Source organism: Vreelandella arcis (genome assembly GCF_900103865.1).
Taxonomy (GTDB): Bacteria; Pseudomonadota; Gammaproteobacteria; order Pseudomonadales; family Halomonadaceae; genus Vreelandella; species Vreelandella arcis.
Map to the genome: position 1 here is coordinate 1 of NZ_FNII01000015.1, position 92,501 is coordinate 92,501.

The following is a 92,501-nucleotide window of genomic DNA, read 5'->3' on the forward strand; positions in this document are numbered from 1 at the left end:
ATCTTCGTAGCCAGCGGCGACACCGAACACCCGCTGACGAACCAGAGTGTCGAGCTTATGACGAACCTGTTCTGGTGCGCGGGGATCAAGAAGCACGGCGGCCAAGCGGCGTGTCAGGCGATGCTGTTTATCGACTTCACGAAGCAGGAGTAATCCGGCGTCCGACGTGATGTGGCCCCCGGAGAAGTCGGCTTCAATTTGGCGGCGCGAGAGTGGCGAGAAGGTCAGCTTTTCAGGTACCATTTTGGAAGCGGCTGTTGGTGCTTGATGGATTGGTTAGGTTCTTGAAATCATAGCACTTTCAGCCGCTTTCTATTATCCCCTGTGAGAAATTCGGGCTAGGGTCAGCGGCTATATCCAGGAGTTGGCGTTCGAGGAGGGTGAACTGGTCGAACAGGGCGACCTGTTGTTCCTTATCGACCCACGGCCTTACCAGGCGCGTGTCGGCGCCGCCCAGGCTGAGCTTGACCAGGCCAGGAGCCAGCAGACGTTAGCCGCCAGTGAAGCCGAACGAGCGCGGGTACTGTTGGGGCGTCAGGCCATTTCTCAGGAGGTGCATGACCAGCGCCAAGCGGCCCTGAACAGTGCCCGGGCCATGGTGGATGCCGCTGAAGCGGCGTTGGATACTGCTGAGCTTGACCTTGAGTATACCCGCATCACCGCGCCGGTCAGTGGCCGTGTTGGTCGGGCAATGGTGACCCGAGGCAATCTGGCCAATGCCGACCAAAGCCTGCTGACTACTCTCGTCACCATCGATCCGATCCATGTCTACTTCGAAGCGGACGAACAGGCCGCCTTTGCCAGCCAGACATTGTTGGCCGATGGAGAGAGCAGCCTAACGATTGAGCTGGGCGGCGACTCGCAGCGCCAGTACACAGGCGCACTGGACTTCATCGACAACCATTTGAACCCCAGCACGGGAACTCTGCAGTTCCGGGCGCTGCTGGCTAACGCTGATGGCCGCATCCGGCCGGGAGAGTTTGCGCGTGTCGAAATGCCGGTAGCCCGTTTGGAGCAGGCGCTGCTGGTGGATCGAAAGGCGATCCTGACCGACCAGGATCGCCGCTACGTCTATGTCATCGATGGTGATAACCGAGCAGAGCGGCGTCAGGTAGCCACAGGGCGACAAGTGGAGGAGTTGATGGTGGTTACCGATGGGCTCAGCCCCGGTGATCGAGTGATCGTCAACGGGGTACAAAAAGTGTTCTTTCCCGGTATGCCAGTGAATCCCCAAAGCGTGGCCGACGCCCCGGCTGACGATACCTCTATTTCCGATGGCCCTGTTTCCAATAACCAGGCCACCATTGCGGCCAGGGAGGAGTAAACCGCCATGAATTTCTCCCGTTTCTTCGTCGATCGACCAATCTTCGCGGCGGTGCTGTCGATTATTATCCTGGCAATCGGGCTGATCTCCATTCCCAACCTGCCGATCAGCGAGTACCCGGACGTGGTGCCGCCCTCGGTGGTGGTGCGCACGGTCTATCCAGGCGCCAACCCGAAAGAGATCGCCGAGACCGTGGCGACGCCGCTGGAGGAAACCATCAATGGCGTTGAGGACTTGATGTACTTCAAGTCCGTCGCGGGCTCTGATGGCGTACTGCAGATGACCGTCACGTTCCGCCCAGGTACCGATGCAGAGGAGGCCGCTGTACGGGTGCAGAACCGCGTTAGCCAAGCCGAGGCGCGGTTGCCGGAAGCCGTGCGTCGTCAGGGCGTGACCACCCAGAAGCAATCGCCCACTTTCTTGATGGTTGTTCACCTCACCTCGCCTGAGGGCGAGTACGACACTCTCTACCTGCGCAACTACGTGCGGCTGCATGTGAGGGATCGCCTCGCTAGGCTCGAAGGGGTCGGGGACGCCCAGATATTCGGTGGGGGCGACTACGCCATGCGGGCCTGGCTTGATCCGCAGCGGGTGGCGGCGCGTGATCTCACCGCCAGCGACGTGGTGGCTGCCATGCGCGAACAGAATGTCCAGGTTTCCGCCGGGCAGTTGGGTGCTGAGCCCATCGAAGAGAGTGATTTCCTGACCCTGATCAACGCCCGCGGGCGGCTGGAAACGGTGGAGGAGTTTGGCGACATCGTGCTGAAACGCGGTGAAAATGGTGACATTCTGAGATTGTCGGATGTGGCCCGACTGGAGATGGGCGCCGGGGACTATACCCTGCGCTCGCAACTGGACGGCAATGATGCGGTCGCCATTGGTATTTTCCAGGCACCGGGCGCCAATGCGCTGGCTATCCGCGAGCAGGTGGTAGCCACTATGGACGAGTTGGCTACTCAATTCCCTGCGGGCGTTGAGTATGAGGCGGTCTACGACACCACTATTTTCGTTAGCGATTCGATCAAGGCGGTGGTGAAAACCCTGCTGGAAGCCGTGCTGCTGGTGGTGCTGGTCGTTACTCTGTTTCTGCAGACCTGGCGTGCCTCCATCATTCCGCTGTTGGCGGTACCAGTATCAGTTATCGGTACCTTCGGGGCGCTCTATCTGCTGGGGTACTCCATCAACACGCTGACCCTGTTCGGCTTGGTGTTGGCCATCGGCATTGTGGTGGACGACGCCATCGTGGTGGTGGAGAACGTGGAACGCAACATCGGCGAGGGGCTCAATCCCCAGGCCGCCGCCCACCAGGCGATGAAGGAGGTGTCTGGACCGATCATCGCTATTGGCTTGGTGCTGTGTGCAGTGTTTATACCCATGGCCTTCCTTTCCGGGGTGACCGGGCAGTTTTACCGCCAGTTTGCGGTAACCATTGCCATCTCGACCGTTATCTCCACGATTAACTCCCTTACCCTGTCGCCCGCCCTGGCGGCAATGCTGCTTAAACCCCATGACGCACCTAAGGATCGGCTCACTCGTGTGATTGATTGGCTATTCGGCTGGCTATTCCGGCCCTTTAACCGCTTCTTTAACGCCAGTGCTGACAAGTACCAGGGCGGCGTGGCACGTTCACTAAAGCGACGGGGCGCCGTATTTATGATCTACGCTCTGTTGCTAACAGGTACTGGGCTGATGTTCAAAGTGGTGCCGCCTGGGTTTATTCCGGTTCAGGACAAACTGTACCTGATTGCCGGTGTAATCCTGCCGGAAGGGTCGTCTCTGGAGAGAACCGACCAGATGCTCCAGGAGGTGGTGGATATTGCCATGGAGACCGAAGGCGTTGAGCACGCCATTGCCTTTCCTGGCCTCAACGCGCTGCAGTTCACTAACACCTCCAACACAGGGGTAGTGTTTCTGACTCTAAGCCCCTTTGGCGAGCGCAGCCTCACCGCCGCAGAGATAAACGCCAGGATTAATCAGGGAATAGGTGGCCTGAAGGAGGGCTTTGCGTTTGCGTTTATGCCGCCCCCAATTCTTGGTCTTGGCAATGGTTCGGGCTACCAGATGTTCATTGAGGATCGTGGCAACCTGGGTTATGGGGCGCTGCAGGGGGCGGTTAACCAGTTCCAGGGCGCCATTGCCCAAACACCGGGGATGGGATTCCCGATCAGCAGCTATCAATCCAACGTGCCGCAGTTAGATGCAGAGGTGGATCGGCTGAGAGCCAAAGCCCAGGGTGTGCCGTTAACCGAACTGTTCGATACCCTGCAGATCTATCTTGGCTCGACCTATGTGAATGACTTCAATCGCTTTGGCCGAACCTGGCAGGTGATTGCTCAGGCGGACGCCCCTTACCGGGCCAGCGTGGAGGACATCGCCCGCCTGCGCACTCGCAACGACCAGGGTGAAATGGTACCTATCGGCACGATGGTTAACATCACGCAAACCTTCGGCCCAGACCCGGTGTTGCGCTACAACGGCTACCCGGCGGCGGACTTAGCCGGGGAGGCTGACCCCAGGGTGCTTTCTTCTGCCCAGGCCATGGAGGCGATCAACGCTCTGTCGCTAGAGGTGCTGCCGCCGGGCATGGCATTCGAGTGGACAGACTTGAGCTATCAGCAGTCTACCCAGGGGAATGCTGCGCTGGTGGTCTTCCCGCTGTCGATCCTTCTGGTGTTTCTGGTGCTGGCGGCACTCTACGAAAGCTGGACGTTGCCCTTGGCGGTGATCCTGATTGTGCCCATGTGCATGCTCTCGGCCCTGATCGGCGTCCGGTTTGGCGGCGGCGATAACAATATCTTCGTGCAGGTGGGGCTAGTGGTGCTGATTGGTCTGGCGTGTAAGAACGCCATTCTGATTGTGGAGTTCGCCCGCGAGTTGGAACTGCAGGGCAAAAGTGTCGTGGACGCCGCCCTGGAAGCCTGCCGACTGCGGCTGCGCCCCATCATCATGACCTCTATCACCTTCACCGCTGCGGTGCTACCGCTGGTCATCGCTACCGGGGCAGGCGCCGAGGTGAGGACAGCGCTGGGCACCGCGGTGTTTGCTGGCATGATCGGGGTCACCCTGTTCGGGCTGTTCCTCACTCCGGTGTTCTACGTGGCGTTGCGTAAGCTGGCCGGCTCCCGTCCGCTTGTCAGCCACCACAATTCCACACTGGTTACTTCGGAGCACTCCGGTTGATGTCCAGGCGCCGAGTAATAAACCCTCGACTGCGTTTGGCCGATACCAGGGCGAAGTTACTCAATAGGGAAATCAACAAGGCAGTCAGAGGCGGTCGATTGGGTATATTACTCACCCTGCGCATCACGGGCCGCCTGCAATAACGCGATCACTTCATCATCGCTGGTTTGGGTGAAGTCTTGGTAGTGCCTGCCCACGGCGCTAAAAGGATCTGGGGTCGCCAGGCAAACCATATCCTCTACTTCGCTAGCCAACTCATCTAGTGTGGATCGCGGGGCGACAGGCACCGCCAGGGTGACCGTGGCGGCGCCCGCCTGGCGAAGTGCCCTGGCCGCGGCCTTGGCGGTGCCCCCGGTCGCGATGCCGTCATCCACCAGCAACACTCTACGTCCGCTAACGTTAATCGGCGGGCGCTTACCGATGTAAGCCTGGCGACGACGAGCAATTTCACGCCGTTGCCGCTGTATTTCCGCTTCAATATAGCGTTCCGAGGGCTGGACTATCTCCAGCATCTGCGGATTCATCACCACCTGCGGCGGGTCGCTATCCACAACCGCCCCAATTCCGAACTCTTCTTGCCCAGGTGCCCCTAGCTTGCGCACTACCATCACATCCAGCGGGAGCTGTAGGCGAGTGGCTACCTCGTAGGCCACCGGTACACCTCCACGTGGGAGCGCCAGCACCAGGTCGAAGCGTACCGGGTCATAGTGGGAGCCGGTTAATGCACCGGCAAGTTGACGTCCTGCCTGTTGGCGATTTTCAAAAAGCACTCGGTTGTTGAGCATGCGTCGCTCCTAAACACCCAGCGGATATGCGTCATGTGTTTCCTGGAACGTCCAGAGGCTAGGTCAGTGGACTCGTTGAACCAGCGTAGGCCGCGAACGTTACCTACAGAAACACAAGGGAGTGATGTGTGATTTACTATAGTAAGTAAGTAGAGGCTTATCCAAAGCCGTGCGATTTGTTGGGTAACCGGCGTCGGTCACCCTCGCAAAAGGAGGCACTATGCTGCTGAAAGGGTCATGTCATTGTCAGTCAGTCACGTTCAGTGTGAAGTCACACCACCCCTATCCATTTAATCGCTGTTACTGTTCTATATGCCGAAAAACCGCGGGCGGTGGTGGTTACGCCATCAATCTCAGCGGAGAAAGCAAGTCCCTCAATGTAAAAGGAGATGAGCACATCTCGGTCTACCGCGCGGTCATCGATGGCGTACAAAGCACGGGAGAGCGACATTTCTGCAAGCATTGCGCCTCGGCGCTCTGGGTATACGATCCTGAATGGCCCGAGCTTGTCCATCCCTTTGCCTCGGCAATCGATACCGAGCTGCCTTCACCACCTTGGCGTACTCACATGATGTTGGGGAGTAGAGCGCCATGGGTCGAGGTGAATGCGCAGGGCAAGGATAAGTGCTTCGAAGTATACCCGGATGAAAGTCTTGCCGAATGGCATCAGCGCCTGGGGTTGGAGCGCTAGCCGTGTTTCGCTTGCCGATATAACCACCACCCATCAACCCCAAACGAGTAGGCAAGCGTCACCAGCGCACTGAAGGCGAGTAGGCTGGCCGTTAGGTGATCGGTAAGCGGTGTTAAGGCCAGCAGCAGCGCAACGACCTGCCAGACACACACCGCTTTACGGCGAAGGCTTACAAATAATGGCTGTGACAGCCACGTAAAGGGCCAACTGGCGGCTATAAACAGGTAGCGCATCCCGCCAATCAACAGCACCCACCCGCCTAGCGCTTCGCTGAGCATCAATCCCACGCAGAGCAGCAGAATCAGCAGGGCATCTAGTTCCATGTCAAAACGCGCGCCGAACTGAGTGTGGCTGTGCGTACGTCTGGCGATCCAGCCATCAACGCCATCCAGCAGTAGGGCGACCACGGCCAAGCCCAGCCACAGCCATGGCGAGGCGATAAATGCCTCGTTGGCGAGTGCGCCCGCCACCAACGCGACTAATACCGCGCGGGTCAGCGTCACGCGGTTAGCCCAACCAAGGGCCCCATCAGACCAGTGAGCCATCACTAATACGCTGGTCACGGCGTAACATAACACTGCTAAGACCCAGTTAAGTGGACTCGTGATTAACGAGGGTAATAGCCACCCGGCTAAGACCAATACTGCGCCGCCAAAAGCGAGCTCCGCGGCTGTCAGCCAACGTTTTGACTCAGATGTTGAAGGCGTAATCGTAAAGGGGTGCATGGCCGCTCTCGTTAATGAGGTTATCGAACCAATAAAATAATTCGATGCAAATATTTTTATATGTACCATTCTTGTAGAAGAAGGTAGGGTTGTCCAGTGGCCCCACGTCGAATAATCGTATGTTTAACGCTACGCTAAAAAGGGCATGCCGGTGAACACAATTCGATACCAGCCTGTTGTTCGACGTTCAGCCATTCGCCGTGCTGAGCAATGGTATGCCTTAGGAGAATGGCGCGTGGCACAAGGAAGGAGTGCTGATGACAGTGTCTGACAATGCTACCGCGTTTTGGGTCACCCACCCAGGCCACGGGGAGCTTAGGCAAGAAGTGTTACCCGCACTTGATGAGGGCGATGTCCTTGTACACACGCTTTATAGCGGAATAAGCCGTGGCACGGAGTCGCTGGTCTTCAACGCTCGTGTACCGGAAAGCGAGTTCTCACGCATGCGAGCGCCCTTCCAGGCGGGTGACTTCCCCACGCCGGTCAAATACGGCTATGCAAGCGTTGGTAATGTCGCTCAGGGGCCAAGCCACCTGCAAAATCGTCGTGTTTTTTGTCTTTATCCCCATCAAGACCAGTATGTGGTGCCTGCCACTGCCGTGTTACCGCTTCCCGATGGAGTGCCCGCGAAACGCGCCGTGTTGGCCGCCAATATGGAAACGGCGATTAACGGCGTGTGGGATGCTGAGCCGGTATTGGGTGAGCGTATTAGCGTCATCGGAGCCGGTGTGGTGGGGGCTCTGGTGGCTTATTTATGCAGCCGAATCCCTGGCGTCGAGGTTCAACTGGTGGATATTAACCCTGCCCGTGAAGCGTTGGCTAAGCAGCTCGACGTGCCTTTTTGCCTACCCGCGCAGGCACGCGAGGCTCAGGACTGCGTGATACATGCCAGCGGCCATCCCGATGGACTTCGCCATGCGCTCAGTATTGCGGGCACTGAAGGCCGCATTATTGAAATGAGCTGGTTTGGCGAAAGCGAGGTGACACTGCCATTGGGCGGCGCTTTTCATTCCCAGCGGCTGACGTTGCGTGGCAGCCAAGTGGGCCAGTTGCCGCCCAAGTTACGCCCACGTTGGGACTATTCGCGACGACTTAATTTAGCGCTGAGCCTGCTGGTTGATGATCGATTAGACGCGCTTATCAGCGGGGAAAGTGACTTTGACGCTATGCCTGAGCTGGCTACGCAGCTGTTTTCACCGGGCAGCACCGCGCTTTGTCATCGGCTGCGCTATCCCGCTTTATCTACACAATGACAGGAGTGTCTATGTACCGTTTATGTGTTCGCGACCACTTTATGATTGCCCACAGTTTCAAGGGTGAGATATTCGGTCCGGCCCAGCGCACCCACGGTGCCACCTACGTGGTCGATGTGATCTTCCAGCGCCCGGAATTGGATGGCGACGGGCTGGTGATTGATATTGGCTTGGCCAGCGAGACCGTTAAAGCGGTGCTGTCAGGTTATAACTACCAAAACTTGGATGAGGTGAGCGAGTTACATGGTAAAAACACCACAACCGAATTCATGGCCAAGGTGATCTTCGACCAGCTAGCCGCCGCCATTAACGCAGGCGATATGGGAACCACTGCACGGGGCCTGACCCATATGGAAGTCAAGCTGCATGAGTCACATGTGGCCTGGGCAAGTTTTGAAGGCGCGCTATGAGCCAGCGTTTTAGCTTGATCGTTGCCGGTGATCCAGCTCAACGCACCGGTGGCTATCTCTACGATGCCCAAATCGTCACGGCGCTGCGCGCGCAGGGATGGGAGATTGAGGTTATCGGGCTGGACGGCAACTTCCCTGATGCCGACGCTGTGGCCGGCCAGGCGCTGGATCAAGCACTGGCGGCGCAGCCCGACCAAGCAGCCGTGGTGATCGACGGGTTGGCCATGGGAGCATTGCCCGACGTCGTAGCTCGGCACGCCGAGCGCTTAGCCATCACGGCGCTGTTGCATCACCCGCTGGGCGATGAGTTGGGACTGAGTGCAGTCGATCAGCAACGGCTGCACCGCAGCGAGCTGAACGCACTTGTATCGCTGCCGCGCATCATCGTCACCAGCCAGTTTACCGCGCGACGTTTGTCAGAACTGGCGGACGAATACGCAATACCGCTAAGCGCTCAGGTGACCGTGGTTGAGCCGGGCGTTGAGCCAGCACCCATTAGCCCCGCGGCTGAACCGGGCGAACCGCTACGACTGTTGTGCGTGGCTACGCTCACGCCGCGCAAGGGGCAAGATGTACTTGTTGAGGCGCTGGGAGGCCTGGATGCGCAAGACTGGCGTTGTGACTGCTACGGCGGTGCGCGGGATGCAGAATTCACCCTGCGGCTTCAGTCGCTAGTCGAGTTCCACGACCTTGAAGCGCGCGTCACCTTGCATGGCGAGTGTGATAGCGACACCCTCGATGCGGCCTATCGACGTGCCCATGCGCTTGTGCTGCCCTCCTGGTATGAAGGCTACGGTATGGTGGTCACCGAAGCGCTGGCCCACGGCCTGCCGGTGATCACCACGACCGGGGGGGCACTACGCGATACCTTGCCGAAAGGTGCTGGTTTGAGCGTTGAACCAGGCGATATAACGGGACTTCAGGACGCCATTGCGCGCTTTTGTAACGATGCCGAGCTGCGCGCCTCGCTGCGCCAAGGGGCGGCTGACGCCCGCGAAAACCTCAATGACTGGCACGCTGCAGGTGCGGTGTTTGCTCGCGCGTTAACACCGACTGACTGTGCTTTAGCCACGGGCAGCCAGTTTTCCTCCCCATGGCTGGCGCTGCGCGAGGAAGTCGACCGTGCCTCGCGTTCCTCGCGGTTGGCCACCATGGCCGGTGAATGGTTGTCCACCCGTGCCACCCCTTATCGGTTGGTGGATTTAGGCTGCGGTCGAGGCAGCAATGTCCACTACCTTGCTCCTTTGTTACCCGGCCCACAGACGTGGACGTTAATCGACCACGACCCTAATTTGCTCACCGAGGCGCGTGCCCGGCTGATGACCCTTCGTGATGCGCGCGGCCTGCCGATCACTACTGAAACGCAGGCGGCATCGATTACAAACCTCGAGCAGTTAGCACTCAACGGCGCCCATTTGATGACCGCCTCGGCGCTGCTGGATTTGGTGTCCAAGTCATGGATCGATACGTTGGTCGCGCACTGCGCTGCGAATCGCCAGGGGCTGCTGATGGCGCTAAGTGTGACTGGCGAATGGTGGTTTACCGACAGGCAGCATCGCTGCGTTGTTGATGAAAACGACCAATGGATACTCGAATTATTTCGTGCCCACCAGCAGCGCGATAAGGGCCTGGGTGACGCCTTGGGTGGCCAAGCGCATGCCACGCTGGTCGCGGCTTTCGAAGGCCAAAACTATCGCGTTGAAGAGGCCGATACCCCATGGCAGTTGGCGGCGGGTGACACTGACCTTGAGACTTTAATGACCTCGTTGGTCGATGGCTGGGCCGCGGCGGCTAGCGAGCAAACCCCCGCTGCCGCTGAATCAATCGAAAGCTGGCGTGCACAGCGTTGTCAGGCGCTTGCCAGCGGTGAGTTGGGTATATGGGTGGGCCATCGTGACCTGCTAGCGCTTCCTCGGGGAGAGGGGTAACCCATGACCAACGCGCAGTGGTTACGTGCCCCGTGGCTGCGCCGCGTGGTTATCAGTATTGTCTTACTGGTCGCGGTTGCGCTGTGGGTCGATCCGCAGACCATTATCGCGCATGTACAACGGCTGTCCCCTGGGTGGGTGCTGCTGGCACTGTTGATTAGTGTTTTTCAAGTGATGTTGAGCGCCTGGCGTTGGCAGCTAACGGCAAGGTTGATTCAGGTGCCGATGCGCTTCAGCTACGCGCTGAGCGAGTATTACTTGGCCTTGCTGGTAAACCAGCTGTTGCCGGGCGGCGTGTTGGGCGATGCGGGCCGGGCCCATCGCCATGCGGCGCAATCCGCTTCTACCGGACGTGCGTGGCGCGCGGTCATTATTGAGCGTGTCTCGGGGCAGGTGGCGTTAGCGTTGTTAACCCTAGTGGCACTTGCGTTGTCACCGCTGTGGCATGCAGCACTGGGGTGGTCGGTATGGTTCTCCATCGGGGTTGGTACGTCGCTGGTGTTAGCGCTAGTGGCGGTGGGTGTCGCGAGTCGGCAGAAGGGCTGGCTGACGCTGCCTGGCTGGTGTTTGAACGTTGGCCAAGATATTCAACGCGGACTGTTAACCACCGGCGTTTGGCCTGTTCAGTTGGTGTCGTCGCTTACCATTGTGTTGAGCTACGGTGCAGTGATGGTTTGCGCGGCGCGATCCATTGGCGTTGAGCTGCCGGTATTAAGCTTGCTGGCGCTTGCCCCGGTGGTGCTACTCGCCATGTTGATACCTTTCTCGGTCGCCGGGTGGGGCGTGCGCGAAGGCGCGGCGGCGGGTGTTTGGGCGTGGGTTGGGCTGCCTGCCGGCCAAGGTGTCGCCGTATCGTTGGCCTACGGGGTCGTCGTGTTGCTGGCCACCTTGCCGGGGCTATGGGTGGCTTTGGGTCGTCGACATGCAGCGCTACCCCCCGAAAGCGGCCGGGCGCAGCAGGACGTCGAAAAGGGTGTCGTCACCGCAGCGGAAAGTTCGCAAGGCAGGGCGCAGCGCACTGTCCAACGTCTCGATGGGCGTCATCTGCAGGCCGGGGCGGCCCGAGCCAATCAACAACGGAGCGACCAGCAAGTGCAGTCGGTCTACTACCCCCGCCTCAATAAACTGAGAGACGGTAATGCCGCCGCCTTCTACCAAGATTCGGTGCAACTGGTGCGCTTCCAGCAGCGCAAGGACATCGCGGGGTGCAAACTGGCCCCGACTATCCAGCGGCAGCACGCAGCGTTCGACCGAGCCGCTCGGCGCGGGCAGCGAAGCCTGTGGCCCGACCAAATGCAGCGTGGTCGCTTCGTTACCTTGAAACAGCTGCCGGTCCATCGGCACCCGGCCGCGGGGATCCAACACCACCCGCGTCGGATGGCGGCCGCTAACGTGGCGGACGGTCAACTGCGGGTTATCGGCATCGGCGGTTCCGGCCCCTATCACCACCGCATCGGCCAGCGCTCGCAGCCGATGCAGATGCACCAGGCTTGCCTGGCCATTGATGTAATGGGAATGGCCGCTTTGGGTGGCAATCCGGCCATCCAGGCTTTGCCCCAACTGCGCCACCACCCAAGTCTTTGCACTCACCAGCGGCGTCATGTAGCTCACCAGTTCTTGGGCATCGGTGGTCATCGGATTTGTCGCTTCAAAAGGGTGGCCTGCCAACAGGTACCGCCAGGCATCGTCCTGGGTCATTTTCCCGTTGGTGCTCACGTTATTCGTTCGTTCCTTGGAGTGGGGCATGACGCCTCCGCGCTGAGTCAACCGTTGCATCATGCGGTGCACGACGACCCAGCGCAAGCGCCCCTCGCCCCACATACCGGAAAGCCAGGAGGCTTCTATGTATCACATTGAACGCGCCATTTTTGATATTCGACGGGGACTTCCCGTGGTGGTTAAGGCGGGTGACCAGCAACTGTTGGTTCAGGCATTGGAAGGGATCGAGTCGGTTAACGAATTGGCTCGTTTATCCGGCTCGCGCCCGTCGTTGGTGTTAACGCGGCACCGCTTGGAATCAATGGGCGTTTCGATCACCGCTGACGCGGCGTATTTACCGTTGGCGGCACAGGTGGATGAACGTGCCCTTTACGCCCTGGCCGTGGCGCAGGTGGAGCAGTATGACTCACCTGCTTTGCTAAGCGGCTTGCAGCCAGCGGGCATGGGGGAGCGAGGTGCGGTCGCACTGATGCGCCGGGCATTGCTGATCCCTGCTGCGTTGATCGCCGTGGTGAGTGGCTCAGCGGCTGACGATATCGCCCAGCGGCTGGCGACAGGCGAGCTGCTCGAAGTGGACGCCAGTGATGCTGAAGCCTGTCTTGCCGGGGCGCCGGGTATGCTCAAGCGCGTCAGCGAGGCGCGCATCCCGCTGGAGGACGCTGTCGACAGCCGCTTTGTGTTGTTCCGCGAACCGGACGGCCTGCGCGAGCACGTTGCGGTGGTTATCGGTCGTCCTGAAGCGCACAACGAGGCCGTTCCACTGCGCATGCATTCGGCGTGTTTGACCGGCGATCTGTTTGGTAGCCTGCGCTGCGACTGCGGCGAACAGTTGCGCAATGCCGTCGCCGATATCGAGGCCATGGGCGGCGGCGTGCTGCTTTATCTTGCCCAGGAGGGCCGTGGCATCGGCCTGGCCAACAAGCTGCGCGCCTATACCTTGCAGGATGGCGGTTTGGATACGGTCGACGCCGATCAGGTGTTGGGCTTCGGCGACGACGAGCGCGACTATGCCGTGGCAGTGGACATGCTGCATGCCCTGGATATCTCACGTGTGCAGCTATTAACCAATAATCCGTTGAAGATGCGGGCGCTGCGCGAAGGCGGCATTAAGGTCGTGGCCCGTCAGGCGCTTTACGGGCGTTTGAATGACCATAACCACCGCTATCTCAACGCCAAGGCCACGCGGGCCGGGCATTTTCTGGAAGACGTGTTAAGCAACCAGCGTTAAGGCGTCGACAACGCGTGTAGGCGGGCGGTTTCGGTCACCACAGCGGCGAGCTGCCCGGCGTAATGCTGCACCAGGCGAGCGCCCAACTCGGCCGTCGCCTGGCGGGCATCACCGGCGACACCGTGGTCACTCAAATCTTCTGCCAGCCAGGCAAACGAGGCTGCTGCCTCCGGGCCTACCAAGGAGTCGCCTTGGGGAGTAGCAGGCGCTGCCGCTTGATAGTCTTCCAACTGAACCAGGGCCGGGGCTAAATGCAGCATTATGGCGGTTTCCAGCGCCCCGCCGTGCAAACCGTAGCACAACTCATCGGCGTTAATCGCGCCTTTCAGCGGCGGCAGCCGTGTATAGGTGGCTTTCACCACGCGCATTGCGTGGCGGCGGCGCAGCGTGAGCGCGGCTAGATCCATCACCGCTTTGTTGCCGCCGTGACTGTTTATTAGTACCAAACGGCGAATCCCCGCGTGTGCCAGGCTATCGCCGTAGGCTTCTAAGGTGGCAATGGCGACCGGCGCTGGCAGGCTCAGCGTCCCAGGGTAGCTTTTGTGCTCATCGCTGGCCCCTACGGCCATTGGCGGCAGACAGAGGACATCAAGGGAGGGATCAAGCTGCTCCAACATGGCGGCCTGCAACCCTTCGCCAATGGTGAGATCCGTGGCTAAAGGGAGGTGGGTGCCGTGCTGTTCGATTGCGCCCAGCACTAACACTGCGACCGGGTCACGCTGGGCGATATCGGCTAATTGGGGGGCTGTAAGCGTTTGCCAATGATGCATCATACTGTGTCACGCCTATACGGGGTTGAAAAGTGGCGGAAATATTAAGTGCTGACAGCCTATCAAGACGTCGCTACCAGTAGTGGATGGTCGGCGCGGCAGGCGTAAAGGTCTCCCGACGGCAGCGCATCGGCCCCTGCGTTCAGCCACTGGGTAATCGCCTGCGGGCTTTGCCACTTGATCCAGCGGAAATGGCGCTGTTCACCGGACACGGCATTGTAGCGATAGTCGCCCAGGCGGCTTAAGTGGCTTACGCAGTCGTGACTCACCTGCAAAGCGCCCGCCACAAACTCCACAGAGAGGGCGGCCACTGGGCAGCTTAGCCCGGCCAGCACTTCGGCTTCAAAACCTTCGACATCCACTTTGATAAAGCTTGGTTCGCCATAATCGCTGATTAACTGATCCAAGGTGGTGACGGGCACTTGTAGGTGTTGCTCCCAGCGCACTTGGCTAAACCCTGCGTTGCGTTTGCCAATCTGCTCGCGCCACTCGGTCGCCAAGGTGGAAAGGGTCGGGTTGCCGGCACTAATGGCGATCTCGGCCACCCCCGCCGCTGGCCCTGCAGCCAGCGGCAACAAGGTGACCTTAGAGGTAGTCACCATGCGCTTAAACCACTTGGCAAGTTCAGGCTGTGGCTCAAGCGCGACGACTTGGGCACCCAAGGCATGAAACGCCGCACTACGGTCGCCTAGGTGGGCACCGATATCAAACGCGGGCTTACCGGGCACGATGAACGGTTGGTATAGACGTCTGAGCCCTTTTTGGCGCCCTGGCCGCCAGTAAATAAACAACGAGCGGGTAATCCCGAGCGTGTGAGGTAGCCGTTGCAGATACCGCATTAATGGGGATCCTTTAGGGTTGCGGTAGACGTGAGTGCCTGGCGTTTAAACAGCTTGAACGATTGACAGGGCATCTCACCCTTGCGCTCAGCGGGCGTTAGCATCAGTGGGAATGGCCGTTGGGTGGCCGGATCCAGCGGATGGGAATCGCTGTCGGCAACCAGTGCCGTAAAATCCTCCAATAATGGCGGCGTCAAGGTGTTACTGGGCGTTTTTAAAAGCCTTAAGCGATGGCTGATAACGCTGCCCCAGGTGCCGCTGCTGGAGTATTTTACCAGTGGTGCAGCAGCCACCAGACCCAGCCATGCGGGAGCGAGCCAGCCAAACGCCGTAGGCGAGAAAACCACCATGATGCCCGCCCAGAGTATCCCGCTGAGCGTCATCCAGCCGGTATGCTGCCAGGTTTCGCGCCAGCTGAGCGAACGTTCTCCGCGCGGTTGAGTTTGCCAATCGATAGAACGACCCAATAGTACATTGATGATAAACAAACTATGCCAGGCCATCATCAGCGGGGCGATTAAGGCGGCAAATAGTATCTCAAGGACGGTGCTGGCGATTAAACGTAACCGACCGCCAAAGGCGTGAGGCGTTTGCCAGCACGCCAGTGCCAAACCGAGTAATTTAGGGGCTAGCAGCATTGCCAGGGTGATAGACAGCAGCCCCAACGAGAGTGGTTTGGGTAATGCTGTGGCCGTGACATCACCCAGCACGTGATAGCTCACCATCACACTGGTACAGATCAGCAGTGCCAGCCAGACTAACGACGATAAATAGGCAAACGCACCGTAGAAGAAATGCATGCGGCTGAGCGGATGCAGTCCCGAACCACCCAGCAGGCGTAGGTGCTGAAGATTGCCCTGTAGCCAACGGCGGTCGCGTTTAGCAAAGTCGAGCAAGTTGCTGGGCATTGCTTCAAAACTATTGTGCGATGCGCTGATATAAGGGTCATGGCGCGACACAGCCGTGGTCATCGAGGTATCGAGTATGACTTGCCAGCCGCCGCGTTTGAGTAGGGCAGCCTCGACAAAATCGTGACTCATGATTTCGCCGCCCAATGGTGGTTTGCCGGGTAGCAAAGGTAAGCCGGCATGATCCATGAAGGCGCGGGTTCGGATAATAGCGTTGTGCCCCCAGTAGTTGGCGGCATCGCCGTGCCAGAAGCTCTGGCCGGTGGCGAGCATCGGGCTATACAGTGCAGACGCAAACTGGGTGAAACGACCAAACAGAGTTTTCTGTCCCACAGGGATCGGCACGGTCTGAATTAAGCCAATACTGGGCTGACGCTGCATGCGTTGCACCATGCGCAGCAGTGTTGCGCCGCTCATTAGGCTATCCGCATCCAGCACGATCATGTAATCGTAGTGACGGCCCCAGCGGCGGCAGAACTCGGCGATATTGCCCGCTTTGCGGCCATTGTTGTTGGCACGGCGCCGGTAGTGGATCGCCAGCCGACCCGCAAAGCGACGCTGCAGAGCCGCCACGTGGGCTTCTTCCAATTCGGCCACGGCGGCATCCTGGGTGTCGCTCAGTATAAATACGTCAAAATGTTCGCTGAGCGGATTCGCCGCCTCGCCTTTGCCTGTCTTATCCAGTTCGTGGCTCAATAGCGAATGGCAAGTGGCCTCAAGCCCCGCAAAGGTGGGGATGGGCGGTTCGGCGTATATCGGCATCACAATGGCCGTGCGGCTCACCAGTAAACGCGCACTGGGTAACTCCCGGTTCAACCGTCGCAGGCTGAGGGGGTCAAGGTGCAGCGCGCAGATAACAAAGCCACATAGTGCGCCCCAAAAGGCTAACGCAATCCAGGTGAAGGTCAGCGCAAACAGAACTAGCATGGCGAGTTGCCAGCCCGGAGCAAGACTCGATGTGACACGATACATGGCGATACACCCCGCCACGCTGGTTGCCAGCACTACCAAACCCAATAACGCTCGGCGTGTTTTAAGCCAGGGTATCGATGGCCTCAAGGGGGGTGCATCAATCATGGGGATACCACACGTAGTTCCAGGTTTCGCTAACAGGTTTGCCGTTTAGAGTCAGCCTTAGGCGAACATCGCTGGGTTGATCGTTTGCGGGTAGCCGGAAACTTGCGCGCCAGGCGTTATCCGGCAGTGCGGTTAGTTGAGGAAGTAATACCTCACCTTGCTGGGCGCTAATGTCGAGCTCGATAGGTTGGTCGGCGGTTAAATCGGCTAGGGCTCCGCCTTGGAAGTCGACAATAAATTGCCGCTGCGCGCTACTAGACGCGTCCGCTTGCCCCGGTACGCCCGCGCTACCGTGGCGGGTACGCACCACATGGCCCAGAGTGTGGCTTTCAGGCTGGGTGTTGAGCGTGTGTGTTTGGTAGTGCAATCGACGCGATTCCCCCGCACCTAACGGCTTCTCCGCTACCCAGTAGGCGACAATGTTGTCGTGGGTCTCGTCAGGGGCGGGTATTTCCACCAGCTCGACGTGGCCTTTGCCCCAGTTCTCAAGGGGCGTTACCCACTGGCTGGGGCGGCGGTGATACTGGGCCTCCATATCCAGGTAGCGATCAAAATTACGCTCGCGCTGCATCAGCCCGAAGCCTTGGGGTGTGTCGTCCATAAACGCCGAGGTACGCACCTCGTCGGGATTGCTGAGCGGTCGCCAGATCCACTCGTCGGCCCCGGTGTGGATCAGCAGACCGTCGGAGTCGTGAACCTGGGGGCGAAAATCATCCGGGCGTTCGCGACTCGACTCGCCAAAGGTGAACATGCTAGTCAGTGGCGCAACGCCCAGCTTGTCGATGTCGTCGCGGGCAAACAGCTCGGCTTCGACCTCTACCTGGGTGTCGTTACCGGGCGTAATGACAAAGCGATAGGCCCCGCTTAGCGAAGGGCTGTCCATCAGCGCGAGCAATTCGATCTGTTTGGCGTCCGCGTCGGGTTTATAAAGCCAGAACTCACGAAAGGCTGGAAACTCCTCGCCTTGAGTAGACGCGGTGTCAATGGCAAGCCCGCGGGTCGATAAGCCGTAAACCTGATCTTGACCGACGAGTCGAAAATAGCTGGCGCCGAGAAACACAATAAATTCGTCTGCGTAGTCGTCACTGTTAAGTGGATAATGCAGGCGAAATCCCGCATGGCCGCTGCCGCTTAAGTCGTGCTCAAGTAGCGCACTAGCCTCACCATCGTAGCGGTAGTCGTCAGTGGAAAAGGGCAGGGGAACGACTTTTCCCTCTTCGATGATATTTAAGCGAACGGGCGACTGGAACAAAAAGCCGCTGTGGAACAGCTGCAGGTTAAAAGGGCTTTCATCGCGCCAATAAGCGTGTGCCGGATCAAAGCGAATCTGTCGGTAGGTGTCATAGTCGATCTCATGGAGCACTGTGGGCAGGTTATCCGCCGGCGGGTCATAGGGCTGATTGGCCAGGTCTTGGGCTTGCTCTACCACGGCGTGATAGTGATTAAGTTGTTTGGCCATCACGGGCAGTGTGACCAACGAGCTAAAAATGACGAGCAACGTTCCTTTTGCGCTGTATCGCATATCGGTGATGTCCTTTCAGTTGCCTCCGCTCGCTGACTTTTCGTGCAAGCCTTAAGCTCTATCCTCTACCACTTAGTGCAATTTTTAAACAATAGTTATACATTTAGTCAGTAAAGTACATGTTAGGTGCGTTTGCCAGCATTGTTATGAGAGCGCGACAATGCTGCATCCGTTCATTATTTATTGGCAACGGGCAGTAAATCGGCAATGCGGCGATTATTAATAGGGGCGTTAGCGCTCAATATAGGCTTGGTGGCGCCTCTTTGGTGGCGCTACGGTGACATCCAGGCAAATCTGATTGCCTGGGAGGCTTGGTTGATCGTGCCGTTAATGTTGCTAATGCCCCGCGGAAACCTGCGCTTGGGCCTTGGCGTTGCACTGGCAAGTTGGGTCATCCTGGCCACCTTGATCAACCTGGGCGATGCGGCTACTTACATGGCTTTTGGTCGACCGCTCAACCTGTATCTCGACACGCCGCTGCTGGGCTCTGTTTATGATTTGCTTGCAGGAAATGTAGGCCAAGCCTGGGCAATATGCACAATGCTGGTGGCGGTTGTGCTGTGCGTACTGCTGGCGCTGGGGGTGATGAAGTTACTGCTGCCAAGCGCCGGTTATTCGCTTTCGGCGGCGACTAGGCGTTGCGCGTTGGCGATGCTGCTGTTGGCTGGCGCGGGCGCGGGGTTAGCGCTTAGCGGCAATGGCATCACCCAGCGCGCAAGCCTGCCCGTTGTGAGTGCCACTCAGGTTCAGTGGCGCCAGCTTGTTACCACTCACCAGGCCAAACAGGCATTCACCCGAACGCTTGAGGCCTCCCCCATTGCCCAGCGCCCGCTCAACGGTTTGGCAGGGCGTCGGGTGCTGATGACGTTTATCGAGTCCTACGGCGTCACGGTGTTGGAAGATGACCGCTACCGCCCGGCAGTGGCGCCTACGCTTGACGAGATCGAGCAACGCCTCACAGACCGCGATCTTGCCGTGGTATCGGGGCTGCTCACATCGCCGATTCGTGGCGGTCAATCCTGGTTGGCACACGCCACTGCGCTAAGCGGCTACACCATTGATAACCAGCTGTGGTACCAACTAATGCTGGACAGTGACGCGACCACGCTGGTGGATGATTTTCGCGCCACGGGCCAACGCACACTCGCGGTGATGCCGGCGATTACCCAGCCTTGGCCGGAAGGCGCTGCCTACGGGTTTGACGAGTTGGTCGTCGCGAAGGACATACCTTACGCTGGGCCACCGTTGAACTGGGTGACCATGCCTGATCAATTTACCCTGGACTATACCCAGCGCCAGTTGTTGGATGAGTCACCGGTGTTTGCAAAGTTAGCGCTGATCTCAAGCCATGCGCCTTGGACGCCTATTCTGCCGGTGTTGGATGATTGGTCGACGATTGGCGACGGGGCGATTTTTGCCCCCTGGGAAGAGGCGGGTGATCCGCCGGAAGTGCTGTGGCAGGATATCGAGCGTATCCGCGACCATTACAGTTGGTCGATCGACTACTCGATTAAAACGGTAGGGCGCTGGGCCGAGCGCGTGGTCGACGACAATACGCTGCTGATCGTGCTCGGTGATCATCAACCGGCCCCGTTAATTACCGGTGACAATGCCAGCGGCGCGGTGCCCGTGCATATTATTAGCGGTGACCCCGAATTACTGGCGCCTTTCCAGGCAAGAGGGTTTATCCCCGGAATGTGGCCCGCGCAGGAAAGTAACGAACCTGTCCCAGAATTAAGCCAACTGCGGCGCTGGCTTCACGCCGACTTTGCGTCTAAGGACGCCAACTCAAGGACGGCACCATGAACCAGCCGGTGATTCTGGGTCATGTCGCGCGCGACAGCGATGAGTAAGTCACAGCATAGCTAGTAAAGCCGGTAGTCGCGGTAGTTGGGCAGCTTTTGCTGTTCTTCGGGGGTCTTGCCGTAGCGCTTGTATTCCCACTGATACTGCGCTGGATCAAGGGCGATGGCGGCTTCCACGCTGACGTTGACGCCGGTGGCCGACTGGACGTCATCCTCGTGGTAGACCCGCTCGTCGGCGTCGAGAAAGTGAATCTCAAATCCCTTGCCGGGAACCCGCAGGGCAACCCCGGTGACTACGCGCGCCTGGGTGCGGGCCACCAGTTTGGGCAATAATGTGGCGGTATAGGCGTCACGGCCAAAAAACGGCGCGAACACGCCGCTTCCCCAGCTCGGTTCCTGGTCGGGCAGTATGCCGATGGCTTCGCTGCGCTTGAGCGCCTTGAGAAGCGCGGCGACGCCGCGAGGATTGGTCGGCACCAACGCCGCCCCCATCCGCTCGCGGCCATGCCGGATAATGGGATCCAGCGCTGGCATTTTGGGCGGTTCGTACATGGCGGTGAAGGGAAAATGGCTCGACAGCCAAAAGTTCAGCACTTCCCAGTTGCCAAAGTGGGGAGCCAACACGATCACACCGCGTCCTTCGGCCCTGGCGTTATCCAGTTTTTCGCGGCCGTGCACCACCAGGATACTGTTGGTCACGCGTTCGGGTTCGGCCATCCACGCATGGCCCAGTTCTAGCATAGTGGCCGAAGAGTGACGTAGGCTTTGGTGGGCCAGCGACTTGCGCTCGTCGCCGGTGAGCGTGGGGTAAGCGGCCTTCAGGTTGGCGTTGGTGACGTGGCGCTCGCGACGGCTCAGCCGATAGACCTGCGGCCCCAGCCATTTGGCGCAACGCCACAGCCGACCCAGCGGCCAGTCGGCAAGCAACCGCCACAGCCGGGCAATGGCCGAGGCCTGGGGAAAACGCCGCATGATGCGCTTTAAAAGTGACCGGCGTTTCGGCATAGACTAGACCAACCAGGTATTTACGTTGGAAGGTGCGCGTTTCTCTTGCAGTCCTTTGAAGCCTTTAACACAGCGAATAATCAGCCATATGGCTAGCGCTAGCATTAGCAAGAAGCCGATTAGAATCGGGGTTAAGAGCAAACAAAGGATCCCGTATGCCAAGCCCATCCAAAACGTACGAATCTGATAGCGGTAGTGTTCGTCCAGCCACGCCGGGCCTTTGCCTTTATAGACGTAAGCGATAACTACACCGATAATCGACGTGAAGGCGAGAATAAAACTGGCCAGATAGAGTGCATAGATAACCAACGCCATGGTGGTATCGGGCTGATGGTGCTGCTCTTCGCTGACGACTTCATTGTCAATTGGCGCATCATTGGCGTTATCACGCATAACGTTTCCTTTCGATAAATCCGTATAAGTGGTGAATAGACACGGCTAAACTGCCTGGCGCGCCTCAGTGGCCGCTGTTTAGGCGCGGCCTATGATACCTTGCCCTATTTAACTTGGCACTAACGCGCAGCCGGGCGGCAAATCTCAAGCAGGTTGCCGTCCGGGTCGCGCAAGTAAATCGATTCAATCGGCCCGTTGGCCCCTTGGCGTGCCACCGGGCCTAATTCAATCTCAATGGCCAGGGCGTCCAAGTGTTGTTTGAACTCATCCAGCGGTAGCTGGCAGCGCAAGCACAGGTCTAAACTGCCGGGGGTGGGCGTGGCAGAAATAGGCGCGATATCGGTATCGGTTTGGTGCAGGCGCAACGCGGTATCGCCGAGCAGTAAATCAACCCGTTGAGCGTCTCGGTAGCGTACCTCTAAGCCTAAAACCCGCGAGTAAAAATCCACCGCGCGACCCATGTCGGTCACGGTCACAACAAGATGGTCCAGACCTGAGAGCATGCCTCTTTCCTTAATACATAACAGTGAGTCAAAGAAGACGACGATGCGATATTGTCCGCTATGCGATGCAGGCGACGCTACTCATTACCATCGCGATCGCCGCCGAGATTATTACCAGTGTGCCACGTGTGCGCTGGTATTTGTGCCGCCGGAGCAGCATTTGAGCGCCGCCGCCGAAAAAGCGGAATATGATAAACACCAAAACTCGCCGCATGATACGGGATATCGACGCTTTTTAGGGCGTTTATTTATCCCGATGACCGTGAGACTGCCCCTTAAGGCTTGCGGGCTCGACTTCGGATCCGGACCAGGGCCGACGCTATCGCTAATGTTCGAAGAGCAGGGATATCCCATGGCGATTTACGACCCTTTCTATACCGCTGATACGTCGGTGTTGACCCGCATCTATGATTTTATCACTGCGACCGAAGTCGTCGAGCATTTGGCAATGCCCGGCCGGGTGTTCGACCAGTTGGCGGGACAGCTCGTGCCGGGCGGCTATCTTGGGCTAATGACCAAGCGGGTCACCTCGCGCGAGGCCTTTGCCCGCTGGCACTACATTGCCGACCCCACCCACGTGAGTTTTTTTAGTGAAGTGACGTTTCGTTGGTGGGCAGCGCAGCATGGTTTTACAGTGGAGTTTCCTGAGGCTGACGTGGCTATTTTTAAGAAACCGCTAACGTGTACAGCTGTAACATTATAAAAGAATTGACTTTGTCCCCTTTAGGACAATAATTGCGAGCCGATATTCCTACCTGACTCGATGCGCCAGGTGAGATAACGGTTCCTGTGAACATGCTTGGTAACGTTTTTCACGCCTGTTTTTCACGCCTGTTTTTCACTCCTGTTAGGCAAGGTGAGGTTTTCATGTCGCGGCAACTGCTAGCCATGGCGCTCGCGCCCCTGTTAGGGCTTTTCATACTCGGGATTGGCAACGGCTTCCTTGCCACCTTGATCACCGTGCGCTTGGATGCGGCAGGTGAGTCGGCCACGCTAATCGGGATTGTCTCGTCGGCCTACTTTATTGGCTTGGCGCTGGGGGCCATGGTCAATGACCGCCTGTTGCTGCGCATTGGCCATATTCGCGCTTACGGCAGTTTTGCCTCTTTAGTGGCCGTTACGGTGTTGCTGCAGGGGTTGTTCTTTGATCCTTGGGCTTGGTTTGTGCTGCGTTTAATCGGCGGCTGGGCCACGGTAGGGGTGTATCTGGTCATTGAAAGCTGGCTACTGACGTCAGGTGATCAGAAAGTCCGTGGCCGCCTGTTGGCGCTGTACATGATTTCGCTGTATGCCGCCGGAGTGCTGGGTCAGTTGCTGCTGGGTGTGACTGACGCCATGGGCACCACCGCGCCCTTCATGGTGATTGGTCTGCTGGCGTCGCTCTCGGTGCTGCCCATGGCCATGATTCCCCGCGTATCACCGATTATAGAACACGCTGAACCGCTACATCCGCTGCGCCTGATCACGCTGACGCCCACTGGCGTGATGGGCAGTTTAGGCTCGGGGATGGTGGTTGCGGCGGCCTATACCCTGTTGCCGCTTTATCTGCAGCGTATTGGCATGAGCATCAGTCAGGTGGGGCAGATGATGGCAGTGGTGATTATGGGGGCGATGCTGCTGCAATATCCGATTGGCCGTTGGTCAGACCGCCATGATCGCCAGTTGGTGCTGATTGGTATTAGTGGATTTTGCGTGCTGATCTCGGCAGCGATGCTGTGGCTGCCGCTCTCCACGCCGCTACTGGCGGTGCTGCTGTTTTTATTAGGTGGCGGGGTATTTGCGGTTTACCCGGTGGCGGTCAGCCACGCCGCTGACCGCGCACCAGCGGGGGCGCTGGTGCGCATGAGCCAAGGCTTGCTGTTGATTAACTCGATTGGTGCAACAATCAGCCCGCTGATGATTTCACCGGTGATGACGGCTATGGGCGATGCTGGGTTGTTCTGGGCCTTCGGCTCGCTGAGCCTGTTCTTTTTACTGTTTTTCGTCTGGCGTCGTCGTGTGCGCCCCGCGCCAGTGCCCGTGGCACCGTTTACCGCCACTACGCCGATGAGTAATGCCGGGGCGGAATTGGTGGTCACCGAAGCGCTGATGCAGGGTGCCTTGGAGCACGAGCATTTAGAGGATTTATCCGACGCGGTATCCGATGTTGACGTGGCGGAACCTATGGTGGGGCCACCGCAGGAAGATGAAAGCCATATCACTTATTATGATGATGTGGAGCAAGAAGGCGAGCGAAAGTAACACCGGGAGGGAGACGTTATCGGTAGCGGCTGATACCTTGGGCTAATGGTGTATGCAGGCGAGTGTTACTACTATCGGGGGCATATTTTCAAACAATTGTTTAATTTTCAGCCCGAGGTTCGCTATGAATGTTTATGCCGCGCCGGTACGCGACCTGCGCTTTGTGCTCGAAGAGATGTTAGTGCATCGCTCGTTGAACCTGCCAGGCTTTGAAGAGGCTTCGCCTGATCTGATCGAGGCGGTACTTGAAGAGGCCGCCAAACTGGCCGGTGACGTCTGGGGGCCGCTTAATAAGGTTGGCGACCAGCAAGGGGCGAGGCGTCACGCAGATGGCAGCGTGACCACCCCGGAAGGTTTCGCCGCGGCCTACCAGGCGTATGTGGAAGGCGGCTGGAACGGGATTGGCGTTTCGGAGGCGCTAGGCGGCCAGAATTTGCCGGAAGTGGTGGCTAGTGCGGTGCAGGAAATGCTCCACGGCGCCAATATGGCGTTAGGGCTTTGCCCGATGTTAACCGCCGGGGCGATCGAAGCGTTGGCTCACCACGGCAACGACGCGCAGAAAACCATCTACCTACCCAAGCTAGTGGAAGGCACCTGGACGGGTACCATGAACCTCACCGAGCCCCAAGCAGGCTCGGATCTGTCGAAAGTCCGGACTAAAGCGGTGCCCGATGGGGATCATTACCGATTAAGCGGTCAGAAAATCTATATCACCTGGGGCGAACACGACGCCGCCGAGAACATTATTCACCTCGTGTTGGCGCGTAAGCCCGATGCACCAGAAGGCAACAAAGGCATTTCGCTGTTTCTGGTGCCCAAGTTCCTGGTCAACGATGACGGCTCACTGGGTGAACGCAACGATGTCATCTGTGCCTCCATTGAACACAAGTTGGGCATTCACGGCTCGCCGACCTGCACGCTGAGTTTTGGCGAAAACGGCGGGGCGGTTGGCTATCTGATTGGCGAAGAAGGGCGTGGTTTAAACCATATGTTCACCATGATGAATGAGGCGCGCCACAAAGTCGGCATTCAGGGTATCGGTGTAGCAGAGCGTGCCTGCCAGCACGCCGTTGCCTATGCGCTAGAGCGTCGCCAAGGCCGTGCGCCGAAGCCCCGCGGTGGCAACGAATGCGCCATTAGTGATCACCTCGATGTACGCCGCATGCTGCTCTCCATGCGTTCGCGTACCGATGCGCTGCGCGCGCTGGCACTGTATTGCGCGGCTGAGTTGGATACCGCTCGCCACGCTGAGAATAGCGATGCCCGCCAAGCCGCCCAGGCCCGTGCCGATATTTTGATTCCGGTGATCAAAAGCTTCTCCACCGACCAAGCAGTGGATATCGCCTCGATGGGCATTCAGGTGCACGGCGGCATGGGCTATGTGGAAGAGACTGGCGCGGCGCAGTTGTTGCGCGACGCGCGCATCGCGCCGATTTACGAAGGCACCAACGGCATCCAGGCGCTTGATTTGGCGGGCCGCAAGCTCCAGCGCGACAACGGTGAAGCGCTGACGGCGCTACTGCACGATATTGCTGCTACCGTCGAACAGCTTAAGGAAGACCCGGCCTTGGCAGCGCTGGGTAGCTGTTTGGCTGCTGGGCTTGAGGATTTAAGCGTCGCCCAAGACATTGTGCTGGCGCAGGGTAAAGACCCTGATAGCGGCCCCGATGCTGTACAAGCCTACGCCACCCCATTCCTTAACCTGGCGGGCCACGTGCTGTGTGCCTGGCAAATGGGGCAGGCGGCGCTTTGTGCCCAGGCGGCGATTCAAAACGGCAATGATGATCCCTTCTATACTGCCAAGATGCGCAGCGCTGAATTCGCCATCGCGCAATGGTTGCCGGTCGGGCGTGCTCAGCTCGCGGTGATCGAAGCGGGTATGCAGTGTCTACGCGATTATGAGGTTGAGTAACGCGACTTTTTCTGCACTGCGCCGCCGCCCTTTGAGGCGGCGGTGTTGTTTCTGGCCGATTAGAACAAGCGATTAAAACGAACCATTGATGTAACACGTTCAATAACAACATCCAGGAGCCGACCATGTCGTCGATCTTTGAGCAAGGCTTGCCTAAAACCGCTGCCAACCACGTACCGCTTTCACCGCTGACGTTCATCGAACGCTCGGCATCGGTTTATCCCGACTACCCCGCCGTGGTGCACGGCAGCACCCGCCGCACCTGGGGCGAAACCTGGGCGCGCTGCCGAAAGCTTGCTTCCGCGCTTAAAAAGCGGGGCATTCAACCGGGCCAAACAGTGGCAGCGATGTTGCCCAATATCCCAGCCATGTTTGAAGTGCATTTTGGCGTGCCGCTGGCCGGGTGCGTGTTGAACACCTTGAATATTCGCCTGGATGCTGAGGCGATCAGCTATATGCTGGCGCATGGCGAAGCCAAGGCCATTCTGGTGGATCCCGAATTCGCCGACGTGATTCAGGAAGCCGTGGCCAAGCTGGAGCATAAGCCGCTGATTATTGATGTGGCCGATGTGGAATTTCTGGGCGAGACCCAGGGCATCGGGGAGGTTGAGTATGAAGCGTTGCTTAACGAGGGCGACGCAGATTTTGCCTATCAACTGCCTAATGATGAGTGGGATGCAATCTCGCTCAACTACACCTCAGGCACCACTGGCAAACCCAAGGGCGTGGTTTACCACCACCGCGGCGCATATCTCAATGCGGTAAGTAACAGCATGGAGTGGGCAATGCCCCACCATCCGATCTACCTCTGGACGCTGCCGATGTTCCACTGCAATGGCTGGTGTTTCCCATGGACTATTGCGGCTAACGCGGGTGTGAATATTTGTCTTCGCCGTGTCGACCCTAAAAAGATCATGCAGTTGATTGCCGACGAGAATGTCAGTCACTTTAGCGGGGCACCGATTATCCTCAACGGCTTGGTTAATTTGCCGGCTGAAGATCAATGCACCTTCGACCATCCCGTGAAAGTCACCACGGCCGGTGCCGCGCCGCCTGCCTCGGTGATTGCTGGGGTCGAAAAGCTGGGTATTGAAGTCACCCACGTGTATGGCCTGACCGAAGTGTACGGGCCGGTGACGGTATGCGCCTGGCGGGAGGCGTGGGATGAATTGCCGCTTGAAGAGCGGGCTAAGATCAAAGCCCGTCAGGGGGTGCGCTACCACATGCTCGAAGCGTTGTGTGTAGCCGACCCACTCACCCTGGTGCCGGTACCCAAAGACGGTCAAACCATGGGTGAGATACTCATGCGCGGCAATAACGTCATGAAGGGCTATTTAAAGAATGCCGAGGCCACCGAGCAGGCGCTAGAAGGTGGCTGGTACCACACCGGGGATCTAGCGGTGTGGCACTCGGATGGCTATATCGAGATCAAAGATCGCTCCAAAGACATTATTATCTCCGGCGGTGAAAATATCTCGACCATCGAAGTCGAAGACGCCATTTACGGGCATCCCGCCGTTGAAGAAGCCGCCGTGGTGGCCAAGCCCGACGAAAAGTGGGGCGAAACCCCCTGTGCATTTGTGAAGCTTAAAGTGGGCTACGGCGAAATCACCGAGGCCGATATTATTGCCCACTGCCGTGAGCATCTGGCTGGTTATAAGGTTCCCAAAACCATCGTATTCAGTGAGCTGCCCAAAACCTCAACGGGGAAGATCCAAAAATTCGTCCTGCGTGAAGAAGCTAAACAGCATTGATAATTTATAAAGGAGAGCGTGCATGAGCGACCAACCGATTGGCGTAGTAGGTGCTGGCACCATGGGGCAGGGGATCGCTCAGGTAGCGGTTGCCAGTGGTTTTAGCGTGCATCTTTATGACGTGGCGGATGAGCAACTCAGCCGCGCCGAAGCGAATATCGACAAAGGCTTGGGCAAGTTAGTTGCGAAAGACAAAATCAGTGAGGCGGATAAAGCCGCGGCGCTATCGCGCCTCTCTACTACCACCACGCTAGATGCGCTGAACGACTGCGCGGTGATTATCGAAGCCGCCCCCGAACAGCCAGAGCTCAAAGAGAAGCTATTCCGCGACCTAAGCCGCTTGAGCAGTACCACCATTCTGGCCTCCAACACCTCGTCGTTATCACTCACTCGCCTAGCGGCGGTGTGCGAGCACCCCGAGCGCGTGGTGGGCATGCACTTCTTTAACCCGGTGCCGGTACTCAAACTGGTGGAAGTGATTCGTGCCGAGCAGACGTCGGACGCTACCGTCGCCGAGATTGAAACCCTCGCTAAGGCGCTGGGCAAAACCGCCGTGCCGGTGGGCGATGCGCCTGGTTTCGCAGTGAATCGCCTTATGGTGCCGATGATCAACGAAGCGGCGTTTATTGTGCAGGAAGGCACGGCGACGCCGGAAGCCGTGGATGACGCCATGAAGCTGGGCGCGGCCCATCCCATGGGGCCGTTAGCGCTGGCGGATTTAATTGGCCTGGATGTCTGCCTGGCGATTATGGAAGTACTACAAGAGGGCTTTGGCGATCCTAAATACCGCCCCTGCCCGCTGCTCAAACGCATGGTATCGGCTGGCTATCTGGGTCGTAAGAGCGGACGTGGCTTCTACGTTTATGAATAAATATTCTTGGTATAAAGAAGTTATTGCCACCCAACCAAGCGTTCGCTAGGGTTGGAATTTGACTATCTCACAACAATTAAGGAGCCCGCCATGAGTGAAGCAGTGATCGAGAAGGTGGATAACGATGGGATGGTGCGACTCACCATCAATCGCCCCAAAGCGTTAAATGCGTTAAACAGCGATGTGCTTTCAGCCCTGGAAGCACATTTGGTAGAGCTGGAAGCCCACCCCCATTTACGCGGGGTGCTGATTACCGGCGCGGGTGAGAAAGCTTTCGTCGCCGGTGCTGATATCACCGAGATGCGCGACAAAACCCCTGAAGAAGCGCGGGCCTTCGCCGGCCAAGCGCTGCGTACTATTAAACGCTTAGAGACGTTACCGGTGCCGGTGGTCGCCCTCGTTAACGGGTTTTGCCTTGGCGGCGGCTGCGAATTGGCATTGGCCTGCGACTGGGCGGTAGCCAGTGATAATGCGGTGTTTGGGCAACCGGAAGTACTGTTAGGCGTGATCCCCGGCTTTGGTGGCACCCAACGCCTGCCGCGTCGCGTCGGCCCGGCTATGGCGATAGATCTGGTCACCACCGGGCGCAAAATTGATGCCCAAGAAGCGCTGCGTATTGGCCTGGTGAACCGCGTCATGCCCCAAGCAGAGCTGGAAAACTACGCTGAAGAACTCACTAAGCAGCTTAAAGGCAACGGCCCACAATCAGTGCGCGGCGCTAAGCAGGCCGTTCACGACGGCATGGACCAAGACCTGGACAGCGCCTTGGCGCTTGAAACCAGCCTGTTCGCTTTCTGCTTCGCCGGAGAGGAGCAGAAAGAAGGCATGGCGGCCTTTGTCGAGAAGCGCAAGCCCAACTTCTAGGCGGTGGCTTTTTTACTTATTGCTTATTTAGGGGGTGGCGCACGCGTCACCCCCGTTTTATTCTCAAAGGCTGACTACTAATTTCCTCGGAGTTGCCACAATGCAATGGGCCGCTTTTATCCTCGCCGCGCTGGGTTTTGCCTATCTCCCTGGGCCTGCGATGCTGTATACCGCAGCACAAACCCTGGGTCGTGGCCGACGGGCAGGGTGGTTAGCCGTCGTCGGTGTGCATATGGGCTGCTATGTCCACGTTATCGCCGCTGCTCTGGGCCTGGCGCTGCTGTTTGCGGCGATTCCGCCTGCCTATATCGCCATGAAAATCATCGGTGGGCTTTACTTGCTGTGGATGGGGCTTCGGCTATGGCAGCAGGGCATTCGTACTCATGGCGATGAAGTACCGCTGGCAAGCACTAAACGCGTGCTGCGCGACAGTTTTTTGGTCGAGGTGCTTAACCCTAAAACCGCGCTCTTTTTTGTGGCGTTTTTACCCCAATTTGTGCAGCCCGAGTTTGCTATGCCAGTAGCCTGGCAATTGCTCTGGCTAGGTATCGCCACTAACCTTCTTTTCTCCTCCGCGGATGTGGTAGTGGTGCTACTGGCCAGCCCATTGCGCGAGTGGTTACAAAAATCCCATGGCTCCTCCCGGCTCATTCAGCGCATTGGCGGTGGCGTATTAATGGGATTAGGCGGTAATACGCTGGCTCAGGCAGCGCGTTAAGCATCGCTGCCTGTCATGCACGAGGCCGAGACGCTGAAAAGCGGCACCCTCAAAGCTGATTACCGCACGTCTACAGCCACCTAGCCGTCGCATCAGGTACACTGGCGCAAATTTTCGTCTGGAAACCCCGATGGCTCTTAGTGCAACGCCTTACAAAGTGGATATTAACCTCACCGATCTGGATCGCGGGGTGTATGAAACGCTGCGCTTCACCGTGGCCCGTCATCCGTCAGAGACCGAAGAGCGTATGACCACGCGGCTGCTCGCCTACGTACTCTGGTATAGCGAATCGCTTGCCTTCGGGCGTGGACTTTCCGATGTCGACGAACCCGCGCTGTGGGAAAAAAGCCTGGATGGTCGTGTGCTGCACTGGATCGAAGTGGGTCTGCCCGATGTTGAGCGTATTACCTGGTGCTCACGGCGGGCAGAGCGCGTGTCGTTACTTGCTTATGGCCGGGTAGACATATGGGAGAGCAAGGTGTTGCCCAATGTGGCGTCGCTGAAGAATGTACACGTGGCAGGGTTGCCTCAAGAAGCGCTGGCGACGATCGCTAAAGATTTGCCAAGGGCCATCAACTGGGCCGTTATGATTAGCGAAGGGTCGCTGTTTATTACCGATGAAAATGGCCAGCATGAAATTACCCCGCAGTGGCTGCTACAGGATCGTTAGCCTCCACACGTTCGTTTTTTCTACTAGGCTAGCGGGATGAGAAAGGATGGCTTGACGGGCATTCTTTCTATTGGGTTACTCAGTCCTTATTGACGACAGTCCTTTTTTCTAAAAAGAAAGAAGGTGACTTGCTATTTTTTTGCTAAATTACATACAATCAGGAATGTTTGTTCATGGCAGGCTTCATAACCTACCTCTGACCCCCTCTCTATTCTCAAGGAATGAGCAATGAACGGTTATATCTCTTTTCGCTGGTGTCTGCTCCCATTGGTAGCTGCGATCAGCCTAGTGCCTACTCTGGCAAGCGCCGATGGGGGCGTACTCTCCACAAAATTTGAAAACGACAGTTTAGCCAGTAGTGACGATGGCCACTTCACCAGCGGCTTTGAGCTTAACTGGTCATTCGAGCCCGAGACGGACAGCTGGACGCAACTCTTGGCGACGGCGTTACCCGATAGTCTCATCGGCCAGGCTGATAGGGCGGCGTATCGACTGGTACACCAGATTTACACGCCGAATAATATCCAGCGTCGTGAGCTGATTGAGGATGACCTCCCCTACGCAGGTATCGTTTATGGCGGTGTTTCGCTTTACGAAGACGTGCCGGTGGGCAACTGGCGACAAGCGACTGACCTGCACCTGGATATCGGCCTGGTCGGGCCGTCGTCGCTTGCCGATAGCATTCAACGCGAAGTGCACCGGGTTACCGATAGTGAGCGCCCCAGCGGCTGGGACAACCAGTTGGGCGATGAGCCGATAATCAATGCCGCGATGCGGCGTCAATGGTGGCATAACACGCCGCTGGGCGGTAAGCAGCTGGCTCATGGCCCCAGCGTGAGCGGCGCCTTGGGCAATCTCTATACCTACGCCAGTGCCGGTTACAGCGTACGCTGGGGCGATGAAGCATCGGGCGTCCCCACCTTGACGCCCAATCCCGGCAACCGCCATCACATCACAGGTAACGAGGGCTGGCAGTGGTACCTATTTGCCAGCGTAGAGGGTTATTACATGGCCCAGAATCTGACCCTGGATGGCAATACCTTCAGGAATAGCCATTCGGTGGATCGCAAAGAATGGGTCGGGGACGTGTCAGGGGGATTGGCGTTGGCCTGGGAAGATTGGCAGGTCACCTATGCGGCCGTGGCGCGCTCGCGTGAATTCGACGGGCAGGAAGAGCAGGATAAGTTCGGTGCGTTGACGCTGTCGAAACGTTTTTGATCGTAAAACGCGCTAGGCTGTTGCTAAATCCCAGCGACTGATAGCCGAGGAGGGCGTTAATGGTCAGGAAAGCGTATCCCCGCACGCCCGATGGCCGTTACTTTGTGGCCAAAGACCGGCTCTGGCGCTGCACCGACCCGCGCTTAAGCGAAGATGAAAAACGTACCCACATCAAAGCGCTGATGAAAGCCCGGCGTGCCGTGAGAACCGCCCAGCAGCAAGATGATGACGACGCCCTGCGAGAAGCGCGGAACGCCGTACAACGTGCCAAAGAAGCCTTAGGCGAGCGCGGCCCTGTATGGTGGGATGATGATGCACCCGATGAAGGTGGCTTAGCCCCGCACAATAGTTCCTATGCTCAATGGTGGAAACAACAACCCTAAGCTGCACAGTATCGAACACAGCTGAAGCCAGGTGACTAGCCTATGCTTTGGAGGTTGTGATGTTTACTTAACGTTTAGGAGCAAGCACCTATGGAGCTGGTTTTTTTCAATGGCTGGGGAAGCTTATTGCGTATTTTGGTCATGGGTATCCTGGCTTACGCGACGCTTATTCTCTTCTTGCGAATGTCAGGTAATCGCACGCTCTCAAAAATGAATGCCTTCGACTTAATCGTGACGGTAGCGCTGGGTTCCACATTGGCGACCGTTCTCCTATCCAAGGATGTTGCATTGCTGGATGGGGCGGTGGCGTTAGCGCTGTTAATTTCTCTGCAATTTATCATTACCTGGACCAGCGTCCGCTTTCGCTGGATACGCCGATTAGTAACGGGCGAGCCATTAATGTTGCTTTATCGAGGGGAGTTCCTGACAAGCTCACTGCGCCAAGCACGGGTGACCCAAGACGAAGTTAGGTCGGCCATCCGCAGTAGTGGCCTTGCGGATGTGGCAGCTGTGGAAGCGGTGGTAATAGAGACAGATGGCTCGTTAAGTGTTGTCAAACGGCATTCAGAAAGCAGCCACTCAAGTCTGGATGGTATACGTGGGCGTCATTAACGTCACGTTGTCAGCGAGATTTGACACTCTGTGTTGAGATCCTTATATTTTAGCGAATAAAAATCACTATCATTAACATTAATATTCGCTCTGGGATCAATATGCACACTCAAATGTTTCGTTTGCGCAAGCTGCCACACGCGATTGCACTTGCCTCTTTGTTCGCTACTCCTGCCTATGCGGTGGCTCAACAGGGCGCTGCGGCGCCCGCCGTTGAGTTGGATACGGTAGAAGTCACTGCTGATACTGCTGGCCAATTCGGCTACATCGAAATGCAAGAGACACCTGGCGTGGGCAAAATGGACGTGCCGCTGTCTGAACAGCCGTTCTCAATGTCGGTGATTGATCAGGAATTCATCCAAGATACCGGCGCTAAAAATCTCCAAGAGGCTCTGCTGTACACGCCCGGCGTTTATGCGGGGAATTTTGGCTTCGATACTCGAGGTGATAGCGCCAAAGTCAGAGGGTTAGACGCCGGACGTTACTTAGATGGGTTACGCCAGATTTACGGGTCTTATAACACGGTGCGCACTAACCCTTATGCTTTAGAGAGCTTAGAGGTACTGCGCGGGCCATCATCGATGCTTTATGGTCAGGCCGATTTGGGTGGCATTATCAACGGGGTTTCAAAGCTGCCGGAAGAGGAGCGTAGCGGCGAGGTCTGGGTGCAGTATGGCTCCCATAATCGCAAGCAGCTGGCCGTCGACGTAACCGGGGCCGCCGATGAAGAAGGCAAGCTGCTCTACCGTTTAGTGGCCCTGCAGCGCGATAGCGATACCCAGGTGGATCACGTTGAGGACGACGGCTATGTGGTGTCGCCTTCTCTGACGTGGCGGCCTAGTGATGACACCGAAATCACCCTGTTGATCAATCGCCAGGAGAATGAAGGCCAGGTATCGGCGCAGTTCCTGCCTCAGGCGGGTACCCTGGAGCCGGGTTCCCAGGGATTCATTGGCTCTGAAAGATTTGTCGGCGAGCCGGGCTGGGATCGCTTTGACCGCGAAAAAACCGAAACCACGCTATTTTTTGATCATCAAATTAATCGCGACTGGGCGTTTGCTGCCACGGCACGGTACACCGACTCGCGTACCGAAACCCGCGAGCACTGGGTGGATATTTCCAGCGTGCCGGATGCCAATGGCGAGGTGTCACGGACAATTTATACCGCCGATTCTGAAACACAAATATTAAATGTCGACGCCCGTTTGGAAGGCGACTTTGAGCTAGGTAAGACCCAGCATAATCTGATTGCCGGTATCGATCGTCAGGATGCCCGGTGGTCTCAAGATAACTATAGCTCGGCGCCCAGCGGTGGTGGCCGGTTTGATGTTTACGACCCCGAGTATGGCAATTTACAGCTAGATTCGCTTAACCCGACTGACCGTCCCGATAACGAAATCGAGCAGGTAGGTGTCTACCTGGCGGATCATATTGAAGTTGGGCGGGTAGTGGTCTCGGCTGGCTTACGCCGGGATTGGGCTGAGAATAGTGGCCCTGAACCACTGACTTCAGAACCTTCCGTAAGTGATGAAAGCGCTACAACAGGGCGCCTTGGGTTAATGTATCGCTTTGCTAACGGCATTTCGCCCTACGTCAGCTACTCGGAAGCCTTCAGTATGAATTTAGGTTTTGACGACACTGGTGGAGTGCTAAAGCCGACCACTGGCGAACAGGAAGAAGCGGGCGTTAAGTATCTTTCGCCTGATAAATCGCTAGCCATCAGCGCCGCGTATTTTGATATTACCCAGAAGAACCGCATCAGTGAGGGATCTACTCCGGGCGGAGCTGAGCAAACGGGTGCGGTGATCGATGGCTGGGAGCTACAGGTCAACAAGCGTTGGCAGCAGTTCGAAACGCAGCTTGCGTACACAAGCCTGAATGCGACCAATGCTAGTGACGGTACTCGACTGCCGTTTGTCGCCGAAGAGCAGGCCTCGTGGTGGAATCGGCTCTACGTTGGAGACAACTGGCGGATGGGCGCTGGTGTGCGTTATGTCGGTGACAATGTCGGTTCAGGCGGTGCGCCTGTTGTACCTTCAAACACACTTTATGATGCCATGGTCGGCTACACCTTGGGCGAGTGGGATTTCTCTGTGGACGTGAAAAACCTCACCGATGAAGAGTATGTCTCCTGGTGCCGCTATGATGGCGCTGACTGCGGCTATGGCGCGCGTCGTAACGTTACCGCCAACGTTCGCTACCAGTTCTGACCCAGTCGTTCATCGTAATCTTTCTAAAAAGATCAATGCATTGAACTGCACCCCCAGATGTTCAACGTCTGGGGTGTTTTTTTGTGGCGAAGTACGACGAGTTCTTCAAGCTTGAGGTAGCGTTCGCGCGAATTCGACGATCAAGAAGACTCGGATAAATTGGTTCTGTGTGGTTATCCAAACGCATCTAGCATGGCGCTGAAGATGTGGACTGCTTCTCAGCCTGCCATGATGCTTATACATAGTAATAGAAACGACATGGATTATTTTCCTAAGTTATATTTATTTTTATTCACGTTTGCGCCTAGCAATGGTATTCTTCGCCGCTGTTAATTTCTAAGGACGCAACGTGAATATCAAAGCCGATCTTTCCATTTTCGATATTATTGGCCATCTGATTATTTGGGTGGTACTCAGTTTCGTTACCTTTGGCATAGCGCTATTTTTCTTCCCTTATTCGTTTGCACGGTTTGTGATCAACCGCACGTCGGTCGTCGATGCTACTACCGGGGTGGAGCGAAAAATGGTCTGCGATATCAATATTTTCAGCAACATAGGCCATATAATTTTGTGGATGCTGATTTCGATCGTGACCTTTGGGTTGGGGTACATTTTCTACTTTTATCGGGTTTGGAATTACGCTTTGAATAACTCGCGGGTTGAATAGATTTAGCCTTTTATGAAATAAAAACTCCGCTATTTGATTATTTAAGATGCAATAGGGCCTTCGCTGAGTGATCGAGCGAAGGCCTTTTTTTAAAGCCACATTCAAGTGGGCTTAAGCAATTAACATTCTTGTTGTTCGTTATTATTTTGTAATGTAAATGCCATTAAGTAATCATTGCTTGTTAGTTTGAGCGTCATTGGATGGCGGTAAAGTTAAACCTCCTAAAGCAAGGAGGTAAATCTGATGTTGAAAAAGACAAAGCACTTTTAGGTACCGATATAGCGGAGTTTCCCATGGATGCGGAAACAGCGAAGGAAAGTCGCAACGCCGGTATTGCAGTGCTCATGCGAGCGTTGGAAAATGCCGACGCTACTTCTTGAGGCTGCTCACACCCTTGTGCTCCAAGCCGATATCAACATTCAATTTCCAGCCCATCCGCTGCCAAGGACACGTTCGGTGGTAAGCACAGAGGTTCGTGCATGGCGTGGGCGTCAACGTCGTGGCTGAGGTGAGTCAGCCACGCCTGGGCAGGGCTCAGGCGGTCGATAATGGCCAGCGCCATGTCGAGATTGTTGTGATTGCGCGGCTCATGATGCGAGTTAGGATGGGTAGCATCGAGAATCACCTTATCCGGCTGCCACTGGCGCAGAAAGCGCTCGGTTTCGCCGGGTAGACCCAGTGTATCGGTCAGGTAGGCGAGCTTGCTGCCCAGCCCAGCGATGCAGTAGCCCAATGTGGGCTTGCTGTGGTTCAGGGGCACAGGGATAATCTCCAGGCCGTTCAGTAACAGTGCCCGGAAAGGCTTGAGGCCGGGTTGAAAAGACAGAATTCCTGGATTTTTGTGCAGATCGGCACAGCCCTGGGCATCTTTGGGGCCATAGACCGGAATCGGTTCGCCCGTCCCCCAGCGTAAGTGGAATAGCCCTTGAACGTGGTCGGCATGGTAGTGCGTCAACAGAACGGCGATAGGTCGTTCCTGCTGGCAGCTATCGGCTAGATCCATGCGGCCGGCATCCAACAGGATGCGGGCGCCGTCAACGCGAATCTCGGCGCTGCACGGGCCGCGTCGGTGACAGTTCAGCACGCGAGCCCGCTGGCAGGCAGGGCAATCGCAACCAAACCGTGGTACCTGGGCACTTTCACCAGTGCCGACGAAGCGAAACCTCATACCGGACTCTCCGCTAGCAAAGCCTGCAGTGCTTCAAGGGTATGCTGCAGTTCACGGCTGTTATCGATGCGCGGGACGTCATCCAGGGTCGCTTCCAACTGCTGGTGACGCTCCAGACGCGCTTCGATCTCTTCGGGGGTTTCCCGGTCACGTTGGATCAGGCGTTCCCGCAGTACCGAGGGTTGTGCGGTCATCAGCACTGGCAGCAACTGATCATGGAAACGCTCGCGCGCCATGGCAAGTGCGCGGCGGCTGCCGTTGACGATGACGAGCTGGTCGCGCTCCAGCCAGGCCGAGATCTCGATACCCAGGCCATAGTCGAGGCCGTGGGCATGCCAATCGAGACAGAAAAGGCCCAAGCGGCGGCGCCAGGCAAACTCGTCTTCCGATAGGCCCACACAGTTCTCTCCTGTGCCGCTGGGGCGGGTGATGTAACGGTGCGCCACCAGCCACTCGGAGTGTTGCTGGCGCACGGCGCCGAGCAAGCTGTCCTTGCCGACACCGCTGGCGCCCATCAGATAAACGAGTCGACCTTTTTGAGTACCCAGTCGCGTGTGCATCATCAATGCACCTGCCGCCCGCGAGACCATACCCGTTGTAGCATCGGATGGTCGTCGATAAGGCGAACGCGCAGTAGGTCGGCACGCAGCCCAGCGGCGAGGCGCCCCCGGTCGTTAAGCCCCACGGCCTCGGCCGGTTGGCGAGAGGCGGTCGCTACGGCGCGAGGCAGGGCATAGCCGCCTGCCATTCGTGCAATCCTGAAAACGGCATCGAGCAGGGCGGCGGGGTAATAATCGGAGGACAGGATGTCGAGCACGCCGAGCTCGACCAAGGTTGTTGCCGCGATATTACCCGAATGAGAACCACCGCGAACCACATTGGGAGCCCCCATCATGACCGCCATGCCGGCGCGATGGGAGGCTTCGGCGGCTTCGCGTGTGGTGGGAAACTCGGCTATCTGCGTCCCGTATTCCCGGCTTTCGGCAACGTGTGCCAACGTCGCATCGTCGTGACTGGCCAGCGGTAACCCGCGTTTGCGGCATTCGGCGGCGATCGTCTGGCGATGTTCGTCGCTGTAACGCTCGCTGTTGGCCAACTGAGCGGTAATGAACGTCTCCAGGTCTGTGTCGTTGAGGCCGTATTTGCCCTGATAGTAGACCCGGTAGGCGTCGAGGCTAGCGAACTGGCGCTGGCCCGGCGCGTGATCCATCAACGACACCAAGCCGAGCAGTGGGGTATCGGCCAGGGAGCAGAAGCGCGTCAGCGTATCGGGATGACAGACCTCGCAGCGCAGGTGCAGCCGGTGATCGACCCGTGCGAGACCGTCATCGACGATGGCGCCCAAAGCGGCGACCATCTCATCCAGGGCACCGTGGCGCATACTCTGCTCGTCCACATCGCCAATCGATACGGCGTCGAACACCGTGGTGATGCCGCTGGCAGCCATTTGGGCATCATGGGCCAGCGCCGCCTGTCGGCTCGGCCAGGCGACCTTGGGGCGGGGCTGGAAGTGCTTTTCCATGTTGTCGGTGTGCAACTCAATCAGGCCGGGCAATAGATAGTCGTTGTCACAGTCGATGGCTGCCGGAAGCTGGCTGGGGGCGGTATCTATGTCGGCGATCATGCCATCACGGATCACCAGGCTACCCGAGATGACGTCTTCGTCGAGTACCAGTCGTGCATGGGTAAGAATCTGTTCGCTCATGAGGACTGCTCCGAGGAATGCGTGTCCTGAAAATGTGAGGTCTTGGTCATCATGTGGTCGTCGAGGGGAAGCAGGCGATCCGCCACCTGACTACGCACATCCTCGTCGTGAAAGATGCCGAGCATGGCGGTGCCACGTGCCTTGGCTTCATTGATCAAGCTGATCACCTCGGCGCGGTTGGCGGCGTCCAGCGAGGCCGTGGGCTCGTCGAGCAGCAGCAGGGGGTGCTCGGCGATAAAGCCGCGGGCGATATTGACGCGCTGTTGCTCACCACCGGAGAAGGTGCCGGGCGGTAGCTGCCACAGCCGTGGCGGCAGGTTGAGGCGGTCTAGCAGGGTTTCGGCCTTCAGGCGGGCTTCTTGGGCATCGCCGCCCCGCGCCAGTAGCGGCTCCATGACCACCTCAACGGCACTGACCCGTGGCACCACGCGCAGGAACTGGCTAACGTAGCCGATCACATCACGCCGCAGCGGGTGCCAGGCGTGGGCGGGCAGCTCGGTTAGCTCCAGTGGCCCGTCGCTAAAGAGCAGGCGGATACTGCCGCGCTGGGCGAGGTAGTTGCCGTAGAGCATCTTGAGCAGGGTACTTTTGCCGATACCGCTGCGCCCGGCCAGCACCAGGCATTCGCCGGCGTGTAGCGTCAGCGACAGGTCGTTCATCACTTCCAGGGCGGTGCCGCCCTGGCCATGCAGCACAAAGTCTTTGGACAGGTGCTCGACAGTGAGTAGGGCATTCATGGCCGGGCTCCTTATGGGGTCAGCACTGACGACACCAGCAGCTGCGTATAGGCGTGCTGCGGATCGTCGAGGATTTGGTCGGTGAGGCCGGCTTCCACCACCCGGCTGCGGTGCATGACCAGTAACCGGTGCGAGAGCAGGCGCGCCACGGCGAGGTCATGGGTGACGAGCACTACCGACAAGCCGAGCTGGCGTACCAGGGTGCGGATCATGTCGAGCAGGCGGGCTTGTACCGAGACGTCCAGCCCGCCGGTGGGCTCATCCATAAATACCAGTCTTGGCTGAGTGACCAGGGTGCGCGCGATCTGCAGACGCTGCTGCATGCCACCGGAGAAGGTCAGCGGTGCGTCGTCGATACGTTCTGGATCGAGCTCTACCTGGCTCATCCAGTCCTGGCCGGCGGCGCGTAGCTGACCGTAATGGCGCTGGCCCAAGGCCATCAGCCGTTCGCCGATATTGGCGCCGGCGGATACGCCCATGCGCAGGCCATCGCGTGGGTTTTGGTGGATCAAGCCCCACTCCAGACGTAGCAGCGCCCGGCGGCGTGCCTCGCTGATGGCATACACATCCAGGGTCTGGTTGTTCGCGGGGTGATAGGTCACGGCGCCAGTATTGGGGGCTTCCAGGCCGGCCAGTACCCGTAACAGCGTCGACTTGCCGGAGCCGGACTCGCCGACGATACCCAGCACCTCGCCGGTATGCAGGCGAAAATCAATCGCTTGGCAGCCTTTGTCCGGGCCATAGAGACGGCTAATGTCTTGCACGTCTAGTAGGGCGGGGCGTTCCAGGTCGGGCCTGGTGAGAGTGTAATGATTCATGCCACCTCCCCGCGGCGTGTCATACAGTGATCGGTATCGGAACACACGAACATGCGGTTGCCTGCATCGTCGGTGATGATTTCGTCGAGAAAGCTGTCCTCGCTGCCACACAAGGCGCAGCACGCATCCCAGGACTGGATCTCGAAGGGGTGATCCTCGAAATCCAGGCTTTCCACTCGGGTGTGGGGCGGAATGGCGTAGAGCCGCTTCTCGCGACCTGCACCGAACAGCATCAGCGCTTCGTTCATGTGCAGTTTGGGGTTGTCGAATTTAGGGATGGGCGAAGGATCCATCACGTAGCGATCGTCGACCTTGACCGGGTAGGCATAGGTGGTGGCGATGTGACCGTAGCGGGCGATATCCTCGTAGAGCTTGACGTGCATCACCCCGTATTCCTCCAGGGCGTGCATGAGACGAGTCTCCTGTTCGCTGGGTTCGATAAAGCGCAGCGGCTCGGGGATGGGTACCTGGAAGACCAGTATCTGGCCGTGGCCGAGCGAAGCTTCGGGAATGCGGTGGCGGGTCTGGATGACGCTCGCCGCGGTTGTCGAGGTGGTGGTCTCGACGCCTGCGACCCGTTGGAAGAAGTCGCGGATGCTGACCGCATTGGTGGTGTCGTCGGCGCCCTGGTCGATCACTTTGAGCACATCCTCACCACCCAGGATGCTAGCGGTGAGCTGGATGCCACCAGTGCCCCAGCCGTAGGGCATGGGCATCTCGCGGCCGCCGAAGGGCACTTGATAACCGGGAATCGCTACCGCCTTGAGCAAGGCGCGACGGATCATGCGTTTGGTTTGTTCGTCCAGGTAGGCGAAGTTGTAGCCGTTCACTGGGAATCCTCCTCGTCTGGCGCCGCTTGCTGGTCGGCCGCATGGGCACGTCGCAGCCGCCGCAATAGTTCCAGTTCGGATTGGAAATCGACGTAGTGCGGCAGTTTAAGGTGCGAAACGAAGCCCGATGCTTCCACGCTGTCGGCGTGGGCAAGCACGAACTCGGCTTGTTGGGCGGGGCTTGTGATCGGTTCGCCAAGTTCCTCGGCACGCAGAGCGCGATCGACCAGCGCCATGGCCATGGTCTTGCGCTCGTTGTGGCCAAAGGCCAGCCCATAGCCGCGGGTGAACTGGGGCGCAGCCTCGCGGGAGCCGCCGAACTGGTTGATCATCTGGCACTCGCTCAGCGGGATTTCGCCGATGCAGACGCGCTCGCCGAGTTCCTCGACGAAAATCTCGACCTCCACCTGACCCAGGCGGATCTCGCCGGCGAAGGGGTGGTTGCGCCCATAGCCGCGCTGTGTGGAGTAGGCCAGCGAGAGCAGGTAGCCTTCGTCGCCGCGGGCTAACATCTGCAGGCGCGTAGCGCGGTCGACGGGGTAATCCGGTGGGTCGCGGGTGATGTCGTAGGGCTCGCTACCGTCATCGTTTTCCTGTTCGATGAGTCCTTCGGCATCGAGCAGTTCGAGGATCTGCGGGCAGTGCTCTAGTGCTTGTTCGGCACGGGCTGGCGTGGGCACCTCGCCTTCGGCTAATTGCATAAAATCGAGTAGGCGGTGGGTGTAATCGTAGGTTGGGCCGAGGATCTGGCCGCCGGGGATGTCTTTGTAGGTGGCACTGACTCGGCGTTCGACGCGCATGGCGCTGGTATCGAGTGGTTCGCTCACGGCCAGGCGCGGCAGGGTGGTGCGGTAGGCGCGCAGCAGGAAGACCGCCTCAATGGTATCGCCACTGGCCTGTTTCAGAGCCAGCGCCGCGAGTTCAGGGTCGAACAGCGAGGCCTCGCTCATGACGCGGTCAACGGCCAGGCGTAGCTGTTGCTGAATTTGCGCGACCGATAGTTCAGCCAACTGACGATCGCCACGCCGACGGTCGGCGAGCGACTGATGGGCATTGGCAATCGCCCGTTCACCGCCTTTCACTGCGACATACATGAGCGATCCTCCTCTAGGTGCTTTGCAATTAGAGTGCTGCGCGGAATGGCCGTCAGCCGCGAGCCGCAGGCGAGCAGGGCATCGAGACCACGGGGAAACAGGGCACGATTGCGCGCCAGGCATGCCATCAACGCCTCGCCTCCGCCTACATCAAGCCAGCGCCGTTCGGGGATGCCGGGGCCGCTGAGCTGCCACGAGCCCTCATCCGTTAGGCGGTCGAGTGGGATTAGCAGGGTCGTGCTGCGGTCGGGATACTCGTCGCTGCCGGTAGCAAAGGCGATGTCTCCGGTCAGGGTAGCGGGCGTGACCAGGGCGAAATCGGCACCTGACGGCTCATCGGTCAGGCGGCAGCCGGTATGGAAGGCAAGTGCATCGCGCAACGCTTGGGTGTCGAGCTCGCGGGCGATCCACACCTGCGAATCGAGATCGCATAGGGTGAGCAGGGCGCCCCACAGGGCGTTGCCAATCGGGGCCTCTTCGGGCAGTGCGGCCACTTCCAGGTTGTGCAGCGTGCCGGGTTCCGACATCGCCTGGAGAAGTTGGCGGAACAGCCGTTGGCTGTCGTGTACGGGATCGGTCAGGCCGGGCCAGAGCATGCTTATTCCCCTCTTACCATGGTGAAGAAATCCACGCGGGTGGCGGCGGCGGTACGCGAAGCCTCGGCGTGACGGGCGGCGAGCTCCTCGGTGAGCGGGGCAATCAACTCGCTGTCGATTCGCTCGCGCAACGCTTCTTGCTGGGCACAGGCATCGATAAGCGCGATCAACTCGGCGTGGCGGTGGTCGCGACCACTTACCCAGCCATGGCCGAGCACATCGCCCAGCGCCTTCTCCTCTTCCAGCATCACGCTGGCGCGGGTCATGGTCATTTCTCCCAGGTTGAAGGCATTGCCGGTGGCACCCATGCGGCCGCGTATCATGGCCATGCCGGTTTCCGGGCCACGTACACGACGATGGGTGTGATCGATGCCGAGCGCGCTCCAGCGTGCTTCCAGTTGATCGCGGGGGGTCAGCGCCAATACCCGCTGACGTTGGGATCGAGTCATGGAGAAGCCTCGTCGTTGAAATCTAAGTCGTTGAAGTCGATGTGATAGGCGAGCCGGTCGGCCCGGGAGCGGCCGATCGAGATTTCCACCAACGTGCCGTCGGCATCGACGTTGTCGCTGGTGAGTTGCAGCAGCGGTGCATTGAGCGGGCAGTTGAGAAGGCGTGTATCGTCGCGGTTGGCGCTGTCGGCCTCGATGCGCACATGGCGACGGTGTAGCCGCAGGTCGTAGTGTTGCTTGAGTACTGCCCGGGTCGATCCGCCGCGGTAGCGGTGTGTCCAGTCCGGCAGGCGGCGATTGTCAAACCAGTGGCGCAGTAGCAGCACGGGCGAATCGTCTACTTGGCGCAGGGTGTCGACGCATAACAGCGGCTCGCCGGGGCGTCGGCCGAAACGCTGGGCGATGGCTTCAGGGGGCTCGCGTAGGCCCTGTTCCAGGCACTGGGTTTGGGTGGCGAGCCCCAGCTCGGCGAGGTTCTGGGTGACCTTGCTACCGGCGTTGACGGCGTAGTCGAGACGGCGATCGACAACCTGGGTGCCGCGCCCCTGATGGCGGGTCACCATGCCGGCGGCGACCAGTTCGTCCAGGGCCCGGCGAACGGTATGACGATTGACCTCAAAGCGCTTGGCTAGCACTACCTCGGTGGGCAGCAAGTCGCCGGGCTGGTAACTGGCGCGAACCTCCCGCGCCAGGGTATCGGCGAGGGTGCGGTAGCGCGGCGTCTGGGTAAGTTGTCTAGACATGTTTTCTCTTGAGAGTTTGAAAATTATCGAGAAGCGTGGAAAAGAGTGTGGAGAAGGCGCGCCGTCGGTATTTAGATAAAACGCTTGCGCAGGGTCTGTGACGCCATGTCCAGCGTCGTCACGGCGACGATGATCACCAGCATAATGGTGGCGGTTTCGGCGTACTGGAAACCGCGCATGGTTTCCCATAGCGATACCCCGATACCGCCGCCACCGACCATGCCTAGCACCGTTGCCGAACGAATATTCGATTCGAAGCGATAGAGGCTGACCGAGATCCAGAGCGGGAGAACCTGAGGAATCAGGCCGAAGATGATCTCCTCAATCCGGCCTGCGCCGGTCACCCGAATGCCCTCCATGGGGCCAGCCTCGGTGGCTTCGACGGCCTCGGAGAAAAGCTTGGCGAGCACCCCCGTGGTATGGATGAATAACGCCAGGGTGCCGGCAAACGGGCCAAGTCCCACCGCGACCACGAACAGCATGGCGAACACCAGTTCATTGATGGCGCGGCAAGCATCCATTAGGCGACGCATGGGCTGGTAGACCCACCAGGGCACCAGATTATCGGAGGACAGCAGGCTGCAAGGGATGGCTAGAACAACGGCCATCAGGGTGCCCCAAATAGCAATCTGGATGGTGACCAACATCTGGTCGATATAGTGCTCGAGATTGCCGAAAGCGGGGGGAAAGAAGTCGTTGGCTAGAGTGGCCATATTGCCAGCATTTTCAACCAACAAACTAGGCTGCAGCTCGGCGCCCTGCCAGGCCCAGCCCAGCACCAGTAGTACGGCGGCCCAGCCAAACAGGGTGATCCAGCGTCGCTTGGCGACGGGGTGGGCGAGCGTTGGCGTATGGGAATTCATAGCGGTTTCCTTAACAGGCCCTAACAGCGCCGGGATGCCCCGGCGCTTTGGCTAATAGCGCTGACAGGTGACTGACCATGTCAGCGCGCTCGTCACTTACTCGGCTTCAATCGCCTCAAGACGCTCGTTCAGTGCTTCAAGCTGGGCATCCAATTCGGCGAGCTGCTCTGTTTTGGCATCAGCATCCATATCGTCGTCGGCTTCGACTTGGGCGCGCTGCTTGAACAGTTCGAGCTGGCGGATTGGTAACAACTGGTCGTTGTCGGAAGGCTCGAACCCAGACCATTGAAGGGCGGCGAGTTTCTCCTGCTCCTCTTCGGTGTCGCCGTAGTTCATGAAGAACTCACGCATGGCCGACTTGCGCTCACCCGGCAGATTTTTGCGCCAGACTAGGGGGTCGGACGGAATCAGCGGCGATTTCCAGATCACTTTGAGTTGCTCGGCCTTTTCGGGTTGCGAAATCTCCAGGCGTGCCATGCTTTCGGTGTTGAAGGTGGCGACATCCACCTGACCGTTAGCCACCGACAGGGCATTGTTCTCATGGCTGGAGTTCATGGTGCGCTTGAAGGCAGAGCTGGCATCGACGCCATTCTTGGCGAAGATGTAGTAGCCTGGCACCAGGTAGCCGGAGGTGGAGTTAGGATCACCGTTGCCGAAAGTGAGCTCAGAGGCGTTTTCCAGGATCTCGTCGATACTGTCGTAGGGGCTGTCTTTGTGTACGATCATCAGGCTCCAGTAGCCTGGCTGGCCGTTGTCAGGAATGGTTTGGGCGAAAATCTCACCGCCGGCGCGATCCACTGCCTCCATGGCCGACTTGTTGCCATACCAAGCCAGGTCGATTTTATCGAAGCGCATCGCCTGGATGACGGCGGCATAGTCGGTGGCAAAGAACGGTTTGACCTCGACGCCCATGGCCTCGGACATGTCGTCGAGGAACGGTTCCCACAGTGGCGCTTGGTTCTGGCTCGACTCGGTGGAAATAACGCCGAAGTTGATGGTGTCGTCGGCCGCCAGGGCTTGCTGGCTGACCAGGCCGAGGCCGGCAATCAAAGGAAGGGCGAGACGGCTAAATAAACGTATCTTCATGTTGGGACTCCTGAATCGTGGATGGGTATGGTCGTATCGAGGGCCTGAGAGGCCGCCGCAGGGTTTAACCCGCGGCCGCGTGAAGCGTCGCGGGCTTAACGGGCGTGGTGGTTGGCTGGTAAAGCTCGTTAAGGCCCGCGTTGTCGTAAAGGGCTTGCAGGCGGGCATCGGTGAGCTCGGCGATCGGGCCGTCGTAGTAAAGGCGCCCCTGCTTGAGCGCGATCGCTCGTTGGCAATATCCACGGGCGTACTCGACTTGGTGCAGGGTAATGACGATGGTGCGGCCGTCCTCTTCATTGATGCGCTTGAGGATTTCCATGACTTCTTGCGCGCTGCGTGGGTCGAGCGAGGCAATTGGCTCGTCGGCGAGAATCAACTCGGCTTCTTGCACCAAAGCGCGAGCAATGGCGACTCGCTGCATCTGACCGCCTGAGAGGGTGTTGGCGCGCTGACCGGCGAGATCCTCAAGGCCTACGCGCTTGAGAGCACGCAGCGCCATGGCGCGTTCCACAGCCGAAAAACGGCCCAGCAAGGCCCGCCAACGTGGCATGCGTCCTAGGCGACCCACTAGCACGTTGGTCATGACACTGAGGCGTCCGGCTAGATTGAACTGCTGGAAGATGTAACCGGTGCGGCAGCGTTCGACACGGCTGGCGCTGACGAGCTTTCCTCCGCGCTGGATGTCACGTCCTAGCACATGGACACAGCAACGGTGGTGACGATTTGCGCGGGTGAGTCCGACCAGGTGTCGCATCAGGGTAGATTTGCCCGAGCCGGAGGGCCCAATGAGGGCAACTCGCTCACCTTGGCGAATCTCGAAGTCGACATCCTGCAAAACCGGGTGACGGTCGAACGTTTTGCTGAGCTGCTGTACCGCGATAGTAGTTAGCGACATAACGCCTCCTGTGTTCGTTAGGCGCTAGTATGGGGTCGCTGTATGAAGGGAAGTTGTCTAGACAATTTCGATTAGATGAAAAAATTGAGGGGCTTATATCACGTCAACGCGAGGGGAGGTTTTATGATCGATGAAAAACAAAGGGTTACTAAAAGTGATATATGTTTGTTATGTAAGTGAAACCTTGCTGACATCATCAGAGCAGGTCGACGCAGTAGCAGTCGGTAGTGTTAGGTTTTGTTTGAAGGTGCCGGGACACGGCACCTAATCTTCTCATTACTCACCGTCAGCCAGTTTATCTTGCGTGCGAAGCTCAAAGTCGCTGGCGTCGTGGCGTTCGTGCAACTGCTCATGGGGTTCACCCCAGGTGCGATTGACCATACGACCACGTTTGACGGCCGGACGCTCATCAATCTCTTCCGTCCAGCGCAGCACGTTCGTGTAGGTGTGTGCTTCCAGGAACTCGGCCGCTTCGTAGACCCGGTTTTTGACCAGCGCGCCGTACCAGGGGTGAATCGCCATGTCTGCGATAGTGTATTCATCGCCTGCCATAAAGCGGTTGTCGGCCAGATGCTTGTCGAGCACATCCAACTGGCGTTTTACTTCCATGGTGTAGCGGTCAATCGGGTACTGGTAGCTCTCTGGCGCATAGGCGTAAAAGTGGCCAAACCCACCGCCCAGCAGAGGCGCGCTGCCCATCTGCCAGAATAGCCATGATAGGCATTCGGTGCGTGCTGCCGGGTCGCTGGGCAGGAAAGCGTCAAACTTTTCAGCCAGGTAGAGCAGAATCGCGCCGGACTCGAACACCCGCTGGGGAGGCGTGGTGCTGTGATCCATCAGGGCGGGAATTTTGGAGTTGGGGTTAACCTCGACAAAACCACTGCTGAACTGGTCGCCCTCGCCAATCTGGATCAGATGCGCATCGTACTCGGCGGACTGTATGCCTTTTTCCAGTAGCTCTTCGAGCATCACTGTCACTTTTACCCCATTAGGGGTGGCCAGCGAGTAAAGCTGAAGTGGGTGCTTACCAATCGGCAAGGTTTTGTCGTGGGTCGCACCCGCCGTGGGGCGATTGATATTGGCAAATTTGCCGCCATTGCCGGGTTCCCATTTCCAAACACGGGGTGGGGTATAGGTATCGTCGCTCATCGTGCTCTCCTATCAATGCAAAGCCACCGCGTCACAGCGAGGCGGTGGCTAATGATTTGCCGATTATCGACCTTATACCAGCGTCAAGGTGACGTCGATATTGCCGCGAGTTGCATTAGAGTACGGGCATACCACGTGGGCTTTATCGACCAGCGATTGCGCGACATCTTTTTCAAGACCCGGCAAGCTGATTTTCAGCTCGACCTCGATACCAAAGCCGGTGGGAATGGCGCCAATGCCGACGTGGCCGTCAATCTGGGTATCGTCCGGAAGCTTAACCTTTTCTTGGCCGGCGACATGCTTGAGGGCGCCCAAAAAGCAGGCTGAGTACCCCGCCGCGAAAAGCTGCTCGGGGTTGGTGCCATCACCACCGGGGCCGCCGAGTTCCTTGGGTGTGCTCAGTTTGACGTCCAACGCGCCGTCTGACGACTTGGCATGACCCTCACGGCCGCCAGTGGCGGTGGCATGGGCACGGTAAGCAATTTGCTCAATCGACATCCTCAAAACTCCCTAAATGACTCGATGAATGGGGTTCATCCAACTTGTACATAACGTTGGTGTGGGTAACAAGTTAGTGCACCTTTAGTTTGCGCGCAAGCTAATTGGCGTCGCGTTTACCTTTGTGCCTTGAAAATAAGAGCATTACTGGGAGTGTTGAAGTTTATCGCGTAGTTCGACGAGGTCGTCTTTGAGCCGGGTTAGCGTTTCAATGGACTGCTCGCTGGCGTTAATCACACAGCTGGGAATGTGGCGCGCCTGTTCACGCATGGCACGGCCCCGGTCGGTTAGAAAGAGTTCTACTACCCGCTCATCCTGTTGGCTGCGCTGTCTGCGCAATAGCTGGTCAGCTTCCAGTCGTTTAAGGAGCGGGGTGACCGACCCTGGGTCAGTGAGTAACCGCTTACTCAGTGTGCTGACGGTAATGCCATCTTCCTGCCATAACACCAGCATGGCGAGGTATTGAGGGTAAGTAAGGCCCAACTCTTTGAGCAGCGGCTTATACACCTTGGTCATCATCAAGGAGGTAGAGTAAAGCGCGAAACAAAGCTGGTTATCGAGCTCCAGTTCGCTACAGGTCGAGGCGTCGGCCATGGAGGCTCCGTAACAAAATGCGTGTGCCTAATGTAGCGTGATCTACCAAGGAGTGACTAGCGGTCTATACCTTGGTCGTAATTTGAGTGTTTAGCTTTGACACCGTGTTGCCGGATGTCTAGCCTTTGCCTACTGAATGTTACCGGTAACAAAGCAAGGTTAGCCAATTGGCTGAGTAATGTTCCTTCGGTGGTGGTGCCTGGTGCTGTTCATCCACCATCAAACACCATTATCAACAACAAATATTCGTTTGGAGATAACGTCATGACCGCAATCTGGCGCAACACGCTTACCCTGGTTGGCGCAACCACCTTGACGATGGGCATGGCTCACGCCCAAAGCCCTGAACTTTCTGATCCGCCTGCGATTGATGGCGATGTCGTTGGCGACCACGGCACCCACACGCTTCGCATGGGCATCGGCTTGTCAGAGAACTCGCCGCAGTATATTTCCAGCCAATATTTCGGCGAAATTCTTGAAAAACGCACCGATGGGCGTATCACCGTCAATGTATTCCCCAACAGCCAGTTGGGCGACGACGTGCAGATGCTTGAAATGCTGCAAACCGGCACGCTGGATATGACCTACCCCTCCAGTTCGGCAGCGACTGGCTATGTTGAAGAACTGTCTGTGTTTGACCTGCCGTTTTTGCTGCCGAGCCGTGAAGCGGCAGTTGAAGTACTGCAAAGTGATGTGGCGCTTGATCTGTTGGAAGGCTTTGAGGGCACCGGACTGAAGCCGCTGGCTTTTTCCGAAAACGGCTATCGCCAGCTTTCCAACAGCGCTCGTCCGGTCGAGACACCCGAAGACGTCGCCGGTCTTGATGTGCGTGGCTTGAGTGTACGCACCATGGAAAACCCGGTGCACCTGGATATCTGGGAAGCCTTGGGCGCTAACCCCACGCCAATGGCATTCGGCGAGCTTTTCTCGGCAATGGAACAAGGCGTTGTTGATGGCCAGGAGAACCCTTGGAGCACCATTCTGACGTCGAACTTCCACGAAGTGCAGGATTACGGCACCGAAACGCGCCACGTGTACACACCGTTTATCATGATGCTTTCCGAACGTAGCTGGGACAGCATGGCGCCTGAGTATCAAGAGCTGGTGATGGAAGCCGCGCGTCAGTCGGCCGAGTATGAAATTCAGTTGTCGGCAGAGTACGACGAGTGGTCGCGTAAGCAGCTGGAAGAGCGGGGTATGCAAATCACCCGTCTGAATGATGAGCAGTTGGCAGCCTTCCAGGAAGCGGTTCAGCCGGTCTATGACGAATGGGCACCGCGTATTGGTGAAGAGCTAATCGAAGATATTCAAGCTATTGTTAATGACAGCACCGAATAACCCTCGCCTTCGCAGCGATCGGGCAGGCCTTTGGGCCTGCCCGAGTTGTCAGTATCCCCGGAGTTACCATGACGACTTCCCAGACGACCTCGCACACCGACCCCGTAATAGAAGATCCGTCGGTATATTTGGATGATCCCAACCGTAAGTTGTTGGAAATCGATACCGATACTCGCCAAGGCCCAGCGCTATTCCGCTGGCTTACCCTAGGCATGGAGTATCTCATCGGCGCTATCTTAGTCGCACTGATTGTGTCTGTTTCCTTCAATGTGGTGGGGCGTGCACTGTTCAATAATTCACTGCCCTGGGCGGATGAACTAGCGCGTATGCTGTTTGTCTGGCTGGTGTTTATCGGTGCCGCCGCGGCGTTTTCGCGCTACGAGCACATTGCCGTTGACGCCCTGGTACGGCGTTTGCCACTGCGCGTTGCGCATATGCTTTATTTTCTCCAGCACCTGATTATTACCGGCCTGATGGGGGTGATGATCTGGGGCGGTAGCCAAGTGCTGGCGCGTTCAAGCGGGCGTTCGGCAATTTTGGACGTGCCGCTTAGCTTTATCAGCCTTTCGTTAGTGCTGTGCGTCATTTTTATCGCGGCGGTGGCGGTTTGGCGGATGTGGGTCAGCCTCACCATTATTCGCAACCCTGAGCGGGAGCACTAATCATGCTATGGATTTTTCTGGCTATCTTAATGGCCTCCATCGTTATTGGGCTGCCGATTGCTTTCGGGCTAGGCGTGGCGGCGCTAGTGATGGCGGTACTCTCAGATATTCCGCTGTCGATCATGATCGAACAGTCTATTCGCGGGGTGAACAGCTTTCCGCTGCTGGCGATCCCGTTCTTTATCTTAGTCGGCGAAGTAATGAGCAACGGTGGTATCGCACGTCGTTTAATGGAACTGGCGGGCGCCTTGGTCGGCTTTATGCGCGGCGGGTTAGGGCAGGTAGCAATCACCGGCTCCATGTTCTTTGGCGGCATTAGTGGTTCGGCGGTTGCCGATACGGCAGCGACAGGGGCCATGATGATCCCCTCCATGAAACAGCAGGGCTACACCGCAGCCAATGCCACCGCTATTAATACCGTCTCGTCGGTGATCGGGATCATTATTCCGCCGTCGATTCCGCTGATTCTCTACGGCATCGTCACCGAAACTTCCATTAGCCGCCTGTTCATTGCCGGCATTGTGCCGGGCCTTTTGATTGGCTTTGCGCTGATGGTGACTACCTATATTCTTGCCAAAAAGCATGGCGGGGGCGTGCAAAAGTTCCGCTGGGATCGTCTTTGGAAAGCCTTTAAAGCTGCTTGGCTGGCGCTGGTGCTGCCGGTGATTGTGATTGGCGGCATTATCGGCGGTGTGTTTACCGCCACCGAAGCCGCTGTAGCGGCATTACTCTACTCGCTGGCCATTTCGCTGGTGGTCTACCGCGAATTCAAGCTCAAAGAGCTAGTCGGGATGCTGATTCGCACTGCACGTTTGACTGGCATGGTCATGATGCTATTAGCATTTGCGACGGTCATCGCCTGGTTCCTTACCATCAATATGGTACCGCAAACCTTGGTAAGCCAAGTACAGGCGATCACTCAAGACCCCTTCCTGCTGTTACTGATTGTGGCCTTTTTGCTGCTGTTGGTGGGCTTTGTGATGGATTTGACGCCGGCGATGGTCATCATGGCCCCGATGCTAGCCCCGATTGTAACGTCGGTGGGCGTGGACGAGGTCTACTTCGGCGTGCTGATGGCCTTTATTTTAGGCGTGGGCCTACTGACACCGCCTGTGGGCACTTGCCTTTACGTCGGTTGTGGGGTCGGCAAGGTATCAATGGAGTCATTGGTGCGCGCGATGTTGCCATATTACGCCGCATTGCTGGTGGTGTTGGTGATCTTAATTGCCTTCCCTGGCGTGGTAACCTGGTTACCTGACCTGACCGCCGTTAGCGGCAATTAATGAGGAGCGCTAGTGTGAAAAATGCTTCTCAACGCATTTTAGTGATGGGTGTGTCCGGTTCTGGGAAATCCCATATTGGAATGCAACTGGCCACCTCCCTGGGCGCGACCTTTATCGACGGCGATGATCACCATTCGCCTGCCAATGTGGCCAAAATGGCCAGTGGTACACCGCTTAACGACGATGATCGGCGTGAGTGGCTGGACACACTCGCAGGCCTATTCGCCGAGTATCGCCGTCTTGACCGCTCGGTGGTGATTGCCTGTTCGGGGCTGAAAAAGCGCTACCGTGAACGGCTACGCTCGGGTGACCCGGCGCTGCACATCCTCTATCTGGAAGGCAGTCGCGAACTGCTACAGCAGCGTCTGGAAACCCGGCCAGGGCACTTCTTCAAAGGCGATACGATGTTGGCCAGTCAACTGGCCGACCTGGAGCCACCTAGTGAAGAGGAGGCCTTTAATGCCTCAATTGCGTTATCGCCCCAGGAAATCGTTAATCGGTTTGTTACCACGCTGCAGGCACCCAGCCGCTCGCCCAGCTAAGCCAAGATAAGCATAGGGGCAACCCCTTTGGGGAAGCCCCAATGCTTATAAGTTGCATAAGGCAAACACTCTTTTGAAGAAAAAACGCCCCACGTTACAAGATATTGCGGATCGAGTTGGGGCCACCAAAATGACGGTGAGCCGATGCTTGCGCGACCCGGAAACGGTCTCAGAGGGCTTGCGCGAACAGATCTTTTCGGTGGCCGAACAGATTGGTTATATCCCCAACCGCGCGCCTGACTTGCTCTCTCGGGCGACCAGTCACTCGATAGGCGTGTTAGTGCCGTCGCTCACCAACCAAGTCTTTGCCGATGTTATCCTCGGTATTGAGGCGTTGACCGAGCCGGCAGGCTACCACCTGATGCTTTCACACTACGGCTATAGCCCAGAGCTTGAAGAGCGCAGTCTCGCGTCGCTGCTGTCTTACAATGTCGACGGCGTGATTCTCTCCGACCAGTATCACACCGCCCGCAGTCTACGGATGCTGGAAACTGCTGGTATCCCGATTGTCGAAATCATGGATACCCATTGCCCGCCTCTTCAGCAAGTGGTCGGGTACGATAATGTTAGCGCTGCTTTCGATATGGTTAGCGAGATGATCCGGCGTGGTCGACGGCAGGTTATTTATCTGGCGGTTCGGCTAGACGAGCGTACTCGGCAACGCGAGCAGGGCTATCGCGATGCCATGCAGGCTCATGGGCTGCCACCGGTGACGCTGTATAGCAGTCAGCGCTCATCTTATACCGTGGGGGCGGCGCTGTTGGAACAGATAATGTCCGATTATCCCACTGCCGATGGTATCTTCTGCACCAACGACGACGTCGCGGTAGGCGCCTATTTTGAATGCCAGCGGCGGGGCATCACAGTACCCGAGCAAATGGCGATTGCCGGGTTTCATGGCCACGATGTCGGCCAGGCAATGACCCCACGACTGGCCAGTGTGATTACACCTCGTCAAGCCATTGGTAAAGCCGCCGCTGAGGCGCTGCTTGCTCGCATCGACGGTCGGCCAATCGAGCGTAAGGTGATCGATCTGGGCTATGCCATAGAAACTGGCAAAACGCTGTAGGCCGTTAGCATCTGGCGTATTGCCGGGCAAATGGCTACAGTGTTTTTTTTGCTTCGAGGCACGGTTGTGAACATCACGGAACTCAACGTTTATCCGGTAAAGTCGCTACAAGGCATCACTTTAGAACAAACTCAGCTATATGAGCATGGGCTGGCTTGGGATCGCCGCTGGATGTTGGTCGATACCCACCAGCGCTTCGTTACCCAGCGCCAGATTCCCGGTTTGGCCACCATTGGCGTTGCACTTACCGATGATGCGTTAGTGCTTTCGCACCCAACGGTGGAGCCTCTTGCAGTATCGCTTGAAGAGCCTGAGGGTAATTTGCGGCTGGTCAGCGTCTGGGATGACCACTGCAAAGCCCTGCCTGAAAGCCCCGAGGTAACGCGGTGGCTGGAAGCGGCGCTCGGGCCATCGGCCAGAGGTCTCAGCTTGGTGCGCTTTGCGACTGATTTTCAGCGCAGCGTCGAGGACGATTTTTTAGCCGGGGGGACGGCGCATACTTACTTTGCCGATGGGTATCCCTTTTTGCTGACGACCACCGGGTCGCTTGCTGCGTTAAACGACGCATTGGCAGCGCGTGGTCATGATCATGTGCCAATGAGCCGATTTCGCCCCAACTTGGTGATTGAGTGTGAGACCCCGTGGGACGAAGATCGCTGGGCAACGTTGACCGAGTCAACGGGGGCCTTTCGGTTAGCTCTGCGTAAACCTTGTCAGCGTTGTAAAGTCACCACTATTGATCAGCAGACGGCGGCCATTCATGAACCGGCCCAGCCGCTTAAAACCCTGGTGGAGTTGAATACCCAGCCTGCTTTGAAAGGCGCACATTTCGGCCAGAATGCTACTCTGATCAAGGGTGACGGCGCGGTTATCCGGGTGGGGGCGGTGCTTGAGGTAAGCGATGACGGCGCTTGATACGCACTAAACGTGTGGCAATCGCCGTACCTAATAGGGTGATCAGCATGCCCGCGACAATTTGCATACTGAGGGTTTCGTCCAGCAGCAGGTAGCCCCAAAGCAGCGCGCTGACCGGAACCAAAAAGGTAACGGTGGAGGTGGCGGTAGCGCCTGCGCTGGCTATCAAGCCAAAGTACAACAAAAATGCCAATGTAGTGCTGAAGGCGGCTAGTGCCAGCGCGTTACCCCATGCCAGTGGGGATATGGGGTCGCTTGGCCACCATATAATTCCAGGAATCAGTAACACCAAAGCCGACATTGTACTACTACCCGCGGTTAACACCCGGCTGGGGAGGTGGCTGAGGCGGGTTTTGGAATAGTTACTGGCAATGCCGTAGCAGAAGGTTGCCCCGAGTACGGCGAGAATAAACCAGCCGTCGCCGCCTACCGCGAAGTCGAGCCGATCCGCCGATAGCACATAGACGCCCAATAGCGCCAGCGCCAGCCCTAGGTATTGCTGGCGGATGATAGGCGTGGCGAAGAACAGCGCCCCGAGCAGGGCCGTAAAAATCGGCGTGGTGGCATTGATCAGCGAAGTGAATCCCGCTTCTAGGCGGGTCGTTGCCAAGGCCAATAGCGAGAAGGGCAAGACGTGATTAATCACCCCGAGTATTAACAGCGGGCCTTTGTGCTGCCAGATTAAGCGTAAATAGTGCAGGCTGAGTAAGAACGGGATTAACAGTAGCGCACCTACCCCCATGCGAACCAAAATCAGCGGAATCGGACCAAATTCGGGCACGGCAACGCGCATAAAAATAAATGATAATCCCCATAATGAGGAAAGCAGCGTCAATCTCAGCGCATCTGCTGGCGACATGGCGAATCCTTGCACAGAAGTGGTGGCATAAAGCCGGTTAGCTTACGACCCTCTGAGCACTAATGGAACCGAGGCTGTCGGCAGGGCGGCAAAAATCAGCTACGCTGGTGAAGTGGTCGTAGACAAATAGCGGCCCCATCAACAACCTGACTTTTGACGTCGAAGGAGCTATTCATGGATCGTAAAGCAAGCGCACGTTGGGAAGGTGGACTGAAAGACGGGCATGGCAGCGTGGCCACAGAAAGCGGTGTGCTGGATGCGAACTACTCGTTTAAAAAACGCTTCGAGGACGAAAAAGGTACCAATCCAGAAGAGCTAATCGGCGCGGCCCACGCCAGTTGTTTCTCCATGGCGCTATCGATGGTGCTGGGAGAAAAAGACCTGACGGCAACGTCCATCGACACCACCGCCAAGGTAACGCTTTCCCAAAGCGACGCCGGGTTCGATATCTCGAAAATTCACCTGGACGTCGAGGCCGACATTGACGGCGCAGACGACGCGACCTTTAAGGAAGCCGCCGAGACGGCCAAGGCCAACTGCCCTGTTTCCAAAGTGCTCAACGCCGAGATCAGCATGAGCGCAACGCTCAAGCACTAAACAAGCGTTACACAACGACAGTGTTGCTATTGATTATTTTAAAGTCCGCCAGTTTGGCGGACTTTTTCATGAGCGTTCATGGCTAGCGGGCCGGGTCTAACACACCGCTTAACGAGGCATTACGCCGGAACCAGCCTGCGATGCTGGCGCGCGGCTCGCGGGTGGGCAGCACTTCGTGGGGGATGGTCTCCGACATAAAGCATGCAAAGGTACCGGCTTCGGGGGTCACGCGAGCCACTTCCTGGCTAGGATTGTCTGGATGGTAGAGCACCATCTCGCCGCCGCCATTGGCGGGCCAGTCGGGGTTTAAATAGCCTACGGTAGACACCACGCGGTTGGCCCGCCCACGAAAGCTATCCACGTGACGCTGATAAAACGCCCCGGGCGGGTAATGGGCAAAATGCGCTTCGTATTCAAACAGACCCAAAAACAGAGACTGGTTGAGCGCTTGCTGCAAGTCTTCCATGGCCATTAAATAGCGGCGCTGCGCTTCGCTTTCACGGTCGAGCCAATGGATGGCGTCGCCGCGGATGTCTTTACGCAGGTGATGCTGCTGGCCACGACCTATACCCGCTTCATCGAGCGCATTGTGGTTCGCCATTTGGATCAGTTCGCGGTGCAGGGCATGGCACAGGTCGAGTTCGAGAACGCCTGTGCCGACATACCAGCCTTGCTCAACCAGCGCATCGACCAGTGCCACCTGGGTGGCGGGTGACAGCACGGAAGGTGATAAACACATGCTTGGGGTCATTCGCTGGATCTCAAAGGCGTTGAACGAGGAGGCGTGCGGGTGGACGACGGTGAACTTTTGCGTGCCGGATAATGACGCAGCGCGCCCGGCGGGCGTTGGTAGAGGTCAATCGACATGCCAAAGCCTTCGGCCAGAAGCTCAACCAGCATCATCGCCGATAGTCCCCAGATAACATGGCCGTCTACCTGGTAGCTTGGCACATAGTGAGCGACGCCATCCACCGTGATGACATCGGTATGGGTTCGCCGATCGTCCAGAAAATGGCTTAACGGCACCTCAAATATAGCATCTAACTCGCCAGGATCAGCCACCAGGGGGAGGTCTGGTGGAATAATGCCAACCCAGGGGGTAACGCGGATCCCGTGCAGCGAGATGACATCGGATAACCGACCCAGGGTATTGACGTGCCCTGGGTGCAGCGCGATTTCTTCCTGGGCTTCGCGCAGCGCCGTGGCATAAAGGTCACGATCGCATGGCTCGCGCTTACCGCCGGGAAATGCCACTTGTCCACTATGCGTGCTGAGGTGTCGGGCTCGCCGGGTAAACAGCAACGTAGGGCTTGGGCGCTCGACAATCGGCAACAAAACGGCGGCCTCAGGCATCACAACGTGGTCTAGCCGTTGAGGGGAGAGGTATTGCAGCCGTTTGCGAAGTGTCTCTAACATGGAGTACCTATAAGCTTTGTTTCCTTTTACCCAGCAGCCGTAGAGAAATCGCGATGAACTTTTGCAGCCAGTGTGGCAACAACGTCCGTTTTGCCGTTCCTGAAGGCGATGACCGCCCGCGCTATCTGTGCGATGCCTGCGGCACTATCCATTATCAAAATCCGCGTATTGTGGCCGGAACCTTACCTGTCAGCGGCACCCAGGTGTTGCTTTGCAAGCGCGCAATCGCCCCACGTAAGGGATACTGGACCTTGCCGGCGGGCTACATGGAAAATGCCGAAACCACCGAGCAAGCGGCCACCCGTGAAACCCGCGAAGAGGCCTGCGCGGAGGTGGCGTTGGCCAATCTCTACACGTTGATCGATTTACCACATATCAACCAAGTCTATATGATTTTTCGGGCAGAACTCACCGGTGGCTTCAACGCCGGGCCGGAAAGTCTTGAGGTAGCACTGTTTGAGGAACACGAAATCCCTTGGGATGAGCTTGCGTTTCCCACGATTGAGCAAACGCTGCGCCACTTTTATGCCGACCGCGTGCGCCATGAATATCCGCTGCATATCAGCGCGATTAACCCGGAAGATCGCGAGCGCTATGCCGGCAGCGCCTGACAGGCGGCTACAAGTTGGCCAGTGCCCAGACATCGTAGGCGACTTCTTCATAGGGGTGCGCCAGTTTTAATGCGGCGATGGCGGCTTGAATGTAGTCGTCGTCGCACACCAGCTCAATTTTGAGCTCATCCACGAATGCCAACTCACCCATTTGGCCAATATGCGGGTCTGCTCCCTGAAGCGGGCGAAATTGGCCTGTGCCATGCGTCTGGAAGCAGCAGGCTTCGTAGTCGCCAATTCGCCCCGCACCGGTTTCAAACACGGCTTCTTTAACGCTTTCAGCCGCCTCGGTGGGAACAAAAAATGCTAGCTTATACATAGGTTAACGCCTCCTGATATCACCATGGTGTATTGTAGCGCTACCGTCATGTTAGCGAATAGGCGTCTTCTGGTCGTCTCGTTCGCTTTGTATGATGACGATTTAACCACCTGGGTAGCGAGCCAGTGAATGGATAAGTTCGAGGTAAAAATAGATCAAGCGGCCAGAGCCGCATGGATGTCCTACGTGGGTGGCATGACGCAAGATGAGATCGCCAGTCAGTTGGGTGTTTCTCGGCCGGGCGTTCAGCGGTTGTTAGCGTTGGCTCGCCAGGAGGGCTTGGTAAAGGTGCATATCGACCACCCCATCTCTACCTGCATGGCGTTGGGCAGTGCACTGCGCGAGCGTTTCGGGCTGGCCTACTGCGACGTTGTGCCCGCTGACAGTCACGCGCCCGACAGTGCTGCCTACTATTTGGCGGTGGCGGGCGCTGAACGTATTTCACGGCTCATAGAGCGTAGCGAGCCGCTGACGTTGTCGTTGGGAACAGGCCGCTCAGTGCGCGCCGCGGTAGAAGCGCTGAGCCGCATCGAGCGCCCTCAGCACCGCTTTGTTTCGCTGGTGGGTAACGTCGCCCGGGATGGTTCGGCTAACCGCTACGATGCGGTCATGCTGTTGGCGGATAAAACCGGTGGTGAGCGTTTCTTGCTGCCGGCCCCAGTGGTGGCCGAATCGCTCGATGAGAAACAAGCCATGCTTTCGCAGCGCTTGTTTAAGGCGATTGCCGATGTCGCCAGGGAGTCGGAAGCGGCTTTTATCGGGGTTGGGCGCATCGACCGCCAAGCCACGTTATTCCAGGATCACTTTATTAGCGAAAGCGAACTCGATGAATTGCTTGGCTTAGAGGCCGTGGGCGAGCTGTTGGGTTGGCCGCTCAATCGCCAAGGAGAGGTTATCGATTGTTCCATCACCCGGCGGGTCACTAGCTTACCCCTTGAGGGCTTTGGCAAACACCTGATGGTGGCCATGGCTGGCGGGCGTGAAAAAGCGCCGGCGATCCACGCTGCTCTGAAGGGTGGTTGGCTTAAGGGCTTGATTACCGATGAGATCGCTGCGCGACAGATTGTCGACGCTGATGAGCGAGGGGCATCGTGTTGAAAACACTGGGCGCTGCAACATGTCAGTCTGCTAATAGTTTAGCGTAAAGTCTAAGTGACAGGACTTTGCTTTTTTTGGACTTAAGTACGATCATTTGTTCGATGAGTAATCAAAATAGCAACTAAAGAGCTGTCTCTTTAAATCTATTAAGTCTCATTAGTTTTGCTATTGGGCTTACATAATAAATAAAGAGACTTTCGACGGCACAGACTTGCGAATATATTCGTGAATCTGTCAGCCAGATGGAGTAGTAATGATGAATAATAACAATGTATCCAGCACTGTAAAAAATATGCCTATACCTATATGGAGAATCTCAGCACTAGTCCTTTCCATTAGTATAACGACCAGTGCCATGGCGCAAGAAGATAACTTTCCTGATGATCCGATACGCATAGGTTTCGCTGCTCATAGCATAGATTTGGGCGCCATCTTTGGTCAGTTGCGTGAGGGATTTCGTAATCATCTGGATGAGGCTGGACTGGAATACGAGTTTTATCAGGCAGCGCCAGATACTCCCTCAAGTCACGCTCAAATGGTGCAAAATCTAGAAAACTTCGCTACTCAGGATCTTGACTACGTTTTAATGGGTCCGACCTCGCTAGATCTTAATGAGCCTGGTTTAAATTCCATAGCAGAATCAGGTGCAAAGCTTCTAATGACGGATTATGAACGTCCTGAAGGAGGAGTGCCATACGATGAGGCTGTACTGAACTGGGTTGTCTATAGCCATGATGAAATGGGCTATAAGACGGGTGACTGGTTGATGCACCACTTCCGAGGTCAAGGAAACTTCGAACCTAGAATCGTTATGCTCTGGGGGCCAGCGGATTCAGAAATTTCAGAAGCCCGCGGGGGTGGTGTCAAAAAAGCGTTTGATGAAGCCGAAGACATGACTGTAGATATCGTTTACGAGACTTATGCGGATTTTGATCGTGATCTTGCTTATACACAGACAGAGCGAGCGCTGGCAGCTTACGACTTCGATGCCATTGTTGCATTGAATAGTTATATGTCTGTATCTGCTAGTTCTGCATTGATGGCCAATGGACGTGAGCCCGGAGAAATTGTCGTTGCAGGTATGGGCGGGACAATCGCCGAATTGGAGGGTGTCGCCTTGGGTGAAATCGGCGTAGCACCCTTTCGCGATCCTCGTTCCATGGGCCGTGCATCTGCTGAAGCATTACTTCAGCACCTGACGGGTAACGAAGCAGACATTGATAAGACCGTATATGCCACTATTCCAGTAACTGAATCGGTTTACTCGATTTCCCAGCACGTGCCGGAAGCCATGTTCGATGTGAATGCTTTTCTTCATGAGCATTTCAATCGCTGAGTTTTCAGTCACCAGGCTCTTGAATTTTCTAGAGCCTGGTATCTGTTGACAGTTTTTCTTATGCCAATCTCTCATATTGACTGACGATAGAAGCCGTCATCGTCCGTAGAAGGTTATATCCATGAATCCAGACGTTGAACCTCTCCTTTCATTGAATGAGTTGAGCAAGGCCTATGGTGCCATTCAGGCCTCACGTGGGGTGACATTTGATATTTTTCCCAATGAAGTAGTGGCCATGGTGGGTGATAACGGTGCAGGTAAATCAACCATCGTTAAGATGCTTGCTGGCGTGGTTAAACCAGATAGTGGAACCATTAAGTGGCAGGGAAATGAGTTTTCTCCCGAGGGGCCGGATAGCGTACGTGAGGCGGGAATTGAGACAATGTTCCAGGACTTGGCTCTGGTAAATGACATTGACGCTCCTGGGAATCTCTTCATGGGGCAAGAGCTTGTTCGTCGCTTGTTCGGGTTTATCCCAGTGCTTGATAGAAAAAAAATGCGTTCTGAAACCGAGAAACTCCTGGATCAGATAAAAATTAAGTTGCAATCACTCGACAGGCCTGTGCGGTTGATGTCTGGGGGACAGCGACAGGCTATCGCTATCGCACGCATCTTGCTCTCACAGAAAGCAAGTTTGATCATACTGGATGAACCAACGGCAGCTCTTGGCATTCAAGAACAAGAGAAAGTGCTAAACGTGATTCGCTCGCTTCATTCTCAAGGCTTATCAGTACTGGTAATCAGCCACAATCTTGAGCATGTCTTTTCTGTTGCGGATCGCATTGTCGTGGTTCAGGCAGGCCGTATTGCGGCTTCGGTAGCGACCAAAGACGTTTCTCACCAGGATGTGGTCAAGCTTATTATGGGTGGAACTCTGGAAGGGAAAAAATGAATATGAGCGGCGAAAATAATATGAACGCCAAAATCAGGTCGGCTGGAGATGTTTTTGACAAAGTAAACCCTCTGATTATCGTTATTGCCATTCTTTATGTGGGCATTTCTTTGATCAGTGATCGGTTTCTGGATATCGAAAACCAGATGAATATACTTCGCCAAGTAGCAGTCTATTTGGTTATAGCTTTAGGCATGACCTTTGTTATTGCGAGCCGTGGTATAGATTTGTCGGTGGGGTCGAACCTAGGCCTGTGTGCAATGGTATTAGGGACGCTGATTGATAGTGGTATCCCCGTACCGTTTAGCATTTTCTTGGTCATTCTTCTAGGCGCTTTAATAGGTGCGTTCAATGGTTTAGTGATCACTCGGTTGAGAATCAACCCCCTGATTGTAACGCTCGGCATGTTGGTTGCTTTGCGAGGTGCAACTCATTTTCTTATGGGTAGCGCTATTATTCGTATGCCCGAGTCACTGAAGTTCATAGGTCAAGGTTTTGTCGGTGTCGTTCCTGTTCCGGCCATCATTGCGCTATCGGCGACCTTATGTGCTTATTGGTTATTCTTCCATACGCGGTTTGGCAGACATACCGTATCGATTGGTTCCAATGAAGATGCATGCCAGGTTCTTGGTATTCATGTTTCGCGCCATAAGGTCGCTGTTTATGCCTTTCAAGGCGCCTGCGTCGGGCTTGCAGCCGCGATTCTTGTGGGAAGGTTAAATGCTGCCTCCCCTAGTTTAGGAAATCTCTACGAACTACATATAATAGCCGCTGTTGTGCTGGGTGGTACGGCACTTTACGGTGGAGTGGGTACCGTTTTTGGTACTTTGCTAGGCATTCTCACAATCGGAATTCTTGAAAACGGCATGGTACTCATTGGTGCTGATTTTCATCTGCAACGCGTTTTGCTTGGCTTTTTGCTCATCTTCGCTGTTGCGTATCAGGAGTTTCGGCGACGCTCCATTGATACCAAAGCTTTTTCAAACCTGAAAAAAGAAAAATAAACGTTGCTGACAGCATTAGAGCTTGGAAGTTGAAGCGATCTGGTTAGGTTTTGAACGCTTTTCGACTGTGATGGCGTACTAGTAGTCAGTGAAATTATTGCCGAAGAAACGCTGGTCGGGTTGCTCAGCGGTTGGCTTCCCGATTGGCAGTAGAGACGCTATTGAGTTAGGCGTTGCATGACCACGACCATCATTCTGCGACATCTGGGCACTGCAACATGTTGGTGTGCTAATAGATTAGCGTAAAGTCTTAGCGTCGGGACTTTGCTTTTTTTTGGTTTCCGTACGATCATTTGTTCGATAGATGATCAATAAGATCAGGTCGGACGACAAACGTCAGGCGATAACAATGCCAACACAAGCCAACAGGAGTGCACTATGCGACTCGCCCGTCACTTACCGCTAACCAGTCTAGCGGCCGCCGTCGCCTTTGCTGGTCAGGCCCAAGCGGAAACCGAACTCACCGTCGCGACGGTCAACAACAACGATATGGTGATAATGCAAAGCCTCACCGATGTTTTCGAGGAGGCGCACCCCGAGATTACCCTGGATTGGGTGGTGCTGGAGGAAAACGTACTGCGTCAGCGTATGACGACCGATATCGCCACCGGTGGGGGGCAGTTCGATGTAATGACCATCGGTACCTATGAAGTGCCGATTTGGGCCGAAAGAGGCTGGTTGTCACCGTTGGATAACCTACCCGAAGACTACGCCGAGGACGACTTGCTAGCCTCGGTTCGCGATGGCTTAAGTCATAACGATACGCTCCACGCGCTGCCGTTTTATGCTGAAAGCTCGATGATGTACTACCGCAAAGATTTGTTTGAAGAAGCGGGCATTGAGATGACCGAGCAGCCTACCTGGGAAGAGGTGCGCGAGTGGGCGGGTAAACTGCACGGCATGGAGGACGACTTGGCCGGTATTTGCCTGCGTGGTAAACCGGGCTGGGGCGAAAACATGGCGTTTGTTTCCACCCTGGTGAACACCTTTGGCGGGCGCTGGTTTGATGAAGACTGGAACCCTGAGTTGAACTCCGACGCCTGGGTAAATGCCGTCCAGTTCTATGTTGACCTGCTCAACGATTACGGCCCTGCCGGCGCCAGCTCCAACGGCTTTAACGAAAACCTGGCGCTGTTCTCACGCGGTAATTGCGGCATGTGGGTCGACGCTACTTCGGCGGCGGGGAAGCTTTACGACGGTGATGAATCCGCTGTGGCCGACAGCCTGGGCTTTGCACCCGCACCTATCGCTGAAACCCCGAAAGGCTCCCACTGGTTATGGTCCTGGGCGCTAGCCATCCCGGCCTCGTCCGAAAACCAGGATGCCGCTCGTGAGTTTATTACTTGGGCGACCTCGCAAGAATACGTTGAGCTGGTCGGTGAAACCGAAGGCTGGACGAGCGTACCTCCCGGCACGCGTGCATCCACCTACGAAGACGAGCGGTATATCGAGGCGGCACCGTTTGCCGACTTCGTGCTGCAGGCCATTCAGGATGCCGACCCCACCGACTCGACGCTCGAACCCAACCCCTATGTAGGCGTGCAGTTCGTGGGCATTCCCGAGTTCCAGTCGATTGGTACCCGGGTCGGCCAAAGCATTGCGGCGGCGCTAACCGGTGATAGCACGGTGGAAGAGGCGCTGGACAACGCTCAGCGCGCCACTGAGCGCACCATGCAGCGGGCAGGTTACTTAGACTAACGAGGTTAACGCCTGAGCCCTCGCGCTCAGGCGTTTTTCTTGCGCATTCTGGTAGGTACTTCCATGAATAAAACACGTGCTTCCGGCCGTACCGTCGGCGGGCTAAGAACGCTGTCGCTTCAAGCACCCGCTGTGACGCTATTGCTGCTGTGGATGGTTGTGCCGTTGGGCATGACCATCTGGTTTTCGCTGCAGCGCTATAACCTGTTGATGCCGGAAATGACCGGCTTCGCCGGGTTCGAAAACTACCAATACCTATTAACCGACCGAGCGCTATGGGCGGCCATGGGCAATACCCTGCTGCTGGTCGGCTGGGTACTGGTGATTACCGTAGTGGGTGGCACGTTGCTGGCGGTGCTGTTTCAACAGGAGTTCGCCGGGCGGGGCATTGCCCGCGTATTGGCCATTTCGCCATTTTTTGTCATGCCCACTGTTAGTGCGCTGGTGTGGAAAAACATGATGATGCATCCAACCAATGGGGTGCTGGCCTGGCTGGCCGAGTCGTTTGGTCTACCCGCGTTGGATTGGTTTTCGTCGCTACCGCTGACCTCGATTGTGATTATTGTGGCTTGGCAGTGGACGCCCTTTGCGTTGCTAATCCTGCTGACGGCAATGCAATCGCTTGATGAAGACCAGGTCGAAGCGGCACGTATGGACGGCGCAGGCCCTGTTGCCATTTTCTTCTTTATTACGCTGCCCCATCTCAAGCGGGCCATCAGTGTGGTGGTCATGATTGAAATGATCTTCCTGCTGACTATCTTTGCGGAAATTTTCGTCACCACCTCCGGTGGGCCGGGGCTTGCCACGACGAACCTAGCCTATCTGATTTATATCCGTGCGCTGTTGGATTTCGATGTTGGCACTGCCTCCGCCGGTGGGGTGATCGCGATCATTCTCGCCAATATCGTCGCCATCTTCCTGGTCCGCATGGTCGCTAAGAATCTGGAAGAGTAACCGGCACGTAAGTGTCCTGGGAGTGTTGTTATGACAAGCTTACGTTCCACTAACGCGGCGTCGCCAAGGCGTTCGGCAACCAGCAAAAAAGTGCTGCTGACGGTCTTTGGCTGGTCGGTGGCCTTGGTGATTTTCTTCCCCATCCTGTGGATGGTTCTGACTGGCTTTAAAACCGAGACGGCGGCGATTGCCGACCCGTCGTTTATTTTTTCGCCTACCCTGGAAAGCTATCAAGCGGTTCAGGAACGTTCGGGCTATGTGCGGTTTGCTCTCAATAGCGTCGCAGTAGCCTTTGGCTCGACGCTGCTGGCATTGCTGATCGCGATTCCTTCGGCTTATTCGATGGCATTTTTGCCGACCAAACGGACCAAAGGCACCTTGCTGTGGATGTTATCTACCAAGATGCTGCCGCCGGTCGGCGTGCTGGTGCCGATTTATCTGATTTTCCGCGACGTGGGGCTGTTGGATACGCGCACCGGGCTGATCATCATCTACACGCTGATGAATCTGCCGATCGTGGTGTGGATGCTATACACCTTCTTCAAGGACATGCCCAAGGACATCCTCGAAGCCGGCCGAATGGACGGCGCCACGACGTTTCAGGAAGTGTTCTTTCTGCTCTTGCCGCTGACCCTGCCGGGGATTGCCTCGACGGGCTTGCTGTCGGTCATCCTGAGCTGGAACGAAGCGTTCTGGAGTCTCAACCTCACGTCGTCCAAAGCCGCGCCGCTCACCGCGTATATTGCCTCGTTCTCGAGCCCTGAAGGGCTGTTCTGGGCCAAGCTGTCGGCGGCCTCGACGATGGCCATTGCGCCCATCCTCATCTTTGGCTGGATGACCCAGAAACAAATGGTGCGTGGCCTGACCTTTGGTGCCGTCAAGTAAAGGAGTTTTTCCATGGCAACCCTACAACTTAAAAACATTACCAAGCGGTTTGGCGACACCGAGGTCATCAAGGGCATTGATCTTGACGTTGAAGACCGGGAATTCGTGGTCTTCGTCGGCCCTTCCGGGTGCGGCAAGTCGACCCTGATGCGCATGATCGCCGGGCTCGAAAGTGCCAGCGGCGGCGACATTCTGATCGACGGGCAGCGCATGAATGACGTGGGCCCCGCCGATCGGGGTCTTGCCATGGTGTTCCAGAGCTATGCGCTTTACCCGCACATGACGGTTGAGGGCAACATGGGCTTCAGCATGCGCCTGGCGGGCGTTCCCAAAGAGGAACGCCGGGCCAAGGTGCTCGAAGCGGCCAAGATTCTGCAGCTGGAACCGCTGCTGGACCGCAAGCCCAAGGCACTGTCCGGCGGCCAGCGTCAGCGTGTGGCCATTGGCCGCGCTATCGTACGTAATCCGAGCATCTTCCTGTTCGATGAGCCGCTTTCCAACCTGGATGCGGCGCTGCGCGTGCAGATGCGCATCGAGCTGGCGCGTCTGCACGACGAGCTCGATGCCACCATGATCTACGTCACCCACGACCAGATCGAAGCCATGACCATGGCGGATAAGATCGTCGTGCTCCACGATGGCGTGGTCGAGCAGGTGGGCTCGCCAATGGCGCTGTATCACCATCCCCAAAACCGTTTTGTCGCCGGGTTTATTGGCTCGCCGAAGATGAATTTTTTCGACGTGACGCTGGTTGGCGTTAAGCCTGACGGAGTGGCTATTCGAATGCCGGGTGGCGGCGAGCGCCATGTGCCGGTAGACGGTCAGCACCTGGGAGCCGACGCGACGCTGGAGCTGGGTATTCGGCCCGAGCACTTAGTACTTGAAGAGCAAGGACCGTTGGTCGGGAAAATACAGGTGCTGGAGCGTCTTGGCGGCCAAACCTCGCTCTACGTGCAGATGGCCGATCAGCTCGTCACCATCATGGCCGACGGCGATGTGGCCTACCGGGTTAACGACACAGTGCATTTTGGTTTTGCCCCTGAGCGGGCTCACCTGTTTGACGCTGACGGTCAGGTCCTGCCGAGTTTGCAGCAGCACCCGCTGGCGGGGCTCACGCGCGGGGACAATCGCTCCAACGGGGAAAATGCTTCTTCTGAGGCGTCCGCATGACGGCGCTTATCTTCGACTGTGACGGCGTACTGGTGGATAGCGAAGCGCTGGCTGAAGAGACCCTGGTCGAACATCTCAGCCACTGGCTGCCGGATATCAATATCGGTGAGTCACTGGGCCAGGCATTAGGCATGACTACCGCCAATATCCTGCGTCACGTCGAACAGCTAAGCACCTATCCGTTACCCTCGGATGCCGCCGAGCGGGTCGATACCGCCATCGAAGCCAGGCTGGCTCTCGAACTGACCACGATCGATGGTGCCGAGGCGGCTGTGCGGTCGATTGCGTTGCCCAAGGCCGTGGTTTCCAACAGCCGGCGCTGCCGGGTGCTGGCGTCGCTTTCGAGCACGGGGCTGGATGCGGCATTTGGCGACACGCCGATTTTTACCGCCGAACAAGTCGCCCAACCCAAGCCCGACCCGGCGCTGTATCAGTTGGCGGCCGCGACCTTGGGTGAAGCCCCCGGGGATTGCCTGGTCGTCGAGGACAGCGTGGCCGGCGTGACGGCGGCCACCGCGGCGGGTATGTGGGTGATTGGCTTTACTGGTGCTAGCCACGTGGATGACGGGCAAGCCGAGCGCCTTCGCCAAGCTGGCGCCTGGCGCATTTTGTCCCACATGCAAGGACTAAGTGAGCTGGTTGACGAGTGGCAAGGGGACATCAGCATGGGAGGAAAAAATGAAGCTAACCAATAAGGTGGCCGTGGTGACCGGTGGCGCCAAGGGGATCGGGCTGGCGATCGTCCAGCGCTATCTGGCCGAGGGGGCCAGCGTGGTGGTGGCCGATATCGACACGGCGGCGATTGACGAGGCGGTCAGCCAACTGCGTCAGGAGGTGGACGCCGAGCGGGTGCTGGGCGTTGAAGTTAACGTCTGCGATACGGCGTCGATCGACGCCATGGTGGCGCAGGTGCAAAAGCGCTTCGGCCACATCGATATCCTGGTCAATAACGCCGCCGTATTCGATATGGCCCCTGTGCTGGAGGTGACCGAGGCAAGCTTTGACCAGCAGTTTGCGGTCAATACCAAGGGGTTGTTTTTTACCCTGCAGGCGGTCGCCATGGCCATGGTGGCCCAGGGGCAGGGCGGCAGGATCATCAATATGGCCTCCCAGGCGGGGCGGCGTGGCGAAGCACTGGTAAGCGTTTACTGCGCCAGCAAAGCGGCCGTGATCAGCCTTACTCAGTCCTGCGGGCTGGATTTGATCAAGCACGGTATCAATGTCAATGGTATCGCCCCTGGCGTGGTGGATACGCCCATGTGGGAAACCGTGGATGCGCTGTTCGCCCGCTATGAACATCGCCCGCTGGGCGAGAAAAAACGTCTGGTGGGTGAGGCCGTACCGTTTGGCCGCATGGGCACGCCGGAAGACCATACCGGGGCGGCGGTATTTCTTGCCAGCCAGGACAGTGACTATGTGGTGGCCCAGACACTTAACGTGGATGGCGGCAATTGGATGAGTTGATCCGCCATGGCACCTGATCTTGACACTCTTAGCCGCCAGATTATCCAGGCGGCCAATGATATGCCTCGCTATATGGTGGCGCTGGCAGGCCCGCCGGGCGCCGGAAAATCTTATCGCAGCGAGCAGCTTTGCGCGGCGATTAATCGAAAGCGGCCGGGGCAGGCTGGGGTGGTGCCGATGGACGGTTACCACTTCGACAACGCCGTGCTCGGTGAGGCGCAGTTGCCGCTCAAGGGGGCGCCGCATACCTTCGACGTTGACGGCCTGCATGATGATCTGGAGCGCATCCGTCGCGCTGACCGGCCTGTCGCGGTGCCTGTTTTCGACCGTCCGCTGGATCTGGCACGCGCCGGTGGGCGGTTGATTACCCTCGAACAGCGCATCGTAATCATCGAGGGCAATTATCTATTACTCGACCGTCCGGTGTGGCGCGACCTACACGCGCTGTTTGACTGGACGCTGATGCTGGAAGTCGACGACGACGTGCTGGTCAAACGCCTGGTGGCCCGTTGGTTAGCCATGGGCCAAGACCGCGCAGGTGCGCTCGAGCGCACCCACCAAAAAGATATGCTCAATGCCCAACTGGTGAAAACAAGTAGCTTGCCACCCGACCAACGCTGGCGTTAGCCCGTAACGTCTAATCAACAACCTGGAGAGCAACCATGACCCAACTCAATAATCACAATGTGGGCACACTAGGCTCCCCCATTGCCACCCCCGATTATGACCGTAGCGCCGTCACGCCGGGCATTGTGCATATCGGGGTAGGTGGTTTTCACCGCGCGCATCAAGCGATGTATCTGGATGCCTTGATGAACCAGGGCGAAGCGCTGGACTGGGGCATTGTCGGCGTTGGTGTCATGCCGGGCGACAAACGCATGCAGCAGGCATTGGCCGCGCAGGATCATCTCTACACGTTGGTTATAAAGCACCCGGATGGTCAGTACGAGCCGCGGGTGATCGGCAGTATGCTGGATTACCTTTTTGCCCCGGAGGCGACAGAAGCGGTCATCGAGCAAATGGCCGACCCGCAGATACGTATTGTGTCGTTAACGGTGACCGAAGGTGGCTACAATTTTCATCCGGTGAGCGGCGAGTTCGACCTGGACAACCCACAAGTACGCGATGATCTGGCGAATCCCACACAGCCCTCAACGAGCTTCGGTTTAGTGGTAGAGGCACTGGTTCGCCGCCGGGCGCGTGGCATTGCGCCTTTCACGGTCATGTCCTGCGACAACATACAAGGCAACGGCGACGTAGCAAAACGCATGTTTAGCGCGTTTGCCCAGGCGCGGGATGCTGAGTTAGGTGCCTGGCTTGCCAGTGAGGTGGCATTTCCCAATGCCATGGTGGATCGCATTACCCCCGTGACCGCCGCGGCGGATATCGAGGAACTAGCGCATCGGTTTGAGATTGACGACGCCTGGCCGGTGGTATGTGAACCGTTCACGCAATGGGTGCTGGAAGACCACTTTCCGCTGGGGCGTCCGGCGCTGGAAAAAGTGGGCGTGCAGATGGTTGAGGATGTAGAACCTTACGAGCTGATGAAGCTCCGGCTGCTCAACGCCAGTCACCAAGCGCTGACTTATTTTGGTTATCTGGCAGGCTACCGTTACGCTCACGAGGTATGCCAGGATCCGCTGTTCGTTGATTTCTTGCTCGGCTACATGCGCGAGGAAGGCTCGCCCACGCTGGCCCCGGTGCCCGGCGTTGACCTTGAAGCCTATCGGCTGACGCTGATCGAGCGCTTTGCTAATCCGCAAATTAAGGACACCCTGGCGCGTTTATGTGCGGAAAGCTCTGACCGTATTCCTAAATGGCTGGTACCGGTGATTCGCCAGCAGTTGTCACAAAACGGCGAGATCCGTCGTAGTGCGGCGGTGGTTGCCAGTTGGGCACGCTATGCTGAAGGACACGACGAACAGGGCGAACCCATCGAGATCGTCGACCGTCTGAAAACGTCGCTGATGGAGATTGCGGCTAACAATCGCACTCAGCCAACGGCGTTTGTTGAAAACCGTGAGCTATTTGGCGATCTGGCCGAGCAGCCTCGCTTTTTGGACGCCTACCTGGCGGCGCTGACGTCGCTGCACGAACGCGGCGCACGCGCTACCCTTGAGGAAATAGTCTCGTCTAAAGGAATTCAGTGATGTATATCGGCGTTGATTGCGGAACGCAAAGCACCAAAGTCGTAGTGCTAGATGTTGAGCAAGGTCTTATACGTGGCGAGGCAAGCCGTCCCCACCACCTCGATGAAGGCGAAAATGGCCGTCGTGAACAAGCGCCCAGCGAGTGGCTGACCGCATTGAAAGGCGCCTTCTTCGAAGCCCTGGAGCGCGCGGGCGTCGATGCAGGGCAGGTGCGCGGTATTGGGGTCTCCGGCCAGCAGCACGGCATGGTGGCGTTGGACGCTGAGGGCGTGCCGGTGTATCCGGCAAAGTTATGGTGCGATACCGAAACCAGCGCCCACAACAGCGAATTGGTGGCGCGCCTTGGCGGCGAAGCAGGCTGCTTGGACAAGCTCGGTTTGGTGCTGCAAACCGGCTATACCGCCTCCAAGGTGGCATGGCTGCGCGACCACCATCCCGAGGCTTATCAGCGTATCGACAGCCTGCTGCTGCCTCACGATTATCTAAACTTTTGGTTGACCGGTCACCGCGTGACCGAGGCGGGTGATGCTTCAGGAACCGGTTATTTCGATACCCAACGTCGGCGCTGGCGGCTGGATGTGTTTGCCGAGATCGCGCCCGAATTGGATGCCCAACGCGTACTTCCTCGTTTGCTGGAGGCTCATGAGCCGGCGGGTGTTGTACAAAGTGCCGTGGCTGCCGAACTGGGGCTGGCCGACGATGTCGTGGTGTCCTCCGGCGGTGGGGATAATATGCTGGGTGCCATTGGCACGGGCAATATTACCCCGGGGTTGATTACGTTAAGCTTAGGCACATCGGGGACAGTCTGCGCCTATTCACCTGCGTCGGTGGTCTGTGATAACGCCATGGTCGCCAACTTTTGTTCAAGCACTGGTGGCTGGCTGCCGTTGATCTGCACCATGAATGTCACTTCGGCGACGACGCGGGTGCGTGAGCTGTTTGGCTTGGATCTGGAAGCGTTTGGCGATCGGGTGGCCAGTGCCCCCGTCGGTGCAGAAGGCATTACCGTACTGCCCTTTTTTAACGGGGAGCGAGTGCCGATGCTGCCGGAAGCCTCGGCGGATTTCCTCGGCTTAACCAGCCTTAACACCACTCAGGCCAACCTATGCCGTGCTGTGATGGAAGGCGCAACCTTTGGATTGCGCTACGGGTTGGAACTGCTGGGCGACTTAACCGCAGGGGCGAGCCAAATCCGCTTGATTGGCGGTGGCGCCAAGAGTGCCGTTTGGCGGCAGATGGTGGCGGACATTACCAATACCCAGGTCATCTGCCCTGTGATTACCGATGCGGCCGCGCTGGGCGCAGCGCTGCAGGCGGCTTGGTGCGACCAACGAGAAACCGGTGTGACCCTAGATGCGTTGTGTGAACGGTTGGTAACCTTAGATGCCCAATCTAAAGCGGATCCAGACCCAGCGCGCGTAGCGGCTTACCAAACGGCGTATTCGCGTTACTGTAGTGCGCTTGACCAGCGCCACGGCCACGCCGATTCATTGAATGCACGCGGTCAATAAGGAGATTTATATGGCTGACCAATTACAGCAGTTAAAACAACACTCACTGGTGGTGGCCGATACCGGTGACCTCGAGGCGATTCGTCGCTACCAGCCGCAAGATGCCACCACCAACCCGTCGCTATTGCTCAAGGCGTTCAGCCTGCCGGGCTATCAGGCGATGATCGACGAAGAACTGAGCCAGGTGAAAGCCGCCGGCGGGGCGCGCGAGCAGCAGGTGCCCTACGCCGTGGATCGGTTGGCGGTGGCGGTAGGCAGCGAAATCGCCGCCGTAGTGCCGGGGCGCGTATCCACCGAAGTGGCGGCCCGGCTGTCGTTTGATACCCAGGCGAGTATCGCCAAAGCCCACGAGCTGATCGAGCTTTATGAAGCCCGAGGCGTTAGCCGCGACCGCGTGCTGATCAAACTGGCCTCCACCTGGGAGGGCATTCGCGCCGCCGAGGTACTTGAGCGTGAGGGTATCCAGTGCAACCTAACGCTGCTGTTTAGCGATGCGCAGGCCCAGGCATGCTTTGATGCAGGCGTGTTCCTTATTTCGCCGTTTGTGGGCCGCGTCACCGATTGGTACAAAAACGCCACTGGCAAGGACTATACGCCAGAAGATGACCCGGGCGTTAAGTTTGTTCAGGGTGTTTGCGAACGTGCCAACCAGGGTGGCTACGAGACCGTCGTGATGGGCGCAAGTTTCCGCACCACCGGCCAGGTGCTGGCGTTGGCGGGATGCCCGCGGTTGACGATTTCACCGGCGTTGCTGGAAGAACTGGCGTCGGCGGACGGCGAGGTGACTCCTCAAATTGCCCCGTCTAGCGGCAACGGCAAGTCGTTCCCCGCTCTCAGCGAAGCGGATTTCCGCTGGGGCCACAACCAGGATGCGATGGCCAACGACAAGCTGGCGGAAGGGATTCGTCGCTTCCACGACGACCAGCTCGAGCTGGAAACGCTGATTGATCAGCGGTTGGGGTGAGTCGACGCAGGCCTGAACCGCAAGGCACAATGGATTGACATTCAGCGCTCAGGAGCAGATTGATGGAGTCAGCCTTAGCCGCGTTACTGGAATCGTCCGGTTTAACTCCCAAGGCTGCGTTGCAGCCGTTGAGTGGCGGCGATATCGCCTCCGTTTATCAGCTTGATACCGATCAGGGTAGGGTCGTGGTCAAGCACGATGAGGCGGATCGATTGCGCGGTGAAGCCGAAGCCCTGCGTGCTTTGAAAGGCGCATGCGCAAAACTGGTGGTTCCGGAAGTACTGGGGCTAGCTGAGGGCTGGCTGATCATGGAGGCCCTGGACACGTCCGGCCGGCGAGATAACAGGGCGCTGGGCGAAGGCTTGAAAGAACTCCACGCAAGCGTCGGTGAGCAACATGGCTGGCATTGGGACAATGCCTGCGGTAGCACGCCCCAGCCGAATGCGCCGCTGAATGATGGGCGCGCCTTTCAGCGCGAGCGGCGGCTATTGCCGCTTGGCGAGGCCTGCTACCAGAGTGGCCTGCTCGACAAGTCGCTTTTCGAGCGCATTGTGCGTCAGGCCCACGCGCTGGAAGACTGGCTGCCCGACCGGCCGGCGAGCCTGGTGCACGGCGACCTGTGGTCCGGCAATGTACTGCATACTCCCCGTGGTCCGGCCATCATCGACCCGGCGATTTACCGGCACTACCCGGAAGTCGATATCGCCATGCTGACCCTCTTCGGCTCGCTGGATGACGCCTTTTACCAGGCCTACTGGAACGGCGACGCCCCGACCGATTGGCCGAGGCGTGAGGCGTTATTCCAGCTGTATCCGCTGCTCAACCACGTTCTCCTGTTCGGCGCGAGCTTTCGCAGCGGGGTAGAGCGCAGCCTCGCTACGCTTGAGGCTTACCAGGACTTGTAGGGCAGGAATTTGCCATTGAGGGTCAGCAGCACGCGGTCGCCTTTGGGATCCTCGACCTTATCGACCTCCATCGTGAAATCGATGGCGCTCATGATGCCGTCGCCAAACTGCTCCTGTACCACGTCCTTGAGCGTTTCCCCATACACGCCAACGACTTCGTAAAGGCGATAAATGAAAGGGTCTTGTGGGATGGCTTCATCCCACACCTTCGTTGGGAACGCCACCAGTGCATCGGCTATATCGCTATCAACATCCAGCGTATCGCAGATCTTGTGGGCGATATCGGCGCTGGCACTGTTCATGCCGTAGCAAGCTGAGGCCACCCATACGGGCGACATCCCCACGGCGCTGGCAATGTCGTCCCAGCTCATTTTCTTGCGCGCTTTGGCGGCAAGCAAGGTGTGGCGCATTTCAAGTTTATCCATGATGGTGCTCCTTTTAAGGTAGGGCGAGTGCAGTTCTTCTCAGAGACGATCAAGACAAAACTTTTTTGGCCTGAGTTCGGACGTGGGTGGTGTAGAGAACCAAGCCAACCAGTGTCAAGCCACCGACCAGGTTACCCAGCACCGTCGGGATTTCGTTCCACATAATGTATTGATACAGCGTGAATTCTGCGCCCATCATGAGGCCAATCGGGAACAAGAACATGTTGACTACGGAGTGCTCGAAACCCAGATAGAAAAACACAATGATCGGCATCCACATGGCCATGATTTTGCCGGAAACCGTTGTGGAGATGGATGCCCCCACCACACCCATCGACACCATCCAGTTACAGAACATGCCCCTCAAGAAAAGCACAATCCAACCGGCAAGCCCTGCATCCTGGTAACCCACTGTGCGACTCTCACCGGCAGCCATCATCGTTAGCCCGACGTCGCTGATTTCCTGGGTGCCGCCCATGGTGAAGTTCATGTAGCCGAACGTTGCAATAAACAGGGCGCCGCCAAGATTGCCTAGCCCCACCAGGCCCCAGCACTTCAACATTCGGGGCAGAGTGACACCCGGTCGTTTGTCGAGCCAAGCAATCGGTACCAGCATAAAGACCCCGGTGAGCAGGTCATAACCCATCAGATAGAGCATGACAAAGCCAACGGGGAAGAGTAACGACCCGATAAGGAATGAGCCTGTTTGGGTGGCAATGGTGATGGCAAAAATAACCGCCAACGCCAGGGTGGCCCCTGCCATGAAGGCACGAATAAGCGTATCCCGGGTGCCCATATAAACTTTTGATTCACCCTGGTCTACCAGCTTAGTGACGAATTCACTGGGCATTAGATATGACATATCTAGGTTTTCCTGTGTCATTTCGGTTAGTTAACGCCGCGCTCAATAGTCCAGTGCTAATCCTTTGGCTAAGTCTGGATATCGCAAGCACTTTGCTCGTGTGCAGACTGGTGCATTTGGTATGCCAATCTAGTGAAAAGTTAATTTTTTTAAAAAATAAGGCTTTTAAAATTAGTGGTTTATATATTTAAACGGTAAACCATCCGGATGACTTTTTGGGTCTGATAATAAAGGCGCATGCGATGGCATAATAAAAATTGCACCAATGAGTGGCATCTATTAGTTAAGCACGCCCCGATTTAGCGCATTAAGAGTGGGGCCAGGGTGTATGAGGCCTCGCTAACGTATCCACCCTGCCTGCTTTTCGATATAAGCGAGGGCATCGCACTTGTTTGGCGCAATGCGGCTTGCCGGTCGTGCGTTGATGGGCGGCAGGAATGCGTTGACAACGTGGCGTGAGAAAATTGACGGATCGAGGGGTTGGTGCTAGCTTACGTGCATAATTGTATGTTATGGCGCAATATTATCCGTCATGATACCGAGCGATCTCGTCGCAGTGGTTAACGCCACCTGCGACGTCATCGGTTAACCCTAGCGTCATGGAAGACGGCCTGTGGTTAGTTTAGGCATCACTTCCTAGCGCCCTGAGAATATGGGGCTCCACTATGACATCGAGACTCTTTGATATACCCAACTCACCATCAAGTAAGTGCCGTTCGCTAGGACTCAAGGTCGCTTTGTCCGCGCTTTTGATAACGGCGTCGGGTAGTGCCCTAGCGCAATGGGAAGGTAGCGTTGGCGCCGGGGTTTTTAGCGTGCCTGAGTACCTGGGTAGCGATGAAAACGAAACGCGCGTCTGGCCCAATGCCAGCATCACCTATGGCGATTCGTTCTATGCCGGGGTACGTGAGGGCATTGGTTGGAACCTGTTTCGCCAAGGGGGCTGGCAGATTTCCCCGTTTTTCAGTTATCTGCCTGGTCGTGATAACGACGGCGAACTAAGTGGGCTAGACGAAGTTGATGACGCTGCGGCCCTAGGGCTACGAGCCCGCTATTCAAGCGGCCCCTGGATGCTGGAAGCGGCTACCAAAACCCCGTTGGGCGGTGATATAGACGGCTACGAAGCGGATCTAAAAGCCAACTGGAGCGCCATGTTAACGGATCAGATGGCCTTTTCCATTGGCCCTGAAGTGACCTACAGCAGCGATAACTGGACCGACGATCTGTTTGGTATATCGCCGGCGGAAAGCGCCCGTTCGGGGCTTGCCGTTTACCGTCCTAAAGATGGCTATTTCCGCCTGGGGCTGACAAGCCGCTTGAGCTACTACTTAAGCCGTGACTGGTCGGTAACGGGGCTAATGGGCGTTACCCGGTTAACTGGTGACGCCGCCGATAGCCCGATTGTCGACGACGTGGGTGATGAGACGCAGCTGATGGGCGGCGCGCTGATCAACTATCACTTTTAGTGGAGTCGACTAGCCACGCGCCGCCACCAGCGGTGAAGCCTTTTACCCGGGCTTGCGTTTTGCAATAACGACGTGCTGCCATGGCGCTCCAAAAAGCGTTTAAGTGGCGCGACTTGCTGGTGATTGTTCAGCATCGGCGCGTGGCCGCAGTCAGCCGCCTCCAGCGTTTCCAGGTGAGGCTGATCCTGGCGCATACGCGTGACGCTGTCGGCCCGCAGTAGCGCCGAATGCTCACCCCGAATGACCATTAACGGGCAGCGTATGCGCTGCCAATCGCTCCAGGTATCGCGTGGCGTATCGTGTACAAACTGCTCGCCAATCCGTGGGTCATAATGAAAAGTCCAACTGCCGTCGGGCATTCGTCTGGCGCTGCTAAGTGCCATTCGCTGCCATTCTTTGTCCGTCAGTCTGCCAAAGCCCTGGTAGTTTTGCTCAAGGGATTGTGTTAACTCGCTAAGCGTTAAGAAGCGTTTGAACACGCTGAAATACGTGGCCATTTCGGCTAGCGCTTGGCTATCCAATTCGGGGCCCACGTCATTGAGAACTAAGCAACCAATTCGCTGGGCGGTGGCGTCATCGGCCGCCAGCAGCATGCCGAGTAAGCCACCCATTGATGTGCCGACCCAGTTAGCACGCTCAATATGGAAGTGGTCGAGTACCGCTAACGCGATCGTCACATAGTGGCTATATAAGTAATCATTCGCAGGATAAAGCGACCAGCTTGAAAGTCCGCGTCCAGGGGTGTCAGGAGCGATTACCCGCCATTGTGAGCCTAACTGGTGCGCGAGGGACTCAAAATCGCCGCCATGGCGTGACAAGCCATGCCAGGCGATCACAGTGTTGGGGGCATCGGAGTGCCAAATGCGAACGGCGATCTCAAGTTCGCGAACGCTGATAAATTCGATGCTATCCATGGCAGGCCTCGGTGTTTGATTTGTTGCTGTGCAACATGGTGACGTACAGCATAGTTGAGTCAATCAGGTTTGCACGGTGCACCTAGGGTGCAAAGAAACATGAAAGTAGGCCAAAATTCTAATTAGGGACTGGTATCAAGAAAAAAACATGCGACAATGTATGTAAGCAATCGGACCGATATTACTGAGGAATAACGCTATGCTGCGACTCCCTGCCACGTGGTCTTTTAAGACCTCTCGACCTCTTGCGGCGCAGCGTGTGCTGCTCCCCGCGTTATTGCTATCGGTGTGGGCGGTGCCCGCGTGGTCGGCAGACCTGCTCACCATCACCCGCGATGCGTTGGAAAATAACGCCGAGCTGGGTTCGGCGCGCGCTCAGTCATTAAGCGTCGAGGCGGGGCGCGATGTCGCCCGTGGCGACTTGCTGCCCCAGGTGAATGCATCGGGTAATGTGGCGCACAACCGCGAGTATGAAAGTCAAACCAGTACTGCCGGAACGCAAGCAGGCCAGGCGAGTGGCGGAACAGGTAACACCGGCGCAAATGACGATCCGTTTAATAGCGTTAGCTTAACGCTGGAAGCCACTCAAGCTCTTTTTGACGCCGTTAATAGCCGCGAAGTCGAACAAGCCGAGCGACAAATCGACCAGCAAGTCTATTTGCTGGCCTCCACCGAGCAGCAAGTGCTGATCGATGTCGCATCGGCCTATTTTGACATTTTGCGTACCAACGACATTCTCGACGCACGCTTGGCCCAAGAGCGAGCCATTGGCCGCCAGTTGGAGCAGGCCGAGGAACAGTTTGAGGTCGGCCTGATTGCGATTACCGAAGTGGAAGAAGCACAGGCAACTTTCGATCAGTCCCGCGCTGAACGGATTGCCGCGCAGAGCGATTTACAAGTTAGCTTCGAGGCGCTTGAGCGCTTGACCGGCAAGCGTTATGCCAGCATAGAAGCGCTAAGTGACGACTACCCTATTGAGCTTCCAACCCCCCGCAACCGTGATTATTGGGTCGAGATGGCGGTGGAAAATAACCCGCTGGTACTTGCCGAGCAGGCAGGCGTTGAAATTTCTCGAAGCGGTGTGAACGTGGCCCAAGCGCAGCAGTTGCCTACTTTAGACGCCTTCGCCAGCTATCAGTATGCTGATAACGACATCGACGGTATTCAAGGGCATGATTCATCCAGCCAGGTCGGGCTGAGTGCTAACTGGCCGCTATACACCGGCGGCAGCACGCTGGCGGGCATTCGTCAAAGCACCTACCAGCTAGAGGCCAGCCAGTTCGACTTTGAAGCCCAACGCCGCGATACCGTTCAGCAGGTGCGCTCGCTGTATACCCAAGTCAGCAACGACGTATCCACTGTGGATGCCCGTCGGCAGGCCATTGTTTCCAACCAGAGTGCGTTGGACGCCACGCGCGCCGGTTACGAAGTCGGCACCCGCAACATTGTTGATGTGCTGAACGCCGAGCAGAATCTGTACAACGCGATTTCCGACTATGCCCAAGCTCGCTACGACTATGTCGTTAACCTGCTGGAGTTGCGTCAGCAGGCCGGTCGCTTGGATGTTGAGGCAGTAGAAGAGGTCAATGAATGGCTTCAGGGCGAAGAGATTACCTTCACGTTGCCCGAAGATTACGATGATTCAAGCAGTGTCATGAATATTGGTGAGCGCCCAGAACTCGATCAATAAAGACGGTTGGCAGCGGCGGTAAGCGCTGCTCAATATTTACATTCATACATGCATGGTTGTATGCTTTGTCGATTTATTGGCGCCTCAAGGGAAAAGTAATGAAAAAGACGTTTTATGGCGTTCGCAGCGCGCTCATGGTAGCAGGCGCAAGCGTGCTGCTTGCTGCCTGTGGCCAAGAAGAACAAGCCGAACAAGCGGGTGCCCAGCAACAGCAAGAACCGCCACCGCGACCGGCACCGGTAACCGAGGCGGCCCGGCAAGACCTTCCGTTGGATAAGTCTTACTCCTCGTTGCTGCGCAGTGACAATGAAGTGACCCTGGTCGCCCGCGTGACCGGCTACTTGCAGGAACGTCATTTCGAGCCCGGTGAATTTGTCGAAGAAGATCAGCTTCTTTATTCCATCGAGCCGGACGTTTACCGCGCGACCGTTAATCAACGCGAAGCTGATTTGCAAAGCGCCCGGGCGGAGTTTTCCCGCGCCCAACGTGATGCACAGCGTTTTGAACGTTTGCTGAACCAAAACTCGGTCAGCCGCCAAGACTACGACCAGGCACGCGCTGATCTGGGCGTGGCCCAGGCCAACGTCGCTCAGGCAGAAGCCGCTTTAGAAAGTGCGCAGATCGACCTGGACTATGCTGAAGTGACCGCCCCGGTGGCTGGCATGATCAGCTTAAGTGAAATTAACGTGGGTAACTTGGTGCAATCCGGTACTGAGTTAGCGACTGTCACGCCCCTGGATCCCCTGGAAGTACGTTTCCAAATGCCGCAAAACGACGCCTTTGCCCTGCGTCGTCAGCTGCGTGAAGGGGAATCGATCGAAGACATTCGCGCAAGCCTGGCACTGCCGGGGCGCGATGGGGAGGATGACCAATCCCTTCAAGGGCGTCTGGACTTTCTGGGCTCGCGGGTTAGCGATACCACCAGTACCGTGCAAGCCAGCGCTACCTTTGATAACCCTGACGGTGAAATTCTGCCGGGACAGTTTGCCCGTGTCAGCATCGAAGGTTTGAAGCGCTACGGTGTTTTTGCAGTGCCTGAAATTGCCGTCACCCAAGGTTTGATGGGGCCCCAGGTGTTTGTTTTGGACGATGACAACCGCGCTCGCTCGCAAACGGTCAGCTTAGGCGAGGTAGCGGGTTCCTGGCAGATTTTACGCGATGGCCTTGAAGAGGGTGACCGCGTGGTGGTGGGCGACCCGACCGGCATTGAACCTGGCACGGCCATTGAACCACAGCCGTTTGACGGCAATGCCGACCAAGTGGTCGAACGCGATGAACAAGAGCAGGCAGCGCAAGACGAGCAGGCTCAAGGCGCCGGTGCCGAAGGGGATCAGTCAAGCGATGAGGAAGGGGACTCCTCGCAATGAATTTCTCTAATTTCTTCATCAGCCGCCCCATTTTTGCGACGGTTCTGGCGATTATCCTGACCATTATCGGCGTCGTCAGCATGCGAGTGCTGCCGATTGAGCAGTACCCGAATGTCGTCCCGCCGACGGTTTCGGTTCAGGCGCAGTTCCCCGGGGCCGACGCTGAAACCGTTGCGCAAACGGTGGCGGCCCCGCTGGCGGAAGCGATCAACGGCGTTGAGGACATGATCTACATGACCTCAAACAGCAGCGATAACGGCACCATGTCGCTGAATGTCTCGTTTGATATTGGCACCGAAGGCGATATCAGTACGATCAACGTCAACAACCGTGTCCAGGGGGCGCTCTCGCAGCTGCCCGAAGCTGTTCAGGCCCAAGGTGTAACCGTTGAGCTAAGTTCCAGTTCGATTTTGATGTTTGTAGCGCTGTTCTCGCCGGAAGGTGACTACAACAAAATCTTTATGCAGAACTACGCCACGCTCAATATCATCGACGAGCTTCGCCAGGTTCCAGGGGTCGGCGAAGCCGAGGTGCTGGGGGGCGGTGAGTTCGCCATGCGTATCTGGATGGATCCGGAAAAGCTGGCGCAATACGACCTAACGCCCACTGAGCTTGCCAGTGCTATCCGCGCGCAAAATACCGAGGTGCCCGCGGGTAGCTTGGCCGCTATGCCGCAAAGCGAGCCGCGCGCCTATACCTACACCATCACGGCGGGCGGTCGGCTTAACAACGTTGACGATTTTCGTAATATCGCGCTGCGCACCAATCCGGACGGCTCAACATTGCGTCTGGATGATGTCGCCCGTATTGAGCTGGGCGCCTCGTCTTACGGGGTGGATGCTCGCCTGAACGGCGATGCCATGTCGCCCATCATCATCAATCAGCAGCCAGGGGCTAACGCGCTGGAAACCGCTCGGGCGGTGAATAACACGATGGAGGAGCTGAGCGAACGCTTCCCGCCAGGCCTTGAGTACGTCGTGCCCTACGATACCACGCTGTTTATTGATGCTTCGGTCAAAACCGTTGTAAAAGTCTTTATTGAAGCGTTCTTAATCGTCGGCGTCATTTTGTTTATCTTCCTGCAAAATTGGCGCTTCACAGTGATTGCCATGTCGGTGGTGCCAGTGTCTGTATTGGCCACCTTTGCTGGCTTTTACATGTTCGGTTTTTCGATCAACCTGTTGACGCTTTTCGCGTTAGTGTTATCCATCGGGATAGTGGTGGATGACGCGATACTGGTGGTCGAAAACGTTGAACGGGTGCTCAGCGAAGAAGACGACATCAGCGTCAAAGATGCCACCATCCGCGCCATGAAGGAAGTCGGCGGGCCAGTAATCGCAACCTCGCTGATCATGGCGGCGGTGTTTATTCCCGTGGCATTTTTGGGCGGCTTTACGGGGCAAATTTATCAGCAGTTTGCCCTGACGGTGGCGATCTCGGTGGCGTTCTCGGCGCTGATGGCATTGACCTTCACGCCGGCGTTATCGGCGATTTTCATCAAGCACAAAGCCAAACACAGCGAGTCGAAATTGATGCGCGCGGTGAATACGCCGCTGCGTCTATTTGATCGGCTTTTTGCAGCCATCACCGCGGCGTTTATGGTGGTGGTGAAGTTCCTGGTGCGTTTCTGGGTGGTGGCATTGGTATTGACCGGTGTGGTGATCGGCGGCTCGTGGTGGCTTTATCAAAACACGCCCTCCAGCCTGGTGCCTGAAACCGACCAGGGGGTTGTGCTCGCGAGTATACAGCTCCCCAACGCAGCGTCTTTGGAGCGCACGCAGGATTACATGGCGACGCTAAGCGAGCGCGTTGAAGCCATTCCAGGGGTAAATTACTCATCGGCGGTGGCGGGCTACGACATTCTTACCAGCTCGGTTAATACCGCTCGTGGGGTGATGTTTATCAACTTGGCCCCTTGGGGCGACCGTGATATCACCGCCAATGAGCTTGTCGGCCGGATCATGCAGATCGGTGCTGAAGTACCCGGTGGCTCGGCGATGGCGTTTAACGCGCCACCGATTCAAGGGTTATCGACCACTGGGGGTTTCACCGGCTACTTGCAGTCCTTTGGCGGCGCAAGTTCCCAAGAACTGTTTGATGCGTCGATGCAGGTCATGCAAAAGGCCAACGCACATCCGGCACTTGAGCGGGTTTTTACGACCTTTAGCGTCAACGTACCGGGCTACCGGGCCGATATCGACCAGCAAAAAGCGCTGAGTTACGGCGTGTCACTGGAGGATTTGCATTCGACACTTTCCAATACCTTTGGCACTGGATTTGTTAACTACTTCAGTTATCAAAACCGTAACTTTCAGGTTTACCTGCAAAACGAAGACGAATATCGTCGTACACCGGATGATGTGAGCCATGTGTACGTGCGCGGGGGCGATGGCCAACGCATTCCGCTGTCCGAGTTTGTCACCTTGGAGCGTGAAGCCAAACCCGCCGTGGTATCGCGCTTTGGTGTGTATCTTGGGGCGCAGTTCCAAGGCCAACCAGCGGAAGGCTACAGCTCAGCCCAGGCTATCGAGGCGATGGAGAGCATTGTCCAAGAAAACTTAGGTCGCAATTGGGGCATGGGGTGGACTGGTACCGCCTACCAAGAAGCCGAAATGGGCAGTACCGCAGCGCTGGCGATTGTCTTCGGTATTCTGATGGTATTCCTAATTCTGGCGGCTCAGTATGAAAGCTGGTCGTTGCCGCTGGCCGTGCTGACCTCAACGCCGTTTGCCTTCTTAGGGGGCGTTGGCGGTATCGTGCTGCGCGGGTTGGATACCAGCATTTATGTTGAGATCGGTCTGTTGGTGGTGGTCGGCCTGGCGGCCAAAAATGCCATCCTGATAGTGGAGTTTGCCGAATTGCAGCGTAAAGAGCAGGGCAAGACGATCCGAGAAGCCGCGATAACGGCGGCAGAGCTGCGTTTCCGCCCAATCGTTATGACCTCGCTGGCGTTTATTTTCGGTACGCTGCCATTGGCGTTGGCAACCGGTGCAAGTGATGTCAGCAGCCACCACATTGGTACCACTGTGGCAGTCGGTATGGCCACGGTGGCCATTCTGGGTAGTCTGTTTGTGCCTAGCTACTATGTCATGATTGCCCAGACATCTGACTGGTTAGGGCGTAAGTTCCGAGGCAAATCGCAGAACAGCGATCAACCTGCCTAGGCGCAGCGCTATCAATCAATAAGCGCATCGATAAAGCGCAATAAACTTGACGGGCATCATCGTGAGCGATGATGCCCGTTTTTTATGCTGCGCTGCTACATGTTATTGCTATTGTCGAACGCTACGCTGATAAGACAAAACGCAACTAATTGAATATAAGCGTAGGAGGGGCACGCCATGGATACCGTACGCCAGCTACTGGTGAGTTTTCCGTTTATCCTGTTCAGCATATTGCTGCCGCTAGTCGGGCTTTATTGGCTATTGGTTCTGCTACGGTTAGCGCCTGTTGAACTGTTCGAAAAAGACAGCCTGCGCGATGATCATTTGGCCAGCGCCCTCGTCGCCCAAGGCTTTGCGGGAGTGCCGACGACCGTCGCCCTGAGTTGGTTGATTGTGCTGGCGGCGAGCATGACCCTGGCGGTGGAATTGCTGGTGCTGCGCTGGCTATCGCTGGGGCTATTTATCATACCGATTGGAGTGGTGCTGTTGTGGGCAAGCTTTGCGTTGGCATCGCCCATCGCCGAAAGCCTGTGCCGGCAGATGGGGCCGTGGTTCCATCGTCATCAGGCACGCCGCAGCCTGTTGGGCAAGTGCGTTAAAGTCACCCAGGCGGCCAGCGCAGGGCAGGCAGGGGTTGCCGTTCTTACCGATGACCCATCCTGCGAGGTGCGGTTACTGGGTAAGCATGGCCGGTTGCTCAACGCAGGCGAGCATCGCGTATTGGTAAAATACCTGCCTAAAGAGGATGCGTTCCGCAGTGTCTCGCAAGACACCTATCTTGAGACCCGTACGCGGCTGCGTCAGCTAAGAGGCAAATCTAGATCCAAGTCCAAGTCGGCTGGGACGCTAGCGCCTCATTAGCAATCAGTGTTTGCGGGTGGGGTCGCCTTGGCGATGCATCATGCCAATCAGCTGATTAACCAGCGGTACACCGCGGTTGTAGATTGAGAAGCGCCCGGGGTCTCTGATCCATTCGTGAAACAGGCCGGATAACATGGCTTGTAAAAGATCGGTGGCGACCTCGGGCGACAGGTTGTCGGCGAGCATATGCTGCTGTTTCGAAATGAGCAGATGCTGATAAAGCGAGTCGCGGCATTCGTCGGTGATTTCCTGCTGCATAGCGATAGGATCGATGTCGCTAAAAAATTCGCAGCGATGGATCAAGATGGCGTGTACCCGACGCGAGCGGGGGTGCTGTTCAAATCGCTGTAAGCCCTGCAGGCAGGCAAGCCGAATAGCTTCCAACGAGGAAACGTCGTGCTCCAGGGCCTCAATTTCGTCCACCAGCTCCTGAAACGGCATGCGAACGCGCTCCAGCATGGCGCGGAAAATATCGCCCTTGTTTTTAAAATGCCAGTACACCGCACCTCGAGTCATACCGGCGTGACGGGCGATTTGCTCCAGCGAGGTGCGGGCGACGCCGTGTTCCATAAACATATCTTCCGCAGCATCGAGCAGTGCCTCGCGCGTGGCCGCTGCTTCAGCCTTTGTTTTTCTTGCCATGGAAACACAACCTCGGTGACGTTATCTGTGCACACATTTTATCTGATTCTGCAATTATTTTACATTCAATTGTGTATGGAAACGTCCTAGTCACCGCTAAGGTGCGTTGGGGGCTGCTATTTTGGTGCAGCGCGGGTATAAAGGCGTATTAGAAACGCTGTTTTTAAATGTCGTGACAGTGCAAGTTAACTAAGCGACCCGCAAAGCGAGAACAATCAAGATGGCTCGAGCCTCCTTTCAACTAGCCGGGCATACCATTGCACCGGGCAAGCGCTTACAAATCGATGTGCCGGTCGCACGTCTCTACACGCATACGCCGCTGCATATTCCTGTCGAGGTGGTTCACGGGCGACGAAATGGCCCGGTGATGTTGGTGTGCGGTGGTATCCATGGCGATGAAATTAACGGTGTGGAAATCGTTCGTCGCGTGCTCCGCGCCAAAACGATCAATAGCCTGAGAGGCACATTGATTGCCGTGCCGGTGGTTAATGTGTTCGCGTTTTTGCAGCAGACCCGCTATTTGCCCGACCGGCGTGACCTCAACCGTTGTTTCCCTGGTAGCGAATCGGGGTCACTGGGTGGACGTATCGCGGCGCTGTTTCGTGACGAAATCGTCGACCACGCCACGCACATTATCGACCTACATACCGGGGCGATTCACCGGACAAACTTGCCGCAAATTCGCGCCCAACTGAGCCCGGGCAGTGAAACCGAACGCATGGCCGACGCCTTTGGCGCACCGGTAGTGCTCAACGCCGAACTGCGCGAGGGAAGCTTGCGCCACTATGCCCAGACCCGCGGCATTCCCGTACTGACCTACGAGGCCGGTGAAGCCCTACGCTTTGATGAATGGGCCATCGCCCCAGGGGTTCGAGGTGTTCTGCGGGTAATGCGTCGTTTGGGCATGCTGACCGGTGAACAGCGACGCCGTGCGCCGGCCCCGGCGGAAGTGGCCAATGGCTCTAGCTGGGCGCGCGCGCCCATCGACGGCATTTTGCGGCCCAAAGTCCGCCTGGGTGCCCGAGTGGCGAAAGGCGAAGTATTGGGCAAGGTCGCTGACCCGTTCGGCAACGACGAGGGCGACGTGCTCGCCATGGCCGACGGCATCGTCATCGGCATGAGCCGCTTGCCGCTGGCTAACGAAGGCGAAGCGCTGTTTCATATTGCCCGCTTTGATGCCATCGAAGAGGCCGAAACCGCGATTGAAAGCTTCAATTCGAGCCTGGGGCCGCCCCCGGATTCGCTGTATTGACGGTGGAGGATAACCAGAAACTATCGGTGTGATAGCCACTGGGCAACGGCCACGGATGGCGGGAACCCCGTTCTTTAACTATAACTGATGACTGACTAACGCAGCCAACACCAGTGGCCGACGATTAGCAGCGATGACGGTGACTGGATGGTGACCGCGCCACCTCGAATGTAAGGGAGAACTAACGATGGCAGGCGACAAGCCCAATAACACGACCAACGAAGCAGGCAATCCGGTATCCAGCGACGAGTACTCGCTCTCGGTAGGCCAGGACGGCCCGATTGTTATGCACGACCATTATCTGATGGAGCAGATGGCGGCGTTCAACCGCGAAATGATTCCCGACCGCCAGCCCCACGCCAAAGGCAGCGGGGCGTTCGGGCATTTCGAGGTAACCCACGACGTCAGCCAATACACCAAGGCCAACTTCCTCCAGAAAGGCGCCAAAACCGACGTGGTGATTCGCTTTTCTACCGTGGCCGGGGAAAGCGGCAGCCCCGACACCTGGCGTGACCCCCGCGGCTTTTCGGTGAAGTTCTACACCGAAGAGGGCAACTTCGACATGGTGGGTAACAATACCCCCGTGTTCTTCGTTCGCGACCCGATGAAGTTTCAGCACTTCATTCATTCGCAAAAGCGCCGTGCCGACAACGGCCTGCGCGACCACGACATGCAGTGGGATTTCTGGACGCTGGCGCCCGAATCCGCCCATCAGGTGACCTGGCTGATGGGCGACCGGGGCATTCCGGCAACCTGGCGGCACATGAACGGCTACTCGAGCCACGCCTACATGTGGGTCAACGCCGAGGGCGAGCGCTTCTGGGTGAAGTATCACTTCAAGACCGACCAGGGTATCAAGTGCATGACCCAGGAGCAGGCGGATGAAATGGCCGGCACCGATGCCGACTATCACCGCCGCGATCTGTTCGAGGCCATTAAGCGCGGGGATTACCCCACCTGGACGCTGAAGATGCAGATCATGCCGTTTGACGACGCCAAGACCTACCGCATAAACCCCTTCGATCTGACCAAGGTGTGGCCCCACGAGGACTACCCGACGATCGAGGTCGGCAAGCTAACGCTTAATGAGAACCCGACGGATTTCCACAGCCAGATCGAGCAAGCCGCGTTCGAGCCTAACAACATGGTGCCGGGCACCGGCCTCTCGCCGGACAAGATGCTGCTGGCGCGTTCGATTTCCTACGCCGATGCGCACCGTGCCCGGCTGGGGGTGAACTACAAGCACATTCCGGTTAACACACCTAAGAGCCCGGTACATAGCTATGCCCAGGGCGGCGCCATGCGCATCAGGCATTCCACGGACCCGGTTTATACGCCGAACAGCAAAGGCGGGCCGGTCGCCAATTCGGAGCGCTACCCGGAAGATGCCGTCTGGTCCACCGACGGGCAGTTCGTGCGGGCGGCCTATACGCTGCGCCCGGATGACGACGACTGGAGCCAGCCCGGTGCGTTGGTGCGTGACGTGATGGACGACGCCCAGCGGGAACGGCTGGTGTCCAACGTAGTGGGACATCTTTCCGGCGGGGTCACCGAGCCGGTGCTGGAGCGGGCCTTCGAGTACTGGCGCAACGTCGACCCGGATATTGGCAAGCGTATCGAACAAGGCGTGCGCAGCCAGTAAGTCATCACTCCGGCTGCAGCCCGGTTGCAGCGTAAGAACAGTTCGTCACCGTTAAGCGGTGGCGGGCTGTTTTGCGTCTGAGGTAGGTGCTTCTGACTGCTTCTGGGAGGCATCGCCAGTTGGCTCGCGCACCAGGCTCAGCGCCTCGTCGAACAGGCGTAGCCCTGCGCCGTCTTTATGGGCGTGTTCCGACAGGTGCCGACGGAAACGCCGCCCGCCAGGGCACCCCTGAAACAGCCCCAGCAGATGGCGCGTAATGTGGTTGAGCTTGGCGCCTTCGTCCAGGCGTTTCTGTATATAGGGGCAAAACGCGCGAGCGGCGTCCATACGGCTGGCGGCGGGCCCCGGCGTGCCGAACAGCTGCTCGTCCACGCCCGCCAGCAGCCAGGGGTTCTGATAGGCTTCGCGGCCCACCATCACGCTATCTACGTGCTTGAGCTGCGCCTGGCATTCGGCCAAGGTCTTGATGCCGCCGTTAATGCCGATGTGCAGCGCCGGGTGCTGCTGCTTCAGGCGATGAACGCGGGGGTAGTTGAGCGGCGGCACATCGCGGTTTTCCTTGGGCGACAGGCCCTGCAGCCATGCTTTACGTGCGTGCACGGTGAAGGTGTCGCAGCCCGCATCAGCCACGGTTTCAATAAACCGCGCCAAGTCGGCGTCTTCATCCTGATCATCGACGCCGATGCGGCATTTAACGGTCACCGGGATTGACACCGCCGCCTGCATGGCCTTGACCGCCGCGGCGACTTTCTCCGGGTAGCCCATCAAGCAGGCGCCGATCATGTTGTTCTGCACCCGATCACTCGGGCAGCCAACGTTCAGATTGACTTCATCAAAGCCCCACGCCTCAGCAATTGCCGCGCACTCGGCAAGCTCAACAGCATCGCTGCCGCCCAACTGCAGGGCGATCGGGTGCTCAACGTCATCAAAGCCCAGAAAGCGCTCACGTGGTGAGCCATGCAGAATAGCGCCGGTCGTCACCATCTCGGTATACAGCAGCGCACGCGTACTCAAGGTACGCGCGAAGGCTCTGTAGTCCCGTGTGGTCCAGTCCATCATAGGCGCGACAGAGAAAGTCCTATCCAGCTCAGGGCGGACGGTGCCAGACTTCATGCGGGTTTGCGGTGTTGTGGTATCATTCATAACTGTTCATATTTACAGTAGTTAAGCGGCGTTTTACTTGGTTCGCTGGTACATATTTGGTACGTGACCCGCTTTGGATTTGGTACATCTGATAGGCCAGTATGACAACGATTCGCAAGCGCCGTAAAAAGAACGGCAGTTTCTCATATCTCGTGCAGATTCGCATCGCACGGCGTGATCAACCTGACTACTCCGAGTCAAAAACATTCCCCAGAAAAGCGATGGCTGAGGAGTGGGCGAAATGCCGTGAACTGGAATTGGCGAAACCAGGTGGCGTGCTGACTGCAAAATGGAAAGGCGTGACCCTACACGATGCCATTGAACGGTACCTACACGAATTTGCCGAGGGTGCAGGTCGTAGCAAGCGGGCTACGATCGAGCAATTGCTGCGCTTTCCGATTGCACGCGTCAAAATCAATGAGCTCAGCAGCGAACAGATCATCGATCACGCGCAGACGCGTAAGCGTAGCGGCATTATGGCCTCCACCATATCGCAGGACATTACCTGGCTAGGCATCATCTTGAAAACAGCGGTGGCTGCTTGGCGAATGCCAGTGGATTTAAACGAGTTCGAGTCAGCCAAGCTGCTAATGCGCAGCAAAGGGCTCATCCGTCGCCCAGGATCTCGGGATCGACGCCCCACAAGTGAGGAAATCGAAAAGCTGCGGGCTTACTTTGTGCGCTCTCAGAAGATCCGGCCGAGCGCGATTATTCCCATGGAAGACATCATGGACTTTGCGATCGCATCCTCACGCCGGCAGGCAGAGATTACCAGGCTTACCTGGGATGACCTGGATACCGAAGCGATGACCATCATCCATCGGCAGCCGCGTATACAGGGTGAGCCGCGGATTATTCCTTACGGCGCTAAATCGATCGGCACTCGGTGGCGAGCCGCTACGGCCGCCAAACGTATTGACGATCTCCGCTTCCACGACCTTCGCCACGAAGCCACGTCGCGGTTATTTGAGGCAGGTTATGAGATCGTGGCGGTGCAGCAGTTCACGCTGCACGAGAGTTGGGATGTGCTGAAGCGGTACACGCATTTAAGGCCTGAAAAACTGCAGTTACGGTAGTCGTATACCGTTATTTTTGCTGCCGAAAAGTTATATTTCATGGCAGCAAGCCAGTTTAGACTGTCATATTGGATGTTGATGTGTTGCACACAGCATCATCCAATTATGCTTATTTTTCATCAGAAGGCATTTTTTCCGTGGAAGGCTTTTTTTCAAAGTAAGATCTAATATTGTTATATCCTTCCTCAGCGAAACTTCTGGCAGCTTGCTTGCCTAGCGATTCTGATAAGTCATCTGAAGCTTCATTTATTTTTTCTAGTAAATAATTTTCAGCCTGATCAAGAAATACTTGGCTTGCATTTGATACTTGAAAGTGATTGTAAACGTTGCCGGTATAATCAAATATTCCACTCGCCTGTGATGCGGAAACATACCCCATGTAATAAGATTTCTTTATCTCTGGGGAGGCTTCGTCTCCAACTAAAGACTCTACCTTAATGGATTTTCTATTTTTTTGAGAAAGTGCTGCAGCAAATAGAATCTCAGAACCAAAAAGGGATGATTTTTTTAAATAATTTAAAATAAATTCTTCGCTAATATCTTGCTTGGTGTCACTTTCCCATGAGGGCTTTCCGGTTTGCCCAATTTGCTTTATCAAGGAGTGAGACTCCTCAACCCTTTGATCGACGGTTCCGGTGATTTTCAACCCAGTTGTCCAAATGGCTGCGCTTAAGCAGCCTGTTTATTACGCTCGATTTCCTGCTCTTTTCCCGGGTTGAGCGACACCGAACCAGGAACCTCCCAGTTCCGAGTGCGGCCCGACCAGCGTTGAGGCTGTCGGCGCTTCGCCCTTTCATAAACCGCTTTCCGGTGCTCAAGACGTTCTCGGTCTATCCCACGGTGCCGATCCGCCGGCGTGACATACTGGATACCACTGTGAAGATGCTGCTCGTTGTAAGCCCGTTCGAACGTCAGCATCCATTCCCGTACCGCGCTCAGCGATGC

At 57.1% G+C, this 92,501-nt stretch carries 90 protein-coding genes and 2 pseudogenes; 54 read left to right on the plus strand and 38 right to left on the minus strand.

The annotated features are described in order from the left end of the window. On the minus strand, positions 1 to 243 hold a 243-nt coding region (locus BLR97_RS15750), incomplete at its 3' end, for a transposase (RefSeq protein ID WP_211605172.1). Positions 244 to 331: 88 nt separating this feature from the next. Between BLR97_RS15750 and BLR97_RS15755 the strand changes: the two genes are divergently transcribed. Both BLR97_RS15755 and BLR97_RS15760 read left to right on the plus strand, forming a co-directional pair. Beyond that, positions 332 to 1,324, plus strand: coding sequence for an efflux RND transporter periplasmic adaptor subunit (locus BLR97_RS15755; protein WP_089707480.1), 993 nt, complete (start codon positions 332 to 334; stop codon positions 1,322 to 1,324). A gap of 6 nt (positions 1,325 to 1,330) precedes the next feature. Next, on the plus strand, positions 1,331 to 4,504 hold the full coding sequence (locus tag BLR97_RS15760; protein WP_089707481.1) for an efflux RND transporter permease subunit: 3,174 nt from the start codon (positions 1,331 to 1,333) through the stop codon (positions 4,502 to 4,504). 107 nt (positions 4,505 to 4,611) lie between these two features. Here the strand turns inward: BLR97_RS15760 and BLR97_RS15765 are convergent, their stop codons facing one another. Next, positions 4,612 to 5,289 carry a phosphoribosyltransferase gene (locus BLR97_RS15765; RefSeq protein ID WP_089707482.1) on the minus strand — a complete coding sequence of 226 codons (678 nt, stop codon included), beginning with the start codon at positions 5,287 to 5,289 and terminating at the stop codon, positions 4,612 to 4,614. A gap of 220 nt (positions 5,290 to 5,509) precedes the next feature. On the opposite strand from BLR97_RS15765, the gene BLR97_RS15770 reads away from it, so the two are divergent. Further along, positions 5,510 to 5,980 (plus strand): GFA family protein, encoded by a 471-nt coding sequence (locus tag BLR97_RS15770; RefSeq protein WP_089707483.1) that lies wholly within the window; start codon positions 5,510 to 5,512, stop codon positions 5,978 to 5,980. On the opposite strand, the gene BLR97_RS15775 is transcribed toward BLR97_RS15770, so the two are convergent. After that, positions 5,977 to 6,705 carry a CDP-alcohol phosphatidyltransferase family protein gene (locus BLR97_RS15775; RefSeq protein WP_089707484.1) on the minus strand — a complete coding sequence of 243 codons (729 nt, stop codon included), beginning with the start codon at positions 6,703 to 6,705 and terminating at the stop codon, positions 5,977 to 5,979. The two genes, BLR97_RS15770 and BLR97_RS15775, sit on opposite strands and share 4 nt — an antisense overlap. A gap of 257 nt (positions 6,706 to 6,962) precedes the next feature. On the opposite strand from BLR97_RS15775, the gene BLR97_RS15780 reads away from it, so the two are divergent. The 4 genes and pseudogenes from BLR97_RS15780 to BLR97_RS19990 all read left to right on the plus strand — a co-directional run. After that, on the plus strand, positions 6,963 to 7,958 hold the full coding sequence (locus tag BLR97_RS15780) for a zinc-dependent alcohol dehydrogenase (protein ID WP_089707485.1): 996 nt from the start codon (positions 6,963 to 6,965) through the stop codon (positions 7,956 to 7,958). A gap of 11 nt (positions 7,959 to 7,969) precedes the next feature. Beyond that, complete coding sequence (locus BLR97_RS15785; RefSeq protein WP_089707486.1) at positions 7,970 to 8,368, plus strand: 6-pyruvoyl trahydropterin synthase family protein; 399 nt, start codon at positions 7,970 to 7,972, stop codon at positions 8,366 to 8,368. Then, positions 8,365 to 10,296, plus strand: a complete 1,932-nt coding sequence (locus tag BLR97_RS15790; protein ID WP_089707487.1) for a glycosyltransferase — start codon at positions 8,365 to 8,367, stop codon at positions 10,294 to 10,296. Before BLR97_RS15785 ends, BLR97_RS15790 begins: the two co-directional genes overlap by 4 nt. A 3-nt stretch (positions 10,297 to 10,299) precedes the next feature. After that, positions 10,300 to 11,181: pseudogene (locus tag BLR97_RS19990) on the plus strand (lysylphosphatidylglycerol synthase transmembrane domain-containing protein); the annotation flags it as partial. A gap of 45 nt (positions 11,182 to 11,226) precedes the next feature. Here the strand turns inward: BLR97_RS19990 and BLR97_RS19995 are convergent. Further along, positions 11,227 to 12,117 (minus strand): RibD family protein, encoded by an 891-nt coding sequence (locus BLR97_RS19995; RefSeq protein WP_340147944.1) that lies wholly within the window; start codon positions 12,115 to 12,117, stop codon positions 11,227 to 11,229. Positions 12,118 to 12,139: 22 nt separating this feature from the next. Between BLR97_RS19995 and BLR97_RS15800 the strand changes: the two genes are divergently transcribed. Further along, positions 12,140 to 13,243 (plus strand): GTP cyclohydrolase II, encoded by a 1,104-nt coding sequence (locus BLR97_RS15800; RefSeq protein WP_089707489.1) that lies wholly within the window; start codon positions 12,140 to 12,142, stop codon positions 13,241 to 13,243. On the opposite strand, the gene BLR97_RS15805 is transcribed toward BLR97_RS15800, so the two are convergent. From BLR97_RS15805 to BLR97_RS15820, 4 genes are read right to left on the minus strand one after another with little or no spacing between them, the layout of a single operon-like run. Further along, on the minus strand, positions 13,240 to 14,016 hold the full coding sequence (locus BLR97_RS15805) for a creatininase family protein (protein ID WP_089707490.1): 777 nt from the start codon (positions 14,014 to 14,016) through the stop codon (positions 13,240 to 13,242). The two genes, BLR97_RS15800 and BLR97_RS15805, sit on opposite strands and share 4 nt — an antisense overlap. A gap of 59 nt (positions 14,017 to 14,075) precedes the next feature. Continuing rightward, complete coding sequence (locus BLR97_RS15810; protein WP_089707491.1) at positions 14,076 to 14,852, minus strand: FkbM family methyltransferase; 777 nt, start codon at positions 14,850 to 14,852, stop codon at positions 14,076 to 14,078. Beyond that, the gene (mdoH, locus tag BLR97_RS15815) at positions 14,852 to 16,837 is read right to left on the minus strand and encodes a glucans biosynthesis glucosyltransferase MdoH (protein ID WP_089707492.1); all 1,986 of its coding nucleotides are present in this window, start codon (positions 16,835 to 16,837) and stop codon (positions 14,852 to 14,854) included. The genes BLR97_RS15810 and mdoH overlap by 1 nt, the downstream gene beginning before the upstream one ends. After that, on the minus strand, positions 16,830 to 18,296 hold the full coding sequence (locus tag BLR97_RS15820) for an OpgD/OpgG family glucan biosynthesis protein (protein WP_244511339.1): 1,467 nt from the start codon (positions 18,294 to 18,296) through the stop codon (positions 16,830 to 16,832). The genes mdoH and BLR97_RS15820 overlap by 8 nt, the downstream gene beginning before the upstream one ends. Before the next feature lie 270 nt (positions 18,297 to 18,566). Between BLR97_RS15820 and BLR97_RS15825 the strand changes: the two genes are divergently transcribed. Then, positions 18,567 to 20,165, plus strand: coding sequence for an alkaline phosphatase family protein (locus tag BLR97_RS15825; RefSeq protein ID WP_089707494.1), 1,599 nt, complete (start codon positions 18,567 to 18,569; stop codon positions 20,163 to 20,165). A gap of 59 nt (positions 20,166 to 20,224) precedes the next feature. On the opposite strand, the gene BLR97_RS15830 is transcribed toward BLR97_RS15825, so the two are convergent. The 3 genes from BLR97_RS15830 to BLR97_RS15840 form a co-directional block, all read right to left on the minus strand. Continuing rightward, entirely contained in the window at positions 20,225 to 21,136 is a 912-nt protein-coding gene (locus BLR97_RS15830) for a lysophospholipid acyltransferase family protein (RefSeq protein WP_089707495.1), read from the minus strand. A gap of 36 nt (positions 21,137 to 21,172) precedes the next feature. Further along, positions 21,173 to 21,562, minus strand: coding sequence for a DUF4870 family protein (locus tag BLR97_RS15835; protein WP_089707496.1), 390 nt, complete (start codon positions 21,560 to 21,562; stop codon positions 21,173 to 21,175). Positions 21,563 to 21,681: 119 nt separating this feature from the next. Next, the gene (locus BLR97_RS15840) at positions 21,682 to 22,065 is read right to left on the minus strand and encodes a VOC family protein (protein ID WP_089707497.1); all 384 of its coding nucleotides are present in this window, start codon (positions 22,063 to 22,065) and stop codon (positions 21,682 to 21,684) included. A 43-nt stretch (positions 22,066 to 22,108) separates the two neighbouring features. Here BLR97_RS15840 and BLR97_RS15845 point away from each other — a divergent pair, with 43 nt between their 5' ends. From BLR97_RS15845 to BLR97_RS15910, 14 genes are all read left to right on the plus strand, one after another. Continuing rightward, entirely contained in the window at positions 22,109 to 22,768 is a 660-nt protein-coding gene (locus tag BLR97_RS15845; RefSeq protein ID WP_244511334.1) for a class I SAM-dependent methyltransferase, read from the plus strand. A 164-nt stretch (positions 22,769 to 22,932) separates the two neighbouring features. Further along, positions 22,933 to 24,306 carry an MFS transporter gene (locus tag BLR97_RS15850; protein WP_089707499.1) on the plus strand — a complete coding sequence of 458 codons (1,374 nt, stop codon included), beginning with the start codon at positions 22,933 to 22,935 and terminating at the stop codon, positions 24,304 to 24,306. 124 nt (positions 24,307 to 24,430) lie between these two features. Further along, complete coding sequence (locus tag BLR97_RS15855) at positions 24,431 to 26,218, plus strand: acyl-CoA dehydrogenase (protein ID WP_089707500.1); 1,788 nt, start codon at positions 24,431 to 24,433, stop codon at positions 26,216 to 26,218. 125 nt (positions 26,219 to 26,343) lie between these two features. After that, complete coding sequence (locus BLR97_RS15860) at positions 26,344 to 27,972, plus strand: acyl-CoA synthetase (RefSeq protein ID WP_089707501.1); 1,629 nt, start codon at positions 26,344 to 26,346, stop codon at positions 27,970 to 27,972. Between the two features lie 22 nt (positions 27,973 to 27,994). Beyond that, the gene (locus tag BLR97_RS15865) at positions 27,995 to 28,843 is read left to right on the plus strand and encodes a 3-hydroxybutyryl-CoA dehydrogenase (RefSeq protein WP_089707502.1); all 849 of its coding nucleotides are present in this window, start codon (positions 27,995 to 27,997) and stop codon (positions 28,841 to 28,843) included. 90 nt (positions 28,844 to 28,933) lie between these two features. Then, the gene (locus BLR97_RS15870; protein WP_089707503.1) at positions 28,934 to 29,707 is read left to right on the plus strand and encodes an enoyl-CoA hydratase-related protein; all 774 of its coding nucleotides are present in this window, start codon (positions 28,934 to 28,936) and stop codon (positions 29,705 to 29,707) included. Positions 29,708 to 29,807: 100 nt separating this feature from the next. Then, on the plus strand, positions 29,808 to 30,425 hold the full coding sequence (locus BLR97_RS15875) for a LysE family translocator (RefSeq protein WP_089707504.1): 618 nt from the start codon (positions 29,808 to 29,810) through the stop codon (positions 30,423 to 30,425). 130 nt (positions 30,426 to 30,555) lie between these two features. Further along, complete coding sequence (locus BLR97_RS15880; protein ID WP_089707505.1) at positions 30,556 to 31,095, plus strand: YaeQ family protein; 540 nt, start codon at positions 30,556 to 30,558, stop codon at positions 31,093 to 31,095. A 228-nt stretch (positions 31,096 to 31,323) separates the two neighbouring features. Continuing rightward, on the plus strand, positions 31,324 to 32,313 hold the full coding sequence (locus BLR97_RS15885) for a lipid A deacylase LpxR family protein (RefSeq protein ID WP_089707506.1): 990 nt from the start codon (positions 31,324 to 31,326) through the stop codon (positions 32,311 to 32,313). Between the two features lie 59 nt (positions 32,314 to 32,372). Beyond that, positions 32,373 to 32,696 carry a hypothetical protein gene (locus BLR97_RS15890; RefSeq protein ID WP_089707507.1) on the plus strand — a complete coding sequence of 108 codons (324 nt, stop codon included), beginning with the start codon at positions 32,373 to 32,375 and terminating at the stop codon, positions 32,694 to 32,696. Between the two features lie 90 nt (positions 32,697 to 32,786). Beyond that, the gene (locus BLR97_RS15895; RefSeq protein ID WP_089707508.1) at positions 32,787 to 33,308 is read left to right on the plus strand and encodes a DUF421 domain-containing protein; all 522 of its coding nucleotides are present in this window, start codon (positions 32,787 to 32,789) and stop codon (positions 33,306 to 33,308) included. 101 nt (positions 33,309 to 33,409) lie between these two features. Further along, positions 33,410 to 35,518, plus strand: a complete 2,109-nt coding sequence (locus BLR97_RS15900; protein WP_089707509.1) for a TonB-dependent siderophore receptor — start codon at positions 33,410 to 33,412, stop codon at positions 35,516 to 35,518. 349 nt (positions 35,519 to 35,867) lie between these two features. Then, the gene (locus BLR97_RS15905) at positions 35,868 to 36,185 is read left to right on the plus strand and encodes a DUF6693 family protein (RefSeq protein WP_089707510.1); all 318 of its coding nucleotides are present in this window, start codon (positions 35,868 to 35,870) and stop codon (positions 36,183 to 36,185) included. A gap of 200 nt (positions 36,186 to 36,385) precedes the next feature. Then, positions 36,386 to 36,565, plus strand: coding sequence for a hypothetical protein (locus BLR97_RS15910; protein WP_089707511.1), 180 nt, complete (start codon positions 36,386 to 36,388; stop codon positions 36,563 to 36,565). A gap of 32 nt (positions 36,566 to 36,597) precedes the next feature. Here the strand turns inward: BLR97_RS15910 and phnP are convergent, their stop codons facing one another. The 16 genes from phnP to BLR97_RS15990 form a co-directional block, all read right to left on the minus strand. Next, positions 36,598 to 37,353 (minus strand): phosphonate metabolism protein PhnP, encoded by a 756-nt coding sequence (phnP, locus tag BLR97_RS15915; RefSeq protein ID WP_089707512.1) that lies wholly within the window; start codon positions 37,351 to 37,353, stop codon positions 36,598 to 36,600. Beyond that, on the minus strand, positions 37,350 to 37,916 hold the full coding sequence (phnN, locus tag BLR97_RS15920; protein ID WP_244511335.1) for a ribose 1,5-bisphosphokinase: 567 nt from the start codon (positions 37,914 to 37,916) through the stop codon (positions 37,350 to 37,352). The genes phnP and phnN overlap by 4 nt, the downstream gene beginning before the upstream one ends. Next, positions 37,916 to 39,058 carry an alpha-D-ribose 1-methylphosphonate 5-triphosphate diphosphatase gene (locus BLR97_RS15925; protein ID WP_089707513.1) on the minus strand — a complete coding sequence of 381 codons (1,143 nt, stop codon included), beginning with the start codon at positions 39,056 to 39,058 and terminating at the stop codon, positions 37,916 to 37,918. The genes phnN and BLR97_RS15925 overlap by 1 nt, the downstream gene beginning before the upstream one ends. Continuing rightward, complete coding sequence (gene phnL, locus BLR97_RS15930) at positions 39,055 to 39,795, minus strand: phosphonate C-P lyase system protein PhnL (protein WP_089707514.1); 741 nt, start codon at positions 39,793 to 39,795, stop codon at positions 39,055 to 39,057. Before phnL ends, BLR97_RS15925 begins: the two co-directional genes overlap by 4 nt. Positions 39,796 to 39,806: 11 nt before the next feature. Further along, entirely contained in the window at positions 39,807 to 40,613 is an 807-nt protein-coding gene (gene phnK, locus BLR97_RS15935) for a phosphonate C-P lyase system protein PhnK (protein ID WP_089707515.1), read from the minus strand. Further along, the gene (locus tag BLR97_RS15940) at positions 40,610 to 41,443 is read right to left on the minus strand and encodes an alpha-D-ribose 1-methylphosphonate 5-phosphate C-P-lyase PhnJ (RefSeq protein ID WP_089707516.1); all 834 of its coding nucleotides are present in this window, start codon (positions 41,441 to 41,443) and stop codon (positions 40,610 to 40,612) included. The genes phnK and BLR97_RS15940 overlap by 4 nt, the downstream gene beginning before the upstream one ends. Next, a complete protein-coding gene (locus BLR97_RS15945; protein ID WP_089707517.1) occupies positions 41,440 to 42,537 on the minus strand; it encodes a carbon-phosphorus lyase complex subunit in 1,098 nt (365 codons plus the stop codon). The genes BLR97_RS15940 and BLR97_RS15945 overlap by 4 nt, the downstream gene beginning before the upstream one ends. Beyond that, entirely contained in the window at positions 42,522 to 43,133 is a 612-nt protein-coding gene (phnH, locus tag BLR97_RS15950) for a phosphonate C-P lyase system protein PhnH (protein ID WP_244511336.1), read from the minus strand. Before phnH ends, BLR97_RS15945 begins: the two co-directional genes overlap by 16 nt. A gap of 2 nt (positions 43,134 to 43,135) precedes the next feature. After that, positions 43,136 to 43,582, minus strand: coding sequence for a phosphonate C-P lyase system protein PhnG (gene phnG / locus BLR97_RS15955; protein ID WP_089707519.1), 447 nt, complete (start codon positions 43,580 to 43,582; stop codon positions 43,136 to 43,138). After that, positions 43,579 to 44,325 carry a phosphonate metabolism transcriptional regulator PhnF gene (phnF, locus tag BLR97_RS15960; RefSeq protein WP_089707520.1) on the minus strand — a complete coding sequence of 249 codons (747 nt, stop codon included), beginning with the start codon at positions 44,323 to 44,325 and terminating at the stop codon, positions 43,579 to 43,581. Before phnF ends, phnG begins: the two co-directional genes overlap by 4 nt. A gap of 71 nt (positions 44,326 to 44,396) precedes the next feature. Further along, positions 44,397 to 45,188 carry a phosphonate ABC transporter, permease protein PhnE gene (gene phnE, locus BLR97_RS15965; RefSeq protein WP_089707521.1) on the minus strand — a complete coding sequence of 264 codons (792 nt, stop codon included), beginning with the start codon at positions 45,186 to 45,188 and terminating at the stop codon, positions 44,397 to 44,399. A 96-nt stretch (positions 45,189 to 45,284) separates the two neighbouring features. Further along, positions 45,285 to 46,274, minus strand: coding sequence for a phosphonate ABC transporter substrate-binding protein (gene phnD / locus BLR97_RS15970; protein WP_089707522.1), 990 nt, complete (start codon positions 46,272 to 46,274; stop codon positions 45,285 to 45,287). 64 nt (positions 46,275 to 46,338) lie between these two features. After that, on the minus strand, positions 46,339 to 47,169 hold the full coding sequence (phnC, locus tag BLR97_RS15975) for a phosphonate ABC transporter ATP-binding protein (protein WP_089707523.1): 831 nt from the start codon (positions 47,167 to 47,169) through the stop codon (positions 46,339 to 46,341). Positions 47,170 to 47,445: 276 nt separating this feature from the next. Further along, the gene (gene yghU, locus BLR97_RS15980; protein ID WP_089707524.1) at positions 47,446 to 48,318 is read right to left on the minus strand and encodes a glutathione-dependent disulfide-bond oxidoreductase; all 873 of its coding nucleotides are present in this window, start codon (positions 48,316 to 48,318) and stop codon (positions 47,446 to 47,448) included. Between the two features lie 72 nt (positions 48,319 to 48,390). Next, the gene (locus tag BLR97_RS15985; RefSeq protein ID WP_089707525.1) at positions 48,391 to 48,816 is read right to left on the minus strand and encodes an organic hydroperoxide resistance protein; all 426 of its coding nucleotides are present in this window, start codon (positions 48,814 to 48,816) and stop codon (positions 48,391 to 48,393) included. 144 nt (positions 48,817 to 48,960) lie between these two features. After that, positions 48,961 to 49,410 (minus strand): MarR family winged helix-turn-helix transcriptional regulator, encoded by a 450-nt coding sequence (locus BLR97_RS15990; protein ID WP_089707526.1) that lies wholly within the window; start codon positions 49,408 to 49,410, stop codon positions 48,961 to 48,963. Positions 49,411 to 49,674: 264 nt separating this feature from the next. Between BLR97_RS15990 and BLR97_RS15995 the strand changes: the two genes are divergently transcribed. From BLR97_RS15995 to BLR97_RS16020, 6 genes are all read left to right on the plus strand, one after another. Further along, positions 49,675 to 50,748, plus strand: coding sequence for a TRAP transporter substrate-binding protein (locus BLR97_RS15995; protein ID WP_089707527.1), 1,074 nt, complete (start codon positions 49,675 to 49,677; stop codon positions 50,746 to 50,748). A gap of 68 nt (positions 50,749 to 50,816) precedes the next feature. After that, on the plus strand, positions 50,817 to 51,410 hold the full coding sequence (locus BLR97_RS16000; protein WP_089707528.1) for a TRAP transporter small permease: 594 nt from the start codon (positions 50,817 to 50,819) through the stop codon (positions 51,408 to 51,410). Positions 51,411 to 51,412: 2 nt separating this feature from the next. Beyond that, the gene (locus tag BLR97_RS16005) at positions 51,413 to 52,693 is read left to right on the plus strand and encodes a TRAP transporter large permease (RefSeq protein WP_089707529.1); all 1,281 of its coding nucleotides are present in this window, start codon (positions 51,413 to 51,415) and stop codon (positions 52,691 to 52,693) included. A 14-nt stretch (positions 52,694 to 52,707) separates the two neighbouring features. Continuing rightward, on the plus strand, positions 52,708 to 53,235 hold the full coding sequence (locus BLR97_RS16010; RefSeq protein WP_170833045.1) for a gluconokinase: 528 nt from the start codon (positions 52,708 to 52,710) through the stop codon (positions 53,233 to 53,235). Between the two features lie 73 nt (positions 53,236 to 53,308). Beyond that, the gene (gene gntR / locus BLR97_RS16015) at positions 53,309 to 54,304 is read left to right on the plus strand and encodes a gluconate operon transcriptional repressor GntR (protein ID WP_089707531.1); all 996 of its coding nucleotides are present in this window, start codon (positions 53,309 to 53,311) and stop codon (positions 54,302 to 54,304) included. 66 nt (positions 54,305 to 54,370) lie between these two features. Then, positions 54,371 to 55,219, plus strand: a complete 849-nt coding sequence (locus BLR97_RS16020; protein WP_089707568.1) for an MOSC domain-containing protein — start codon at positions 54,371 to 54,373, stop codon at positions 55,217 to 55,219. Here the strand turns inward: BLR97_RS16020 and BLR97_RS16025 are convergent. Beyond that, on the minus strand, positions 55,173 to 56,078 hold the full coding sequence (locus BLR97_RS16025; RefSeq protein WP_089707532.1) for a DMT family transporter: 906 nt from the start codon (positions 56,076 to 56,078) through the stop codon (positions 55,173 to 55,175). The two genes, BLR97_RS16020 and BLR97_RS16025, sit on opposite strands and share 47 nt — an antisense overlap. Before the next feature lie 174 nt (positions 56,079 to 56,252). Between BLR97_RS16025 and BLR97_RS16030 the strand changes: the two genes are divergently transcribed. Beyond that, positions 56,253 to 56,675: an OsmC family protein gene (locus BLR97_RS16030; RefSeq protein WP_089707533.1), complete on the plus strand. Its 423-nt coding sequence runs from the start codon at positions 56,253 to 56,255 to the stop codon at positions 56,673 to 56,675. 82 nt (positions 56,676 to 56,757) lie between these two features. Here BLR97_RS16030 and BLR97_RS16035 read toward each other — a convergent pair whose 3' ends face one another. Then, positions 56,758 to 57,426, minus strand: a complete 669-nt coding sequence (locus BLR97_RS16035) for a 2OG-Fe(II) oxygenase (protein ID WP_089707534.1) — start codon at positions 57,424 to 57,426, stop codon at positions 56,758 to 56,760. Continuing rightward, positions 57,423 to 58,091 (minus strand): CoA pyrophosphatase, encoded by a 669-nt coding sequence (locus BLR97_RS16040; protein ID WP_089707535.1) that lies wholly within the window; start codon positions 58,089 to 58,091, stop codon positions 57,423 to 57,425. Before BLR97_RS16040 ends, BLR97_RS16035 begins: the two co-directional genes overlap by 4 nt. A 53-nt stretch (positions 58,092 to 58,144) precedes the next feature. Here BLR97_RS16040 and BLR97_RS16045 point away from each other — a divergent pair, with 53 nt between their 5' ends. Further along, complete coding sequence (locus BLR97_RS16045) at positions 58,145 to 58,702, plus strand: NUDIX hydrolase (protein WP_089707536.1); 558 nt, start codon at positions 58,145 to 58,147, stop codon at positions 58,700 to 58,702. A 7-nt stretch (positions 58,703 to 58,709) separates the two neighbouring features. Here BLR97_RS16045 and BLR97_RS16050 read toward each other — a convergent pair whose 3' ends face one another. Next, positions 58,710 to 59,021: a YqfO family protein gene (locus BLR97_RS16050; RefSeq protein WP_089707537.1), complete on the minus strand. Its 312-nt coding sequence runs from the start codon at positions 59,019 to 59,021 to the stop codon at positions 58,710 to 58,712. A gap of 129 nt (positions 59,022 to 59,150) precedes the next feature. Between BLR97_RS16050 and BLR97_RS16055 the strand changes: the two genes are divergently transcribed. The 15 genes from BLR97_RS16055 (at position 59,151) to BLR97_RS16125 (ending at position 75,052) form a co-directional block, all read left to right on the plus strand. Then, on the plus strand, positions 59,151 to 60,119 hold the full coding sequence (locus BLR97_RS16055) for a sugar-binding transcriptional regulator (RefSeq protein WP_089707538.1): 969 nt from the start codon (positions 59,151 to 59,153) through the stop codon (positions 60,117 to 60,119). A gap of 253 nt (positions 60,120 to 60,372) precedes the next feature. Further along, complete coding sequence (locus BLR97_RS16060) at positions 60,373 to 61,455, plus strand: sugar ABC transporter substrate-binding protein (protein ID WP_089707539.1); 1,083 nt, start codon at positions 60,373 to 60,375, stop codon at positions 61,453 to 61,455. A gap of 121 nt (positions 61,456 to 61,576) precedes the next feature. Then, entirely contained in the window at positions 61,577 to 62,347 is a 771-nt protein-coding gene (locus tag BLR97_RS16065; RefSeq protein WP_089707540.1) for an ATP-binding cassette domain-containing protein, read from the plus strand. Between the two features lie 2 nt (positions 62,348 to 62,349). Continuing rightward, positions 62,350 to 63,351, plus strand: coding sequence for an ABC transporter permease (locus BLR97_RS16070; protein ID WP_170833046.1), 1,002 nt, complete (start codon positions 62,350 to 62,352; stop codon positions 63,349 to 63,351). Positions 63,352 to 63,729: 378 nt separating this feature from the next. Beyond that, positions 63,730 to 65,049, plus strand: coding sequence for an ABC transporter substrate-binding protein (locus BLR97_RS16075; RefSeq protein WP_089707542.1), 1,320 nt, complete (start codon positions 63,730 to 63,732; stop codon positions 65,047 to 65,049). Between the two features lie 63 nt (positions 65,050 to 65,112). Further along, positions 65,113 to 66,003, plus strand: a complete 891-nt coding sequence (locus BLR97_RS16080) for a carbohydrate ABC transporter permease (protein WP_089707543.1) — start codon at positions 65,113 to 65,115, stop codon at positions 66,001 to 66,003. 30 nt (positions 66,004 to 66,033) lie between these two features. Then, positions 66,034 to 66,888: a carbohydrate ABC transporter permease gene (locus tag BLR97_RS16085; RefSeq protein ID WP_089707544.1), complete on the plus strand. Its 855-nt coding sequence runs from the start codon at positions 66,034 to 66,036 to the stop codon at positions 66,886 to 66,888. A 12-nt stretch (positions 66,889 to 66,900) separates the two neighbouring features. Further along, positions 66,901 to 68,058, plus strand: coding sequence for an ABC transporter ATP-binding protein (locus tag BLR97_RS16090; RefSeq protein ID WP_089707545.1), 1,158 nt, complete (start codon positions 66,901 to 66,903; stop codon positions 68,056 to 68,058). Then, positions 68,055 to 68,753, plus strand: coding sequence for an HAD family hydrolase (locus BLR97_RS16095; protein WP_089707546.1), 699 nt, complete (start codon positions 68,055 to 68,057; stop codon positions 68,751 to 68,753). The genes BLR97_RS16090 and BLR97_RS16095 overlap by 4 nt, the downstream gene beginning before the upstream one ends. Continuing rightward, positions 68,737 to 69,522: an L-iditol 2-dehydrogenase gene (locus BLR97_RS16100; protein ID WP_089707547.1), complete on the plus strand. Its 786-nt coding sequence runs from the start codon at positions 68,737 to 68,739 to the stop codon at positions 69,520 to 69,522. Before BLR97_RS16095 ends, BLR97_RS16100 begins: the two co-directional genes overlap by 17 nt. 6 nt (positions 69,523 to 69,528) lie before the next feature. Next, entirely contained in the window at positions 69,529 to 70,149 is a 621-nt protein-coding gene (locus BLR97_RS16105) for a nucleoside/nucleotide kinase family protein (protein ID WP_089707548.1), read from the plus strand. A 35-nt stretch (positions 70,150 to 70,184) separates the two neighbouring features. Next, on the plus strand, positions 70,185 to 71,672 hold the full coding sequence (locus BLR97_RS16110) for a mannitol dehydrogenase family protein (protein WP_089707549.1): 1,488 nt from the start codon (positions 70,185 to 70,187) through the stop codon (positions 71,670 to 71,672). Next, positions 71,672 to 73,183, plus strand: coding sequence for a xylulokinase (xylB, locus tag BLR97_RS16115; RefSeq protein WP_089707550.1), 1,512 nt, complete (start codon positions 71,672 to 71,674; stop codon positions 73,181 to 73,183). The genes BLR97_RS16110 and xylB overlap by 1 nt, the downstream gene beginning before the upstream one ends. 10 nt (positions 73,184 to 73,193) lie before the next feature. After that, entirely contained in the window at positions 73,194 to 74,147 is a 954-nt protein-coding gene (gene tal / locus BLR97_RS16120; protein ID WP_089707551.1) for a transaldolase, read from the plus strand. Positions 74,148 to 74,209: 62 nt separating this feature from the next. After that, on the plus strand, positions 74,210 to 75,052 hold the full coding sequence (locus BLR97_RS16125) for a fructosamine kinase family protein (protein ID WP_089707552.1): 843 nt from the start codon (positions 74,210 to 74,212) through the stop codon (positions 75,050 to 75,052). On the opposite strand, the gene cynS is transcribed toward BLR97_RS16125, so the two are convergent. Continuing rightward, positions 75,037 to 75,477 (minus strand): cyanase, encoded by a 441-nt coding sequence (cynS, locus tag BLR97_RS16130; protein ID WP_089707553.1) that lies wholly within the window; start codon positions 75,475 to 75,477, stop codon positions 75,037 to 75,039. The two genes, BLR97_RS16125 and cynS, sit on opposite strands and share 16 nt — an antisense overlap. A gap of 49 nt (positions 75,478 to 75,526) precedes the next feature. After that, positions 75,527 to 76,339 carry a formate/nitrite transporter family protein gene (locus BLR97_RS16135; RefSeq protein ID WP_089707554.1) on the minus strand — a complete coding sequence of 271 codons (813 nt, stop codon included), beginning with the start codon at positions 76,337 to 76,339 and terminating at the stop codon, positions 75,527 to 75,529. A 665-nt stretch (positions 76,340 to 77,004) separates the two neighbouring features. On the opposite strand from BLR97_RS16135, the gene BLR97_RS16140 reads away from it, so the two are divergent. Then, positions 77,005 to 77,805, plus strand: coding sequence for a MipA/OmpV family protein (locus BLR97_RS16140; RefSeq protein ID WP_089707555.1), 801 nt, complete (start codon positions 77,005 to 77,007; stop codon positions 77,803 to 77,805). Here the strand turns inward: BLR97_RS16140 and BLR97_RS16145 are convergent. After that, positions 77,802 to 78,719, minus strand: a complete 918-nt coding sequence (locus BLR97_RS16145) for an alpha/beta fold hydrolase (RefSeq protein ID WP_089707556.1) — start codon at positions 78,717 to 78,719, stop codon at positions 77,802 to 77,804. The two genes, BLR97_RS16140 and BLR97_RS16145, sit on opposite strands and share 4 nt — an antisense overlap. Before the next feature lie 199 nt (positions 78,720 to 78,918). Here BLR97_RS16145 and BLR97_RS16150 point away from each other — a divergent pair, with 199 nt between their 5' ends. From BLR97_RS16150 to BLR97_RS16165, 4 genes are all read left to right on the plus strand, one after another. Next, positions 78,919 to 80,409: a TolC family outer membrane protein gene (locus BLR97_RS16150; RefSeq protein ID WP_089707557.1), complete on the plus strand. Its 1,491-nt coding sequence runs from the start codon at positions 78,919 to 78,921 to the stop codon at positions 80,407 to 80,409. Between the two features lie 98 nt (positions 80,410 to 80,507). Then, positions 80,508 to 81,776: an efflux RND transporter periplasmic adaptor subunit gene (locus BLR97_RS16155; RefSeq protein ID WP_089707558.1), complete on the plus strand. Its 1,269-nt coding sequence runs from the start codon at positions 80,508 to 80,510 to the stop codon at positions 81,774 to 81,776. Beyond that, positions 81,773 to 84,940 carry an efflux RND transporter permease subunit gene (locus BLR97_RS16160; protein WP_089707559.1) on the plus strand — a complete coding sequence of 1,056 codons (3,168 nt, stop codon included), beginning with the start codon at positions 81,773 to 81,775 and terminating at the stop codon, positions 84,938 to 84,940. Before BLR97_RS16155 ends, BLR97_RS16160 begins: the two co-directional genes overlap by 4 nt. Positions 84,941 to 85,117: 177 nt before the next feature. Beyond that, positions 85,118 to 85,801, plus strand: coding sequence for a hypothetical protein (locus BLR97_RS16165; protein ID WP_089707560.1), 684 nt, complete (start codon positions 85,118 to 85,120; stop codon positions 85,799 to 85,801). A 3-nt stretch (positions 85,802 to 85,804) separates the two neighbouring features. Here the strand turns inward: BLR97_RS16165 and BLR97_RS16170 are convergent, their stop codons facing one another. Beyond that, entirely contained in the window at positions 85,805 to 86,443 is a 639-nt protein-coding gene (locus BLR97_RS16170) for a TetR family transcriptional regulator (protein WP_089707561.1), read from the minus strand. Positions 86,444 to 86,663: 220 nt separating this feature from the next. On the opposite strand from BLR97_RS16170, the gene BLR97_RS16175 reads away from it, so the two are divergent. Both BLR97_RS16175 and BLR97_RS16180 read left to right on the plus strand, forming a co-directional pair. After that, entirely contained in the window at positions 86,664 to 87,695 is a 1,032-nt protein-coding gene (locus tag BLR97_RS16175) for a succinylglutamate desuccinylase/aspartoacylase family protein (RefSeq protein ID WP_089707562.1), read from the plus strand. 187 nt (positions 87,696 to 87,882) lie between these two features. Next, entirely contained in the window at positions 87,883 to 89,337 is a 1,455-nt protein-coding gene (locus tag BLR97_RS16180; RefSeq protein WP_089707563.1) for a catalase, read from the plus strand. A 51-nt stretch (positions 89,338 to 89,388) separates the two neighbouring features. On the opposite strand, the gene dusA is transcribed toward BLR97_RS16180, so the two are convergent. After that, positions 89,389 to 90,480, minus strand: a complete 1,092-nt coding sequence (dusA, locus tag BLR97_RS16185) for a tRNA dihydrouridine(20/20a) synthase DusA (RefSeq protein WP_244511337.1) — start codon at positions 90,478 to 90,480, stop codon at positions 89,389 to 89,391. Positions 90,481 to 90,581: 101 nt separating this feature from the next. Here dusA and BLR97_RS16190 point away from each other — a divergent pair, with 101 nt between their 5' ends. Beyond that, positions 90,582 to 91,556: a tyrosine-type recombinase/integrase gene (locus BLR97_RS16190; RefSeq protein WP_089707564.1), complete on the plus strand. Its 975-nt coding sequence runs from the start codon at positions 90,582 to 90,584 to the stop codon at positions 91,554 to 91,556. Positions 91,557 to 91,665: 109 nt separating this feature from the next. On the opposite strand, the gene BLR97_RS16195 is transcribed toward BLR97_RS16190, so the two are convergent. Together BLR97_RS16195 and BLR97_RS19830 are read right to left on the minus strand one after the other, a co-directional pair. Continuing rightward, complete coding sequence (locus BLR97_RS16195) at positions 91,666 to 92,154, minus strand: hypothetical protein (protein ID WP_089707565.1); 489 nt, start codon at positions 92,152 to 92,154, stop codon at positions 91,666 to 91,668. Between the two features lie 71 nt (positions 92,155 to 92,225). Next, positions 92,226 to 92,501, minus strand: a pseudogene (locus tag BLR97_RS19830) (IS3 family transposase); the annotation flags it as partial.

Bases quoted from the DNA above. Each gene is read 5' to 3' on its own strand.
- BLR97_RS15760 (WP_089707481.1), top strand. From the start codon at position 1,331: ATGAATTTCTCCCGTTTCTTCGTCGATCGACCAATCTTCGCGGCGGTG.
- BLR97_RS15765 (WP_089707482.1), bottom strand. From the start codon at position 5,289: ATGCTCAACAACCGAGTGCTTTTTGAAAATCGCCAACAGGCAGGACGT.
- BLR97_RS15770 (WP_089707483.1), top strand. From the start codon at position 5,510: ATGCTGCTGAAAGGGTCATGTCATTGTCAGTCAGTCACGTTCAGTGTG.
- BLR97_RS15775 (WP_089707484.1), bottom strand. From the start codon at position 6,705: ATGCACCCCTTTACGATTACGCCTTCAACATCTGAGTCAAAACGTTGG.
- BLR97_RS15780 (WP_089707485.1), top strand. From the start codon at position 6,963: ATGACAGTGTCTGACAATGCTACCGCGTTTTGGGTCACCCACCCAGGC.
- BLR97_RS15785 (WP_089707486.1), top strand. From the start codon at position 7,970: ATGTACCGTTTATGTGTTCGCGACCACTTTATGATTGCCCACAGTTTC.
- BLR97_RS15790 (WP_089707487.1), top strand. From the start codon at position 8,365: ATGAGCCAGCGTTTTAGCTTGATCGTTGCCGGTGATCCAGCTCAACGC.
- BLR97_RS19995 (WP_340147944.1), bottom strand. From the start codon at position 12,117: ATGTGGGGCGAGGGGCGCTTGCGCTGGGTCGTCGTGCACCGCATGATG.
- BLR97_RS15800 (WP_089707489.1), top strand. From the start codon at position 12,140: ATGTATCACATTGAACGCGCCATTTTTGATATTCGACGGGGACTTCCC.
- BLR97_RS15805 (WP_089707490.1), bottom strand. From the start codon at position 14,016: ATGATGCATCATTGGCAAACGCTTACAGCCCCCCAATTAGCCGATATC.
- BLR97_RS15810 (WP_089707491.1), bottom strand. From the start codon at position 14,852: ATGCGGTATCTGCAACGGCTACCTCACACGCTCGGGATTACCCGCTCG.
- mdoH (WP_089707492.1), bottom strand. From the start codon at position 16,837: ATGATTGATGCACCCCCCTTGAGGCCATCGATACCCTGGCTTAAAACA.
- BLR97_RS15820 (WP_244511339.1), bottom strand. From the start codon at position 18,296: ATGGCCAAACAACTTAATCACTATCACGCCGTGGTAGAGCAAGCCCAA.
- BLR97_RS15825 (WP_089707494.1), top strand. From the start codon at position 18,567: ATGCGGCGATTATTAATAGGGGCGTTAGCGCTCAATATAGGCTTGGTG.
- BLR97_RS15830 (WP_089707495.1), bottom strand. From the start codon at position 21,136: ATGCGGCGTTTTCCCCAGGCCTCGGCCATTGCCCGGCTGTGGCGGTTG.
- BLR97_RS15835 (WP_089707496.1), bottom strand. From the start codon at position 21,562: ATGCGTGATAACGCCAATGATGCGCCAATTGACAATGAAGTCGTCAGC.
- BLR97_RS15840 (WP_089707497.1), bottom strand. From the start codon at position 22,065: ATGCTCTCAGGTCTGGACCATCTTGTTGTGACCGTGACCGACATGGGT.
- BLR97_RS15845 (WP_244511334.1), top strand. From the start codon at position 22,109: ATGCGATATTGTCCGCTATGCGATGCAGGCGACGCTACTCATTACCAT.
- BLR97_RS15850 (WP_089707499.1), top strand. From the start codon at position 22,933: ATGTCGCGGCAACTGCTAGCCATGGCGCTCGCGCCCCTGTTAGGGCTT.
- BLR97_RS15855 (WP_089707500.1), top strand. From the start codon at position 24,431: ATGAATGTTTATGCCGCGCCGGTACGCGACCTGCGCTTTGTGCTCGAA.
- BLR97_RS15860 (WP_089707501.1), top strand. From the start codon at position 26,344: ATGTCGTCGATCTTTGAGCAAGGCTTGCCTAAAACCGCTGCCAACCAC.
- BLR97_RS15865 (WP_089707502.1), top strand. From the start codon at position 27,995: ATGAGCGACCAACCGATTGGCGTAGTAGGTGCTGGCACCATGGGGCAG.
- BLR97_RS15870 (WP_089707503.1), top strand. From the start codon at position 28,934: ATGAGTGAAGCAGTGATCGAGAAGGTGGATAACGATGGGATGGTGCGA.
- BLR97_RS15875 (WP_089707504.1), top strand. From the start codon at position 29,808: ATGCAATGGGCCGCTTTTATCCTCGCCGCGCTGGGTTTTGCCTATCTC.
- BLR97_RS15880 (WP_089707505.1), top strand. From the start codon at position 30,556: ATGGCTCTTAGTGCAACGCCTTACAAAGTGGATATTAACCTCACCGAT.
- BLR97_RS15885 (WP_089707506.1), top strand. From the start codon at position 31,324: ATGAACGGTTATATCTCTTTTCGCTGGTGTCTGCTCCCATTGGTAGCT.
- BLR97_RS15890 (WP_089707507.1), top strand. From the start codon at position 32,373: ATGGTCAGGAAAGCGTATCCCCGCACGCCCGATGGCCGTTACTTTGTG.
- BLR97_RS15895 (WP_089707508.1), top strand. From the start codon at position 32,787: ATGGAGCTGGTTTTTTTCAATGGCTGGGGAAGCTTATTGCGTATTTTG.
- BLR97_RS15900 (WP_089707509.1), top strand. From the start codon at position 33,410: ATGCACACTCAAATGTTTCGTTTGCGCAAGCTGCCACACGCGATTGCA.
- BLR97_RS15910 (WP_089707511.1), top strand. From the start codon at position 36,386: ATGGCGGTAAAGTTAAACCTCCTAAAGCAAGGAGGTAAATCTGATGTT.
- phnP (WP_089707512.1), bottom strand. From the start codon at position 37,353: ATGAGGTTTCGCTTCGTCGGCACTGGTGAAAGTGCCCAGGTACCACGG.
- phnN (WP_244511335.1), bottom strand. From the start codon at position 37,916: ATGATGCACACGCGACTGGGTACTCAAAAAGGTCGACTCGTTTATCTG.
- BLR97_RS15925 (WP_089707513.1), bottom strand. From the start codon at position 39,058: ATGAGCGAACAGATTCTTACCCATGCACGACTGGTACTCGACGAAGAC.
- phnL (WP_089707514.1), bottom strand. From the start codon at position 39,795: ATGAATGCCCTACTCACTGTCGAGCACCTGTCCAAAGACTTTGTGCTG.
- phnK (WP_089707515.1), bottom strand. From the start codon at position 40,613: ATGAATCATTACACTCTCACCAGGCCCGACCTGGAACGCCCCGCCCTA.
- BLR97_RS15945 (WP_089707517.1), bottom strand. From the start codon at position 42,537: ATGTATGTCGCAGTGAAAGGCGGTGAACGGGCGATTGCCAATGCCCAT.
- phnH (WP_244511336.1), bottom strand. From the start codon at position 43,133: ATGCTCTGGCCCGGCCTGACCGATCCCGTACACGACAGCCAACGGCTG.
- phnG (WP_089707519.1), bottom strand. From the start codon at position 43,582: ATGACTCGATCCCAACGTCAGCGGGTATTGGCGCTGACCCCCCGCGAT.
- phnF (WP_089707520.1), bottom strand. From the start codon at position 44,325: ATGTCTAGACAACTTACCCAGACGCCGCGCTACCGCACCCTCGCCGAT.
- phnE (WP_089707521.1), bottom strand. From the start codon at position 45,188: ATGAATTCCCATACGCCAACGCTCGCCCACCCCGTCGCCAAGCGACGC.
- phnD (WP_089707522.1), bottom strand. From the start codon at position 46,274: ATGAAGATACGTTTATTTAGCCGTCTCGCCCTTCCTTTGATTGCCGGC.
- phnC (WP_089707523.1), bottom strand. From the start codon at position 47,169: ATGTCGCTAACTACTATCGCGGTACAGCAGCTCAGCAAAACGTTCGAC.
- yghU (WP_089707524.1), bottom strand. From the start codon at position 48,318: ATGAGCGACGATACCTATACCCCACCCCGTGTTTGGAAATGGGAACCC.
- BLR97_RS15985 (WP_089707525.1), bottom strand. From the start codon at position 48,816: ATGTCGATTGAGCAAATTGCTTACCGTGCCCATGCCACCGCCACTGGC.
- BLR97_RS15990 (WP_089707526.1), bottom strand. From the start codon at position 49,410: ATGGCCGACGCCTCGACCTGTAGCGAACTGGAGCTCGATAACCAGCTT.
- BLR97_RS15995 (WP_089707527.1), top strand. From the start codon at position 49,675: ATGACCGCAATCTGGCGCAACACGCTTACCCTGGTTGGCGCAACCACC.
- BLR97_RS16000 (WP_089707528.1), top strand. From the start codon at position 50,817: ATGACGACTTCCCAGACGACCTCGCACACCGACCCCGTAATAGAAGAT.
- BLR97_RS16005 (WP_089707529.1), top strand. From the start codon at position 51,413: ATGCTATGGATTTTTCTGGCTATCTTAATGGCCTCCATCGTTATTGGG.
- BLR97_RS16025 (WP_089707532.1), bottom strand. From the start codon at position 56,078: ATGTCGCCAGCAGATGCGCTGAGATTGACGCTGCTTTCCTCATTATGG.
- BLR97_RS16030 (WP_089707533.1), top strand. From the start codon at position 56,253: ATGGATCGTAAAGCAAGCGCACGTTGGGAAGGTGGACTGAAAGACGGG.
- BLR97_RS16035 (WP_089707534.1), bottom strand. From the start codon at position 57,426: ATGACCCCAAGCATGTGTTTATCACCTTCCGTGCTGTCACCCGCCACC.
- BLR97_RS16040 (WP_089707535.1), bottom strand. From the start codon at position 58,091: ATGTTAGAGACACTTCGCAAACGGCTGCAATACCTCTCCCCTCAACGG.
- BLR97_RS16045 (WP_089707536.1), top strand. From the start codon at position 58,145: ATGAACTTTTGCAGCCAGTGTGGCAACAACGTCCGTTTTGCCGTTCCT.
- BLR97_RS16050 (WP_089707537.1), bottom strand. From the start codon at position 59,021: ATGTATAAGCTAGCATTTTTTGTTCCCACCGAGGCGGCTGAAAGCGTT.
- BLR97_RS16055 (WP_089707538.1), top strand. From the start codon at position 59,151: ATGGATAAGTTCGAGGTAAAAATAGATCAAGCGGCCAGAGCCGCATGG.
- BLR97_RS16060 (WP_089707539.1), top strand. From the start codon at position 60,373: ATGATGAATAATAACAATGTATCCAGCACTGTAAAAAATATGCCTATA.
- BLR97_RS16065 (WP_089707540.1), top strand. From the start codon at position 61,577: ATGAATCCAGACGTTGAACCTCTCCTTTCATTGAATGAGTTGAGCAAG.
- BLR97_RS16070 (WP_170833046.1), top strand. From the start codon at position 62,350: ATGAGCGGCGAAAATAATATGAACGCCAAAATCAGGTCGGCTGGAGAT.
- BLR97_RS16075 (WP_089707542.1), top strand. From the start codon at position 63,730: ATGCGACTCGCCCGTCACTTACCGCTAACCAGTCTAGCGGCCGCCGTC.
- BLR97_RS16080 (WP_089707543.1), top strand. From the start codon at position 65,113: ATGAATAAAACACGTGCTTCCGGCCGTACCGTCGGCGGGCTAAGAACG.
- BLR97_RS16085 (WP_089707544.1), top strand. From the start codon at position 66,034: ATGACAAGCTTACGTTCCACTAACGCGGCGTCGCCAAGGCGTTCGGCA.
- BLR97_RS16090 (WP_089707545.1), top strand. From the start codon at position 66,901: ATGGCAACCCTACAACTTAAAAACATTACCAAGCGGTTTGGCGACACC.
- BLR97_RS16095 (WP_089707546.1), top strand. From the start codon at position 68,055: ATGACGGCGCTTATCTTCGACTGTGACGGCGTACTGGTGGATAGCGAA.
- BLR97_RS16100 (WP_089707547.1), top strand. From the start codon at position 68,737: ATGAAGCTAACCAATAAGGTGGCCGTGGTGACCGGTGGCGCCAAGGGG.
- BLR97_RS16105 (WP_089707548.1), top strand. From the start codon at position 69,529: ATGGCACCTGATCTTGACACTCTTAGCCGCCAGATTATCCAGGCGGCC.
- BLR97_RS16110 (WP_089707549.1), top strand. From the start codon at position 70,185: ATGACCCAACTCAATAATCACAATGTGGGCACACTAGGCTCCCCCATT.
- xylB (WP_089707550.1), top strand. From the start codon at position 71,672: ATGTATATCGGCGTTGATTGCGGAACGCAAAGCACCAAAGTCGTAGTG.
- tal (WP_089707551.1), top strand. From the start codon at position 73,194: ATGGCTGACCAATTACAGCAGTTAAAACAACACTCACTGGTGGTGGCC.
- BLR97_RS16125 (WP_089707552.1), top strand. From the start codon at position 74,210: ATGGAGTCAGCCTTAGCCGCGTTACTGGAATCGTCCGGTTTAACTCCC.
- cynS (WP_089707553.1), bottom strand. From the start codon at position 75,477: ATGGATAAACTTGAAATGCGCCACACCTTGCTTGCCGCCAAAGCGCGC.
- BLR97_RS16135 (WP_089707554.1), bottom strand. From the start codon at position 76,339: ATGTCATATCTAATGCCCAGTGAATTCGTCACTAAGCTGGTAGACCAG.
- BLR97_RS16140 (WP_089707555.1), top strand. From the start codon at position 77,005: ATGACATCGAGACTCTTTGATATACCCAACTCACCATCAAGTAAGTGC.
- BLR97_RS16145 (WP_089707556.1), bottom strand. From the start codon at position 78,719: ATGGATAGCATCGAATTTATCAGCGTTCGCGAACTTGAGATCGCCGTT.
- BLR97_RS16150 (WP_089707557.1), top strand. From the start codon at position 78,919: ATGCTGCGACTCCCTGCCACGTGGTCTTTTAAGACCTCTCGACCTCTT.
- BLR97_RS16155 (WP_089707558.1), top strand. From the start codon at position 80,508: ATGAAAAAGACGTTTTATGGCGTTCGCAGCGCGCTCATGGTAGCAGGC.
- BLR97_RS16160 (WP_089707559.1), top strand. From the start codon at position 81,773: ATGAATTTCTCTAATTTCTTCATCAGCCGCCCCATTTTTGCGACGGTT.
- BLR97_RS16165 (WP_089707560.1), top strand. From the start codon at position 85,118: ATGGATACCGTACGCCAGCTACTGGTGAGTTTTCCGTTTATCCTGTTC.
- BLR97_RS16170 (WP_089707561.1), bottom strand. From the start codon at position 86,443: ATGGCAAGAAAAACAAAGGCTGAAGCAGCGGCCACGCGCGAGGCACTG.
- BLR97_RS16175 (WP_089707562.1), top strand. From the start codon at position 86,664: ATGGCTCGAGCCTCCTTTCAACTAGCCGGGCATACCATTGCACCGGGC.
- BLR97_RS16180 (WP_089707563.1), top strand. From the start codon at position 87,883: ATGGCAGGCGACAAGCCCAATAACACGACCAACGAAGCAGGCAATCCG.
- dusA (WP_244511337.1), bottom strand. From the start codon at position 90,480: ATGAATGATACCACAACACCGCAAACCCGCATGAAGTCTGGCACCGTC.
- BLR97_RS16190 (WP_089707564.1), top strand. From the start codon at position 90,582: ATGACAACGATTCGCAAGCGCCGTAAAAAGAACGGCAGTTTCTCATAT.